General features: G+C 69.5%; 93 protein-coding genes, 1 tRNA gene and 3 pseudogenes (1 of these 97 only partly in view). 46 read left to right on the forward strand and 51 right to left on the reverse strand.

Translation table 11 applies throughout. The features are described from left to right. Both GGR66_RS13755 and GGR66_RS13760 read left to right on the forward strand, forming a co-directional pair. Positions 1–177, forward strand: partial view of a dihydroorotase gene (locus tag GGR66_RS13755; RefSeq protein ID WP_184448609.1) — the 3' end only. It extends 1158 nt beyond the left edge of the window; only the last 177 of its 1335 coding nucleotides appear in the window; its start codon lies off the left edge, out of view; the stop codon is at positions 175–177. Next, positions 177–1040: a M23 family metallopeptidase gene (locus GGR66_RS13760; protein WP_184448610.1), complete on the forward strand. Its 864-nt coding sequence runs from the start codon at positions 177–179 to the stop codon at positions 1038–1040. The genes GGR66_RS13755 and GGR66_RS13760 overlap by 1 nt, the downstream gene beginning before the upstream one ends. A 725-nt stretch (positions 1041–1765) precedes the next feature. Here the strand turns inward: GGR66_RS13760 and GGR66_RS13765 are convergent. After that, positions 1766–2722: a hypothetical protein gene (locus GGR66_RS13765; protein WP_255421693.1), complete on the reverse strand. Its 957-nt coding sequence runs from the start codon at positions 2720–2722 to the stop codon at positions 1766–1768. Then, positions 2719–4401 (reverse strand): diguanylate cyclase, encoded by a 1683-nt coding sequence (locus tag GGR66_RS13770; protein ID WP_184448611.1) that lies wholly within the window; start codon positions 4399–4401, stop codon positions 2719–2721. Before GGR66_RS13770 ends, GGR66_RS13765 begins: the two co-directional genes overlap by 4 nt. 412 nt (positions 4402–4813) lie before the next feature. Between GGR66_RS13770 and GGR66_RS13775 the strand changes: the two genes are divergently transcribed. Beyond that, the gene (locus GGR66_RS13775) at positions 4814–5995 is read left to right on the forward strand and encodes a putative acyl-CoA thioester hydrolase (protein WP_255421694.1); all 1182 of its coding nucleotides are present in this window, start codon (positions 4814–4816) and stop codon (positions 5993–5995) included. Between the two features lie 27 nt (positions 5996–6022). Here GGR66_RS13775 and GGR66_RS13780 read toward each other — a convergent pair whose 3' ends face one another. The 6 genes from GGR66_RS13780 to efp form a co-directional block, all read right to left on the reverse strand. Then, positions 6023–6727: a phytoene/squalene synthase family protein gene (locus tag GGR66_RS13780; RefSeq protein ID WP_160970309.1), complete on the reverse strand. Its 705-nt coding sequence runs from the start codon at positions 6725–6727 to the stop codon at positions 6023–6025. A gap of 193 nt (positions 6728–6920) precedes the next feature. Beyond that, positions 6921–7637 carry a phosphoglycolate phosphatase gene (locus GGR66_RS13785; protein ID WP_184448612.1) on the reverse strand — a complete coding sequence of 239 codons (717 nt, stop codon included), beginning with the start codon at positions 7635–7637 and terminating at the stop codon, positions 6921–6923. A 34-nt stretch (positions 7638–7671) separates the two neighbouring features. Then, complete coding sequence (gene ubiG / locus GGR66_RS13790) at positions 7672–8391, reverse strand: bifunctional 2-polyprenyl-6-hydroxyphenol methylase/3-demethylubiquinol 3-O-methyltransferase UbiG (protein ID WP_184448613.1); 720 nt, start codon at positions 8389–8391, stop codon at positions 7672–7674. A gap of 53 nt (positions 8392–8444) precedes the next feature. Then, complete coding sequence (locus GGR66_RS13795) at positions 8445–9779, reverse strand: TRZ/ATZ family hydrolase (RefSeq protein WP_184448614.1); 1335 nt, start codon at positions 9777–9779, stop codon at positions 8445–8447. 84 nt (positions 9780–9863) lie between these two features. Further along, the gene (locus GGR66_RS13800) at positions 9864–10469 is read right to left on the reverse strand and encodes a TMEM175 family protein (RefSeq protein ID WP_326521012.1); all 606 of its coding nucleotides are present in this window, start codon (positions 10467–10469) and stop codon (positions 9864–9866) included. Positions 10470–10596: 127 nt separating this feature from the next. After that, positions 10597–11163, reverse strand: a complete 567-nt coding sequence (efp, locus tag GGR66_RS13805) for an elongation factor P (protein WP_184448615.1) — start codon at positions 11161–11163, stop codon at positions 10597–10599. Between the two features lie 99 nt (positions 11164–11262). Here efp and epmB point away from each other — a divergent pair, with 99 nt between their 5' ends. Further along, positions 11263–12297, forward strand: coding sequence for an EF-P beta-lysylation protein EpmB (gene epmB, locus GGR66_RS13810; protein ID WP_184448616.1), 1035 nt, complete (start codon positions 11263–11265; stop codon positions 12295–12297). Between the two features lie 61 nt (positions 12298–12358). On the opposite strand, the gene GGR66_RS13815 is transcribed toward epmB, so the two are convergent. The 3 genes from GGR66_RS13815 to GGR66_RS13825 form a co-directional block, all read right to left on the reverse strand. Then, positions 12359–14503, reverse strand: coding sequence for an EAL domain-containing protein (locus GGR66_RS13815; RefSeq protein ID WP_184448617.1), 2145 nt, complete (start codon positions 14501–14503; stop codon positions 12359–12361). Further along, positions 14500–15390, reverse strand: coding sequence for a phosphate/phosphite/phosphonate ABC transporter substrate-binding protein (locus tag GGR66_RS13820; RefSeq protein WP_160971011.1), 891 nt, complete (start codon positions 15388–15390; stop codon positions 14500–14502). The genes GGR66_RS13815 and GGR66_RS13820 overlap by 4 nt, the downstream gene beginning before the upstream one ends. Positions 15391–15568: 178 nt before the next feature. Next, a complete protein-coding gene (locus GGR66_RS13825; protein ID WP_160971001.1) occupies positions 15569–16327 on the reverse strand; it encodes an RNA methyltransferase in 759 nt (252 codons plus the stop codon). A 118-nt stretch (positions 16328–16445) separates the two neighbouring features. Between GGR66_RS13825 and GGR66_RS13830 the strand changes: the two genes are divergently transcribed. Both GGR66_RS13830 and GGR66_RS13835 read left to right on the forward strand, forming a co-directional pair. Next, the gene (locus tag GGR66_RS13830; RefSeq protein WP_160971003.1) at positions 16446–17273 is read left to right on the forward strand and encodes an inositol monophosphatase family protein; all 828 of its coding nucleotides are present in this window, start codon (positions 16446–16448) and stop codon (positions 17271–17273) included. 483 nt (positions 17274–17756) lie between these two features. Further along, positions 17757–19904, forward strand: coding sequence for a methyl-accepting chemotaxis protein (locus tag GGR66_RS13835; RefSeq protein WP_184448618.1), 2148 nt, complete (start codon positions 17757–17759; stop codon positions 19902–19904). 303 nt (positions 19905–20207) lie between these two features. Here GGR66_RS13835 and secF read toward each other — a convergent pair whose 3' ends face one another. The 6 genes from secF to GGR66_RS13865 form a co-directional block, all read right to left on the reverse strand. After that, entirely contained in the window at positions 20208–21173 is a 966-nt protein-coding gene (gene secF, locus GGR66_RS13840; RefSeq protein WP_160971007.1) for a protein translocase subunit SecF, read from the reverse strand. A gap of 73 nt (positions 21174–21246) precedes the next feature. Beyond that, complete coding sequence (gene secD, locus GGR66_RS13845; protein WP_160971009.1) at positions 21247–23091, reverse strand: protein translocase subunit SecD; 1845 nt, start codon at positions 23089–23091, stop codon at positions 21247–21249. 56 nt (positions 23092–23147) lie between these two features. Next, on the reverse strand, positions 23148–23492 hold the full coding sequence (gene yajC / locus GGR66_RS13850; RefSeq protein ID WP_010343515.1) for a preprotein translocase subunit YajC: 345 nt from the start codon (positions 23490–23492) through the stop codon (positions 23148–23150). Positions 23493–23770: 278 nt separating this feature from the next. Continuing rightward, the gene (gene tgt / locus GGR66_RS13855) at positions 23771–24916 is read right to left on the reverse strand and encodes a tRNA guanosine(34) transglycosylase Tgt (protein WP_184448619.1); all 1146 of its coding nucleotides are present in this window, start codon (positions 24914–24916) and stop codon (positions 23771–23773) included. Between the two features lie 162 nt (positions 24917–25078). Beyond that, positions 25079–26908 (reverse strand): ABC transporter ATP-binding protein, encoded by a 1830-nt coding sequence (locus GGR66_RS13860; protein ID WP_184448620.1) that lies wholly within the window; start codon positions 26906–26908, stop codon positions 25079–25081. Between the two features lie 273 nt (positions 26909–27181). Continuing rightward, positions 27182–28807: a serine hydrolase gene (locus tag GGR66_RS13865; RefSeq protein WP_184448621.1), complete on the reverse strand. Its 1626-nt coding sequence runs from the start codon at positions 28805–28807 to the stop codon at positions 27182–27184. A 220-nt stretch (positions 28808–29027) separates the two neighbouring features. Here GGR66_RS13865 and GGR66_RS13870 point away from each other — a divergent pair, with 220 nt between their 5' ends. The 3 genes from GGR66_RS13870 to GGR66_RS13880 all read left to right on the forward strand — a co-directional run bounded on the left by GGR66_RS13870 (position 29028) and on the right by GGR66_RS13880 (position 32043). Then, the gene (locus GGR66_RS13870) at positions 29028–29867 is read left to right on the forward strand and encodes a DUF72 domain-containing protein (RefSeq protein WP_184448622.1); all 840 of its coding nucleotides are present in this window, start codon (positions 29028–29030) and stop codon (positions 29865–29867) included. Positions 29868–30068: 201 nt separating this feature from the next. Next, positions 30069–31043, forward strand: coding sequence for a 2-keto-3-deoxygluconate permease (locus tag GGR66_RS13875; RefSeq protein ID WP_184448623.1), 975 nt, complete (start codon positions 30069–30071; stop codon positions 31041–31043). A 52-nt stretch (positions 31044–31095) separates the two neighbouring features. Further along, positions 31096–32043 carry a DMT family transporter gene (locus GGR66_RS13880; protein WP_017916225.1) on the forward strand — a complete coding sequence of 316 codons (948 nt, stop codon included), beginning with the start codon at positions 31096–31098 and terminating at the stop codon, positions 32041–32043. 292 nt (positions 32044–32335) lie between these two features. Here the strand turns inward: GGR66_RS13880 and GGR66_RS13885 are convergent, their stop codons facing one another. The 3 genes from GGR66_RS13885 to GGR66_RS13895 all read right to left on the reverse strand — a co-directional run bounded on the left by GGR66_RS13885 (position 32336) and on the right by GGR66_RS13895 (position 36457). After that, a complete protein-coding gene (locus GGR66_RS13885) occupies positions 32336–33403 on the reverse strand; it encodes a sensor domain-containing diguanylate cyclase (RefSeq protein WP_184448624.1) in 1068 nt (355 codons plus the stop codon). 133 nt (positions 33404–33536) lie between these two features. Continuing rightward, on the reverse strand, positions 33537–34256 hold the full coding sequence (locus tag GGR66_RS13890; protein WP_184448625.1) for a pseudouridine synthase: 720 nt from the start codon (positions 34254–34256) through the stop codon (positions 33537–33539). 233 nt (positions 34257–34489) lie between these two features. After that, the gene (locus tag GGR66_RS13895; RefSeq protein ID WP_184448626.1) at positions 34490–36457 is read right to left on the reverse strand and encodes a DEAD/DEAH box helicase; all 1968 of its coding nucleotides are present in this window, start codon (positions 36455–36457) and stop codon (positions 34490–34492) included. Positions 36458–36718: 261 nt separating this feature from the next. Here GGR66_RS13895 and GGR66_RS13900 point away from each other — a divergent pair, with 261 nt between their 5' ends. Then, complete coding sequence (locus GGR66_RS13900; protein ID WP_160961478.1) at positions 36719–36940, forward strand: RNA-binding S4 domain-containing protein; 222 nt, start codon at positions 36719–36721, stop codon at positions 36938–36940. A 67-nt stretch (positions 36941–37007) separates the two neighbouring features. Then, the gene (locus GGR66_RS13905) at positions 37008–37331 is read left to right on the forward strand and encodes a hypothetical protein (RefSeq protein ID WP_160969679.1); all 324 of its coding nucleotides are present in this window, start codon (positions 37008–37010) and stop codon (positions 37329–37331) included. A gap of 237 nt (positions 37332–37568) precedes the next feature. Here GGR66_RS13905 and ubiM read toward each other — a convergent pair whose 3' ends face one another. The 5 genes from ubiM to GGR66_RS13930 form a co-directional block, all read right to left on the reverse strand. Beyond that, positions 37569–38756: a 5-demethoxyubiquinol-8 5-hydroxylase UbiM gene (gene ubiM / locus GGR66_RS13910; protein ID WP_184448627.1), complete on the reverse strand. Its 1188-nt coding sequence runs from the start codon at positions 38754–38756 to the stop codon at positions 37569–37571. Between the two features lie 99 nt (positions 38757–38855). Further along, positions 38856–39245 (reverse strand): MAPEG family protein, encoded by a 390-nt coding sequence (locus GGR66_RS13915; RefSeq protein ID WP_184448628.1) that lies wholly within the window; start codon positions 39243–39245, stop codon positions 38856–38858. 41 nt (positions 39246–39286) lie between these two features. Then, positions 39287–39868 (reverse strand): DUF4019 domain-containing protein, encoded by a 582-nt coding sequence (locus GGR66_RS13920; protein ID WP_184448629.1) that lies wholly within the window; start codon positions 39866–39868, stop codon positions 39287–39289. Positions 39869–39933: 65 nt separating this feature from the next. After that, positions 39934–40194, reverse strand: a complete 261-nt coding sequence (locus GGR66_RS13925; protein WP_184448630.1) for a hypothetical protein — start codon at positions 40192–40194, stop codon at positions 39934–39936. A gap of 86 nt (positions 40195–40280) precedes the next feature. Continuing rightward, a complete protein-coding gene (locus GGR66_RS13930; RefSeq protein WP_255421695.1) occupies positions 40281–41360 on the reverse strand; it encodes a hypothetical protein in 1080 nt (359 codons plus the stop codon). A 174-nt stretch (positions 41361–41534) separates the two neighbouring features. Between GGR66_RS13930 and GGR66_RS13935 the strand changes: the two genes are divergently transcribed. The 4 genes from GGR66_RS13935 (at position 41535) to GGR66_RS13950 (ending at position 46372) form a co-directional block, all read left to right on the forward strand. Next, positions 41535–43007, forward strand: a complete 1473-nt coding sequence (locus GGR66_RS13935) for a DNA-3-methyladenine glycosylase 2 (RefSeq protein ID WP_184448631.1) — start codon at positions 41535–41537, stop codon at positions 43005–43007. Further along, a complete protein-coding gene (locus tag GGR66_RS13940; RefSeq protein WP_184448632.1) occupies positions 43004–43531 on the forward strand; it encodes a methylated-DNA--[protein]-cysteine S-methyltransferase in 528 nt (175 codons plus the stop codon). The genes GGR66_RS13935 and GGR66_RS13940 overlap by 4 nt, the downstream gene beginning before the upstream one ends. Positions 43532–43638: 107 nt before the next feature. Further along, positions 43639–44913 carry an ectonucleotide pyrophosphatase/phosphodiesterase gene (locus GGR66_RS13945; RefSeq protein ID WP_184448633.1) on the forward strand — a complete coding sequence of 425 codons (1275 nt, stop codon included), beginning with the start codon at positions 43639–43641 and terminating at the stop codon, positions 44911–44913. Between the two features lie 37 nt (positions 44914–44950). Beyond that, complete coding sequence (locus GGR66_RS13950; RefSeq protein WP_184448634.1) at positions 44951–46372, forward strand: chloride channel protein; 1422 nt, start codon at positions 44951–44953, stop codon at positions 46370–46372. Between the two features lie 198 nt (positions 46373–46570). Here GGR66_RS13950 and GGR66_RS13955 read toward each other — a convergent pair whose 3' ends face one another. Together GGR66_RS13955 and GGR66_RS13960 are read right to left on the reverse strand one after the other, a co-directional pair. Beyond that, the gene (locus GGR66_RS13955; protein WP_010343492.1) at positions 46571–46756 is read right to left on the reverse strand and encodes a 30S ribosomal protein THX; all 186 of its coding nucleotides are present in this window, start codon (positions 46754–46756) and stop codon (positions 46571–46573) included. A gap of 111 nt (positions 46757–46867) precedes the next feature. Beyond that, positions 46868–47281, reverse strand: a complete 414-nt coding sequence (locus GGR66_RS13960; protein WP_160969663.1) for a MerC domain-containing protein — start codon at positions 47279–47281, stop codon at positions 46868–46870. A gap of 153 nt (positions 47282–47434) precedes the next feature. On the opposite strand from GGR66_RS13960, the gene GGR66_RS13965 reads away from it, so the two are divergent. Then, positions 47435–49507, forward strand: coding sequence for a TonB-dependent receptor (locus GGR66_RS13965; RefSeq protein ID WP_184448635.1), 2073 nt, complete (start codon positions 47435–47437; stop codon positions 49505–49507). A 55-nt stretch (positions 49508–49562) separates the two neighbouring features. On the opposite strand, the gene GGR66_RS13970 is transcribed toward GGR66_RS13965, so the two are convergent. Then, complete coding sequence (locus GGR66_RS13970) at positions 49563–49895, reverse strand: SMR family transporter (protein ID WP_010343489.1); 333 nt, start codon at positions 49893–49895, stop codon at positions 49563–49565. 448 nt (positions 49896–50343) lie between these two features. Here GGR66_RS13970 and GGR66_RS13975 point away from each other — a divergent pair, with 448 nt between their 5' ends. The 4 genes and pseudogenes from GGR66_RS13975 (at position 50344) to GGR66_RS13990 (ending at position 57125) form a co-directional block, all read left to right on the forward strand. Then, positions 50344–52734 carry a TonB-dependent receptor gene (locus GGR66_RS13975; protein WP_184448636.1) on the forward strand — a complete coding sequence of 797 codons (2391 nt, stop codon included), beginning with the start codon at positions 50344–50346 and terminating at the stop codon, positions 52732–52734. 353 nt (positions 52735–53087) lie between these two features. Then, a pseudogene (locus GGR66_RS13980) lies at positions 53088–53834 on the forward strand (2Fe-2S iron-sulfur cluster-binding protein); the annotation flags it as partial. A 71-nt stretch (positions 53835–53905) separates the two neighbouring features. Then, on the forward strand, positions 53906–54907 hold the full coding sequence (locus GGR66_RS13985) for a xanthine dehydrogenase family protein subunit M (protein WP_184448637.1): 1002 nt from the start codon (positions 53906–53908) through the stop codon (positions 54905–54907). Positions 54908–54929: 22 nt separating this feature from the next. Further along, complete coding sequence (locus GGR66_RS13990; RefSeq protein WP_184448638.1) at positions 54930–57125, forward strand: xanthine dehydrogenase family protein molybdopterin-binding subunit; 2196 nt, start codon at positions 54930–54932, stop codon at positions 57123–57125. 294 nt (positions 57126–57419) lie between these two features. On the opposite strand, the gene GGR66_RS13995 is transcribed toward GGR66_RS13990, so the two are convergent. The 3 genes from GGR66_RS13995 to GGR66_RS14005 form a co-directional block, all read right to left on the reverse strand. Further along, positions 57420–58025, reverse strand: a complete 606-nt coding sequence (locus tag GGR66_RS13995; RefSeq protein ID WP_184448639.1) for a nucleotidyltransferase family protein — start codon at positions 58023–58025, stop codon at positions 57420–57422. Beyond that, entirely contained in the window at positions 58025–59077 is a 1053-nt protein-coding gene (locus GGR66_RS14000; protein ID WP_184448640.1) for an XdhC/CoxI family protein, read from the reverse strand. The genes GGR66_RS13995 and GGR66_RS14000 overlap by 1 nt, the downstream gene beginning before the upstream one ends. A gap of 227 nt (positions 59078–59304) precedes the next feature. Next, a complete protein-coding gene (locus GGR66_RS14005; protein ID WP_184448641.1) occupies positions 59305–60453 on the reverse strand; it encodes a crosslink repair DNA glycosylase YcaQ family protein in 1149 nt (382 codons plus the stop codon). Between the two features lie 331 nt (positions 60454–60784). On the opposite strand from GGR66_RS14005, the gene GGR66_RS14010 reads away from it, so the two are divergent. The 5 genes from GGR66_RS14010 (at position 60785) to GGR66_RS14030 (ending at position 66199) form a co-directional block, all read left to right on the forward strand. Next, positions 60785–61540 carry a DUF2306 domain-containing protein gene (locus GGR66_RS14010; protein ID WP_255421696.1) on the forward strand — a complete coding sequence of 252 codons (756 nt, stop codon included), beginning with the start codon at positions 60785–60787 and terminating at the stop codon, positions 61538–61540. Between the two features lie 46 nt (positions 61541–61586). After that, a complete protein-coding gene (locus tag GGR66_RS14015) occupies positions 61587–62666 on the forward strand; it encodes a histidine kinase (protein WP_184448643.1) in 1080 nt (359 codons plus the stop codon). After that, positions 62663–63442, forward strand: a complete 780-nt coding sequence (locus GGR66_RS14020) for a LytTR family DNA-binding domain-containing protein (protein ID WP_184448644.1) — start codon at positions 62663–62665, stop codon at positions 63440–63442. The genes GGR66_RS14015 and GGR66_RS14020 overlap by 4 nt, the downstream gene beginning before the upstream one ends. Positions 63443–63855: 413 nt before the next feature. Next, positions 63856–65598 carry a S8 family serine peptidase gene (locus tag GGR66_RS14025; protein ID WP_184448645.1) on the forward strand — a complete coding sequence of 581 codons (1743 nt, stop codon included), beginning with the start codon at positions 63856–63858 and terminating at the stop codon, positions 65596–65598. A 1-nt stretch (position 65599) separates the two neighbouring features. Further along, positions 65600–66199 carry a hypothetical protein gene (locus GGR66_RS14030; protein WP_184448646.1) on the forward strand — a complete coding sequence of 200 codons (600 nt, stop codon included), beginning with the start codon at positions 65600–65602 and terminating at the stop codon, positions 66197–66199. Between the two features lie 173 nt (positions 66200–66372). Here GGR66_RS14030 and GGR66_RS14035 read toward each other — a convergent pair whose 3' ends face one another. The 5 genes from GGR66_RS14035 to GGR66_RS14055 form a co-directional block, all read right to left on the reverse strand. Next, positions 66373–67494, reverse strand: a complete 1122-nt coding sequence (locus GGR66_RS14035) for a hypothetical protein (RefSeq protein WP_184448647.1) — start codon at positions 67492–67494, stop codon at positions 66373–66375. Between the two features lie 241 nt (positions 67495–67735). Next, on the reverse strand, positions 67736–68755 hold the full coding sequence (gene rtcA, locus GGR66_RS14040) for an RNA 3'-terminal phosphate cyclase (protein WP_184448648.1): 1020 nt from the start codon (positions 68753–68755) through the stop codon (positions 67736–67738). Positions 68756–68851: 96 nt separating this feature from the next. After that, positions 68852–70072 (reverse strand): RtcB family protein, encoded by a 1221-nt coding sequence (locus tag GGR66_RS14045; RefSeq protein WP_184448649.1) that lies wholly within the window; start codon positions 70070–70072, stop codon positions 68852–68854. Between the two features lie 85 nt (positions 70073–70157). Then, positions 70158–70296, reverse strand: a tRNA-OTHER gene (locus GGR66_RS14050). 561 nt (positions 70297–70857) lie between these two features. Further along, a complete protein-coding gene (locus tag GGR66_RS14055) occupies positions 70858–72405 on the reverse strand; it encodes a VWA domain-containing protein (RefSeq protein WP_184448650.1) in 1548 nt (515 codons plus the stop codon). 184 nt (positions 72406–72589) lie between these two features. Here GGR66_RS14055 and rtcR point away from each other — a divergent pair, with 184 nt between their 5' ends. Beyond that, the gene (gene rtcR, locus GGR66_RS14060; RefSeq protein ID WP_184448651.1) at positions 72590–74200 is read left to right on the forward strand and encodes an RNA repair transcriptional activator RtcR; all 1611 of its coding nucleotides are present in this window, start codon (positions 72590–72592) and stop codon (positions 74198–74200) included. A gap of 466 nt (positions 74201–74666) precedes the next feature. Next, entirely contained in the window at positions 74667–75971 is a 1305-nt protein-coding gene (locus tag GGR66_RS14065; RefSeq protein WP_184448652.1) for a sugar MFS transporter, read from the forward strand. Between the two features lie 194 nt (positions 75972–76165). Here GGR66_RS14065 and GGR66_RS14070 read toward each other — a convergent pair whose 3' ends face one another. From GGR66_RS14070 to GGR66_RS14110, 9 genes are all read right to left on the reverse strand, one after another. Further along, entirely contained in the window at positions 76166–76687 is a 522-nt protein-coding gene (locus tag GGR66_RS14070; protein WP_160969642.1) for a transcriptional repressor, read from the reverse strand. A gap of 16 nt (positions 76688–76703) precedes the next feature. Next, a complete protein-coding gene (gene gltX, locus GGR66_RS14075) occupies positions 76704–78110 on the reverse strand; it encodes a glutamate--tRNA ligase (RefSeq protein ID WP_184448653.1) in 1407 nt (468 codons plus the stop codon). Positions 78111–78285: 175 nt separating this feature from the next. Continuing rightward, a complete protein-coding gene (locus tag GGR66_RS14080; RefSeq protein ID WP_184448654.1) occupies positions 78286–79170 on the reverse strand; it encodes a carbon-nitrogen hydrolase family protein in 885 nt (294 codons plus the stop codon). Then, positions 79167–79772 (reverse strand): GNAT family N-acetyltransferase, encoded by a 606-nt coding sequence (locus GGR66_RS14085; RefSeq protein WP_184448655.1) that lies wholly within the window; start codon positions 79770–79772, stop codon positions 79167–79169. The genes GGR66_RS14080 and GGR66_RS14085 overlap by 4 nt, the downstream gene beginning before the upstream one ends. Positions 79773–80062: 290 nt before the next feature. After that, positions 80063–80494, reverse strand: coding sequence for a hypothetical protein (locus GGR66_RS14090; protein ID WP_184448656.1), 432 nt, complete (start codon positions 80492–80494; stop codon positions 80063–80065). Between the two features lie 21 nt (positions 80495–80515). After that, positions 80516–81835 carry a cell envelope integrity protein CreD gene (gene creD, locus GGR66_RS14095; protein ID WP_184448657.1) on the reverse strand — a complete coding sequence of 440 codons (1320 nt, stop codon included), beginning with the start codon at positions 81833–81835 and terminating at the stop codon, positions 80516–80518. 224 nt (positions 81836–82059) lie between these two features. Continuing rightward, positions 82060–83502 (reverse strand): two-component system sensor histidine kinase CreC, encoded by a 1443-nt coding sequence (creC, locus tag GGR66_RS14100; RefSeq protein WP_184448658.1) that lies wholly within the window; start codon positions 83500–83502, stop codon positions 82060–82062. A gap of 1 nt (position 83503) precedes the next feature. Beyond that, a complete protein-coding gene (gene creB, locus GGR66_RS14105; protein WP_184448659.1) occupies positions 83504–84226 on the reverse strand; it encodes a two-component system response regulator CreB in 723 nt (240 codons plus the stop codon). Positions 84227–84278: 52 nt separating this feature from the next. Beyond that, positions 84279–84638 (reverse strand): NirD/YgiW/YdeI family stress tolerance protein, encoded by a 360-nt coding sequence (locus tag GGR66_RS14110; RefSeq protein WP_160970091.1) that lies wholly within the window; start codon positions 84636–84638, stop codon positions 84279–84281. A 194-nt stretch (positions 84639–84832) separates the two neighbouring features. Here GGR66_RS14110 and rlmJ point away from each other — a divergent pair, with 194 nt between their 5' ends. Beyond that, positions 84833–85690, forward strand: coding sequence for a 23S rRNA (adenine(2030)-N(6))-methyltransferase RlmJ (gene rlmJ, locus GGR66_RS14115; protein ID WP_184448660.1), 858 nt, complete (start codon positions 84833–84835; stop codon positions 85688–85690). 57 nt (positions 85691–85747) lie between these two features. Here rlmJ and GGR66_RS14120 read toward each other — a convergent pair whose 3' ends face one another. After that, the gene (locus GGR66_RS14120; RefSeq protein WP_184448661.1) at positions 85748–86722 is read right to left on the reverse strand and encodes a YwqG family protein; all 975 of its coding nucleotides are present in this window, start codon (positions 86720–86722) and stop codon (positions 85748–85750) included. A 132-nt stretch (positions 86723–86854) separates the two neighbouring features. Between GGR66_RS14120 and GGR66_RS14125 the strand changes: the two genes are divergently transcribed. From GGR66_RS14125 to GGR66_RS14175, 12 genes and pseudogenes are all read left to right on the forward strand, one after another. Further along, entirely contained in the window at positions 86855–87397 is a 543-nt protein-coding gene (locus GGR66_RS14125) for a GNAT family N-acetyltransferase (RefSeq protein WP_160970097.1), read from the forward strand. Positions 87398–87505: 108 nt separating this feature from the next. Continuing rightward, positions 87506–88807, forward strand: a pseudogene (locus GGR66_RS21380) (transcription-repair coupling factor); the annotation flags it as partial. A 177-nt stretch (positions 88808–88984) separates the two neighbouring features. After that, positions 88985–91162, forward strand: a pseudogene (gene mfd, locus GGR66_RS21385) (transcription-repair coupling factor); the annotation flags it as partial. A 448-nt stretch (positions 91163–91610) separates the two neighbouring features. After that, positions 91611–91931 carry an STAS domain-containing protein gene (locus tag GGR66_RS14135; protein WP_184448663.1) on the forward strand — a complete coding sequence of 107 codons (321 nt, stop codon included), beginning with the start codon at positions 91611–91613 and terminating at the stop codon, positions 91929–91931. Between the two features lie 13 nt (positions 91932–91944). Continuing rightward, positions 91945–94041 (forward strand): chemotaxis protein CheA, encoded by a 2097-nt coding sequence (locus tag GGR66_RS14140; RefSeq protein ID WP_184448664.1) that lies wholly within the window; start codon positions 91945–91947, stop codon positions 94039–94041. A 57-nt stretch (positions 94042–94098) separates the two neighbouring features. Continuing rightward, the gene (locus GGR66_RS14145) at positions 94099–96237 is read left to right on the forward strand and encodes a methyl-accepting chemotaxis protein (RefSeq protein ID WP_184448665.1); all 2139 of its coding nucleotides are present in this window, start codon (positions 94099–94101) and stop codon (positions 96235–96237) included. A gap of 58 nt (positions 96238–96295) precedes the next feature. Further along, on the forward strand, positions 96296–98287 hold the full coding sequence (locus GGR66_RS14150) for a methyl-accepting chemotaxis protein (protein ID WP_184448666.1): 1992 nt from the start codon (positions 96296–96298) through the stop codon (positions 98285–98287). A 49-nt stretch (positions 98288–98336) separates the two neighbouring features. After that, complete coding sequence (locus GGR66_RS14155; RefSeq protein WP_255421697.1) at positions 98337–100253, forward strand: methyl-accepting chemotaxis protein; 1917 nt, start codon at positions 98337–98339, stop codon at positions 100251–100253. A 9-nt stretch (positions 100254–100262) separates the two neighbouring features. Beyond that, on the forward strand, positions 100263–100796 hold the full coding sequence (locus GGR66_RS14160) for a chemotaxis protein CheW (protein ID WP_184448668.1): 534 nt from the start codon (positions 100263–100265) through the stop codon (positions 100794–100796). A gap of 49 nt (positions 100797–100845) precedes the next feature. Further along, positions 100846–102120 (forward strand): EAL domain-containing response regulator, encoded by a 1275-nt coding sequence (locus tag GGR66_RS14165; RefSeq protein ID WP_184448669.1) that lies wholly within the window; start codon positions 100846–100848, stop codon positions 102118–102120. 11 nt (positions 102121–102131) lie between these two features. After that, positions 102132–102938: a protein-glutamate O-methyltransferase CheR gene (locus GGR66_RS14170; protein ID WP_160970115.1), complete on the forward strand. Its 807-nt coding sequence runs from the start codon at positions 102132–102134 to the stop codon at positions 102936–102938. Positions 102939–102966: 28 nt separating this feature from the next. Further along, positions 102967–104046, forward strand: a complete 1080-nt coding sequence (locus tag GGR66_RS14175) for a chemotaxis response regulator protein-glutamate methylesterase (protein WP_160970117.1) — start codon at positions 102967–102969, stop codon at positions 104044–104046. Positions 104047–104314: 268 nt separating this feature from the next. On the opposite strand, the gene GGR66_RS14180 is transcribed toward GGR66_RS14175, so the two are convergent. Next, positions 104315–105133, reverse strand: coding sequence for an AraC family transcriptional regulator (locus GGR66_RS14180; protein WP_160970119.1), 819 nt, complete (start codon positions 105131–105133; stop codon positions 104315–104317). 188 nt (positions 105134–105321) lie between these two features. On the opposite strand from GGR66_RS14180, the gene GGR66_RS14185 reads away from it, so the two are divergent. The 3 genes from GGR66_RS14185 to GGR66_RS14195 all read left to right on the forward strand — a co-directional run bounded on the left by GGR66_RS14185 (position 105322) and on the right by GGR66_RS14195 (position 109678). Then, the gene (locus tag GGR66_RS14185; RefSeq protein ID WP_184448670.1) at positions 105322–106725 is read left to right on the forward strand and encodes an MFS transporter; all 1404 of its coding nucleotides are present in this window, start codon (positions 105322–105324) and stop codon (positions 106723–106725) included. Positions 106726–106754: 29 nt separating this feature from the next. Beyond that, positions 106755–108740: a beta-L-arabinofuranosidase domain-containing protein gene (locus GGR66_RS14190; RefSeq protein ID WP_184448671.1), complete on the forward strand. Its 1986-nt coding sequence runs from the start codon at positions 106755–106757 to the stop codon at positions 108738–108740. A 215-nt stretch (positions 108741–108955) separates the two neighbouring features. Beyond that, positions 108956–109678 carry a 4'-phosphopantetheinyl transferase superfamily protein gene (locus GGR66_RS14195; RefSeq protein WP_184448672.1) on the forward strand — a complete coding sequence of 241 codons (723 nt, stop codon included), beginning with the start codon at positions 108956–108958 and terminating at the stop codon, positions 109676–109678. Positions 109679–109816: 138 nt separating this feature from the next. Here GGR66_RS14195 and GGR66_RS14200 read toward each other — a convergent pair whose 3' ends face one another. Then, positions 109817–110068 (reverse strand): SHOCT domain-containing protein, encoded by a 252-nt coding sequence (locus GGR66_RS14200; RefSeq protein ID WP_160970127.1) that lies wholly within the window; start codon positions 110066–110068, stop codon positions 109817–109819. Between the two features lie 36 nt (positions 110069–110104). Further along, the gene (gene gpmA, locus GGR66_RS14205) at positions 110105–110854 is read right to left on the reverse strand and encodes a 2,3-diphosphoglycerate-dependent phosphoglycerate mutase (protein ID WP_150410911.1); all 750 of its coding nucleotides are present in this window, start codon (positions 110852–110854) and stop codon (positions 110105–110107) included. Positions 110855–111092: 238 nt separating this feature from the next. On the opposite strand from gpmA, the gene nfi reads away from it, so the two are divergent. Next, positions 111093–111812, forward strand: coding sequence for a deoxyribonuclease V (gene nfi, locus GGR66_RS14210; RefSeq protein WP_184448673.1), 720 nt, complete (start codon positions 111093–111095; stop codon positions 111810–111812). A gap of 30 nt (positions 111813–111842) precedes the next feature. On the opposite strand, the gene GGR66_RS14215 is transcribed toward nfi, so the two are convergent. Then, on the reverse strand, positions 111843–112235 hold the full coding sequence (locus GGR66_RS14215; protein WP_184448674.1) for a hypothetical protein: 393 nt from the start codon (positions 112233–112235) through the stop codon (positions 111843–111845). Positions 112236–112540: 305 nt separating this feature from the next. Here GGR66_RS14215 and GGR66_RS14220 point away from each other — a divergent pair, with 305 nt between their 5' ends. Then, the gene (locus GGR66_RS14220; protein WP_184448675.1) at positions 112541–113410 is read left to right on the forward strand and encodes a pirin family protein; all 870 of its coding nucleotides are present in this window, start codon (positions 112541–112543) and stop codon (positions 113408–113410) included. 349 nt (positions 113411–113759) lie between these two features. Then, positions 113760–114227, forward strand: coding sequence for a hypothetical protein (locus GGR66_RS14225; protein ID WP_184448676.1), 468 nt, complete (start codon positions 113760–113762; stop codon positions 114225–114227). A gap of 133 nt (positions 114228–114360) precedes the next feature. On the opposite strand, the gene GGR66_RS14230 is transcribed toward GGR66_RS14225, so the two are convergent. Continuing rightward, a complete protein-coding gene (locus tag GGR66_RS14230; RefSeq protein ID WP_184448677.1) occupies positions 114361–115221 on the reverse strand; it encodes a pirin family protein in 861 nt (286 codons plus the stop codon). Between the last annotated feature and the right edge of the window lie 122 nt (positions 115222–115343).

Genomic DNA, 115343 nt, shown 5'->3' on the forward strand with positions numbered 1-115343 from the left:
GACACCGCGTTCACCGTGCGCCGCGAGGACGTGCTGTCCAAGTGCGGCTGGTCGCCGTTCGAAGGCCGCAGCTTCCGCTCCAAGATCGCCGCGACCTGGGTCAACGGCGTGCTGGCCTGGGACGGGACCCGCCTGGTCGGCAGCCCCAACGGGCAGCGCCTGGCGTTCGACCGCTGATGCGCGTCGCCCTGGTGTCCGGCGCCGCACTGGCGCTGGTCCTGCTGACCGCACCGCTCGCCCCGGCGCTGCACGCGCAGACGCCGGCCGCGGCCGGCGCCGAGGCGCGCAGCGTGTTCCCGCGCAGCGCCTCGCAGGGCGCACTGGTGATCGGCAAGGTGGCGCCCGGCAGCCGCGTGCAGTACGCCGGACGCACCCTGCGGGTCAGCGACTACGGCAGCGTGGTGTTCGGCATCGGCCGCGACGAGCGCGGTCCGCTGCGCATCGCCGTGCAGCGCCCGGACGGCGGCAGCGAAACCGTCGAGATTGCGGTGACGCCGCGCGACTGGCCGCTGGAACAGGTCAATGGGGTGCCGCCGAAGACGGTGAATCCGCCGCCGGCGATCGCCGAGCGGATCAAGCGCGAACAGGCCCAGGTCACCGCCGCGCGCGACCGCGACGACCCGCGCACCGATTTCGCCGCGCCCTTCATCTGGCCGGTACAGGGCCGCATCAGCGGCCGTTTCGGCAATGCCCGGGTCTACAACGGCCAGCCTGGCGCCGGGCATTCCGGCATGGACATCGCCGTGCCCACCGGCACTCCGGTCAAGGCCCCGGCGGCCGGCATCGTCACCTTCGCTGCTCCCGACCTGTACCTGACCGGCGGCACCGTGCTGCTGGATCACGGCTACGGCGTCAGCTCCAACTTCCTGCACCTGTCGCAGATCGACGTGAAAGTCGGCGACCGCATCGCCCAGGGCCAGGTCATCGGCGCCGTCGGCGCCACGGGTCGTGCGACCGGGCCGCATCTGCATTGGGGGATGAATTGGTTCGACGTACGGATCGACCCATTGCTGGTGTTGGAGCGGACGAAGCAACCCTAAAGCGCAGGCGCGTCAGTTGCGCTGGCGCGCGGCGGCGCGTTCCTCATCTGCGCATCCGACGCCTTCGCTTGGCGCGGTTCGATTTGCGCATCGACCCGTTGCTGGTGCTGGAGCGCACGAAACAGCCCTGAAGCGCGGGCGCGTCAGTTGCGCTGGCGCGCGGCGGCGCGTTCCTCCTTTGCGCATCCGACGCCTTCGCTTGGCGCGGTTCGATGTGCGCATCGACCCGTTGCTGGTGCTGGAGCGCACGAAGCAGCCTTGAAGCGCTGATGTATCAGGTTCACTGGCGCGCGGCGGCGCGTTCATCAGGTGCAGTGACGTACAGCGGCATGTTCATTCGCGACGATAGATCGTGCCGAGCCGCGACGCGTTGCTAGGGACGTCGTCCTGAAGTCGCTCCCACATCGGAACGCTGCGCGGCATCCGCGTCGCGCAGCGGCTGGGCGGCGCGTCTCGGCGCAGGAACGCAAGCGGCAGCGGAGAGGCGCGCCGGCGTTTGTTCGAATGGCCGCGGGAGCGGGACGGGCGGTGTCGCGCGAGGCCGTACCCTCACCCCAACCCCTCTCCCGGTGGGAGAGGGGCTTGCTGCCGTTCCTTCTCCCGCTGGGACCACGGCCCTCTTTCTCCCGTCCGGACCACGGCCGCCTTTTGTGGGAAAGGTCCCCCGCAGGGGCGGATGGGCGCGCGCGCAGCCTCGCGCAATGCGCTGGCTTGGAGCCTTGCCGCTACGCCGGTGTGGTCGCCTGCAGCAGGCGCCCCAGCACGACATGCGATGGGCTGTTGGCCAGGTCCAGCGGCATCACCAGCTTGGGATTGGGATGCGGCAACGGCGTTCCCGGCGCCTCTTCGCCGGCTTCCCGCAGCAGACTGCCGTTGTCTTCCACCTGGTCGGTGACCGGCGGCAGCGGCGGCAGGCCCAGCCCGGCGCGGACCGCGTTGGCACCGTTCAGCAGATCCTCGTCCGTGACCGTGGTCAGCGCCGAGGCGGCCAGGCTGGCCGGTGCGCCCTCCACCGCCGCCAGGCGCTGCGCCACGTCGCCCAGGACCTGCTGCCGGTGCGGATGCAGCAGTTGCCACACTTCCTCCCATAGCGCCTTCCAGTCCAGGTCCGGGAACGGCATGTGGGTGGGCCCGCTGAGCACGATCTGCGGTGCCAGCCGGCCCGGCGGTGTCGCGTCGCATTCGGCCAGCGCGCGGTACACCACCTCGCTGCACACCATGTGCGAGGGGTTGTCGCGGACCAGGTGGTCCAGCGCCTCGCGCACCACGATCCGCGCCAGCCAGTGCTGCGGCCACTTGCCGCGGATGGCGACCAGCACGCCCAGCGTGGCCAGGCTGTCCAGCGGATACGGAACGCCCAGCAGCGATTGCGCCTTGGCCAGCACGCTGGCGCGGTCGGCGTCGTCCAGCGCCAGGCAGGCGTAGCTGAGCGGCCGGTAGGCGTCGATGATGAGGTAGTTGGTGGTGTCGGTCAGCCGCTGCGACAGCGGATAGCGGCGCACGCCGCTGGCCGCCGCCTCGATCAGATCGCCCTGGTCGGCGACGATCGCGGCATGGCTGTAGATGCTGTCGCCGCACCAGGCGATCAGTTCGGACACCGGGCCGCAGCCCAGTTGCAACAGGATGTCGCCGACCTGCAACTGATCGGGAGCGAACGCGGGCAAAGCGGGCTGTGCAGTCATGGCTGGGGCTCCTGGTGGGTGACGCGGTGGGTGGAGGACACGCTGACGCGGTTGCGGCCGGCGGCCTTGCTGGCGTACAGCGCGGCATCGGCGCGCTGCAGCAGCGCCGCGACGCTCTCGCCGTGCTGCCATTGCGCCACGCCGACGCTCAGCGTGCATGACAGCGCCTGGCCTTCGCGCGGCAGCGGCTGCGCGGCGACGTGCTGGCGGATGTCCTCGGCCACGCGCCGCGCGGCCTCCAGCGTGGCGCCGGGCATCAACAGCAGCATCTCGTCGCCGCCCTGGCGGCCGAGCGTGTCGGTGCTGCGCAGGCGCGCACGCGCGCACGCAGCGACCCAGCGCAGGCAGGCGTCGCCGCCGGCGTGGCCGTGGATGTCGTTGATGCGCTTGAAGTGGTCGATGTCGATGTAGGCCAGCGCCAACGGCCGCTCGCTGCGCGCGGCGTCCTGCAGCGCCTCGGCCAGGCGCTGCTGCAGCGCGGCGCGGGTGAGCATGCCGGTGAGTTCGTCCACCGTCGCCATGCGGCTGACGCGGTCGCGATCGCGACGCAGCTCCAGCATCTGCTCGGCCAGGCCGAAGGTGACCAGCAGGCAGGAGATCGCCAGCGCCAGGCTGATGCCGTGCGCCAGCAGCGGCGCAGCCAGATCCAGGTGCAGCCAACCGGTCAGTTCCAGGCAGCGCAGCACGCACAGCATCCACAGCGGCGTCCACGAGGCCAGCAGCGGCCAGGCGTAGCGTTGCCCGCGCAGGGCCAGCAGCAGGCAGCACGGCAGCAGCAGGGCCGCGCCGACGATCAGCCCGACATTGCCCAGCAGACTCAGCACCACCGACTCCGACACCAGGCAGGCCATGGCGATGCCGAGCAGGAACAGCGCACACAGCCGCAGCACCCGGTTCAGCCGTGGCAGTTGCCGGTGCATCTCCAATTGCCTGCGCTGGAAGGTGATGATGAAGAAGCCGCCGAGCGCGGCGACGATGCGCATCGGCGTCGGCGAGGACGCGAACACGCTGGCAAGGCCGGGCACGGCGCGCGCCTCGCCGCCGAGGCCGAGCAGGTACAGCAGCACGCACATCACGTTGGCGGTGAAGTACCCGTAGATCGGTTCGCGCAGGCGCGCCCACAACGCGATCGCCAGGATCGCCAGCACCGCGGTCGAGCCGAGGATGAAGGCGCGCCAGCCGACGTAGTGCAGGTCCTCGCGCTGCACCTGCGCCAGCGGCACGATGCCCACCGGCATCGGCATCGCCGCCGGCGCATGCACCCGCAGCCAGATCGAGGCGCCACGCGGCAGCCCCTGCGGCAAGGCGATCACCAGGGCGCGGGTCGAGTAGCGCAGGTCGGCGTCGGCACCGTAGATCGCGTGCCGGGTCGGCGCGGTGCGTCCCGGCACCCAGGCCTCGACCCGGGTCAGGTACGGCGACTGCAGCACCAGCTGCGGTTGGCCCGCGCTGCCGATCGCGCGATCGGCGCGGATGCGCCACCAGGTGGGCTGCTTGCTGCGCTCGTACAGGGTCGCGCCATGGCCGGCATCGGCGAACGCGGCATCGTGGCGCCCCGCCACCACCTCCGGCGCCGGAGGGTCGGCGGCCAGCCGTTGCAACAACAGTTCCTGCCCCAGCGCCGACCCGACCATCCCCAGGCACAGCAACAGGCAGCACCAACGGCACAGGCGCTTCAATCGACGGGTTCCAAGTGGGATCGGCGTCGAGCGTAACGCAAGCCGCGACGCCGTTCGTATCCAAATTCACGACCCCGTCACACCACAACGTGGGGTCGGCACACGGCGCGCAGATCCATGCCGCAGTGCGGCGGCCGTCTCCCACCGAGGGGTCTGGAACGCCGGTAGCCGTCGCGTTTTGCCCTGGGAATCGCCCTCCACGCCCACACCAACCGGCGCTCCGCACGTGCTGCGGATCAGTGATCGTGATGGAGACGACACAACCGGCCTCTGGCTGCGACATCGGCCGGCATCGACGCGCGAACGCCCCTACCATCGCCGGTCCGCTGACGACGCCTGATCAGGCGACCGGATGACACCGGTATCATTTTAAGCGTCGCCGCGGCCCCTTATCCTTGAGCGGAGGCTTCCCATGACCGTATCGCGCTGGTTGCTGCTTTCCTCCACCCTGGCCCTGGCGGCCGGGGTCGTCACCGATGCGCCGGCCCTGACCGGGACCACGTCGCGCCCGCAACTGACCAGCAGCGAGGCGGCCAGCCAGACCGTCGCCCGCCACCTGGCCCAGGCCGGCCCGATCGGCGCCCTGGTCACCGACAACTGGGATCCGAGCGCCGGGGTCGCGCTGCTGAAGGCCGACTACGCCGTGGCGGCCGACGGCAGCACCCGCTACCGCACCGTGCAGGCCGCGGTGGACGCTGCGGTCGCCGCCGGCGGCAGCATGCGCCGCTACATCAGCGTGGCACCGGGCACGTACACCGAAGTGGTCTGCGTCCCCGCCGCGGCGCCGCCGCTCACCCTGTTCGGGCTGGGCGGCAGCCCGGCCAGCACCACGATCCGTTTCGGCAACGCCAACCCGACGCCGAAGCCCACCGGCAGCGCCACTCATGCCTGCGCCAGCAACGCCGCCAGCAGCACCATCGGCACCTCCGACAGCGGCACCGTCACCGTGCGCGCCGCGCAGTTCCAGGCGCGCAACCTGGCGATCGTCAACAGCTACGTCGAGGGTACCTACAGCGGCAGCAACCAGTCGGCGGTGGCGCTGGCGTTGCGCGGCGACAAGGCGGTGCTGGAGAACGTGGTGCTGACCGGCAATCAGGACACCCTGCTGGTCAGCGCCGGCAGCGCCAACACGGTGATCCGCGCGTACCTCAAGGGCGGCACCATCGAGGGCGATACCGACTTCATCTTCGGCTCGGGCGTGGCGGTGTTCGCCGGCAGCACGATCCGCTACACCGCGGCCCGCCGCGGCGCCACCGACGGCGGCGTGATCTTCGCGCCCAGCACCCGCCCGGGCAGCAGCTACGGCTTCCTGGCCATCGGCAGCACCTTCGATGCGGTCGGCACTCCCGGCAGCGGCACGGTGTGGCTGGGCCGGGCCTGGGACGAGAGCGTGGGCAGCCTGGCCAACTACGTCGACGGCACCTCGCCCAACGGCAAGGTGGTGATCCGCGATTCGGTGCTGGGTGGGCACATCCGCAAGAGCGCGCCGTGGAACGCCTCGACCATCGGCCGGCCGTACTGCAGCAGTGGCTGCAGCACCTCGGCCAACCGCTTCTACGAATACGCCAACAGCGGCGCCGGCAGCGCCCCCTGAGGCAAGGCGACGTGGTGTGGGCCGGGCTCAGCCCAGCCCGGCCCACCAGGCGCGCCACAGCGTCGCCATCTGTCCCGGCGGCTTGGGCGTGGCGGTTGCCTGCTGCGCCGTCCGCGCACGCGCCAGCGCCGACAGGATGCGTCGCGCGCGCGGCCCGCGCACGCGGCGCGGCCATGGCTTCAGCAACGCCTGCGCCCAGCGCTGGCGCTGCTGCGCCTCATCGCCGCCGCGTAGCGCCAGCGGCGCGGTGGCGGCGCCGGCCTCGACCAGGCGCTGCGCCAGCACCTGCAGCGCGACCGGCACCGCGGCGCCCTCGACCGGGGCCTCGAACAGCGCGCGCTCGACCGCGACCACCGCCTGCGCGAACGGCTCCAGCCGCTCCAGTGCGTGCGCGGTGTCGGCCGCGGCCGCGCGCGACTGCGGCAGGCTCGGCAAGGCCTCGGCCAGTTGCGTCCACGGCGCGGCCACCGGCTCCAGCACCCGTCCCAGCGGATGCCGCGAACGCTGCCCGGCCCAACTGCGCAGTTCCTCGCCCCACCAGGCCAGCTTGGCGTCGGCCGGCAGCGGATCGCCGGCGATGTTGAGGATGTCGTCGAACTCCTGCAGCAGGGCGAACCAGGCCACGGTGCGGGCGCGCTGCGACGCCGGCACGAAGGCCTCGGCCACGGCCCATTCCGGCCAGCGGCGGCGCCATTTGTCGAGGAAGGCATCCAGGGCGGACGAACTGCTCATGCGATCGGTGAATCCGGAGTCAGGCGCGCGCAGCGAAGGCGTCGCGCAACGGGGGAGTGAGCGCGGTTGTCGCGCAGAACGCGCAGTTTACGTGCGCGACCGGTGGATGCCGAGCGGTGCCGGCGTGCAGGCGGCGCCACGACGGTCGCGGCCGCTGCGCGGCGGCGTCGCCAACGCAGCGACGGCACCGGCGTCAGGGAGCGGTTGCGCTGACCGGCCAGGCCGCGGCGGCGTACAGCTCGGCGGGCGTGGCGACCATCGCATCGGCGCGCCAGGCCAGCGGATCGTCCTCGTCCAGCCGGTAGCCCCACAGCACCGCGACCGAGGCCATGCCGGCGGCGCGTGCGGCAAGGATGTCGCGTTCGTCGTCGCCGACGTAGACCACCTCGTGCGGCGCCACGCCAAGGCGCTGCGCGGCGACCTGCAGCGGCAGCGGATGCGGCTTGCGCTCGGGCAGCGTGTCGCCGCCGATCAGCACCGCGCAGCGCTGCTCCCACTGCAGTTGCGGCAGGATCAACCGTGCCAGCGCCTCGGGCTTGTTGGTGACGATGCCCCACACGCTGCCCGCAGCCTCCAGCCGCTGCAGCAACCCGGCGATGCCGTCGAACGGCTGCGAATGGCGGCCGATCAGCGCCTCGTAATGGCGCAGGAATGCCGGGATCAGCGCATCGCGCTGCGCGGCGGGCAGATCCGGGAAGGCGACCCCGAGCATCGCCCGCGAGCCCTTGGACACCACCGGCCGCAACTGCGCCAGGGTCAACGCTGCACGGCCGTGCTCGGCCAGTACCGTATTGGCCGCGGCCAGCAGATCCGGCGCGCTGTCCAGCAGCGTGCCATCCAGATCGAACAGCACCACCTGCGGAAAGCGCGCCCGGGTATCGCCCGCCGCGGACTTCACGCCCACACGCATCCGCCGTTACCAATCCCCAATCCCGGCTCCCGAATCACGGCTTCCCCGCACACGCCAGGTAATTGACCTCGGTGCGCGAGGACAGCCGCGCGCGGTTGCGCCACGGCTCGTAGGCCAGGCCGCTGACGTCGCGCAGCTGCAGCTCGGCCTGGCGCAACCAGGCGGCCAGTTCCGCCGGCTTGATGAAATCCTGGTAGCGGTGGGTGCCGGTGGGCAGCAGCCGCGCCACGTACTCGGCACCGACGATGGCCAGGGCGAACGCCGCCGGGGTGCGGTTGAGGGTGGACAGGAACAGCTGTCCGCCGGGCTTGAGCAGGGTCGCGCAGGCGCGCACGATCGCCGCCGGATCGGGCACGTGCTCGAGCATCTCCATGCAGGTGATCGCATCGAAGCTGGCCGGCTGCGCCGCCGCCAGGTCCTCGACCGACTGCACGCGGTAGTCGACCTCCACCCCGGATTCGAACTGATGCAGCCGCGCCACCTTGATCAGCTCCGGCGCCAGGTCGATCGCGGTGACCTGCGCGCCCTCCTTGGCCAGCGCCTCGCTGAGCAGGCCGCCGCCGCAGCCCACGTCCAGCACCGCTGCGCCGCGCAGCGGCAGGCGCTCGGCGACGTAGCGCAGGCGCACCGGATTGAGTGCATGCAGCGGCTTCTGCGGGCCGTCGGCATCCCACCAGCGGGTGGCCAGGGCGCCGAACTTGTCCAGTTCGGCCTGATCGAAATTGGCGGAGGCGTTGGCGGCGGAAGCGGTCATGGCGAACTCTCGTTGGGGCCGCGCGCGCGGTGCGGCACGGCGAACATAGCGGATCAGGCGTGGACGCTGCGGATGCGTTCGCGCCACTGCCGCGCATTGGCGACCAGCGCGTCGACGTCCATGTCCACCAGCACGCGCTGGCTCAGCTTGGGCTGGCCGGCGATCCACACGTCGCTGACCTGCTGCCGGCCGGTGGCGTACACCAGTTGCGACAGCACGTTGTGCAGCGGCTGGGTCTCCAGCGCCGACAGGTCCACGCAGATCAGGTCGGCCTGCTTGCCCGGCTCGATCGAGCCGATCTTCTCGCCGAAGCCCAGCGCGCGCGCGCCGCCCAGGGTGGCCGCGCGCAGCGTGCTGGCCGCGTCCAGCGCGGTGGCGTCGTTGGCCACGGCCTTGGCCAGGATCGCCGCGGTGCGGTTCTCGCTGAACATGTCCAGGTCGTTGTTGCTGGCGCAGCCGTCGGTGCCGATCGCCAGGTTCACGCCCGCCCGCTGCAGCGCGCAGGCCGGGCAGAACCCGGAGGCGAGCTTGAGGTTGGATTCGGGGCAATGCACCACGCTGACCCCGCGCTCGGCGCACAGGTGGATCTCGGCGTCGGTGAGCTGGGTCATGTGCACCGCGATCAGGCGGTCGTTGACCAGGCCCAGCCGGTCCAGCCGCGCCAGCGGGCGCTGCCCGTACTGCTTGAGCGAGTCGGCGATTTCCTGCGCGGTCTCGTGGGTGTGCAGGTGCACCGGCACCTCGAGCTGGTCGGACAGCATCCGCACCCGCTCGAAGTTGGCGTCGTTGACCGTGTACGGCGCATGCGGAGCGAAGGCGATGCCGACCAGCGGATCGTCGCGCCACTGGTCGTGCACCTCGCAGGCGCGGGCGAAGTATTCGTCGGAGGTCTTGGCCCAGGCGGTCGGAAAATCGATGATCACCGTGCCGACGCGGGCGCGGAAACCGTGTTGCTTGTACACCGCGGCCTGCACGTCGGCGAAGAAGTAGTTCTCGTTGGCGCAGGTGGTGCCGCCGCGCAGCATCTCGGCGATCGCCAGCGCAGTGCCGTCGGCGACGAACTCCGGCCCGATCACCGCGGTCTCCACCGGCCAGATGTGCTGCTGCAGCCACACCATCAGCGGCAGGTCGTCGGCGATGCCGCGCAGCAGGGTCATCGGGTTGTGGGTGTGCGCGTTGACCAGGCCCGGCAGCAGGGCCGCGTCGGGGCGCGAGACGGTGCGCGTGGCGGCGAAGCGCGTGCGTGCCTCGGCGGTCGGCAGCACCGCCACGATCTCGCTGCCGCGCACCGCCACCGCGTGGTCTTCCAGCACCACCGCATGCGGCTCGATCGGGACCACGTAGCCGGCTTCGATCAGCAGGTCGCAGGATTCGGGAATGGAGGTCATCGCAGATGCTCTGGAAAGGGAAGGATCACGGTACGGGTGCCGGCGCCGCCTGCGCCTGGAGGATGCGCCGCTGGTACAGGCGCATCACCGCCCACTGCAGCAGGAAGATTGCCAGGAAGCCGAAGCGGCCCAGCCAGGGTGCCACCATGCCCACGGGATGCACAACGCGAACACCACCGGCGAGACCGCCGCCCGCAGTTTCATCGCCTGCGTCTGCAGCGGACCCAGCCGCTGCGCCAGGCCTTCCTTGCGCACCGCATAGGCATGCAGCCAGTAGCCGGCCAGGCCGATCGCGGCCAGATGCGCGCAGTACACCGCGAACGCCTCGTGGTTGCCGAAATAGTCCGAATACAGCGCGGTGGAGAACGGCAGCAGGCCGATCAGCAGCAGCTGCAGCACGTTGAGCCAGATCAGCCGGTCGTCGAACTGGCGGATGTGCCGGCACAGCTGCAGGTGCGACTTCCAGAACAGCGCGGTGACCAGGAAGCTCACCGCGAAGCCGATGAACAGCGGCAGCATCCGGCGCAGCGCGGCGAGGATGCCGCCGGCGGCCGCGACCTCGGCATGCCCGGGCACCTTGATTTCCACCGCCAGCAAGGTGATGGCGATGGCGAAGACCGCATCGCTGAAGAACACGACACGGTCGTGCGGATACTTGCTGTCGGCGCTATCGGCGTGGCTGGTCGTCACGGGGTGTCCTGGGAGCGAGGTGGTCCATCACCGCCGCGCGGCGATCCGGCGCATGGCGCTGCCTGGCCGCCGCAGCCAGCGCGTGCGCACGCCCACGACCGGCTGCGGCCGCGGGCGTGTCGACGTATTACTTGACGCGCGAGACGTATTCGCCCGAACGCGTATCGACGCGGATCACTTCTTCCTGGCCGACGAACAGCGGCACGCGCACCACCGCGCCGGTCTCCAGGGTGGCCGGCTTGCCGCCGCCGCCGGAGGTGTCGCCACGCACGCCCGGGTCGGTCTCCACGATCTTCAGTTCGACGAAGTTCGGCGGGGTGACCTGGATCGGCGTGCCGTTCCACAGCGTCACCACGCAATCTTCCTCGCCCTTGATCCACTTGGCGGCGTCGCCGACGCCGGCCTTGTCGGCCTGCACCTGCTCGAAGGTTTCCTGCTGCATGAAGTGCCAGTACTCGCCGTCGCTGTACAGATACTGCATGTCGGTATCGACCACGTCGGCCGCTTCCACGCTGTCGGTCGCCTTCATGGTCATTTCGACCACGCGCCCGGACTTGATGAAGCGGTACTTGATGCGGGTGAACGCCTGGCCCTTGCCGGGCTTGACGTATTCGGTATCGGTGATGATCGCAGGCTCGCTGTTGACCAGGATCTTCATCCCGTTCTTGACGTCGTTCATGCCGTAGCTGGCCATCTGAAACTCCTTGGGTAAGGCAAACCCGCCGCGTTCGGCGGCCGGCCGGATAGAATGGAAGCCCCGCCGCAACGGCGGGCGCTCGTGTGATGACCGCCTATGATAACCGCAGCCCCCCGCCCGATGCAGCCGTCCCCGCCCCTGCCCGCCGCGCCGCCGCGCTGGCAGCAGGCCTGGCGCGACGCCGTGCGCGATCCGCACGAACTGCTGGCATTGCTCGGGCTGGACCCGCAGGCAATGGGCGTCTCCGAACAGGCTGCGACGCAGTTCGCGCTGCGCGTGCCGCGCAGCTTCGTCGCGCGCATGCGCCCGGGCGATCCGCACGACCCGCTGCTGCGCCAGGTGCTGCCGATCGACGACGAGCAGCGCGTGGTTGCCGGCTTCGCCCTGGATGCGGTCGGCGACGCCGCGGCCAAAAAAGCCGACGGGGTGATCCACAAATACCGCGGCCGCGCCCTGCTGGTGGGCACCGGCAGTTGCGCGGTGCACTGCCGCTACTGCTTCCGCCGGCATTTCCCCTATGCCGACGAGACCGCGGCGCGCGACGGCTGGCGCACGGCGGTGGCGGCGATCGCCGCCGACCCCAGCATCGAGGAAGTGATCCTGTCCGGCGGCGATCCGTTGTCGCTGGCCACACCCAAACTGGTCGAACTCACCGAGGCGCTGGCGACGCTGCCGCAGCTCAAGCGCCTGCGCATCCACAGCCGCCTGCCGGTGGTGCTGCCCGAGCGCGTCGATGCGCCGTTGCTGGCCTGGCTGCGCGCGCTGCCGTGGCCGCTGGCGTTCGTGATCCACGCCAACCACGCCAACGAGTTCGATGCCGGCGTCGATGCCGCGCTGGCGCGCCTGCGCGATGCCGGCGCGCGCCTGCTCAACCAGGCGGTGCTGCTGCGCGGTGTCAACGACAGCGTCGAGGCGCTGGCCGCGCTGAGCGAGCGCAGCTTCGCCGCTGGCGTGCTGCCCTACTACCTGCACCAGTTGGACCGGGTGCAGGGCGTGGCCCATTTCGAAGTGGACGATGCCCGCGCCCTGGCCCTGCACCAGGCCCTGGCCGCGCGCCTGTCCGGTTATCTCGTGCCGAAGCTGGTACGCGAGATCCCCGGCGACAGCGGCAAGCGCGCGCTGACGCCCTGACCCGTCTGGCGGCGATCGCCGCAGGCAGAGCGCCGGGCTAGCCGCGATACTGCGCCCGCGCTCAGGCACCGGCGGGCGGCGCGTCCTCGTTGGCCAGCAACTGGCGGAATTCCTCCGCGCTGAGCGGACGGCTGAGCCAGAAACCCTGCCCCAGTTCGCAGCCGCGCTCGCGCAGCAGTTCGAACTGGGTCTCCTGCTCGATGCCTTCGGCGACCACGGTGATGTCCAGCGAATGCGCCATCGCGATGATCGCCGTGGTCAGCGCCAGATCGTCCGGGTCGCGCTGCAGGTCGGCGACGAAACTCTTGTCGATCTTGACCCCGTCCACCGGCACCTGGCGCAGGTGGCTCAGGCCGGAGAAGCCGGTGCCGAAGTCGTCCAGCCACACCTTGACCCCGGTGCGGTGCAACCGCGCCAGCATGCTCGCCGCCTGCAGTTCGTCGCCGATCACCGCGGTCTCGGTCAGCTCCAGGTGCAGTTGCGCCGCCGGCAACCCTGACTCGCGCAGGCAATCGGCCACCACTTCCGGCAGGTCGCCGCTGCGCAACTGCCGCGGCGAGACGTTGACCGAGACGAACAGGTCGCGGCTGCCGTCGGCGCGCCGCCACTGGGTGGCCTCGCTGCAGGCCGCACGCAGCACCTTGGGGCCGATGCTCTCGATCAGCCCGCTCTGCTCGGCCACGTCGATGAACACCGTCGGCGAGATCGTGCCCATCGCCGGATGCTGCCAGCGCAACAGCACTTCCACGCCGACCATGCGCCGGTCCTGGGTGCGGAAGATCGGCTGGTAGGCCAGCTTCAGTTCGTCGCGTTCCCAGGCGCCGCGCAGTTCGTGCTCCATGTGCACGCGCCGCTCCACCGCATAGTCCATGGCGCGGCTGTAGAAGCGGTGGCAGTTCTTGCCGGCCAGCTTGGCCTGGTACATGGCGATGTCGCCGTTCTTCAGCAGCGCCGACGCGTCCTCGGCATCGCCGGGGTAGACGGTGATGCCGATCGAGGTGCCCATGAACACCTCGCGGCCCTGGATCCGCAGCGGCTCGCGCAGTTCCTGCACCAGCCGCTGCGCCAGCGCCGTGGCGACCTTGGCCGCCTGCGGGTCCTCCACCAGGATCACGAACTCGTCGCCGCCGAAGCGCGCCAGCAGCGCGTCGTCGCCGCCCAACTGCTCCACCGCCAGCTGGATGCGCCGCGCGAACTGCAGCAGCGCTTCGTCGCCGGCCTCGTGGCCCAGGGTGTCGTTGATCCGCTTGAAATCGTCGATGTCGGCGAACAGCAGCGCCAGCCGGCGCTGCGAGGCCCGTGCCGACAGCATGCGATGGTCCAGCGCCTCGCGGAACGCGAGCCGGTTGGTCAGCCCGGTCAACGCATCGGTGTAGGCCATGTGGCGCACGTCGCGGTCGTGCCGGGCGATCGCCTCGCTCATGCGCCCGAACGCGCGCAGCAATTCGCTGACCTCGTCGTGACGGCCGCTGTCGCGGCGTTCCACCGCGTAGTTGCCGGCCTCGATCTGGCGCGCGGCCGCGGCCATCCAGCGCAGCGGCGCCACCAGGGTGCGCTGCACGTAGACCGTCACCATCGCCGCGGTCAGGCCCAGCGCGGCCAGCAACAGCAGCAGCCAGCCGAGATGGCGCTTGCCCAGTGCGCCCAGGCGCTGGTCGAGGTTCTGCCCGGCCTTGCGCTCGTACTCCTGCGCGCGCGCCCAGGACATGCCCACCCGCACCCCGCCCACCCGCTGGTCGCCGACCATGATCGGCATCGACACGTCGAGGAACTCCGGCGACTCCTGCGCCAGCAGGCCGCGGGAGCGGATCGCGGCGTCGGCCATCGTCCCGCGCATGCGCTGGCCATAGCCGAGCAGGTCCTCGCTGCCGTCGTGGATCAGCCGCCCATCGGCGTCGTAGACCAGCACATAGGCCACTGCCACATAGCCCAGCGCCCCGCGCACCTGCGTGCCGATCGCATCCAGGTCGGAGTAGTACACCGGGTTGGCCAGCGAGTCGGCCAGTTGCCGCGCCAGCGACTCGCCGCGGGTGCGCATGCTGCTGTCGAACAGGCTGTGGATGGCATTGCCGCTGAGCGTGCGCACCTCGCGCTGCATCGCCGCCTGGCGCTCCAGCAGCAGGGCCAGGATCGCCATCACCAACAGCGCAGCCACGCCCATGGCCAGCAGGAACCTGGCCTGCAACCCGAAACGCATGGTCTTCATTCCACTTCCGCCCTCACCCGCGCCACGCCGGCGCGCAGGGTGTCCAGGCGCTTCTGCGAGGCCGGATCGATCGGGTAGAAGCCGGAGGTACCGAAGAACTGGCGCAGCGCCGCGCGCCCCTGCGGATCGTCGGCGGCATGCAGCAGGACCTCGCGCAAGCGCGTCTCCACCTCGGTCGGCAGGTCGCTGCGGACCATTTCGATCGCGCGCGGATACGGCTCGCTGCGGTAGATCACCCGGAAGTCGCGGCGGAATGCCGGCGGGATGCGGCGCTCGTCGTCCCAGTCGAGATTGCTGAACGCCCCGGCATCCACCAGGTGCTTGTGCACGAAGGCGGCGATGTTGAGTTCCGAGCGCGCGAACACGTAGCCGACCGTCTCCGCCGAGGGCTGGTCCTTGCTGGACAGCAGGATCTCCGGATGCAGGCCGTGCTCGAACAGCGTCATCATCGGCACCATGTAGGCGCTGGTGGACAGCGGGCTTTGCAGCGCCAGGGTCCGCCCCTGCAGATCCGCCAGGTCGTGCACCGGCCCGTCGCGGCGCACGAAGAACACCGTGTGGTACTGGCGCACGCCGTTGCGCTCGGTCAGCAGCAGCGGCTTGGCGCCGCCGCGCTGTTCCAGCGCCATCGCGGTGGCGGCGGTCTCGGTGACCCAGTCGATCCGACCACGGCGCAGGTAACTGCTCATCTGCTGGCTGTCGCGGGCCATCAGGATCTGCCCGGAGGTGATGCCGACTTCGCGCATGCGCGGCACCACGTAGTCCAGCAGCGGCTTGAGTTGCTCGTAATGGGCCTTGGGATTGTCGCTGATGCGCCCAAGCACCAGGACCGAGGGCCGCGCGTGCACGGACGCGGGCCAGCAGATCGCCAGCGCCAGCCACACCACGACCACCCGCCAACGCGAACTGGACAAACCACGATCCCCAAGTAGACCTTGCAAAGCCTAGCCGAAAGCGCATGCCGGTGACAGCGTCACAGAATGGCGCCAGCCGCGCATGCTGTTCGCCCCCGACACGCGCGTCACCGCGCGCGCCGCGAAGGATGCCTTCGCGCCTTGTCCGGCCTCAGTTTCCCGCCTGTCCGGCGAGCCGCGCCATGCGCTGCGCATCGGACAGCACGCCGCGCAACAGGCGCACTTCCTGCTCGGTCAGCTCGGTGCGCAGGAACAGCCGGCGCAGCTTGCGCATCGCCGAATCCGGGGCGCGTCCCTTGTGGAAGTCGATGTCGTCCAGGGTCTCGGCCAACTGCCCGAACAGCCCTTCCACCTGCGCGTGGCTGGCCGGCGCCTCGCGAAAGCCCGGCGCCGGCGCGGGCGCAGGGGCGGCACTGCGCAGCTGCGCCAGGCGCACCTCGTAGGCCAGCACCTGCACCGCCGCGGCCAGATTGAGCGAACTGAACGCCGGATCGGAGGGAATGTGCACCGCCGCGTGGCACAGCTGCAGTTCCTCGTTGGTCAGGCCGGTACGCTCGCGGCCGAACACCAGCGCCACTTCCGCAGGCTCGGCGCTGGTGGCGGTCAGGCGCTGCGCGGCATCGGCCGGCAGCAGTTCCTCCAGCGACACGCGGCGGCTGCGCGCGGTGCAGCCCAGCACCAGCCGGCAATCGGCCACCGCGTCGGCCAGCGCGGGCAGCACCGGCGCCTGCTGCAGCAGGTCCTCGGCACCGGCAGAACGCCGGTACGCCTCGGTATCCAGCTCGCATTCCGGCGCCACCAGTACCAGCCGCGACAGCCCCATGGTCTTCATCGCGCGCGCCGCCGCACCGATGTTGCCGGGATGCTGGGTTCCGACCAGGACGAAGCGGATACGGAGAGAATCGGTCATGGCGGCACGGCAGGCGAAGCGAACGGGGGCGTAGATGGTAAACTGTGCGGCCGGCCTTGGCGCCGGACTGCTCTTTTCCTCCTCCAGACCCACCTCCGCCTTCTCGGGAGCCGTTGCCATGCAAAAACCCGCCGTCACCGTCATGGTCAAGGCTGCCCGCCTCGCCGGCAACGTCCTGTTGCGCCACATCAACCGCCTGGAAGCACTGAACGTGGTGCAGAAGGACCGCATGGACTACGCCAGCGAAGTCGATGCCGATGCGGAGAAAGTGATCGTCAAGGAGCTGCGCCGCGCCTACCCCGACTACGGCGTGATGGGCGAGGAAGGCGGCGTGCAGGGCGGCGGGCGCTACATGTGGGTGATCGATCCGCTCGACGGCACCAGCAACTACCTGCGCGGCTTCCCGCACTACTGCGTGTCGATCGCCCTGGTCGAGAACGGCGAGCCGATCGACGCGGTGATCTTCGATCCGTTGCGCAACGAACTGTTCACCGCCAGCCGCGGCAACGGCGCCGTGCTCAACGACCGCCGCATCCGTGTCAGCGAGCGCAAGGAACTCAACGGCGCCATGGTCCACACGGGCTTCGCACCGCGCGAGCGCAAGCACGCCAGCGCCCAGCTCAAGTGCGTGGACGCGTTGCTGGTGCAGGCCGAGGACATCCGCCGCACCGGCTCGGCGGCGCTGGACCTGGCCTATGTCGCCTGCGGCCGCAGCGACGCCTACTTCGAAGCGGGGGTGAAGGCCTGGGACATCGCGGCCGGCGTGCTGCTGGTACGCGAGGCCGGCGGCCGCGTCACCGACTTCAAGGGCGGCACCCTGGGCCGCATCGACGACCGCGGCCCACAGCAGTTCCAGGTGGTCGCCGGCAACCTCAAGGTCGGCGATGCACTGCAGAAGCTGATCGTCAACACCGGCTACGCCGGCGAGTTCGACGCGAAGTTCTGAGCGGGCGCGTCCGGCGACTGGCCGGCGCCGACACTCCAGCACAAAGAAAGCCGCGCTCTTGCGCGGCTTTTTTTGTGCCCGGCATTCGCGCACCGCGCGCTCACGCCTCTCAGCGAGGGCCTTGCACGCACCGCTTTCGCATCGCGAGAGGACATGGGACTTCCAGGATTTCCGCTTGCGCTCGTTACGCGGCACAGCGCCTGCGCCTCACGCCACGCTCACGCATTGCACGCCGCGCGCTTCACCTGTGCTTGATCGCGGTTTGCGTAGAAAACGGCGACGCGAGGCGCTGCGTGCAGCTGCCATGGCCTGTGCGATGCGCCCGATGCGACCGGCGAACACAGCCCTAAAGATCCCAAGAACGCGGCCGATAAAGATGCGGGCTTTTGCCCGAACTTCCCCCGCTGATCCGCGACTGCGTTGCCGCCCCTGCGGCAATGGAGCCGGTGGCGCCCGCTCTCTCGCATCTTTCGGAGATCTCGCGTGTCCTTCCATCATCTCACCGTCACCAAACGCCTGGCAATCGGCTTCTGCGGCGTGATCGCCATGTTATTGCTGGTCGGCATCACCAGCCTGATCGGTTTCCGCAAGTTCACCAGCGCCGCGGCGCTGGACGCGCACACGTACAAGGTCATCACCCTCGGCGACCGCATGCTGGTGAGCCTGCTCAACATCGAGAGCGGCGCGCGCGGCTTCGCCCTGACCCGCGACAAGTCCTATCTGGAGCCGTTCGAACTCGGCGAGCGCGAGTTCCGCGCGCAGTGGCAGGAATCCAAGCAGCTGACCGCGGACAATGCGGCACAGCAAGCGCGCCTGCAAACCCTGATGCAGGACTACGCGCAGTTCATGGCGACCAAGCGCAAGGCACTGGACCACATGCGCGCCACCGCCGCCGACAGCGACGACGCCCAGTTGGACACATTCCGAACCGTCGGCAAGCAGCAGATGGACGGATTGCGCGACACGATCGGCCAGTACGAGGACGCCGAACGCGCGCTGCTGCAGGTGCGCAAGGCCGAGAGCGAGGCACGCGCGCAGTCCGGCGAGTGGACCAGCATCGGCGGCATGCTGATCGGCATCGTCGCCGCGATCCTGCTCGGCCTGCTGGTCCGCAACAGCCTGATGCGCCAGCTCGGCGGCGAGCCGGCCTACGCGGCCGACGTGGTGCGCCGTATCGCCAGCGGCGACCTGTCGCAGGACGTGCGCCTGCGCACACAGGCGCCGTCGCTGCTCAACGACATGCGGCAGATGCAGGAGGAACTGCGCACGGTGATCCAGGCGCAGACCGAGATGGCCCGGCAGCATGCCGCCGGCCAGATCAGCTTCCGCATGGACGAGGCGCGCTTCCCCGGCGACTACGGGCGCATGGTGCGCGACACCAACGCGTTGGTGCACAGCCATATTTCGGTCAAGCAGCGGCTGATCACGTTGATGGGCGAGTATGCCGAAGGCGACCTCAGCCGCGATCTGGAACAGTTCCCGGGCGAGATGGCGATCCTGACCGACACCATGGCCAAGGTGAAGCGCAACCTCGGCGCGATCAACCACGAGATCGACCTGCTGGTGCGCGCCGCCGCGCAGGGCGACTTCTCCCGCCGCGGCGAGGAGCAGCGCTTCCAGCATGCCTTCCGCGGCATGGTCGCCAATCTCAACACGATGATGACCGGCACCGAGACCAACCTCGCGGCGCTGTCGCAGCTGTTGCGCGCGATCGCCGCCGGCGACCTGACCCAGACCATGCAGGGCGATTTCCACGGCGTGTTCGCGCGGATGCGCGACGACGCCAACGCCACCGTCGCGCAGTTGACCGACATGGTCGGCCGCATCCAGCAGGCCGCGGCCAGCATCGACACCGCCGCGGGCGAGATCGCCAGCGGCAACGACGACCTGTCGCGCCGGACCGAGCAGCAGGCCGCGAGCCTGGAGGAAACCGCCGCCTCGATGGAGGAACTGACCGCCACGGTGAAGCAGAACGCCGAGCATGCGCGCCAGGCCAACCAACTGGCGGCCGGCGCCGCCTCGGTGGCCTCGCAGGGCGGCACGGTGGTCGGCCAGGTCGTCACCACCATGGACGGCATCGAAGCGGCCTCCAAGAAGATCGCCGACATCATCGGCGTCATCGACGGCATCGCCTTCCAGACCAACATCCTGGCCTTGAACGCCGCGGTCGAAGCCGCGCGCGCCGGCGAACAGGGCCGCGGGTTTGCCGTGGTCGCCAGCGAGGTCCGCACCCTCGCCCAGCGTTCGGCCAGCGCGGCCAAGGAGATCAAGACGCTGATCGACGACTCGGTCGAGCGCGTGAGCGCGGGTTCGGCACTGGTCGCCCAGGCCGGCACGACGATGCAGGACATCGTGGCCTCGGTGCAGCGCGTCACCGACATCATGGGCGAGATCGCCGCGGCCTCGCAGGAACAGTCGGCCGGCATCGAACAGGTCAACCACACCGTCACCCAGATGGACGAGACCACCCAGCAGAACGCCGCCCTTGTCGAGGAAGCCACCGCCGCGGCGCGCGCGATGGAACAGCAGGCCGGCGACCTGGTGGAGATCGTCGGCCAGTTCCAGGTGCGCAGCGAGACCTACCCGATGGTGGCGCACCTGGTCGCCCGCGCCACCGCCAACGCAGCCTAGTCCGGACCCGCCGCGCGGCAGGGACGCCGCGAAGGGATGGCGCCGTCGTCGACGGCCCATCCCGCGACACCGGGAGGCGCTGCAACCCGACCGACCCATCTGTAGGAGCGGCTTCAGCCGCGACGCCTTACCGGCTGAAGCCGCTCCTACAACAAAGCGGGTGTCGTGCTGGCCCACTCGACTATCCAAGCGTCCACACAAAGAAAAAGCCGCGCATCCGCGCGGCTTTTTCCATCCAGAGCTTCGGCAGCATCAGGAACCCGCTCCACGAATCCCCACTCCCGAATCCCCAATCCCGGCCCCTCAGGGCCTACGCGCCAGCGCCTCGACGTCCTTCGACTTCGGCAGCAGGTCCTGCTTGGTGACCTGGAACGGCCCGATCGACAGCAGCGGCACCGCCACGATCACCGAGGACACCACCACCACCACCGCGCCGATCATGTGGGTCAGCGCCAGGCCTTCCATCGACTCGCCGCCGTACAGGTACAGCGCCAGCGCCGACAGGAAGAACATCACCGCGGTGATCACCGTACGCGACAGGGTCTGGTTGATCGAACGGTTCAGCACTTCGATCGGCTCCACGCGCAGGCTACGGAAGTTCTCGCGCACACGGTCGAACACCACGATGATGTCGTTGATCGCAAAGCCCATCACCGACAACAGGCCGGCCAGCACGGTGAGATCGAACTCGCGGCCGGTGACCGACACGTAGGCCACCGTCACCAGCAGGTCGAACAGCGCGGTCACGCTGGCCACCACCGCGAACTTCCACTCGAAGCGGAAGGCGATGTAGATCAGGAAGCCGACCAGCATGAACACGGTGGCGTAGACGCCGTTCAGCGCCAGGTCCTTGCCGACCTGCGGGCCGACGAACTCGCCCGGCTTGACCGTGGCCGGGTTCTGCGGCGTGCTCACCGCCTTGCGCACCTGCTCGGCGAGGTTCTTGGTGATGTCCTCGTTGTTGTGCTCGCCCTGCGGCTGCAGGCGGATCACCACCTCGTTGCCGCTGCCGACGTTCTGCACCTGCGCGTTCTCGAAGCCGGCCTTGGCCAACTGCTCGCGCACCTGGTCCACGTCGATCGGCTTCTGGAAGCTGGTCTGCACCAGCGCGCCGCCGGTGAACTCCAGCGCGTAGTTGAAGCCCTTGGCGAAGATCACCGCGAACGAGGCCAGCGCCAGCACCAGCATCAGCACCAGGGTCGGGTGCCGCCAGCGCATGAAGTCGATCTTGGTGTCGTTGGGGATCAGGTGAAGCGGGAAGATTTTCATTGGAGACCGCTCTGCGTTTTTTTGGACCCCGCGCCTGCTGGCGCGGGGACGTGCGGAAGGTGGCGTGCGTGGCTCAGATGGCCACGGACTTGATCTTCTTGCGACGGCCGTAGATCAGCACCGCCAGCGCGCGCGACACGGTGATCGCGGTGAACATCGAGGCGAAGATGCCGATGATCATGGTCAGCGCGAAGCCCTTCAGCGGGCCGGTACCGAACGCGTACAGCGCCACGCCGACGATCAGGCCGGTGAGGTTGGCGTCGAGGATGGTGCCGCCGGCCTTCTCGTAGCCGGCCGCGATCGCCGACTTGGGCGGCACGCCCAGGCGCAGCTCTTCGCGGATACGCTCGTTGATCAGCACGTTGGCGTCCACCGACAGGCCCACCGACAGCGCCAGGCCGGCGAAGCCGGGCAAGGTCATGGTGGCGCCGAACAGCGACATCACCGAGACCACGATCAGCAGGTTCATCAGCAGCGCGACCGAGGTGATCAGGCCGAACATGCGGTAGTACACGCTGAAGAACACCAGGGTGAACAGGAACGCGTAGACCACCGCGGTGACGCCGCGCTCCACGTTCTCCGCGCCCAGGCTCGGGCCGATCACGTATTCCTCGACGAAGTCCATCGGCGCGGCCAACGAACCGGCGCGCAGCAGCTTGGCCAGGTTCTCCGCCTCGGTCTTCTCCAGGCCGGTGGTCTGGAAGTTCTTGCCGAACACGCCGGCGATACGGGTCGGCGCCAGCGCCTCCTCGTTGACGCGCACGCTGCGCACTTCCTTGCCATCGACCATGGTCACGGTGGGGATGCGCTCGATGTACACCACCGACATCAGCTTGCCGGTATTGGCGCTGGTGTAGTCGAACATGCGCTGGCCGGCGGCGTTGTTGAGCGTCACCGCCACGGCCGGCATGCCGTTCTGGTCGGTGCTGACGGTGGCGTTGACCATCTGGTCGCCGGACACCAGCACGCGCTTGCTCAGCAGCACCGGGGCGCCGCTGTCGCGCAGGCGGAAGACCTTTGCGTCGGGCGGGATGTTGCCGCTGCGCACCGCGTCCTCGGCATTGCCGTCGACCACGCCGCGGAACTCCAGCGTGGCGGTGGCGCCGATCATGCGCTTGGCCTCGGCGGTGTCCTGCACGCCCGGCAGCTCGACCACGATGCGGTCGTCGCCCTGGCGCTGGATGATCGGCTCGGCCACGCCCAACTGGTTGACGCGGTTACGCAGGGTGGTCAGGTTCTGCTCGATGGCGCCGGCGGCGATCTGCTTCAGCTCCGCCTCCGGCACGGTGACCGTGATGGTCTGCCCGGACACCGCGTAGCTCAGGGTCGGCTGCGCCTTGGCGATGGCGGCGCGCGCGGCGCTGGCGTCCACGCCCTCGCCCAGGCTGACCTGGATGCTGTTGTCCGGACGGCGTTCGACCGAACGGTAGGCCAGACGGCCGTCGCGCAAGGTGGTACGGATGTCCTCGGCGAAGGCATCGAGGCGCTTTTCCAGCGCCGCCTTCTGGTCCACCTGCAGGGCGAAGTGCACGCCGCCGACCAGGTCCAGGCCCAGCACCATCGGCTTGCCGCCCAGCCGCGACAGCCAGTCCGGCACGGTCGAGGCCAGGTTCAGCGCCACCGTGTAGTTCTCGCCCACCTGCTGGCGCAGGACGTCGTTGGCACGGGTCTGCGCCTGCAGGTTCGGCAGGCGCACCATCAGGCTATCGCCTTCCTTGTCGACCAGCTTCGGGGTGATCCCGGCCGTCTTCAGGTCGGCGAGCACCCGCTCGCGCAGGGCGTCGTCGATCTTGCCGCCGCGGCTGGCGGTGATCTGGACCGACGGATCCTTCTGGTACACGTTGGGCAGCGCGTACAAAGCGCTCAACGCCAGCACGATCAGGATGAGGACATACTTCCAGCGCGGAAACTCGAGCATTGCGGGACCCCGCACGACGCCACGCCGGCGTCGCGCCTAGCAGTAGGAGAAATGGATCAGGCGGACTTCAGCGTGCCCTTCGGCAGGACATTGCCGACGGCGCCCTTCTGCACGCGGATGCGCACGTTGTCGGCCACTTCGATGGTGATGAAGTTGTCGCCGATGTCGGTGACCACGCCGGCCACGCCGCCGGAGGTGATGACCTCGTCGCCACGGCCGAGCTTGTCCAGCATCGACTTGTGTTCCTTCTGGCGCTTCATCTGCGGCCGGATCATCACGAAATACATCACCGCGATCAGGATGATGGGCAGCAGGAACATCTGCAGGCCGCCACCGGCCGGGGCGGTGCCGCCGGCGGTCTGCGCCTGGGCGACGGGAATAAGAAAATCGAGCGGATTCATCGGGTACGTCCTATGGTTTGGGCAGCCCGCCGCCCTGAGGCACGGACCGCTGGTTTGCCTTGCGGCAGCAAGCAGCCGCCGATTATGCCACGATCTTCCTTCACCCTCCGGAACCGCCGCGGCGCCCTTCCCTTCTCCCTGCGGGACCATGGCCCCCTTCTCGGGGGAAGGTGCCGCGTAGCGGCGGATGAGGGTGCGGGCGAAGCCACGTGTCAGTTCGACTGCACGAGGCTTCGCCCGTACCCTCACCCCAACCCCTCTCCCGGGGGGAGAGGGGCTTATCCCTGCTCCGTTGGGAGTGGGGTTGCTTCCACGCCGCGCGCCGCATAGAAGGACCGCCGGAACTGGGCAAAGGTTCCCGCTGCGATCGCGGCGCGCATGTCGGCCATCAGCTTCTGGTAGTACCAGAGGTTGTGCAGGGTGCCCAGCATCGGCGCCAGCATCTCGTTGCAGCGGTCCAGGTGGCGCAGGTAGGAGCGGGTGTAGCCGCTGCTGCAGGCATGGCAACCGCAGCCCGGCTCGATCGGATCGAGGTCGCGCTCGTAGCGGGCGTTGCGGATGCGCACCGTGCCGAAGGAGGTGAAATAGTGGCCGTTGCGCGCATTGCGGGTCGGCATCACGCAGTCGAACATGTCCACGCCGCGGGCCACGCCCTCGACCAGGTCCTCCGGGCGTCCCACGCCCATCAGGTAGCGCGGGCGGTCGCCCGGCAGCCGCGGATGCAGGTGCTCGAGCATGGCGTTGCGCTCGTGCTCCGGTTCGCCCACCGCCAGGCCGCCGATCGCGTAGCCGTCGAAGCCGATCGCCTGCAATCCCTCGATCGAACGCGTGCGCAGGTCCGCATGCACGCCGCCCTGGACGATGCCGAACAGCGCCGCGTCGTTGCCCAGTGCGTCGTGCGCGTCGCGCGAGCGCTGCGCCCAGCGCAGGCTCAACTCCATCGAACGCCGTGCCACATCCTCGGTGGCCGGATACGGGGTGCACTCGTCGAAGATCATCACGATGTCCGAATCGAGCACCCGCTGGATCTGCATGCTCTCCTCCGGCCCCAGGAACACCTTGGCGCCGTCGGTCGGCGAGGCGAAGGTGACGCCCTGCTCGCTGATCTTGCGCCGGTGTGCCAGCGAAAACACCTGGAAGCCGCCGGAATCGGTCAGGATCGGCCCGTCCCAGCGGGCGAAGCCGTGCAGGCCGCCGTGATCGCCGATCACGTCCAGGCCCGGGCGCAGGTACAGGTGGAAGGTGTTGCCGAGGATGATCTGCGCGCCCAGCGCCTTGATCTGCTCGGGCAGCACGCCCTTGACCGAGCCGTAGGTGCCCACCGGCATGAACGCGGGAGTCTCGACCGTTCCGCGCGGGAAGGTCAGGCGGCCGCGGCGCGCGGCGCCGTCGGTGGTATGGAGCTCGAACTGCAATCGGGACATGGTCTGGCGACTATCGGTAAGCCGCGCATTGTCGCATTGCCGGGCGGCCGGCGCCGCCTCCGAGCGGAGCACGGCGTCCCGGCCACCGTCGTCAGTGCCGCTGCCCTGCCCCGCTGCGTCGTTGCGCCGCGACCGCCGGGCGCGGCGAGGTCCGGCGAAATCCTATTCCGCCGCGACGAAGCCGCCGGTCTGGCGCGCCCACAGGCGCGCGTACAGGCCGCCACGGGCGACCAGTTCGGCATGGGTGCCGGTCTCGACGATGACGCCGCGGTCCATCACCACCAGACGGTCCATCCGCGCGATGGTGGAGAGCCGGTGGGCGATCGCGATCACCGTCTTGCCGGCCATCAGCTCGTCCAGGCTGTCCTGGATCGCCGCTTCCACTTCCGAATCCAGCGCCGAGGTGGCCTCGTCCAAGATCAGGATCGGCGCGTCCTTGAGCAGCACGCGCGCGATGGCGATGCGCTGGCGTTGGCCGCCTGACAGCTTGACCCCGCGCTCGCCGACCTGCGCGTCGTAGCCGCGCAGGCCTTCGCCGTCCACCAACTGCTCGATGAACTCGGCCGCGCGCGCCTTCGCCACCGCCGCGTGCAACTGCGCCTCGCTGGCGTCGGGGCGGCCGTACAGCAGGTTGTCGCGGATCGAGCGATGCAGCAGCGAGGTGTCCTGGGTGACCAGGCCGATCTGCTGGCGCAGGCTCTCCTGGGTGACGCCGGCGATGTCCTGTCCGTCGATCAGGATGCGGCCCTGCTCCAGGTCGTACAGCCGCAGCAGCACGTTGACCAAGGTCGACTTGCCGGCGCCGGACGGGCCGACCAGGCCGATCTTCTCACCCGCGCGCACCTGTAGGTCGAGCCCGGCGATGACCCCGCCGCGCTTGCCGTAGTGGAAGTGAATGTGCTCGAAGTGCACCGCGCCGCGCTGCACGCGCAGCGGCACCGCGTCGGCGCGATCCTGCACCTGCGCCGGCTGCGCGATGGTTTCCATGCCGTCCTGCACCGCGCCGATGTCTTCGAACAGGCCGTTGACCGTCCACATGATCCAGCCGGACATGTTGTGGATGCGGATCACCAGGCCGGTGGCCACAGTGATCGCGCCCACGCTGATCTGGCCGCGGTTCCACAGCCACAGCGCCAGGCCGCAGGTGCCGACGATCAGGAAGCCGTTGGCGATGGCGATGGCGGTATCCATCGCCGTGGTCATGCGGGTCTGCCGGCGATGCTTGACCGCCAGTTCGTCGATCGCCTCGCGCACATAGCCCTGCTCGCGCCCGGCATGCGAGAACAACTTGAGCGTGGCGATGTTGGTGTAGCCGTCGACGATGCGCCCCATCGCCTTGGAGCGCGCGTCCGAGGCGATCCAGGCGCGCTGTTTCATCCGCGGCACGAAGTAGACCATCAACCCCACGTAGACCAGCAGCCACGCGATCAGCGGCACCATCAGCCACGGGTCGGCCTGGGCGAACAGCCACAGCGCGCTGGTCGTGTAGACCAGGATGTACCAGAGCGCATCGACCATCTGCACCGCCGACTCGCGCAGCGAGGTCCCGGTCTGCATCACCCGGTTGGCGATGCGCCCGGCGAAGTCGTTCTGGAAGAAGCCCAGGCTCTGCCGCACCACGTAGTTGTGCATCAACCAGCGCGCGCGGTTACTCAGGCCGGGCACGATCGCCTGGTTCACCAGCAGGTTGTGCAGGCCGACGAAGAACGGCCGCGCCACCAGCACGATCAGCGCCATCCACAGCAGTTCGCCGGCGTGGCGCTGGAAGAAATCCGGCCCCGGCTGCTCGGCGACCATGTCGACGATGCGGCCGAGGAAATCGAACATCGCCACTTCCACCAGCGCCAGCAGCAACCCCGCCACCACCGTGGCCAGCAGCAGCGGCCACAACGGGCGCAGGTAGTGCAGATAGAAGCGCACCACCCCGCGCGGCGGCATCTGGGTCTCGACCTTCGGGAAGACCTCGATCAGGGACTCGAACCAGCGGAACATCGCGACGCCACGCTAAAAAGGGGCGTCAGGGTAGCGTATCTGGCGTCACGTCCTGTGACGCTGGGAATGGGGATTTGGGATTTGGGATTCGAGGTGAAGCCGAAATTGGGGAGTCGGGATTGGGGATTCGCAAGAGCGGCCTCCCGCCCGCATGGCGCCTATCGCTTTCTGTTGTAGGAGCGGCTTCAGCCACGACCAGGCGTTATCGGTAACGCCTGGTCGCGGCTGAAGCCGCTCCTACGAATCCCGAATCCCCACTCCCGAATCCCGGCTTCACTCTGGCGTCAGCACCAGATCCTGGAAATCGAAGCTGAAATCGGTCAGCGGCGAGATCGCCTGCATGCGCGCCTCGCGCACCTTGCCGTCGGGCGTCAGCGCGAAATTGACGAAGGCGTCGGCGTTGAGCGAGCGGTCGCGCCAGCGCACGATGAAGGTGTCGTGCTGCCAGTGCTCCAGGATGCCGACCAGTTGCGCGGTCTTGCTGAACTGCAGTTCCAGGCGCTTGCCCTGCTGGCGCACCACCACGTCGCCATACCAGGGGTCGCGGTAGGTGCCGGCGTAGCCGGACAGCGGCAGCGACGGCGTGGACTTGGCGTCGCGCGCAGCCACGTGCTTGGCCCAGTCCTCGTCGGCGCTGGCGTCGGCCTTGGCCACGGCCTTGGCGTAGGCGGCGGTCCAGTCGGTCGCCGGCGCGCCCAGGTAAGCGTCCAGCACCCGCAGGGTGATGGCGTTGAAGGCGGCGCCGACCTCCTGATTGGTCAGCACGATCACGCCCAGCTTGCGCTCCGGCACCAGGGTCAGCCGCGAGACCATGCCCGGCCAGCCGCCGGTGTGCCAGACCAGCTTGGCGCCGCGATAATCGCTCAGGCTCCAGCCCTCGCCGTAGCCGGCGAAGTTCGGCTTGGCCGGCAGCAGTTCCGGCACGCTCGGCTCGGACACCGCGATCGGCGTGATCATCTGCCACATCTCCTGCTGGCGCTGGGCGCTGAACAGCTGCCGCGTCTGACCATCGGCCGACGGCAGGCGCCCGCCGTCGAGCTGCACCTGCATCCACTTGGCCATGTCGTGCACGTTGGCGTAGATGCCGCCGGCGCCGGAATTGTTGGACCAGGTCAGCGGCGCCACCGTGCGCAACTCGCGGAAATCGAACTTGGCGTGGCCGACCGCGGCTGCATCGCCGGGCTGCAGGTGATCGCTGTTGATGCGCGCGCCGGTCATGCCCACCGGCACGAAGATGCGCTGGCGCACGAACTCGGCGTAGCTCTGCCCGGACACCTGTTCGATCAGCTTCTGGGCTACGGCATACAGGATGTTGTCGTAGGCGTAGCGGTCGCGGAAACCGCCCTTCAGCGGCACGTGCGCCAGGCGCCGCACCACTTCTTCGTTGCTGTAGCTGGTGGCCGGCCAGAACAACAGGTCGCCGGCACCGAGGCTCAGGCCGCTGCGATGGCTGAGCAGGTCGCGCACGCGCATCTCGCGGGTGACATACGCATCGGACATCTGGAACCACGGCAGGTGATCCACCACCCGGTCCTCGAGCTTGAGCTTGCCTTCGTCGGCCAGGATCGACAGCGCCGCGGAGGTGAAGGCCTTGGTATTGGAGGCGATCGCGAACAGGGTCTGCGCATCCACCGGCTCCGGCTTGCCGAGTTCGCGCACGCCGTAGCCGCGCTCAAGCACCACCTTCCCGTCCTTGACGATGGCGATGGCGATGCCCGGCACGTCGAACTGCTTGCGCACGCGCTCCACCTGCGCATCGAGATCCTGCAAGGCCGGCGGCAACGCGGCCGGGGCCGGCGCCGGCGCCGGCGCGGGAGTCGACGTGGGGGCCGGCGCCTGCGCCTGCACGGTGGCGCTCACCGCCAACAACAGGCCGCAGCCCATCGAGATGTTCTTCAACTGCGTCGCTCCTGAAAGAACCAAGGGAAAGGGACCGGCCGGCGCGGGCTGCGGCGCAGGCCCAGCCACGCGGGCGTCGCCGCCGAGTGTAGGCCAGCGCGTGCGCAGGCGGCAGTGCCGCGCTGCAGGGCCGCGCGACGCGGCGTGGCCGCGCCGCAGACGGTGCGACGACGCCGCGCTGCGGCACAATCGGGTCTTACCCCTCCGCACGCGCACCCGCATGAACGATCTTTTCGACTCCGCCCCGGCCGCGCCGGACGGCATCCGCGTCGGCATCGGCGGCTGGACCTACGCGCCGTGGCGCGGCGGCATGTTCTATCCGCAGGGCCTGGTGCAGCGCCGCGAGCTGGAATACGCCAGCCGCCACGTCACCAGCATCGAGATCAACGGCACCTACTACGGCGCGCAGAAGCCGGACACCTATGCGCGCTGGCGCGACGAGACGCCGCCGGGTTTCCTGTTCTCGGCCAAGGCGCCCAAGCGCATCACCACGCTGCGGCGGCTGGCCGGCGCCGGCACGCAGATCGAAGATTTCGTCGGCGGCATCGCCAGTCTCGGCGACCGCCTCGGCCCGCTGCTGTGGCAGTTCGAGCAGGGCCATCGCCTGGACCTGGAGGACCTGGCCGCGTTCCTGGACCTGCTGCCGCGCAAGGCCGGCGGACGCCGGCTGCGCCACGTGCTGGAAGTGCGCGACCCGGCCTGCGTCGGCCCGGAACTGCTGCAGCTGACCCGCCGGCACGGCGTCGCCACGGTATTTACCGATTCGCCCGAGTTCCCCTCCTTCGCCGATCTCAGCACCGACTTCGTCTATGCGCGACTGATGCGCAGCAGCGCCGACGTCGCCCATGGCTACCCGCCCAAGGAACTGCAGGCCTGGGCCGCGCACGCGCAGGCCTGGCGCCGCGGCGAGGATCCGCAGGCGCTGCCGCACGCCGACACGACCGTGGCCAAGACAACGCCGCGCGAGGTCTTCGTCTACTTCATCAGCGCCGCCAAGGAACGCAATCCCGCAGCGGCGATGGCCCTGCTGAAGATCCTCGGGTCCGCCGCACAGGCGTGACGCGCTCGGCCGCACGCACGCGACGTGCGGCACAGCGCAAGCGCGACCGCCGACGCCGCGGTCGCACGACGGCTGAACCGGGCATCGACCGCGCGCGCCCGGCGACACCTGGCAGTCGCCGCACTGCGGTACAACAGCGCCGGTCCGGTGCCATCGCCGGGCCGCGGCCACCGGCCGCGCCTCCACACGCGGAGCCCATCGATGCGGATCAAGCGCACGCTCGAACGTCTTCCCGGCGGCATGATGCTGGCGCCGCTGCTGCTGGGCGCCCTCTGCCACACCCTGTGGCCGCAGGCCGGCGCCTGGTTCGGCTCGTTCACCCAGGGCCTGATCGGCGGGCTGGTGCCGATCCTGGCGGTGTGGTGCTTCTGCCTGGGCGCCTCGATCCGGCTGCGCAGCGGCGGCCGCGTGCTGCGCGCCTCCGGCGTGCTGGTGCTGACCAAGATCGCGGTGGCGTGGCTGACTGCGGTGATCGCCGCGCGCCTGCTGCCGCCGGGCGGCATCGTCGCCGGCGTGTGGAGCGGCATGTCGGTGCTGGCGCTGGTCGCGGCGATGGACATGACCAATGCCGGCCTGTTCGCCGCGCTCATGCAGCAGTACGGCGGCCGCGGCGAGGCCGGCGCGATGGCGCTGATGTCGCTGGAATCCGGGCCACTGGTGACCATGCTGATCCTCGGCACTGCCGGCGTCGCCAGCTTCGAACCGCGGTTGCTGCTCGGCGCGGTGCTGCCGCTGCTGGTCGGCTTCGTACTGGGCAACCTGGACCCGGCGCTGCGCGCCCTGTTCGCGCGGGCGGTGCCGGCGCTGATCCCGTTCTTCGCCTTCGCCCTGGGCAATACCCTGGACCTGCGCATGGTCGCCCACGCCGGCGTGGCCGGGGTCGCGCTCGGTCTGTTGGTGATCGTGGCGACCGGGATCCCGCTGCTGCTGGCCGATCGCTGGCTGGCCGGCGGTAACGGCAGCGCCGGCCTCGCCGCCTCCAGCACCGCCGGCGCCGCGGTGGCCACGCCGGCACTGGCGGCGGCAGTAGCGCCGCAGTTCCAGGCCACCGCGTCGGCCGCGACCGCGCTGGTGGCGACCTCGGTGGTGGTGACGGCACTGCTGGTGCCGCCGCTCACCGCCGCCTATGCGCGCAGGATGGCGCGGACCGCGTCGCCGTCCGCAGCGGACGCCTGATCCGCCCCCCGATCTGCGACCGTCGCGCCGCGCTTTGCGCGACAATATGCGGATGCCGATGCACCCCACCACCAAAGCCCAGCTGCAAATCCATTTCTGCGTCCTGCTGTGGGGAATCACCGCGATTCTCGGCAAGCTGATCACCCTGCCCGCGTTGCCGCTGGTGTGGTGGCGGATGCTGATGGTGGTGGCCGCGCTGGCCCTGCTGCCGCGGGTGTGGCGCGGCCTGGCCGCACTGACCCCGAAACTGGCCCTGGGCTACGCCGTGGTCGGCGCCCTGGTCGGCCTGCACTGGCTGACCTTCTACGGCGCGATCAAGCTGGCCAACGCCTCGGTGGCGGCGACCTGCATCGCGCTGGCGCCCGTGTTCACCGCGGTGATCGAACCGTGGGTGGCGAAGCGGCCGTTCCGCCCCAGCGAACTGGCCTTCGGCCTGGCGGTGCTGCCGGGCGTGGCCCTGGTGGTCGGCGGCGTGCCGCACGGGATGCGCGCCGGCGTGGCGGTCGGTGCGGTGTCGGCGCTGCTGGTGGCGGCCTTCGGCTCGCTCAACAAGCGCCTGGTCGACCACGCCGATCCGCTGACCGTGACCGCGCTGGAACTGGGCGCCGGCACCCTTACCCTCACCGCGCTGGCGCCGCTGCTGCCGTTCGTGCTGCCGGCCCTGAGCGGGCCCTTGCTGGTGCTGCCCAGCCTGCACGACACCGCCCTGCTGCTCGCGCTGGCGCTGCTGTGTACGCTGCTACCGTTCGCCCTGGCCCTGGTCGCATTGCGCCGGCTCAGCGCCTACGCGGTGCAACTGGTCACCAACCTGGAACCGGTCTACGCGATCGTGTTCGCGATCGTGCTGCTGGACGAGCAGCGCCAGCTCACCGGGCTGTTCTACCTCGGCGTGGCGGTGATCCTGGGCGCGGTGTTCCTGCATCCACTGCTGACCCGCACGCGCCCGGTGCAGCACCCGGAACTGTTGGCGACCTGCGAGGCGAAGAACGTGGTCGAGTGAGCGCTGGCGCGCTCACTCCGGGATTGGGGATTGGAGATTCGGGATTGGCCCCGTCCTGCATATTTGCGGCATGGCAGCAGGCCCGACTCGAAGGGCACGGCATGCTCGGGATGAGTGGCACGTCTAGCCCCTCTCCCCTCGGGAGAGGGGTTGGGGTGAGGGTACGGCGCGAAAGCGTCTGGCGGAATGTAAGTGCGCGAGGCGACGCGCCTACCCTCATCCGCTCCTGCGGGGCATCTTCTTCCAGCAGGAAGGATCCTAAGTATCGTCCCGCCGCGACGAGCTAGCGCGCCTACGCCGCCAGCGACACGCAATCGCGGCCGGCGCGCTTGGCCTCGTACAGGGCCTGGTCGGCACGCTTGAGCAGGTCCTCGGCGCTCTCGCGGCCCTGCAACGTCGCCACGCCGATGCTGGCGGTGAGCGGCACGCCGAGCTGCAGCAGGCTGGTGTCCTGGCGCAGGCGCTCGCAGGTGCGCACCGCCTGCGCCGCGTCCAGGCCCGGCAGCAGCAGCGCGAACTCCTCGCCGCCGTAGCGCGCGACCACGCTGTCCGGCGGCATCCGCGTGCGCAGCATGTCGGCCAGCGCCAGCAACACCTCGTCGCCCTTGTCGTGGCCGTGCAGGTCGTTGACGCTCTTGAAGTAATCCAGGTCCAGGATCGCCACGCTGAGCGGCGCGGCGCCCCGTTGCGCCGCTTCGGCATGGGTCATCAGGGCGGTGGCGAAGGCACGACGGTTGAGCAGACCGGTCAGCGGATCGGTGCGCGCCTGCTCCAGCAGTTCGGCGTTGAGCGATTCCAGCGAGTGCTGGTACTGCAGCAACTGCTGCTCGTACCAGGCGCGTTCGCGCAGCTGCAGCGCCAGCGCATGGCTGCTGCGGCGCAGCTCGATCAGCTGCATCACCTGCCGCGACAACGCCTGCAGCGCCGCCAGTTGTTCCGGCTGCAGGGTCCGCGGACGGTTGTCGAGCACGCACACGGTGCCGACCGGCAGGCCGTCACGGGTCAGCAGCGGCGCGCCCGCATAGAACCGCACGCCGCCCTCGGTGACCAGCGGATTGTGCTGGAAGCGCGCATCGGCGGTGGCGTCGGCGACCACCATCACCTGCTCCGGGGTCAGGATGGTATGGCCGCAGAAGGACTCGTCGCGCGCGGTGCTCAACAGGCGCACGTTGCGCTGCGCCTTCAGCCATTGACGCTCGTCGTCCACCAGCGAGATCAGCGCCGAGGGCGTGTCGCACAGCTTGGCGGCGATGTCGACCAGATCGTCGTAGGACGCTTCCGGTTCGGTATCGAGGATCTGCAACGCATGCAGCGCCTGCAGGCGCGCGGCTTCGTTGTCGGGCTTGCGGGGCTTGATCACGAGGTACCTGGCAGCGGCAATGGTGCGCGTTGCGCAGTATGGCCATATCCGCGGCGGACGCCAGTCCTGGCAGGCGCGCCACCTGTACAGTTTGGCCGCGCGGCGGCGGCCGACGGCCGACACTGAGACGCCGTTACCACTCCTGGCGCTGCGGCAGCAGGCCGCGCAGTTCCTGCTCGGTGAGATTGCGCCACTGGCCCGGCTTCAGCGCGCCGATCTTGATGTTGTCGATACGCACGCGGCGCAACTGGGTGACGCGGTAGTCGAAGGCCGCGGCCATCAACCGGATCTGCCGGTTGAGTCCTTGCTCCAGCACGATGCGGAACCCGAACTTGGCGATCCGCGCGGTGCGGCACGGCAGCGTCATCTGGTCGTGCACGCGCACGCCACGCGCCATGCCGCGCAGGAATTCGTCGGTGACCGGCTTGTTCACCGCCACCAGATATTCCTTCTGATGGCGGTTCTCCGCGCGCAGGATCTCGTTGACGATATCGCCGTTGCTGGTCATCAGGATCAGCCCCTCGGACTCCTTGTCCAGGCGCCCGATCGGGAAGATACGCTGCTCGTGCCCAACGAAGTCGACGATGTTGCCCTTGACCGCGCTCTCGGTGGTGCAGGTCACCCCGACCGGCTTGTTCAGCGCGATGTAGACGTGGCGGCGCCCGCTCTTGGCCTTGGCGCGCGCGCGCAGCGGCTGCCCGTCGACCTTGACCTCATCGCCCTCGCCCACCACCGAACCGACGCCACCCGGCATGCCGTTGACGGTGACCCGGCGCGCGGCGATCAGCCGATCGGCCTCGCGGCGCGAGCAAAAACCGGTCTCGGCGATGTGCTTGTTGAGGCGGACTGGCATGGGGCGGGGATTCGGGATTGGGAATTAGGGATTCGCTAAAGCGGGCGATCGTGTACGGCGACGCTACGGGGAGCCAGGCAGTGCAAGGCGGCAGGCGGTGGGCGGACGCGACCGGGCTGCGGCGCGCATGCCCGCGTCACGGCAAGGACGCGACCTGCCCGACGGCACGGGCGACATCAGGATCAGGGAACGCTACAACGAATCCCCAATCCCGACTCCCCAATCCCCGCGCCTCAGCGCTTCGGCGGCCCCTTGCGCGGCGGGCGGTCGGCGGCGAAGCGGCCGGCCGGGCGCGGGCCGGCGGCATTGGGCTTGCCGCCGGGCTTGCCGGTACGGGCGAACTTCGGCTTGAACGGCGCGCTGCCGGCATCGTCGCCCTCGAGCTTGCGCATCTGCAGTTGCTGGCCGGACACCCAGACCTTCCTCAGGTGCGTCAGCAACTCGCGCGGCATGTCCGCCGGCAGGTCCAGGACCGAATGATCGTCATGGATGTCGATGCGGCCGATGTACTTGCTCTCCAGCCCGGCTTCGTTGGCGATCGCGCCGACGATGTTGGCCGGCTTGACCCCGTGCTGGTGGCCGACCTCGATGCGGTAGGTCTCCATGCCCACTTCCGGCGCGCCGCGCGGCGCTTTCGGCGCCTTGTCGCGGCGCGGCGCCTCGAAGCTGCCGACGTCGCGGTGGTAGTCGAAATCCTCGCCGCGCGCGGCCGGGGCCGGACGCGCCGGACGCTCGCCGTCGTCGCGGCGCGGCGCACGCGGCTCGCGCTCGAACTTCGGCTCGAAACGGGGACGTTCCGGGCGCTCGGTGCGCTCGGTGCGCTCGGGGCGTTCGCGGCGCTCGAAGCGTTCGCCTTGCGGGGCACGCGGACGGTCCGGGGCCAGCAGCAGCGGCGTATCGCCCTGCAGCAGGCGCGCCAGCGCCGCCGCCACTTCCACCATCGGTACGTTCTTCTCGGCCTCGAACTTCTGCAGCAGATCGCGGTACATGTCGATGCCACCGCTGGCGATGGTCTCGCTGATCTTCTCCATGAAGCGGGTCACGCGCTGGTCGTTGACCGCGTCGACGCTGGGCAGCTGCATTTCCTCGATCGGCTGCCGGGTGGCACGCTCGATCGCGCGCAGCATGCCGCGCTCGCGCGGGCTGACGAACAGGATCGCCTCGCCGCTGCGCCCGGCACGGCCGGTGCGGCCGATGCGGTGCACGTAGCTTTCGGTGTCGTAGGGGATGTCGTAGTTCAGCACGTGGCTGATCCGCTCCACGTCCAGGCCGCGCGCGGCCACGTCAGTGGCGACCAGGACGTCGAGCTTGCCGTCCTTGAGCTGCTGGATCACCCGCTCGCGCTGCGCCTGCTGGATATCGCCGTTGATCGCCGCCGCGGCCAGCCCGCGCGCCTGCAGCTTCTGCGCCAGTTCGTCGGTGCCGGCCTTGGTGCGCGCGAAGATGATCATCGCGTCGAACGGCTCGACTTCCAGGATCCGGGTCAGCGCGTCGAGCTTGTGCAGCCCGCTCACCGCCCAGTAGCGCTGGCGGATATTGGCCGAGGTGGTGGTCTTGGAGGCGATGATCACCTCGGCCGGGTCGTTCAGATAGGTCTGCGCAATGCGCTTGATCGCCGGCGGCATGGTCGCCGAGAACAGCGCCACCTGGCGCGAGTCGGGCAGCTTCTTCAGCACCGCCTCGACATCGTCGATGAAGCCCATGCGCAGCATCTCGTCGGCTTCGTCCAGCACCAGCGTCCTCAGTTCGGACAGGTCCAGGGTGCCGCGGTCGAGATGGTCGATGACCCGCCCGGGGGTGCCCACCACCACGTGCACGCCGCGCTTGAGCGCCGACAGCTGCTGCACGTAGGGCTGGCCGCCGTACACCGGCAGCACCTGGAAGCCGGGGATCGCCGCGGCGTAGCGGTGGAACGCCTCGGCCACCTGGATCGCCAGTTCGCGCGTGGGCGCCAGCACCAGCGCCTGCGGCTTGCGCTGGGCGAAATCCAGCCGCGACAGGATGGGCAGCGCGAACGCGGCAGTCTTGCCGGTGCCGGTCTGGGCCTGGCCGAGCAGGTCGCGGCCGGTCAGCAGCGCCGGGATGGTGGCGGCCTGGATCGGCGAGGGCGACTCGTAGCCGACGTCGGCGACCGCCTTCATCACAGCAGGGGAGAGGCCGAGATCTGCGAACAGCAGCGGCGCGGGGGTATCTTGGGACATGGGAGACTCCGGAGGCGCCGCAGAGAACCGGCAGGCGCAAAGAAGCCCTATTGTGCCCCGTGACGGGCCGCATGTCGAAAGCGGGTGAAGGTCGCCGTTCAGCGTGGCCGCACGCGCACTATCCCACGTACCGCTTTCGCGCGCGATTCCAGGACGCGCGGGCCACCCGCATACGACCGCCGTGACACCCAGCCGACCGAAACACTGGGCGTTTTGCCCGCGAATGACCGACAATGGGCGCCGATTTCCGAGCAACCCCCAATGCAGACCATCGATCTCCAGCTAGAAAGCGACTACGTGGAACTCAAGCACCTGTTGAAACTGACCGGCCTGTGCGACAGCGGCGGCGCGGCCAAGGCCGTGATCAGCGAAGGCCAGGTGCGCGTGGATGGCGAGGTCGAACTGCGCAAGGCCTGCAAGGTGCGCGCGGGCCAGGTGGTACAACTGGGCGACGTGCAGGTGCAGGTGCTCGGCAAGGTATGACCGCCATCGGCGAACCCGGCCTGCCATGCGCCGGCCGGCGGCGCCGGACAGCGCGGATCGCCAAACGATGCTGATCACGCTCGGCATCCGCAACATCGCGCCGTCCGCGGAAGATCCGCACCACGACGTGTACATCGTGCAGCTCGACCCCGACGCAGCGCAGCCGTTCCGCCTGGGGCAGTCCATCCGCGGCGGCCACGCTGAGCGCGGCGGTTCCATCTCCCTGGCGCTGGACGAACTGGAGGCATGGACTGGCGACTGGCGCCAGCACCTGCGCCACGCCGGCTGCGCCTGGGCCATCGCGCCGATCGAAGCGGCGCAGCGCAGCGGCGACCTGCAGAGCGCCCTCGCCCAACTCGCCGCCGGTGCGGCGCAACGACGTTCAACCTGAGGTCGCTGACCCAGGATGCTTGTCTTCCGCCCACTGCAGCAGGCTTTTTGTAATCCCCCGTAGGAGCGGCTTCAGCCGCGACCGGGCTTTCCTGATAAAGCCTGTCGCGGCTGAAGCCGCTCCTACGAGAAAGCGCACAACAGGCTCAGCCGTGACCCGAGGCCCGGCGACAACGCCACGCCGCACGCCACACCGCCTGCGCCGACGCGTCCCTCCTCTCTCGCCGCATGCCTGAACTCAGCGCGCCATGGCCGCCACGCGCTGGGTCAGGTGCGCGGCGATCGCGCGCTTGAACGGCGCGACCCGGTCGGCCACGCGCAGCGCGGCGCTGCGCAGGGCACGCGCCGGCAGGCGGTCGTCGGTGTACAGCGCGGCGATCGCGTTGGTCGCCTCGTACAGCGGCCGCGTGGCCAGGCGGTGCCCGCGCTGGTAGCCGGCCAGCAGCGCGGGCGCGGCGATGTCGTCGCCACGCGCCACCGCCGCGTGCAGCGCGCGCGCCAGCCGCGCCTGGCTCTGCAGGCCGAAGTTGAACCCATGCGCGGTCACCGGATGCATGCCCACCGCGGCGTCGCCGATCAAGGCATAGCGCTCGGCCACGAAGCGCTGCGCGTACACCGCCACCAGCGGATAGGCCTGCGGCCGCACCAGCGGCGTCATCGCGCCCAGGCGGTGCTCGAAGCAGGCGCCGATTTCCGCGCCCAGCTTCGCCTCGTCCATCTGCAGCAGCGCCTGCGCGCGCTCCGGCGGCAGCGTCAGCACCGCCGAGGCCTCGTTGCCGTGCAGCGGCAACAGCGCCATGGTGCGGCCGTAGCCGAACCACTCCCAGGCGGTCTGATGGTGCGGGCGCTCGTGGTGCACGCGACACACCAGCATGGTGCGGCCGAAATCGCGCAGCTGCGCGCCGATCCCGCTCATGCGCCGGGTGCTGGAGAAGCGGCTGTCGGCCGCCACCACCAGGCGCGCGGCCACGCTGCGCCCGTCGGAAAGCTGCAATTGCGCCTGGCGCGCGTCGCGGCGCAGCGCCTGCACCGAGACCCCATCGAGCAGGGTCAGGCCGGGCTGGTCCTGCACCGCGGCGAACGCGGCGCGGCGGATCAGGTGATTGGGCACCAGCCAGCCGAGATCGCCATGGCCGCCCTCGCCCGCGGCGAAGGTCAGCGCGAACGGCGAGGAGCCGCTCATCACCCGCGCATCGCGCAGCGGCGCAATCGCCTGCGGTTCGATCCGCACCCACAGGCCCAACTGTTCCAGCAATGCCCGCGAAGCATGGGTCAGGGCGATTTCGCGACCATCGAAGGCGGCCTCGGCCAGCGCCGCGCGCGGCTGCGGCTCGATCAGCGCCAGCGACAGGCCGCTGCCGGCCAGCGAGCGGGCGAAGCACAGGCCGGCAGGGCCGGCCCCGACGATGGCGATATCCACTTGCATGCGACGACTCCGTGATCGGACCCGGCCAGGATACGACCGTCGCGCAGCGCGTCCTTGATCTGGATCAGCGCTGCGACGATCGGTCGCAGCCCGCGCCGCTCAGAGCAACGCCCACACCAGTTGCAGGATCGCCCACAGCGACACCACCCACACCAGGCTGCGCACGTACGGCACGCCGGCCGCGTACAGCGGCACGTAGGCCACCCGCGCCCACAGGTAAATCTGCGCCGACAGCGCGGTGTGCGCATCGCCCTTGCCCAGCGCCGCTACCGCCACCGCCGCTGCGGCGAAGAACGGGAAGGTCTCCAGGAAGTTGCGCAGCGCGCGGTCCAGGCGCCCGGCCACGCCGGCCGGCGGCGGTTGCGGCGCATCGCGCGCGCCGGCGTTCCACTTCAGCCCGCGCTGCGCGGTGACGAAGGCGGAGGCGAGCAGCAGTTGCGCGATCCCGAGCAGGATCGCCCAGGCCAGCATGCGGATTTCGATGGGCATCGGAGCCTCGGAGGAAAGGAAGACGGCGCGCAGCATGCCGCTCAATCGGGCATGGCCACGTGATAGCCGACCAGACGCCAGGTCTTGTCCTCGTCCAGCCGCAACGACACCAGCTCGCGCACCGGCTGCGGCGCGTTGGCGAAGCGGCTGGGGAAGCTGACGTTGACGTAGGTGCCCGGCGGCACCTGCGAGCCGGCGGCGTACTGCACGCGCGCCACGCTGGCGACGCCGCGGCCGATCAGCGCGCCCAGCCGCGCACGCGCAGCGTCGATCTCGCGCACGAACACAGCACGCGTCACCGCCTTCTTCGCTACCGCCGAGGCGCCGTCCCACAGCTCGCCAGCGCGCCCGGCATCGACCAGCTGCGCGGCGCGCAGCCCGGCCTGCGCCATCTGCGCATCCTGCTTGGCCAGCGGCCCGGGGGCAGGCACAGCGGCGCCGGCGTGGCGCGGCGCCGGTTTCGGTGCAGCCGCGGGCGCGGCAGCGGGCGTTGCTGGCGGAGCGGCGGGCGGCACGGGCGCAGCCGACGGCACTGGCGCCGCGGTTTGCGCAAAGGCGGCGCCGGCCATCAGGGCCAGCAGGACGACAGGCAGGCGAAACGGAACGGGGGTGGGCAAGGACATCGCTCGGCAGCGGCGGTGGCGAGGGCCGCAGTCTACGCCGCCACGGCGGCCCCGCGCAGCGGCACCTACGGCGTCTCCTCGCCAGGCGCCACCGCCGCCGGAACGGCGTAGCGCTGACGGTGCCAGGCGCGCCAACTGGCCCACAGCGCCCAAGTGGTCGCCGCAAGCAGGCCGAACAGGCTCAGCAACGAACCGGTGCGCGCCAGCCAGGGCGCATGCAGGCCATTGGCGACGTGCAGCAGCACTTCGGCGATCACGAAACCGCCCAGCGCCAGCAAGGCCGGGGGCAGATACAGCCGCAGCATCAAGCGGGTTCCGGCGGCCATGCGCGTGCTCCGGGTTGGGATGCGGCGACGCTAGCCCCGCATCCATGCCCGCCACGTGAATGACCGGCACGCACCGCAATCTCCGTTCAGGCGCCGGGCGAGGCCAGCGGCAGCGTCGCCACGTCGATCTCCGACAGCGGGCTTTCGGCCGGACAGGCCTGGTCCGGGAACCCGAAGCGCTGCTTCAGCGCCTGGCCACAGGCGGTCAGGCTTTCCAGATCCACATCCTTCCTGGTCTTGCACTCCTGGTCGAAGGCGACCAGGAACGCATCCTTGCGCCGCACGAAATCGTCGCCGCACTTGCGCAGTTGCTTGATCCGCTCCAGGTCGTCCTGCACCGCGTTGGTGCCATCGAGCCCGTACTGCTTGAGTTCGTCGCTGGTGAGCAGACGCAGACTGCGGTTGGGCACGGTCATCATCAGATCGGCCACCGCCACCGCCACGCCGTTGCGCTCCAGGTAGTCCTTGACGTTGCCATAGACCTCCTGCAACTCGCGGTTGAGCTCGGCGCGCGAGGTCGCGGTGGAACTGATCCGCATCATCCGGTGGATGCCGACGTTGCCCGAGATCAGCCGGTTGTCGCCGGCGGCCAGCACGAACACGCAGGCGCTGTGGCAGACCGAGCCTTCGCGCACCCACACGGTCCAGCCGGATTCGCCGATCGCATCGCCGGCACGAATCGCCGCCTCGACCTGGCCGCCACTGGAATCCAGGTCGAGCACGCGCTTGCCGATGCCGGTCTGTTTGGCCACTTCGGCCAGGCGCCGCACCATTTCGGCGAAGCCGGCATTGATCTTGCCGACATAGCGCACCCGCATCAGCCCGCGCTCGCGGCACGGCGCCAGCGCCGCTTCGACAGCGGGCCGATCCAGCCCGGCCAGCGGCTGGCCGTCGCCGGCCTCGGCGGCATAGTCGGTGTCGCAACTGATGAAGGCCTCGCCGTTCTCCAGGGTGGCCTCGTCCCAGGCCAACGGGTCGCGCTTGGGCGCGACCGCATGCGGCGGCGGTGCCGGCGGCGTGCCGATCGAGACCATGTGCTCGCCGTCGGCGGACGGGCTGTCGGCAACCGTCCGCGGCGTCGACGCCGGCTGCTGCCCGCACGCCAACAGGCCCAGGCAACACAGCGACAACCAGCAGAGTCTGAACGGAACGGCCAAGCGGAGCATCCATGGGGAACACGAAAAACACAGGCGCCAGGCACCCGTGGACCTAGTCTAGTGCCGCCGCACGACACCTCCCCAACTGCGCCTAAACCGCGGGCGCGACGGCCACGCGGCAGCCGCGGCATTGCTGTCCGAAAACGGCCAGTGCACCGCGCCCGAGCCGACTAGACTGGCGCCATGCCTGCCCTCGCCGCCACCGACCACACCCTCTACGACCGCGCCCGCCAGTCGCGCGACGCGCGCTTCGACGGGGTGTTCTTCACCGCCGTGCGCAGCACCGGCATCTACTGCCGGCCGGTGTGCCCGGCGCCGCCGCCCAAGCGCAGCAACGTGCGCTACTACCCCAGCGCCGCGGCCGCGGCGGCGGCCGGCTACCGGCCGTGCCTGCGCTGCCGCCCCGAACTGTCGCCGGAGGCGCAGCAGCACCTGGGCGAAGAGGTCGTGCGACGTGCGCTGGCGCTGATCGCCGAGGGTGCGCTGCAGGACGCCAGCGTCGCCGCGTTGGCGGCCGAACTGGGCATCAGCGCGCGCCAGCTGCAGCGCCTGTTCGTGGCCCAGCTCGGCGCCACCCCGGCGGCGGTGCACGCCACCCGGCGCCTGTTGCTGGCCAAGCAACTGCTCACCGAGACCGCCTTGCCGATCACCCAGGTGGCGCTGGCGGCCGGTTTCAACAGCCTGCGCCGCTTCAATGCCGCCTTCCTGGACGGCTGCGGCATGCCACCCTCGGCGATCCGCAAGCAGCGCGCCGAGAGCCCTGGGGGCGATCTGGTGCTGCGCCTGGGCTATCGGCCGCCGCTGGACTTCCCGGCGATGCTGGCGTTCCTGCGCAAACGTGCGATCCCCGGCATCGAGCGCATCGGCGAGGCCAGCTACGAGCGCGTGCTGGGCCCGTGCGAGGCTTCCACCCGCATCCGCGTCGAGGCCGATCCGCAGCGCCACGAACTGCGCCTGCACATCGCTGCGGCCGATCCGCGCGCCATTCCCGATATCGTGCGCCGGGTACGCCGCGTGTTCGACCTGGATGCCGACCTGCGCGCGGTACATGCCACGCTCGGCGACGATCCGCTGCTGGCGCGCGCCATCGCCCGGCGTCCCGGGCTGCGCGTGCCGGGCGGCTGGGACGGGTTCGAAGTGGCGGTGCGCGCGGTGCTCGGCCAGCAGGTCAGCGTGGCCGGCGCGGCGACCCTGGCCGCGCGCCTGGTCGATCGGCATGGCGCCGCGCGGCCCGGCCAGCCGCCGGGGCTGGATCGCGCCTTCCCGACGCCGCAGGCGCTGCGCGACGCGCCGCTGGAAGCGATCGGCCTGCCACGCTCGCGTGCGGCGACGATCCGCGCGCTGGCGCAGGCGGTGCTGGACGGCCGCCTGTCCTTCCGCGCCGGCCAGCGCCTGGACGATTTCGTCGCCCACGCCGTCACCTTGCCGGGCATCGGCGCCTGGACCGCGCAGTACATCGCGCTGCGCGCGCTCGGCCAGCCCGATGCCTTCCCCGCCGGCGACCTGGTCCTGCAACGCATGCTCGGCGCGGACGGCGCACGCCTGAGCGAACGCGCCACCGAGGCGCGCGCGCAGGCCTGGCGGCCCTGGCGCGCCTACGCCGTGCTGCACCTGTGGCACCTGGCCAACGATCCTCCCGAGGAGACCCGCGCATGACCGCATCCCCGCTGTACTACGACCGCTTCGACACGCCGATCGGCCTCCTCACCGTCGCCGTCGGCAGCGATGGCGTGCGCCACATCCTGTTCCCGGAAAACCGCTACGACGCCCGCGGCCGTGCCGACTGGATCCACGATCCGGCGCCGGTGCGCGAGGCACGCGAGCAATTGCTGGCCTATTTCGCCGGCGAGCGCGAACGCTTCGACCTGCCGCTGGCCCCACACGGCACGGACTTCCAGCGCCGGGTGTGGCTGGCGCTGGCCGAGATCCCGTTCGGCGCGACCTGGAGCTACGCGCAACTGGCGCAGCACCTCGGCCAGCCGCGTGCGGTGCGCGCGGTCGGCGCCGCCAACGGCCGCAACCCGCTGCCGATCGTGCTGCCCTGCCATCGGGTGATCGGCGCCAACGGCGCGCTCACCGGCTTCGGCGGCGGGCTGCCGACCAAGGCCGCGCTGCTGGCGCTGGAACGGCGCGACGGCAGCGGCACGACATCCGGCACGATGGCGTCGCTGTTCGGCTGAGCGCAGCGAACGCTGCGGCGTCGCGCGTCGCGTGTGGCGCCGATGCCGATGCGCGCGCAGCGCGTCCTGTCTTCGCCACGTCACCGTGCGCGCTTTATGATGCCGCGATGATGTCCTCCGTCCTGCGTTCCACGCTCGTCTGCGCCACCCTGTTGCTCGGTGCCTGCGCCTCCACCCCTTCCACGCCGTCGCACGCGACCGCCGCGGCCGCCGCACCCAGCGCCGCAGCACCGGCGACGCTGCCCACGCCGGTGCTGTTGATCTCGATCGACGGCCTGCGCGCGGACATGCTCGATCGCGGCATCACCCCGAACCTGAGCCGCATGGTCCACGACGGCGTGCGCGCGCAATGGATGACGCCCTCCTATCCATCGCTGACCTTCCCCAACCACTACACCATCGCCACCGGCCTGCGTCCGGACCACCACGGCATCGTCCACAACAGCATGCAGGACCCACTGCTGGGCACGTTCCAGATCAGCGATCGCGCCGCGGTCGGCGACGGCCGCTGGTGGGGAGGCGAGCCGATCTGGGTCGGCGTCGAGAAAGCCGGCCTGCACGCCGCGACCTGGGCCTGGCCGGGCAGCGAGGCGGCCATCCAGGGCGTGCGCCCCAGCCGTCGCCAGGCCTTCGACGCCGACATGCCGCCGAACGCACGGGTCGATCAGGTGCTGGGCTGGCTCGACGATACCGGCGCACCGCGTCCGCAGTTGCTGACGCTGTACTTCGAACAGGTGGACGAAGCCGGCCACGACCATGGCCCGGAGTCGCGGGAATACGCGCAGGCCATCGCCAGCATCGATGCGGCGATCGGGCATCTGCTCGACGGCCTGGCGCAGCGCGGCGAACTGGACCGCATCAACCTGGTGCTGGTGTCCGACCATGGCATGGCCGCGGTGCCGCCCAAGCAGGTGCTGGCGGTCGAGGAGATGGTCCCGCCGCAACAGGTCACGGTGATCAGCTACGGGCAGTCGGTAGGCATCGCCCCGCGCCCGGGCCAGCAGGCGGCAGTGGAAGCGCGGCTGCTCGGCGCGCACCCGCAGTACGACTGCTGGCGCAAGGGCGAACTGCCGGCGCGCTGGCACTACGGCAGCAACCCGCGCATCCCGCCGATCGTGTGCCAGATGCACGAGGGCTGGGATGCGCTGCCGCGTGCGCGCATCGCCGAGAAGCCGCGCAGCCTGCGCGGCTCGCACGGCTACGATCCGGCGCTGCCGTCGATGCGTGCGGTGTTCGTCGCCCGCGGCCCGGCCTTCCGCCAGGGCGTCACCCTGGCGCCGATCGACAACGTCGACGTCTATCCCTTGCTGACCCGCCTGCTCGGCATCCCCGCCGCGCCCAACGACGGCGATCCGCAGGCGCTGCTGCCGGCGCTGCGCTAGGGCGCCCGCACGGGGCGACGCGTGCGACAATGGCCGCATGCACTCGCCCGACTCCGCGCAACCGCCGCGTCTGCGCCAACTGATCTCGCAAGAGAGCTGGAAACAGCGCGCCGTGCTGTGGGGCGGCGCGGTAGCGGTGGCGCTGGTCTCCATCGTCTTCGCCAAGGCCAGCGACGCCGCCTTCCACGTGTTCCAGCGCATCATCGGGCATTCGCCGTGGTGGGCGTTGCTGCTGACCCCGAGCGTCTTCGCCCTGCTCGCCTGGCTCACCAACGGCGCGCTGCGCCCTACCCGCGGCAGCGGCATTCCGCAGGTGATCGCGGCGCTGGAACGCCCCGACGACGGCTTCCGCCAGGCCAACCTGTCGCTGCGCGTGTCCGTGGGCAAGCTGATGCTGACCACCATGGCCTTGTTCGGCGGCGCCTCGATCGGCCGCGAAGGCCCGACCGTGCACGTCGGCGCCAGCCTGATGTACGTGTTCGGGCGCTGGTTCGGCTTCCGCGATGCGCGCCAGGCCAGCCATTTCCTGCTGGCCGGCGGCGCCGCCGGCATCGCCGCCGCGTTCAACACGCCGCTGGCGGGCGTGGTGTTCGCCATCGAGGAACTGAGCGGGCGCTTCGAGCACCACTTTTCCGGCACCCTGCTGACCGCGGTGATCGTCGGCGGCGTGATCTCGCTGGGCCTGCTCGGCGACTACACCTACTTCGGCCGGGTCGCCACCGCCGGTCTGCCGCTGGGCAAGGCGTGGCTGGCGATCCTGCTGTGCGGCGTGGTCGCCGGCCTGCTCGGCGGCGCTTTCGCGCGCATGGTGCTGCTGACCGTCGCCGGCAAGCCGCGCTGGCTGGGCGAGCTGCGCCGGCGCCAGCCGGTCCTGCTGGCCGCACTGTGCGGCCTGGCGCTGGTGCTGCTGGGCCTGATCTTCGGCACCGGCGCGTTCGGTACCGGCTACGAGCAGGCGCGCAGCCTGGTGCAGGGGCACGCCAGCGTCGGCCACGAGTTCGGCCTGATGAAGCTGCTGGCGAACCTGGTGTCCTACGTCGCCGGCATTCCCGGCGGCCTGTTCTCGCCGGCCCTGGCGGTCGGCGCCGGGCTCGGCCACAACCTGGCCGTGCTGATGCCGGGCGTGGACCCGCGCATCTTCGTGCTGCTGGGCATGTGCGCCTATCTCACCGGGGTGACCCAGGCGCCGCTGACCTCGGCGGTGATCTCGCTGGAACTGACGGACAGCAGCGACATGCTGCTGCCGATCCTGGCCACGGTACTGATCGCCCGCGGCGCCTCCGCGCTGGTCTGCCGCACGCCGATCTATCGCGGCCTGGCCGAGCTGTTGCTGGGGGCGCCGCCGCCGGCGCCCGCGCCGCCTGCCGAAGAGGAAGCGCCGATCTCGCTGGCCGCCGATCTGGCCGGCAGCGACCACGATGACCGCGACGACGGCCCCACCGCGCCACGTCCACACTGAGCGGCGGTTGGTCCTGCGCGCGGCGGCTCGCCCTGAGCGGCCGCGTGTCCTGAGCGGCAGCGCGATCGGGATGACGTTTCGCTCCGCCCTGCTCCACTGCAAGGCGTCCACCCCCGCCTCACGGCACTGCCAGGCATGCACGCCAGGCATAAAAAAACGCGGCGCAAGCGCCGCGTTCTTGGTCAACCGGTGGCTGGCTCAGCCGGCCTTGGCGACCGTCTTCTTGGCCACGGCCTTCTTCACCGCCGGCGCCTTGACCACCGACTTCTTCGCGGCCGGCGCGGCAGCGCCCACGGCCACCTTGCTCACGCTGTGCGAGCGCGAATTGCCGTAGCTGGCGTTGTAGCGCTTGCCCTTGGCGGTCTTGCGGTCACCCTTACCCATGCTCATCGACTCCTGAATGTGTTTGCGAAAACCCCCGCGAGCTGCACGGGGTTTGGCGAGGCCAACGCGGTCAGCGCCCTCGCGCAAGGGCGGCAAGACTACCACGTGCGCTCAGTGGGCGCAGCTTGCGTCGTGCACGTGGCCGTGGTTCAGCCGCAGGTTGAGCAGGTGGGCCAGCCCGACCAGGGTGCCGCCGAAGGTCATGATCGCCGCATGCGGCGCCACCGCGTGGTGCAACGCCGGCACCAGCAACCCGGCCCACAGCGACAGCAGGCCCAGCAGCAGCAATCCCAGCGCCTGCCACACGCGATGGCGGCGATAGCCGAGCACCAGGCTGAACAGGCCGAGGCACGTCACGAACAGCACCAGGGTGCGCTCCACGCCGTCGCCCAACCACATCGACAGGCCCAGCGACGGCAGCACCGCCAGCGCCAGCGGCAACACCGCGCAATGCACCGCGCACAGCAGCGAACCGGTGGCGCCGAGGCGGTCGAGCGCGGCGCGCAGATCGAACGGTGAGGACATGACGGTCGGCACGGTTGAAAGTGTTACGGAATAATATAACATTCGGCCGCCGGCGACCAGCGCGTCCCGCGCCCCTTCCTGGACTGTCCGCTGCGATTGCGCGGCGCCGGTCGCGCGCACGTCGCCACGAACATCCCTCCGAATGGAATGCCCATGCCCTCTTCCCGCCCCGCCCTGCTCCGCCGTTCCGCCCTGTCCCTGGCCCTGCTTGGCCTGTTGAGCCCGTCGCTGGCCCTGGCCGCCGACCCGACCACCACGACGATCGCCGCCGATGCCACGCCGCCGGCCAGCGACAGCCGCCACGGCGCAGGCCACACGCAGGACCGGCACGTGAAGGACATGGACCAGGTGGTGGTCACCGCCAGCCCGCTGCGCGATGCCGCCGGCGCACTGAGCCAGCCGGTGGACGTGCTGGCCGGCGAGCGCCTGGACGAGAACCGCGGCGCCAGCATCGGCGAGACCGTGGCCAGCCTGCCCGGCGTGCAGAGTTCCAACTTCGGCCCCGGCGTGGGCCGGCCGATCATCCGCGGCCTGGACGGCCCGCGCGTGGCGGTACTCAACGACGGCCTGTCCTCGCAGGACGTGTCCACGGTCAGCCAGGACCATTCGCCGGCGGTGGAACCGTTCCTGGCCGACCAGATCGAGGTGCTGAAGGGACCGTCCACCCTGCTGTACGGCTCCGGCGCCATCGGCGGCGTGGTCAACGTGGTCGACGGGCGCATCGCCGAGACCCCGGTCGACGGCGTGCACGGCCGTGCCGAGGCGCGCTGGGAAGGCGGCGACAAGAGCGGCAACACCGACATGTTCCGGGTCGACGCCGGCAACGGCAGCGGCCTGTCGATCCATGCCGACGGCGTGTATCGGAATCTGAAGGACTACGACACGCCGCAGGGCCCGCAGCTCAATTCGTTCGTCAAGTCCAAGGTCGGCTCGATCGGCAGTTCGCTGGCCGGCGACTGGGGCTTCGTCGGCGTGTCGGTCTCGCGCTTCCGCGACGACTACGGCAACCCGGGCGAACCCGGCGATCCGGCCGCCGGCGAGCGCGGTGTGTCGCTGCAGCTGCACCAGGACCGCTTCGAGCTCAAGGGCGCGCTGAACGACCCGTGGGGCGACGGCAGCGCGCTGCGCTACAGCTTCGGCCACACCGCCTACACCCACACCGAGTTCGAAGGCGCGGAAGTGGGCACCAAGTTCGACAAGCGCGCCAACGAAGGCCGCGTGGAGGCCTCCTTCGGCCTGGGCGGCGGCTGGCAGACCGCGGTCGGCGTGCAGGGCAGCGATTCGACCTTCCAGGCGGTCGGCGAAGAGGCCTTCGTGCCGAAGACCGACACCCGCGCCATCGGCGTGTTCGCACTCGCGCGCAACAGCTGGGACCGCGTGCAGGCCGAGCTCGGCGCGCGCGTGGACAAGACCAAGTACGAGACCGACACCGGCGTGGACCGCGACTTCACTCCGAAGAGCCTGTCGCTGAGCGGCGGTTTCCGCTTCAACGAACAGTGGCGCCTGACCGCCAACCTCGACCACGCCGAGCGCGCCCCGGCCGAGGAAGAGCTGTTCGCCAACGGCCCGCACATCGCCACCCTCGCCTACGAGATCGGCAACCCCGATCTGAAGACCGAAAAGGCCAACCAGGCCGAGCTGGGCCTGATCTTCAAGAACGACTGGGTCGACGCCAAGGTGGCCGGTTACTACAACCGCTACGACGACTTCATCTACATCGTCGACACCGGCGGCCAGTGGTACCACGAGGAGGACAACGACTTCCTGCCGATCCGCCAGTGGACCCAGGCCGATGCGATCTTCCACGGCTTCGAGGGCGAGGCCACCTTCCACCTGGCCAACAACGACAGCGGCGCCTGGGACCTGCGCGTGTTCGGCGACACCGTGCGTGCGCGGCTGAAGGACGGCGGCAACCTGCCGCGCATCGCGCCGGCGCGCTATGGCGCCCAGCTGCGCTGGGACGCCAGCCACTGGCGCGCCGCGCTGGGCGCCACCCGCTACCAGAAGCAGGACAAGGTGGCGGTCAACGAGACCCCGACCGCCGGCTACACCCTGGTCGATGCACACCTGGCGTATCACGTCGATACCGGCAGCACCGCCTGGGAAGTGTTCCTGGACGGCAACAACCTGACCAACCAGGACGCGCGCGTGCACACCTCGTTCCTCAAGGACGACGTCATGCTGCCCGGCCGCAGCGCCTCGTTCGGCGTACGCCTGTTTTTCTGATCGGCACGTTCGCCGCAACGTGACGAGGCCGCCTTCGGGCGGCCTCTTTTTTGGGCTAATGCGGCGCGCTGCGCGAGAACACGTTGATCACCACCACGCCGGCGACGATCAGCGCCATGCCGACGATCGCCGGCGGATCCAGCGCCTGGCCGAACCGCCACCACGCCAGCAGCGAGATCAGCACGATGCCGATGCCCGACCAGAGTGCGTAGGCCACGCCTACCGGCACGCTGCGCAGGGTCAGCGACAGCAGATAGAAAGCGATGCCATAGCCGCACAGCGCCAGCAGCGTCGGCCACAGCCGGGTGAAGCCCTCGCTGGCCTTCAAGGCCGAGGTCGCGACCACCTCGGCGAGGATCGCCACCAGCAGGAACAGCCAGTTCTTCATTGCAGGACACTCTTGGAAACCATGCGCGCCACGATAGCAACTGGGGGCGTGGCGGCGATGGAAATAGCGATGGGCGCTATCGCAGATGTACCCGCGCAACAGCACGCTTTGTGCCGTTTTTGGGCCGTCGGCCGCGACAGGCATCCAGGAACCGCCTCTGTCGCGGCTGCGTTCCTCATGCGCAGCCACGCCTGACCAAACGAAGCAACGCTGCACTGCGCACCGCACGCCATACGCTGCAGTGCAATGGCGGCCTGGCTGGGCAACCTGTCACGCAAACGAGGCATGTACCGCGCTGCACAACGGTCAGACCGCCCGACGGCGTTACAAAGAGCGCCGCGCGTTACCCCTGTCTCGCGCCGTACCGGCCGATGCGTCGCGGCCGCGCACTGTACGTGCGCGCCGCCTGCCGGCCGACTGTTCCGGATGAAGAAAGGAGAGATTCTTCATGCAACTTGCACCGCTTCGCCATCTGCTGCCCCTGTCCGTCGCCGCCGCCCTGCTCGCACCACCCGCGCAGGCACAGGCCGCCGACGCGCCCGCTGCGCCTGCAGCGCAACCTGACGCCACCACCCTGGATACCGTCGTGGTCAGCGGCACCGCGCGCTTCAAGGGCCTGCGCAAGCGCGACACCAGCTTCTCGATCACCACCGCCACGCCCGAACAGATCCAGCAAGCGGTGCCACAGAGCAGCGCCGACCTGTTGAAGATCGTGCCCGGTGTGTGGGCCGAGCCCAGCGGCGGCGGCACCGGTGCCAACATCTTCGTGCGCGGCATGCCCTCCGAAGGCGATGCGCCGTTCGTCACCTTCCAGCTCGATGGCGCACCGCTGTTCCCGCCGCCGACCCTGTCGTTCCTGGAGAACTCCACGCTGTTCCGTACCGACGACACCATCGAACGCATGGAGGTGCTGCGCGGCGGTCCCAGCCCGATCTTCTCCAATGGTCAAGCCGGCATCACGGTGAATTTCATCCAGAAGAAGGGCCAGGACGAGCCGGAAGGCAGCGTGCGCGTCACCGGCGGCAGCGACGCCCTGCGCCGCATCGATCTGTTCGACAGCGGACCGATGGGCAACGGCTGGTACTACAGCGTCGGCGGCTTCTTCCGCGAGACCGACGGCGTACGCGACCCGCAGTTCCCCGCCGACAAGGGCGGCCAGTTCAGCGCCACCCTGAGCAAGCGCTGGGACAGCGGCGAACTGTCGTTCTATGCGCGCCACACCGACGACAACAACGCGTTCTACACCGCGATCCCGTTGCTGTCGCGCAACAACGGCAACGACCTGTCCAGCTTTCCCGGCCTCGACGCGCAGCGCGGCACGCTGCTGAGCAATGACTTCCGCAACGTCACCCTGCCGGTCGGCCCGAACGGTGAGACCATCCAGCGCGATCTGGGCGACGGCCGCGGCGTCAACATCGACGTGTTCGGTGGCGAGCTGAACTGGCAGCTGGGCGACTGGACCGTCGCCGACCGCTTCAACGTGATGGGCGGCACCGCGCCGACCTATGCGTTGTTCACCGGCGACGCGCCGCAGCGGCTGGGCGACTTCATCGCCGGCTACGGCAGCCCCGGCAGCGCGCGCTATACCAATGGCGGCGGCACGGTCGACCAGAACCAGCAGGTGCTGGAAGCCGGCTGGTGGTCGGTGGACAAGCGCCTGAATTCCTTCACCAACGACCTGCGCCTGAGCCGCACGCTGTTCGCCGGCAACACGCTCACCGTGGGCAGCTACTACGCCAGGTACACCTCCAACGACACCTGGTACCTCGGCAACACCATGCTGCTGACCGCGCAGAACCACGCGCGGCGCATCGACGTGACCCTGGACGACGGCCGCCTGCCCACCCGCGACGGCTTCACCAGCACCGCCTTCCTGGCCCTGCGCGCGCACTACCAGGGCGAGAACGCCGCGGTGTTCGTCGCCGACGAATGGGAGCTGGACGAGCGCCTGCGCCTGGACCTGGGCGTGCGCTACGAGCGCCAGCGCGTCACCGGCACCGTGCACGACACCGCCACCGTGGACCTGGACGGCAACCCGGCCACGCTCTACGACAATGCCACCTCGATCTCGCTGCCCAGCGCACGGCGCATCGACCAGGACGACAACGCGCTGTCGTGGACCGCCGGCCTGAACGTCAAGCTCGACGCGCACAACAGCGTGTTCGCGCGGGTCAATTCCGGGGTCAAGTTTCCCGGCTTCGACAACCTGCGCGACGGGCAGACCAAGGTGCAGGACATCAGGCAGTACGAACTGGGATTGAAGTCCGGCGCGACCAACTACGATCTGTACCTGACCGCGTTCTACAACACCTTCAAGAATTCGCCGTTCCAGGCCTTCCTGGCCAACGGCACCAACTTCACCACGGTCGGCGATTCGCGCGCCTATGGCCTGGAGGTGGAAGGCGCGATCCGCCCGTTCGGCGGTTTCGAACTGGCCGGCACCGGGGTGTGGCTGGATGCGAAGTACCGCAACTACCGCGAGTACACCGGCAACCAGGTCATGCGCCAGCCCAAGCGGCAGTTCCGGCTGACCCCGAGCTACTACTGGATGCTGCCGTTCGGCGACCTGCGCGTGTTCGCGACCTATTCCTACATCGGCGAACGCTACGCCGACCTGGCCAACAGCCAGCGTCTACCGTCCTACGACATGCTCGACGTCGGCGCCAGCTTGCACAGCGGCGAGCACTGGGAGTTCACCGCCAGCGGCAGCAACGTGACCGACACGCTGGGCCTGACCGAGGGCAATGTGCGCGTACCTGGTGCGGCCACCGGGGGCGTGTTCATGGGCCGCCCGATCGCCGGTCGCCAGTATCAGCTGTCGGTGGCGTACCGCTGGTAGCGCCTGCGCGACTGCAGACGCACGCGCTGCAATCGCCAGGGTTTCGTCGCGCGCATCGGCCGCGACAGGGGCGATCCGTCGTCTGTCGCGGCGGCCGCCGCTGCTGCAGATGCGCCCTCGACGCGCACTCGTGCAGTTGCGGCCACGAGGATCCGCCCGAACGCATCACTGCCTCGACACCCTCCCTTCGCGTTCTCTTCGCAATCCCTTCGCGGGATCGCCGCGATGCTGGCGACCGGGTTCGGATGCGTGCCCGTTCGTCGGCGCCACCATGGCGGTGCCGCTACCCAGGTCGACTCGCTCCATGCTGCGCCTGCGCGCGCACGGCGGCGGTCCCCAGGCAGGAGAGACCGATGCAGCATGACCCCCACCGTTCCGACGCCGCGTCCGGCGCCGCCGGCAGCGCGCCCGATACCCCGCTGAGCGAGGACGAGGCCGCGCTCGCGCGCCGGCTCGGCATCAACGGCCTCTCGCGCCGCGAATTCATCGCCCTGCTCTCGGCCGCCGGCCTGAGCAGTGCCGGCGGCCAGATCCTCTTCAGCGACGCCGCGTTCGCCGCACCGGTTGCCAAGACCGCACCGCCGCAGAACGCCTTGCCCGTGGTCCTGGAGGTCAACGGTCAGCGCCACGCGCTGCAGTTGGACCCACGGACGACGTTGCTGGACGCGCTGCGCGAACATCTGGCGCTGACCGGCACCAAGAAGGGCTGCGACCACGGCCAGTGCGGTGCCTGCACAGTGATCGTCGACGGCGAACGCCGCCTCTCCTGCCTGACCCTGGCCGCACAAGCCGAAGACACGCAGATCACCACCATCGAGGGCCTGGCCGACGGCGAGCAGTTGCATCCGATGCAGGCCGCGTTCGTGCAGCACGACGGGTTCCAGTGCGGCTACTGCACGCCGGGGCAGATCTGCTCGGCCGTGGCGCTGTTGAACGAGATCAAGCGCGGCGACGCCAGCCATGTTAGCGCCGACGTCAGTCGGCCGGTCACCGAGCTCAGCGACGCCGAGGTGCGCGAGCGCATGAGCGGCAACATCTGCCGCTGCGGCGCCTACCCGAAGATCGTCGCCGCCATCCAGGACGTGCACAGCGGCGGCGCGCCGCGGCCGCTGACATGGCGCTATGTCGACCAGTCCGCTGACTGCCCTGAAGATGGCGAAGGAGGTGGCCGATGACGCCGTTTAAGTACCAGCGCGCGACCACGCCGGAGGACGCGGTGCGCCGTGTCGCCGCCAACCCGAACGCCCGCTTCCTCGGCGGCGGCACCAATCTGCTCGACCTGATGAAGGAAGGGGTGACCGGCGCCGACGAGATCGTCGACCTGACCCGGCTCAAGGGCCTGGCCGAGATCGCCGAAACCGCCGACGGCGGCCTGCGCCTGGGCGCGCTCGCCAACAATACGCAGACCGCCAACCATCCCCTGGTGCGCCAACGCTATCCGTTGCTGAGCCAGGCGATCCTGGCCGGGGCCACGATGCAACTGCGCAACATGGCCAGCAACGGCGGCAACCTGCTGCAGCGCACCCGCTGCGGCTACTTCTACGACACCGCCCTGCCCTGCAACAAGCGCGAGCCGGGCAGCGGCTGCGGCGCTCGCGAGGGACTCAACCGCACCCACGCGATCTTCGGCCACAGCCCCCACTGCGTGGCGGTGCATCCGTCGGACATGTGCGTGGCGCTGGCCGCGCTGGACGCGACGGTGCACGTACGCACGCCCGCCGGCGCACATCGCGAGATCCCCTTCGCCGAGTTCCACCTGCTGCCCGACGCACGCGCCGACCTGGACAACCAGTTGGCGCACGGCGAACTGATCGAGTCGATCACGCTGCCGGCGCAGAGCTTCGCCGCGCACAGCCACTACCTGAAGGTGCGCGACCGGGCCAGCTACGCGTTCGCGCTGGTGTCGGTGGCCGCGGCGCTGGCGCTGGATCCAGACGGACGCATCCGCGAAGCGCGCATCGCCATGGGCGGGGTGGCGCACAAACCCTGGCGCGCGCGCGCCGCCGAACGTTCGCTGGTCGGGCAGCATGTCGGTGAAGCTGCCTTCGCCGCCGCTGCGCAGGCCGAGATGGCCGCGGCGCGGCCGCTGGCGCACAACGCCTACAAGATCCCAATGGGCACGCACGCGATGATCCGCGCCCTGCACCGCGCCAGCGGCAGTGACGCCGCGTGAGCGGCCAACCGGAGAACCGGCAATGAACTACATCGGCAAGGAAATGCGCCGCGTCGACGGCTACGCCAAGGTCACCGGCAAGGCGCGTTACGCCGCGGAGTTCCAGATCCCGCATCTGGTGCACGGCTACATCCTCACCAGCACCATCGCCAAGGGCCGCATCGTGCGCATCGACACCCGCGCCGCCGAAGCAGCGCCCGGCGTGATCAAGGTGCTGACCCACCTCAATGCGATCAAGCCGGTGTCCGATGCGGTCAAGAAGAAGGGCGAAGACCTGTCGTTCCGCGCCCTGGTCGACGACCGCATCCATTTCAATGCGCAGCCGATCGCGGTGGTGGTGGCCACGACCTTCGAACAGGCGCGGCACGCATCGCGACTGATCCAGGTGGACTACGCCGTCGAGACCGCGCACACCGATTTCGACGCGTTGCTCGACCAGGCGCACGATCCGACCCCCGAGGAATCGCCGAAGCCGCGCGGCAACCCGGCCGCAGCGTTCGCCGCCGCGCCGGTGAAGCTGGAGGCCGCGTACACGATGCCGGTCGAGCACCACAACCCGATGGAGCCGCACGGCGGCATCGGCTACTGGATCGGCGACACCCTGACCGTGGTCAACAAGAGCCAGAACGTCTACCAGGACCGCGAACAGCTGGCCGGCTACTTCGGCATTCCGGTGGACAAGGTCAACGTCGTGTCGCTGTTCGTCGGCGGCGCGTTCGGCTCGTGCCTGCGCCCGAACTACTACACCTTCCTGCTCGGCGCGGTGTCCAAGGCGGTGGGGCTGCCGGTGAAAATCGTCTACACCCGGCGGCAGATGTTCAGCGGCCACGGCTACCGCCCCTACTACCGCGTGGAACTGGGCCTGGGCGCCGACGCCGCCGGCACGCTGCAGGCAATCCGCTACCGGCACGTGCTCAACACCTCGCGCATCGAGGCGTTCAACGAGGCGATCTTCCGCAATGCGCGCTCGCTGTATGCCTGTCCCAACGTGGAAGACCGCTTCGAGGTGGTGGAGACCGACCTGCCGACGCCGCAGGCGATGCGCGCGCCCGGCACCATCAGCCAGATGTTCGGCATCGAGTGCGCCATGGACGAACTGGCCTATGCGCTGAAGATGGACCCCTTGCAACTGCGCTTGGCCAACTATGCCGAGACCGACCCGGAAACCGGCAAACCGTTCTCGAGCAAGGCGCTGCGCGAATGCTACGCGCTCGCTGCCGAGACCTTCGGCTGGAGCAAGCGCACGCCCGAACCGCGCTCGATGCGCGATGGCCGCCTGCTGGTCGGCTGGGGCATGGCCACCGGCACCTGGGCGGCGATGCAGATGCCGGCGCTGGCGCGAGTCGTGCTGAAAGCCGACGGCAGTGCCCGGGTCGGCAGTGCCACGGCCGATATCGGCCCCGGCACCTACACGGTGATGACCTTGATCGCCGCCGAGTATCTGGGCATCGATGCCAAACGCGTGCAGTTCGAACTCGGCGACACGCGTCTACCCAAGGCGCCCGCGCAGGGCGGCTCGTGGACCACCGCCAGCGTCGGCAGCGCGATCCACGGCGCGGCGCGCGAGATCCGCGGCAAGCTGCTGGAACTGGCGCGGCAGGATGGGCAGGCGGCGTTCAGCGGGCTGGACGTGGATGCAGTGGAACTGGTCGATGGCCGGCTGCGGCCGACTGGCAAGCCCGAGGCCGGCCTGGAGGTCGCCAAGCTGATGCGCCAGCACGGCCTGCAGGAACTGGAGGTGGTGCACGAATCCAAGCCCTCGGCCGAGCGCAAAAAATACGCGACCGCCGCGCATGGTGCGCAGTTCATCGAGGTCAAGGTCGATCCGGATACCGGCATGGTGCAGGTGACGCGGGTCATCGAAGCCACCGCCTGCGGCAAGATCATGAATCCGCTGACCTCGCACAGCCAGGAAATCGGCGGCGTGGTAATGGGCATCGGCATGGCGCTGAGCGAAGGCACCGAGATCGACCATCGCTACGGGCGCATGCTCAACGCCTCGCTGGCCGACTATCACGTGCCGGTCAACGCCGACGTGCACGAGATCCAGACCATGTTCGTCGAAGAGGACGACACGATCGTCAACCCGCTCGGGGTCAAGGGCATGGGCGAGCTGGGCATGGTCGGCATTCCCGCGGCCATCGCCAACGCCGTGTTCCACGCCACCGGCAAGCGTATCCGCGATTTGCCGATCACCCCGGACAAGTTGATCGGCTGAGCGTAGTCACCCTTGCTGCGCCGCGCTGCATTAATGCACTTTGCCGCGCGTCCCTCCCCTTGTAGGAGCGGCTTCAGCCGCGACAGGCGTCACCGGTAACACCTGTCGCGGCTGAAGCCGCTCCTACAGCAGGCTTCCGTCGTCATTAGGAAAGCCCTTTCCGTCCTGACGAGCGAGGCAGAACACCATTCCAACGTCGACCGCCGTCTGACGGGAACTTCTGCTCGCTTCAATCCGGCCATTGCGTAGCAAGCTCTGCAGGATTTGCCGCAACGCCCCGCCCCACGGCAACCGCTACGGATCCAGCCATCCCCGCGCCACCGCCGCCTGCACGTCCTCCGGCGTGTCCAGATCCAACGCCAGTGCAGGTGCGACGATGCAGCCGAGGCTGTCCGGGGCCAGCGTCGCGAACAGCGCGCGCAAGCCCTGATCGCCGCCCAACGGCAGCGTGCGCCAGCGCTGCTGGGCCACCACCGCCGGCATGCCGCGCACGCCGGCGTAGGCGCTGAACGCGCAACCGGACGCCGCCCGCGCGGCCGCCGCCAGCAGGTCCTGCAGATGCGCCGCCGATAGCGCCGGCTGGTCGCAGCCGAGCACCAGGCTATGGGTGATCGATGCATCGTCGCGTACCGCCGCACGCAGGCAGTCGAGGCTGCCGCCCATGCCGGTGGACCAGTCCGGATTGTGCACACATTCCACCGGCAATCCCTCCAGCAGCGGACGCAGCGCCTCGGCCTGCGCGCCCAGCACCACCACGCAGCGCGCCGGCGCCGTGGACAAGGCCAGTCGCACGACCTTGCGCAGCAGCGGCTCGCCGTCGCTGGTCAGCATCTGCTTGGGGCGGCCGAGGCGGCGGCTGGCGCCCGCGGCCAGGATCAGCGCCGCATGTGCCTGTGTCATCACCCGCCGCCCTCGGCCAGCCGTCGCGGTGCCGCCGCCAGCGCATCGCGATGCGATCGCCGCGGCCTGTCGCTCGCCTGCGCGACCGTGCTCAGCCGCGGCGGCGCCGCCCGGCTGGCCTGCAATTGCGCGGCGATACTGAGCGCGATCGCCTCCGCGCCGCTGCCTCCCAGGCGCAGCCCGATCGGCGAATGCAGGCGCGGCGACAGCTGCGCGCGTTGCGTGGGGCTCAGCAAACGGAACAGGTCCTCGCGCCGCCGCACCGGTCCCAGCAGGCCGAGGAACGGGATCGCACTGCCGGCCAGCGCATCCAGCGCTTCGCGATCCAGTTCGAAATTGTGGTGCATCACCAGCGCCGCATCGCTACCGGCACAGTCGGCCAGGGCGCGTGTCGGCGTGCACGCTAGCGTGCAGTCGGCCAGCGCTCCCAACGCAGACCAGCGCGGCCGCTGCTCGACCAGGGTGGTCATCCAGCCCAACTGACGCAGTAAGGGCAGCAACAACGTGGTTTCCGGGCCGGCGCCGAAGACGCTGACTCTCGGCGGTGGCGGCACATGCACCTCGCCGACGCGCGGCGGCGCCGCGGACACCGCGCGCCAGGGCAAGCGCCATTGCAACGCCTGCTCGGCCACGCGGGCGGCGATGCCACCGTCGGCATCCAGCGCCAGGGTCAATCCACCGCGCCCCTGCAGCCAGGCCTGGGCCAGCCCATCGAAACCGGGCAAGGCGAGCAGCGGCAACAAGGCCAGGTGCAGGCGGCCCCGGCAACCGGCGGACGAACCCGACAGCAGGTCTTCGTCCTCGCGCGTATCGATCTCCATCCATGCCGGCGCGCAGGAGGCGGCGGCCTCCGCGGCACACCGCGCGATCTCCGGCTCCAGGCAACCGCCGCTGAGCCAACCCTGCTGCGCGCCATCCGGACCGAACAAGGCCATCGCCCCGGCATGCGCGTAGGTGGAGCCTTCGCGGGCCATCGCCACGGCCAGCACGGCAGGCGTGCGGCGGCGGCAGGCGTCGAGGGCTTGATGGAGACAGTGTCGGGCAGCGGACATGCGGCGGCACAGGCGAAAGGGGGAAGCCCGAGCCTAAGCGGCGGCCTGTGGTCGCGAGGTGACCCTGGCTGTCGTTCGGTGGGTGTCGGGTTTGCGGCGACGGCAGCGCAAGGTCGGCGTCAACCGCCGCACCCATGCGATCGGCGATGCGCGGCGCGATGCCACAGCCGGCGCTGCGCTGCGGATACCGGTAACTTGCGCCACACACCCGCGGCGACGACAGCCCGCTACGGCAGATGGAAGCGTTCGAAGCGCTGCAAGGCCGCGTCGATCGTCGCCTGCAGCGCTGGCCGCCGCGGTTCCAGCCAGGTCCATTGCTTGATCAGCAGGCGACCGGCGCGCCGGTCCATCTTCAGGTCGAGCGCAGCGACGATGCGGTCACCGACCAGCACCGGCAGCGCGAAGTAGCCCAGCACCCGCTGCGGCGCCGGCACGTAGGCCTCGAAACGATGGGTGTAGCCGAAGAACTGCTGCAGCCGCTTGCGCTGGATCACCAGCGGATCGAACGGCGACAGCAAGTGCGCCCGCATCGGATCGGGCGGCGGCGGCGTGCTGTCCAGCACCTCCGGCTCGGCCCACAAGGCGACGCCCTCCTGGCCCTGCAGATGCACCGGGCGCAGGCGCTTGCGCGTCACTTCCGCGGCGATCAACGCACGCACCGCCGGTTTGGCGGCGGTCTCGCCATAGCAAACCGAATCCACGCCGACGATGGCCTGCGCGCGCAGCGCACGCTGCAGCAGGTAACGTGCGTACTGCGCGTCGCTGACCGGACGCGGCCGCTGCCGCCAGCCGAAATGCCGCGCGGCCAGTTCGTAGGTCTTGAGCATGCCGCTGCGCTGGCTGACCACCAGGTCGCCGCTGAAGAAACCGTACTGCAACGCGGCCCGCGACGGCTTGCGGCTGCCCCACGGATGGGTCTTCTCGACCAGCACCTCATCGTCGATGTCGCGGATCGACAACGGCCCCTCGCTGCGGATGCGCCGCAGCAAGCGCGCGTAGTCCTGCGCATCCACCGTGCCCCTGGCGTCGGCCTGTGCGCGTCGACGCGCCATCTGCGCCACGTACATGCGGTAGTCGGCGACCGGCACATAGGCCAGGGCATGCGTCCAGTACTCGAACAGCGACTTGTCCTGCGACTGCGCCTGCTCCAGGTCCTGTTCGCGGTACTCGGGAATGCGCGTATACAGCACATGGTGGTGGCTACGCGCAATCACGTGGATGGTGTCGATCTGCACATAGCCCAGGTGCGCAGTGGCCTGCCGCACCGCCTCCGCACCACGCCCGAACGGCGCCGGGGTGGTCAAGCGCTGCGCGTGCAGCCACAGGGCACGCGCCCTGGGGGGCGCGAGCGGGACAGAAGCGATGGGAGTGCGCATCGAACGGCCTTCCTCGTAACGCGACAGCGCCCATGAGGATAGCAACCCGGATTGCGCAACGCGGCGTACAGGGCATCCGTCGCGGCGCGTTTGGTCGGCGTGCGCCGCACTTCATCCGCCATGACCGCCACCGGTCCGATCGCCCAGGCAAGGCAGCGATGGTCTGTCGACACTGCGTGCCACCGCCACCGCCGCGCACGCCGCCATGACCTCGATCGCCTCCATACCGCCCCGCCCCGCTTCCACTGCACCCCGCCTGGCGACATCGCCGCGGCCGCACGCCGGGCAAGCCTGGGCGCCGCGACTCCTGCGTGGGGCGGCGGCGCTGTGGATGAGCATCGCCATCGGCGGTCAGCTCGCCTTCGCCGCCTACGTCGCCGGCTTCTACGGACGCACCGCATTGGCCGGCACTCCCGAGCGCTGGAACCAGGTCATGGCACGCGGCCATGTCGCCGGCGACAGCGTGTTCAATGCGGTGCTGGCGCTGCATCTGGGCCTGGCAGTGGCGATCGTGCTCGGGGGCGCTGCGCAACTGCTGCCGGCGTTACGGCGCCGGTGCCCGGCCGTGCACCGCTGGAACGGGCGCGTCTACCTGGTCAGTGCCGTCGTCCTCAGTCTCGGTGGGCTGGCGATGATCTGGATTCGCGGCGGCGTCGCCGGCGATCTGGGACAGCATCTGGGCACCAGCGCCAATGCGGTGCTGATCCTGCTGTGCGTGGCCATGGCCTGGCGCCATGCCCGACGCGGCCAGTGGCCGGCGCATCGACGCTGGGCGCTACGCCTGTTTCTGGCGGTCAGCGGCGTGTGGTTCTTCCGGATCGGGTTGATGGGCTGGCTGGCCGTCAACCAGGCGCCGGTCGGTTTCGATCCGGACCGTTTCGTCGGGCCGACGCTGACCGCGCTGGCGTTCGCGCAGGCATTGCTGCCGCTGGCCGTCCTGGAACTGTATCTGCGTGCGCTCGACAGCCGCCGCAGCGGCCCGCAGTGGCTGGCGGCGGCGGTGCTCGCTGCGATGAGCGCGGCCACCCTGGTCGGCACCCTCGCCGCGGTCGCGGGGATGTGGTGGCCGGTGCTGCGGCAAGCCTGAGCGCGGCCACCGCGCCGAACGCCCGCGCTCCGGTATGCTCGCGGCCATGTCGCCTCCGTCCCCGCTCCCCGCACCACCGCGCGCACCCGCGCTGCTGGCCTGGGCGCGCATCGTGCCGGTGTTCCTGGTCTCCGGCGCGCTCGGTCTGCTGATGAGCCTGAGTTGGGACAGTCCCCTGCCCGTCCTGGTCCGCAGCCTCATGCTGGGCGCGGCCGCACTGGGTGCTTACACGTTGTTCGAGCGCTGGCCGCCACGGCTGCCGCGCTGGCTGGCGCGCTGGGCGCTGCAGGTGTTCGGCGTCGCACTGGCGATCCCGACGACGACCCTGCTGATCTACCTGGGCTCCACTCAAGCCGGTGCGCCGCCGTTCTGGCAGGACTCGGATCGGCTGGCCGGCTTCGCCACATTGACCATCGTCGGCGTGCTGATCGCGCCATGGATGGCCCTGGCCGCCCTGGTCCGGCAAAAGGATGCCCTGGCCCGACATCAGGCGCTGGCGTTCGCGCTGGAGCGCAGCGAACTGGAGCGCGAGGCGCTGGACGCGCGCCTGCAGCTGTTGCAGCGCCAGGTCGCCCCGCATTTTCTGTTCAACACCCTGGCCAACGTGCAGGCGCTGATCGATGTCGGTTCGCCGCGGGCCGCGGAGCTGATGCGCAGCCTGATCGCCTACCTGCACGCCGCGGTGCCGCGCCTGCACGACGCCACCAGCACGCTGGGCGACGAACTGGCGCTGGCCCGCGCCTACCTGGAGCTGATGCACATGCGCATGCCCGACCGGCTGCGCTATGCGATCGAAGCCGAGGACGCGGTGCAGGAGGTGCGCTGCCCGACCCTCGCCGTGCTGACCCTGGTCGAGAACGCGGTCAAGCATGGCATCGATCCATCCGAGGAAGGCGGCAGCATCGCCATTCGCGCCTGGCGCAGCGGCGAGCGCTGTCATCTGCGGGTGGAGGACAGCGGGGCCGGAGAGGACGACGGCCGCGGCGGGCTGGGTACCGGCCTGCGCACCTTGCGTGACCGCCTCGCGCTTGGCTTCGGCGATACGGCACAGCTGCAGTTGCGTCCACGCCTGCCGCACGGCACCTGCGCCGATCTCAGCCTGCCGATGACGGTACCGCCCCGATGATCCCGCCCTCCGCGCTGATCGCCGACGATGAACCGCTGCTGCGCGAGGCCTTGCGGCGTCAGCTTGCCCGCCTGTGGCCCGAGTTGCGGATCGTCGCCGAGGCACGCAACGGCCGCGAGGCGGTGCGCCTGTTCGAGGAACACGCGCCGCAGATCTGCCTGCTCGACATCCAGATGCCAGGTCTGTCCGGCGTGCAGGCCGCGCAGCAGATCGGCCGGCGCGCGCACCTGGTGTTCGTCACCGCCTACACCGACTACGCGGTGCAGGCCTTTGCCGAAGGCGCGCTCGACTATCTGGTCAAGCCGGTGCAGGACGCACGCCTGGCCGATACCGTCGCTCGGCTGCAACAGCGCCTGCAGGCCGCGCAACCGGCGGCCGACCTCACCGAGCACCTGCTGCGCCTGGCGGAACGGCTGCGCCCGCCCGAGCGCCCCGCCCCGCTGCGCTGGTTGCAGGCGCAGAGCGGCGGCACCGTGCGCCTGATCGCGGTGGAGGCCATCGACTACCTGCGCTCGGACAGCAAGTACACCAGCGTGGCCTGGCGCGACCCGGACGGACAGGCATGCACCTCGATCGTGGCCACGCCGCTCAAGGACCTGGCGGCACAACTGGATCCGGACGACTTCCAGCAGGTGCACCGCGCGGTGGTGGTCAACCGCCGCGCAATCCTGCATGTAGTGCGTGGCGACAACGAGACCGCGCAGATCCACCTGCGCGGCCGCAAGGAGACGTTGCCGGTCAGCCGCAGCTATCTGCCGTTGTTCCGGGCGATGTAGCGGTGTCTTCCACCAGCCCAGCTCCACGCCGCAGTTGATGGCGAGCGTGCCTGCATGCCGTTCGCGCAACCGTGGCGGCCCATCCGTTGCCCGGGCCGCGCGGCCGTCGATGCGCTGGAGCAATTCGTAAACGCCTTGCCCACGCCGGCAGCGCGTTTCGGCTGAAATCCCGCGCCAACGCGCGGCGATCCGCACAGTACCGGAACACATGCGAACCACGTCATTTTCGCGGCGTGCGTTGCGCTTGCGACGGAAATCCGGATGCGGGTAGCTTGCGCCGCGCTTGGCGACCGACCGCAACCGACCCGATGGCGAACGCCCCGCAGGCAACGCATGGATCGGCACTGCGCAGGCGATGCCTGGCATGCGTGGCAAGCGCCATCGACTGTCCCCACCTCCCCTGGATCCGCCACATGACATCTCCCTGCACACGACCGGTCACTGTCCTGCTGTCGGCCCTCGCGCTCGGCATGGCCGCAGGCAATAGCGCGGCCGCCGCAAGCGTCGCCAACGATCCGCTGTTCCGCTATCAGTGGTACCTGCACAACCAGGGCCAGGCGGTCATCGGCGACACGCTTCCCACCGCGGGCGTCGACCTGGATGTGGATGTCCTGCATGAACTCCACATCCGCGGTGCAGGCGCCAAGATCGGCGTGATCGATGGCGGGTTGGACATCCGCCACGAAGACCTTGCCGCCAATATCCTGCCCAACGGCTCGCACAATTTCCTCGACGGTTCGCACGACCCCAAGCCGAGCGACGTCGACGACGCGCACGGCACGGCGGTGGCCGGCATCGCCGCCGCGGTGGGCTGGAACGGCAAAGGCGGACGCGGCGTCGCCCCGCAAGCATCGCTGGCCGGCTTCAACTATCTGCAGTCGGACCAGAGCGACGACAAGCTCCGCTATGCATGGGGCAATGGCGCTGACGCCAGGAACCTGGACATCTTCAACAACAGCTGGGGCATCGTCTCCAATTTCTATCCCAACGTCTCGGTCGAAGATCAATACGCCTGGGAGAAACTCATGCGCGCCGGGCGCAACGGCAAGGGCGCCATCTACGTCAAGGCGGCCGGCAACGACTTCGACAGCTTCATCTACGCGGACGCACAGGGCGCTCTGGCCGATCATTGCCCGGATCTGCCCAAGCGCTACAACGTCGCCTGCAGCCTGGCCAACGTCGACCCGAAGAACGATCTGATCACCACCATCGTGGTCAGCGCAGTGAATGCGCGAGGCGTGCGCAGCTCGTACTCATCGCCAGGCTCGGCGGTCTGGGTCAGCGGCTTCGGCGGCGAATACGGGCAGCAGAAGCGCTACCAGCAGTCCCGGTCGGCGGCGACCGCCAGCGACCCCCTCTACGACCCGGCGATCGTGACCACCGACCTCAGCGGCTGCGCCGCCGGGTACAACCGCGACGGGGTGCCGGTGGAGAACGCGTTGGACGGCAGCAAGTCCCCGATCGACGCTTCGTGCAACTACACCGGGCTCATGAACGGCACGTCCTCGGCCACGCCGACGGTGTCAGGGGTGACGGCGCTGATGCTCGGCGTGAATCCGCAACTGACCTGGCGCGACGTGAAATACATACTGGCCACGACCGCGCGGCAGATCGACAGCGGGCAGCCGAAAGCGCTCTACAACGGCAGCGTGATCGATCCCGGCTGGATCACCAACGCCGCCGGCCATCGCTTCAGCAATTGGTACGGCTTCGGGTTGGTGGATGCAGCCGCGGCCGTGGAAGCGGCCACGCACTTCACAACGCTGCCGCCGCTGCAGGACACCGACTACCAGGTCTACAGCGGTGCGGCCAGCACCATCGGCGGTGTCGCATCGCCAGCCAGGCTGACCGTCCACATCACACAACAGATGAAAGTCGAGGCGGTGCAACTGTACTTCGACGGCACCCACAAGGATCCCAGCCGTCTGCGCGTGGTGCTGATCTCCCCGCATGGCACCCGCAGCTACGTGATGACCCCGTTCTCGGCCTTGAACAAGGACGTCTACACCCAGGGCATGTCGATCCCGCTGACCGCCAGCAACGCCTTCCTGGACGAGGATGCGGCCGGGCCCTGGACGCTGGAGGTCGCCGACATGCTCGACGCGCACGGCAAGGAACAACTGCAGCACTTCGAACTCCGCGTGGTGGGCCACTGACATGAAGACCAATACGCTCTTTCTTTTCGCCGTGCTTGCACTGACCGCGGCCGCGCCCGTCTCGGCCCAATACACCGATGCCCAGGCACTGCACCAGGCAGCCAACGGCGCGCGCTTCCAGATCGGCCGCAGCACCTATCGCCTGCTGCCCGATGCCACGGTGCAGACAGCACCGCAGATGGCAGGCACCGGCACGCAACGCGCCCAGGTCGCTGCCGCCGATGGCGGCGGCACCGTCGCCGCCCGCATCGGACCGTACGCCATCGTGCTCGGCAGCAACGCCCGCGCCGGCACCGCAGCGGCTGCCCAGTCCGGCGCTGCGGACGCGACCGCGCTGCGCGCCGCGATCGACGAACGCAGCGGTCAGCCGGTGGTGGTCACCGGCAAGCTCAAGCTGTTCGGCACCACGCCGGACGTGGCCCGGGCACTGGCGCGCCGCAGCGGCGGCAGCCTGGTGTATGCCTCGGACGTAGATGGCAGCGCCGTGATCGACTACGGCTCGGCCGACGCCGCGATGGCGGCGTCCAGGCAACTTCAGGGAGCGCCAGGCATGCGCGAGGTCTCCATGGACATCGTGCAGGGCTTCAACCGCGCATTGTGAGGTACATGCGCGCCGCCCAGCCATGCTGGGCGGTCGCATGCAGAAGACGGTCGCGCCCTGCACCGCCAGGCCTTCGTTGACCGGCCGGGCGGGAAACACCGCCCACCTTGGCCGGAGAGCGCTGCGGCGTGCGCCTCCCCTGCGGCATGACCGCACACCGCAACGACACGTCACTACGGACAGGACGTACCCGCATTGCGGTGATAGCAGGCATTGCCGACCGCAATCCATCCCGCTCCGAGCTGGGTCGCATCCTGCGCGCTCATGTTGCAGGTGTACTGGGTCAGCGTGCCCGCCGCACTGCAGAAGGTGCCACCCGGCCAGGTCCTGACGCTGGGGTCGTACCAGATCGTGGTGCTGATGGTCTTGCCCTGGGTGACATGGCCCATGTACACCGAGGTCAGCGTCCAGTGGCTCGGATCGCGGTCCAGGTCGATGGCATTGCCCTGCTTGTCGCGCACCGGTTTGGTGTGCCCCTTGCCGATGACCTGTAGCAGCCTGGGCAGGAAATCGACGTCGTTGGAGGTCGCCGTACCGGCGAGGTTCCACTGCCCGCCCATGTTGCGGATGTCGTCGTCCAGGCAGAAGTCTAGACTCTGCGTGTCTTCGTACCCGTACGGGCACCACGGCGTGGACGGATCCTGCGACGGGGTTGCACCGGTATGGCCCAGGTCGATCTGATAGAACAGGGTCTGCCCCTGCGTATTGCCGAGGATGAAACTGAAGGCATAGCCGGTGCCGCTGGGCGCTGTGCCGCCACAGCGGGCATCGTCCTCGTAGGTCCTGCTCAACCCGACGCGTACACGGATGGCGCCGAGGCTGGACAGCGGCGCGCTGGGCGTGAAGCCCAGCATGGCGTTACTGCCCCAGAACCTCGGATCGGCAGTCACCAGGAACAAGTCCTTCTCGCCATCGTACGGATTCGGATTGCCCGGATCCGAGCCGGCGCACTTGTTGTCGGCCTGCGCCAGTTCGTAGGCGTTGGCGTGACCGGCGTACACCGGGTAGTACTTCACCCGCGCACGCACACTCTCGGCTTGCCAGCCCTGCGCCGAACCGCCGACGACCGGCTGCAAGGTATCCGAACTGTTGGGATTGGCGCCCCATTGCGCCAGGGCATACGCGGTGGGCTGTTGCGGCCCGGACGTCCCGAGGATCTTGCCGTTGTCGTCGTTGAAGATCAGCGACGCGGGCAGCGGTTGCATGAGTTCGGTGGGGGGATCGGCCAGCGCCGGCGCGATCGGCACCAGCGTCGATGAGAACAACCAGCACAGCACGCGCACGTTCTTGTCCATGTGCATCCTCCATTGCGCCTGATCCTGCGCCAGGAACCCGGCACACCGCCGGACCGCGCGGGACTGCGCCCGCGCCGCGCCATTATGGTCCTGCATCCAACAACCGGCGGCGCCACGCGTAGACACGCGGCGCGGCGTTCCGCGCCGCTGTCGATCCTACAAGTCCACGCGAGCACGACCGCGCCCGCTGTGCCTTCCCTGGCATCCACACCGTTGCTCCCTGCCGGCAGCACCGCCGCCCTCAGCTGGACACGACCACCCGCCACTGCTGCGGGGCCACCTGCTCCCAGCCGATCTCCACCGGCAGGAACTTCTCGATCAGGCGGGCATTGCTGGACAGGTGCGCGCTGACCGTGTCGGTGGTGAAGGCACCGCCGCCGGCCAACGCCATCGGCAGCAGCAACTGGTCGGCGAGGTGCTCGCCGACGCAGGCGCCACTGTCCAGGTAGCGGCGCACCTGCGCTGCCAGGCGTTCGCCAACCTGCTCGGCGGAGACGCCGCGCTCGCCGTGACCGGCGAAGACCTCCACGTGCGCCGCATGTCGCACCCGCACCAGCGCGGTATTGCCCGGCCCCATCGCCGGACGCACGCTATGCACGTGACGCGGGTTCGCATCCACGCCGAGATGCTCGGCCAGCACCGCCAGTTCGCGCCGGCCGATCTTGCCGGACAGCCCCGAGACCAGCACCTGCGCCTCGAGCGCCTGCAACGCACCGCGCGCAGCGAAGTCCACGTGGCGCAATTGCGCACAAGGCGCGACGCTGGCATGCAGCGCACCGCCGCCGGCCGGATAGAAGCCATGCCGCTCCAGCGTCAGCGCCGCGGTCACGCCCAGGCGCTGCAGTGCCGGCAGCCAGGTCTCGGCGAGGAAGTCGGCACAGGGTGCCAGCGGATTGTGGGTGCCGCCCTCCAGGGTCAGGCGCGACGGCGCACCGGCACGCCACAGCGCCGGCAGCACCGTCTGCAGCACCAGCGTGGTCGAGCCGGCACTGCCGGTGGCGAACTGATAGTCGCCGGGCACGACCGTTCCCGGCTCGAACCGCAGGGCGGTCGCGCCGATCTGCGCCCCGTGCGTGCGTGCCTGGCCGATCGTGGCCGCCGCGACGACCGCCGTCAGGTGCTGGCGCATCAGACCCGGGCGCGGGCGCGCACCACGGATGTTGCTGAAGGTGAAGCCGATCCCGGTGCACAGGCTCAGCGTCAGTGCGGTGCGCAGCAGTTGCCCGCCGCCCGCGGCACCGTCAAGTTCGATCATGTCCATTGCGAAACAATCCGTCGTTGAAAACGCCCATGCGGACAAGCCCGCAAGGACCATCGGCGCCGGCCGGCGGCACTGCAAGCCGGCCGGCACCTGTGACTACCCCTTGACGCACACCACCTGCCGCAGCGTATGCACGATCTCCACCAGGTCGCGCTGTGCGGCCATCACCGCCTCGATCGGCTTGTAGGCCGCCGGCGACTCGTCCACCACGTCCTGGTCCTTGCGGCACTCCACGTGCGCGGTCGCCTTGGCGTGCTCATCGACGCTGATGCGGCGACGCGCCTCGGTGCGGCTCATCACCCGCCCGGCGCCGTGGCTGCAGCTATGAAAGCTGTCCGCGTTGCCGAGCCCGCGCACGATGAAGCTCTTGGCGCCCATGCTGCCGGGAATGATGCCCAGTTCGCCCTTGCGCGCGCTCACCGCCCCCTTGCGGGTCACGAACACGTCCTTGCCGAAGTGGTGCTCGCGGCTGACGTAGTTATGGTGGCAGTTCACCGCTTCGGCCTGCGCCTCGAACGGCTTGGCGATGACCGTGCGGACCGCCTCGACCACGCTGCGCATCATGATCTCGCGGTTGATGCGCGCATAGCGCTGCGCCCAGTCCACCGCGAACACGTAGTCGCCATAGTACTGACTGCCTTCCGGCAGGTAGGCCAGGTCCTGGTCCGGCAGGTTGATCATCCAGCGCCGCATTTCCTCCTTGGCCAGCTGGATGAAGTGGTTGCCGATCGCATTGCCCACGCCGCGCGAGCCGGAGTGCAGCATGAACCAGACCCGCTGCGCCTCGTCCAGGCACATCTCCACGAAGTGGTTGCCGGTACCGAGGGTCCCGAGATGCTGCAGGTTGTTGGTCTTGCGCAGGCGCGGATGGCGCTCGCAGATCAGGGCGAAATCGCTGGCAAGCTGCGCCCAGCCATCCACCGCCGCGCCTGGCGGCGTCTGCCACGCGCCCTTGTCGCGCGCGCCGGGCGTGCGCCCATGCGGCACCGCGCGCTCGATCGCGCTGCGGATCGGCGCCAGGTTGTCCGGTAGGTCGCTGGCGACCAGCGAGGTACGCGCCGCGATCATCCCGCAGCCGATGTCCACGCCCACCGCAGCAGGCACGATCGCGCCGATGGTCGGCACCACCGAGCCGACGGTGGCCCCCTTGCCGAGGTGCACGTCCGGCATCACCGCGATCCAGCGATGGATGAAGGGCAGCTTGGCGATGTTCTGCAGCTGCTGGCGCGCCTCGTCCTCCAGCGGCACGCCGCGGGTCCACAGCTTGATCGGCGCCGCTCCCGGCTGCGCGATGACGTCGTACTGCTCGGTGTTCATGATGTTGCTCCTTGTGCAACGGATCTTCGAGAAAAAAAGCGCGGTGACGAGGGATGGTGGAACCTTCCGCCTGGCGGCAGTGCCGCCGGGCGGCCGGGGCTCGAACCCGACCCTTGAAGGGCTACCAGATGGAGTTCCACCTGCATTCACCGCAAAACTAACGCATCGCCTCACGCGGCAAGTCCATGTGCGGAACGATCGCTCTACCCCTGAGCTACCGCCTGACGGCGGGCAGGATTCGAACCCGCGACCGATGGAGTTCCGCCTGCATCCGCCAGGCAACGCGTACAACAGGGCCGACGACGGCCACGACAAGGGGGATGGAACATTCCCGCTCTATCCGACTGAGCTACCACCCATCGAAGGGTGGGCGGGACTCGAACCCGCGACCTGGAGCTTCAAAGGCTGTAGTTCCATCGGCATTCGTGGACGCCAGCGGCGAAACATGGAGGCGGCGAGCACCACCTCCGTCAACTGAACATTTTGCGTCTCTTTCAGCCCGGCGGGCCCCATTGCCCGCCGGGTCCAGCGCTTCCCTGCAACGCACACAACAGGACCGACGACGGCCACGACAAGAGTGATGGAACATTCCTGCTCTAACCAACTGAGCTACCACCCCATCGAAGGGTGGGCGGGACTCGAACCCGCGACCTGGAGCTTCAAAGGCTGTAGTTCCATCGGCATTCGTGGACGCCGGCGGCGAACCGTTTAACTGAAAATATGGCTGCTCCTGCAGCCCAGCGGGCCCCATTGCCCGCCGGGTAACACCCTCCCTGCAACCGGCCTCACACCGCGATCGAGGCGATTCGCTCGACCCAGCGCTTGGCGCCAGCCCCTTCTGCCGCGAACGTGGCCAGCAGGTCGAACACCGCGTCACTGAAGCCGCCGACATGCAGGATGTCGTCGCGCTCGACCGTCTGGCTGGTGGCCACCGGCTGCAGGTCGATGCAGACCATGCGCGCCTGCGGACACCGCGCCTTCAACTCCGCCCAGGCCTGCATGGTCGCCGTCGCCCCGTTGCGCGTATCGCGCCAACTCTCGTTGTCCGACACCAGCACCAGCAGATCCACCGGCGCACGTTGCACATTCAACTGCAGCAGCGGCGCGCTGACGCTGGTCCCGCCACCGCACAAGGCGGCCAGTTGCTGCGCCTGGGCGATCACATCCTGGCGCTGCCGCAACCGCAGCGACCGCACCTGGGTGTCGAACGGCAACACTGTGGCGCGCGGATTGACCCGCTGCACACAGGCGGCGATCAGCGCGGCGACATCCACGCAGCGCACGCTGCTGCTGGCGCCGCGGCGGAAGCCGGTCACCGGCGCGGCCATCGATCCGGACACGTCCACCGCGACCACCACCTTGCCGTCCAAGCGCGGGACCTGCCGCGTCGCGATCTCCATCGCGTCGCGCAGCGCCTCGCCGATCTGCAGCGGCAACTGGCTGGCCGCGGTGCTGGCCACCAGCAACTGGTATGGAAACACCCGGGCGCGCTGGATCTGCGCCGGATCGCGCAAGCGTGCCGCGACTTTCGCCACCATCGCCGGATCCTCGAACACGCCATGCCGCGCGAAGGTGTTGAGGTTCATGCGCAAGGTCTGCCAGGAGGCGTTCCGGGCCAGCGCCGCCCAATGCGCCGCGGTCAGCGGCAAGGCGGTGTAGTACTGGAACGGCAGCTCCGGCAACGCCCCCGACGGGGCGCGCTTGAACGCCTCGTACGCCTGCAGCATCGCCGGCAGCGCTTCCTCGCGGTACGGCTTGCCGACGACCCACGCGTACAGGGCCTCGCGCTCGGCGTCGGCCGGCTTCGGGTGGACCATGCGGATCACGTCGGCCAGCGAGGGCTGCTGGCCGATCGCTGCCTGCACGATGGTCTGCGCCGGGGCCTGCTGCAGCCACTGCCGCACCAGGCGCTTGGGCCGCGACCCCAGCGACTTGCGCCCGAGTTGTCCGCTGCGCACGATCTGCACGAAGTTGCGCAGCAAGCGGCCGTTGTCGATCACCCGCGGGAAGGCCCGCGCGAACAGATCCGGATCGCGGGTGGTCAGCGTGGCCAACAACAATGCCGGCATGTCCTTCATGTGCGCGACCTGGCGTGCGTAGATCGCGGTCTGCGCGACGAAGGCCGGATCGACCTGCGCGCACAGCCCGAGCACCTGCTGCAGCTGCAGCTCGGCGCCGGCATAGAAGGTGCCGTTCAAGCAGCCGGTGGCCGCGTACAGCGCCAGCGCCGCCTGCGGCGAACGCGCATAGGCGGCACCACCCGCGTCGTTGCGCACGGTCGCTGGCGGCAGCAGCGCGCCACGCGAGGACGAGAACAAACTGATGTTGACCATGTCAGGCTCCTGGCGGGAAAGGCCCGCGTTGGTGATGACCAGGTATCGCAATGGCCGTGCCAACTTTCCAGGAAACCAATTAAGCCATTGATTTAAAAGTAGAAATATTGGAATTAGACCTCATGGACGCTTGTCCGATACCGGATATTTCTATAACTTAGGCGACGTTCTTATAAGGATGGATATGGACAGGCCACAGGTGGTATTCGGCATGCTCGGCACCCAGCTGGATGCGGGCAGCGGCCCCGGACGCTGGGAGAAGTGGCGCCCGACGGTAGCGCTGGGGATGCACGAGGACTTCCTGCTCAGCCGCCTGGAGCTGCTGACCGACCTGCGCCGATACCAGAAGCTCGCGCAGCTGGTGAGCGAGGACCTGGGCCAGGTCTCGCCGGACACGCAGGTGCGGCTGCACGACACCTACCTGGCCGATCCCTGGGACTTCGAAGGGGTCTACGCCACCCTGCACGACTTCTTCGCCGGTTATGCCTTCCGCCCGGACGAAGAGGACTACTACCTGCACATCACCACCGGCAGCCACGTCAGCCAGATCTGCGGCTTCCTGCTGACCGAGAGCCGGCACTTCCCCGGGCGCCTGCTGCAGACCTCGCCGCCGCGCAAGCAGGGCAGCGGCGAGGCCGGCGCCTACACCGTGATCGACCTGGACCTGTCGCGCTACGACCGCATCGCGCAACGCTTCCAGCAGCAGCAATTGCAGGACCGCGCGCTGCTGAAAAGCGGCATCGCCACGCGCAATGCGGCGTTCAACCGCATGATCGAACAGATCGAGACCGTGGCCACGCGCTCCAGGGCGCCGATGCTGCTGATGGGCCCGACCGGCGCCGGCAAGAGCCAGCTGGCCAAGCGCGTATTCGAGCTGAAGAAGCTCAAGCACCAACTGCCCGGACGCTTCGTCGAGGTCAATTGCGCCACCCTGCGCGGCGACGGCGCGATGAGCGCGCTGTTCGGCCATACCAAGGGCGCCTACACCGGCGCGGTCAGCGACCGTCCGGGGCTGCTGCGCTCGGCCCACCAGGGCCTGCTGTTCCTCGACGAGATCGGCGAGCTCGGCCTGGACGAGCAGGCCATGCTGCTGCGGGCGCTGGAGGAGAAGCGCTTCCTGCCGGTCGGCAGCGACCGCGAGGTGGAGAGCGACTTCCAGCTGATCGCCGGCACCAACCGCGATCTGCACCAGCACGTGGCGCAAGGCCGGTTCCGCGAGGACCTGCTGGCGCGCCTGAACCTGTGGACCTACCACCTGCCCGGCCTGGCCGAACGTCGCGAGGACATCGAGCCGAACCTGGAGTTCGAACTGGAGCGCTGGTCGCGCGAACAGCACCAGCGGGTGACCTTCAATCGCGAGGCGCGCAGCCGCTACCTCGCTTTCGCCACCGGCGCGGAGGCGCGCTGGCACGGCAATTTCCGCGACCTCAGCGCCTCGGTGATGCGCCTGGCGACGCTGGCCAATGCCGGGCGCATCCAGCTCGAGCTGGTGGAGGAGGAAATCGAGCGCCTGCGCCGGCAATGGCGCGACGGCACCCCGCCCTCGCCGCTGGATGCGCTGCTCGGCGACGCGGCGGCGCAGCTGGACCGCTTCGACCGCGTACAACTGGAAGACGTGGTGCGGGTCTGCGCCACCGCCAAGTCGTTGTCGCAGGCCGGGCGCGAACTGTTCGCGGTCTCGCGCGCGCAACGCGCCAGCACCAACGACGCCGACCGCCTGCGCAAGTACCTGGCGCGGTTCGGCCTGGACTGGGAACAGGTGCGCGAGGGCGGGCGCGCCGCGCCACGGGACTGAGCGAGACAGCGTACCTGGCCCGGCGATCAGGCCACCACGCTGCGACTGCAGGACCGGAACGGCGCCGCTGCCGCGGAACGCTGCAGTCCGACACCGCACTGCCCGCGGCGCAGCAGCGACAATGCCGGCCGCAAGCGCGGGCGGCGGCTAGCCCCGGGTCGGACGCCGCACACAACCGGTGCACAGCGCACGGGACGCCGGCCTGACGCAGCCCCCGCACTGGACGCACCCCAATAAAACACTTCCAGACTCTGCACCCACGCGCTGCAAACCCAGCCCCAGGCCGCTTGCCGATCACGCAATCCCTGCAGTGCAGCATTGCAATGCGCGTATGGTCGCCGCGATTTAATTCATTGGTCTGCCGCCGCGATGGCCGCCTATCCTCGCCGCAGCGCTGGCACCGCCGATCACGTGACGGGAACGCCTGCCGCCGACGACACCGCAATCGCGCAGAGGTACCCACAACATGGCAGGACCGATCGGGCCGACGGCCCCGCTCTCATCTTCGGCGCCGCGCGCCGGGCACGCGCCGTCCCATCGCGCCGCACTGTCGCTGCTCGCCTCGCTGTTCTTCATGTGGGGCTTCATCACCGTCATCAACAACACCTTGCTGCCGCATCTGCGCAGCGTGTTCGCGCTGAGCTATACCCAGGCCACGCTGATCGAGTCGGTCTGGTTCATCGCCTACTTCTTCGCCTCGCTGCCGGCGGCGAAGCTGATCGAGCGAATCGGCTACCAACGCGCGCTAGTGACCGGATTGAGCATCATGGCGCTCGGCGCGCTGGGCATGATCGCGGCCGCGCGCCTGGTCTCTTATGGCATCACCCTCGGCTCGCTGTTCGTGATCGCCAGCGGCATCACCCTGCTGCAGGTCGCGGCCAATCCGTACGTCGCGGTGATCGGCAGCCCGGACACCGCCTCGGCGCGGCTCAACCTGGTGCAGGCGTTCAACTCGGTCGGCACCACGCTGGCGCCGCTGTTCGGCGGCTACCTGATTCTGGGCCGCTCCACCTCCGGCACCGCCAAGGGCGATGCGCTGCTGCTGACCCAGGCCGAACGCCTGGCCGACGCGCAGTCGGTGCAACTGCCCTATCTCATCGTCGCCGCCGCACTCGTGGCGCTGGCCGTGGTCATCGCCCGCTTCAAGCTGCCGGCGCTCGGCCAGGACACCCGGCGCGCCACACGCCAGCAGCGTGCCAGCCATTCGCTTTGGCGGCACCGCAATCTGATGCTCGGCATCCCCGCCATCTTCATCTATCTGATCGCCGAGATCGGCGTCTCCAACCTGTTCATCAATTTCGTGTCGCAACCGCAGATCGGCAACCTCAGCCACGAACAGGCCTCGCACTACCTCTTTCTGCTGTGGGGCGGGATGATGGTCGGGCGCTTCGCCGGCAGCGCGCTGATGCGCCGCGTCGCACCGGAAACCGTGCTGGCGTTGTTCTCGATCGGCGCATTCGCGGTGATGCTGCTGACCGTGTTCAGCACCGGCCATGTCGCGATGTGGTCGCTGATCGCGGTGGGCCTGTTCCATTCGATCATGTTCCCGACCATCTTCACCCTCGGCATCAAGGGCCTGGGGCCGCTCACCGAGGAGGGTTCCGGCCTGCTGATCATGGCCATCGCCGGCGGCGCGCTGGTGGTGGTGCAGGGCTGGCTCGCCGACCACGTCGGCCTGCAGCATGCCTTCCTGCTCACCGCGGCCTGCGAGCTGTACGTGCTGTTCTATGCGCTGTGGGGCGCGAAGGCGCCGGCGCCGCGCGCGCCATGAGGTGGCGTCGCTAGCCCGTACCCTCACCCCAACCCCTCTCCCGGGGGGAGAGGGGCTGTTCGCTGGGCCTCAACGCGCAGTGCATTCCTTCTCCCTTCGGGAGAAGGTGCCCCCGAAGGGGGCGGATGAGGGTACGGGCGAAGCCCGACACCACCTCGATCGCAGCACAGAGCGATCAAGCGAGGCGCAAAACCTCAGGTCGCGCGCGCCGCGCGAGGGGCGTCGCCCGCAACCGCGCACTTCGCGCAGAGGCCGTGCACTTCCAGGGTCTGCGCCTGCGGCTGGAAGCCCAGCGCCTTGGCGCGCTGCTCCAGTTGGCTGACCACGTCACGATCTTCCAACTCCACCGCGCTATGGCAGCGGTCGCAGATCAGGAACGGCACCGAGTGCTGGGCGCTGCTCGGGTGGTGGCAGGCGACGAAGGCGTTGACCGACTCGAGCTTGTGCACGAAGCCATTGGCCATCAGGAAGTCCAGCGCGCGATACACGGTGGGCGGGGCGTCGGCGCCCACACCCTTGCCTTCGCGCACCCATTCCAGCAGGTCGTAGGCCTTGACCGGGCGCCCGGCCTCGGCGATCAGCCGCAGCACGTTGGCGCGGATCGGGGTCAGGCGCAGACCGCGCTCGCGGCTCACCCGCTCCACCACCTTGACGAAGTCGGCGGCGTCGTGGACGTGGTGGTGCGGCTCGGTGCAGGCGGTCTTCTTGCTGGACATGACAGTCTCCCGGGAATCAGCTTCCCGCTGGGATCTTGATGAGCGCGGCGTCGATGCGTTTCAAGGCCTCGTCGCGACCGGCCAGGTAGACGGTCTGCGAGATGTCCGGGCTGACCTGGGTGCCGGTGATGGCCACGCGCAGCGGCTGCGCCACCTTGCCCATGCCGATCTCCAGGGCGGCGGCGGTGTCGTGCAGCGCGGCGGCGACGCCGTGCAGGCTCCACTGCGGCAGCGCGGCCAGCAGTTCCCGGGCCTTGCCCAACGCCAGTTCGGCGCCCGGCTTGAAATGCTTGGCCACCGCCGCCTCGTCGTAGCGGGTCAGCGGGCGATACCAGACCTCGGCCTTCTCGGCCATTTCCTTCAGGGTCTGCACGCGCTCGCGCAGCGCCACCACCACCTCGGCCGCGGCCGGGCCGGCGGCCGGGTCGATGCCGAGCTTGCGCAACTGGAATTCCAGCTGCGGCGCGATCGTCGCCGGGTCGTCGCTCTTGAGATAGTGCTGGTTGACCCAGCCGAGCTTGGCCATGTCCAGGCGCGCGGCCTTGGAGTTGACGTCCTTGACGTCGAACAGGTCGATCAGCTCCTGGCGCCCGAACAGTTCCTGGTCGCCGTGCGACCAGCCCAGCCGCGCCAGGTAGTTGATCAGCGCATGCGGCAGGTAGCCGGCGTCCTTGTACTGCATCACGTCGGCCGCGCCGGTGCGCTTGGACAGCTTGGCGCCCTGCTCGTCGAGGATCATCGGCATGTGCGCGAACTTCGGCACCGGCGCGCCCAGCGCCTGGTAGATGTTGATCTGCCGCGGGGTGTTGTTGACGTGGTCGTCGCCGCGGATCACCTCGGTGATGCCCATGTCCCAGTCGTCCACCACCACCGCGAAGTTGTAGGTGGGATAGCCGTCGGGACGGAAGATCACCATGTCGTCCAGTTCGCTGTTGGCGATCTCGATGCGGCCCTTGATCAGGTCGTCGAACGCCACCACGCCCTCGGTCGGGTTCTTGAAGCGGATCACCCGGTTGGGATCGTCGCGGTACGGCAGGTTCAGTTCGCGCGCGGCGCCGTTGTAGCGCGGCTTTTCCTGCCGCGCCATCGCCGCTTCGCGCATGACTTCCAATTCCTCGCGGGTCTCGTAGGCGTAGTAGGCCTGACCCTGCGCCAGCAACTGCTCGGCCACCTCGCGATAGCGGTCCAGGCGCCGGGTCTGGTAGATCGGGCCTTCGTCGTAGTCCAGGCCCAGCCACTCCATCGCCTCCAGGATCGCGTCGATCGCCGCCTGGGTGCTGCGCTCGCGGTCGGTGTCCTCGATCCGCAGCACGAATTCGCCACCGCGGTGGCGCGCCTCCAGCCAGCAGTACAGCGCAGTGCGCGCGCCGCCGATGTGCAGGTAACCGGTGGGACTGGGGGCGAAACGGGTACGGCAGGCCATGGAACGCTCGAAACGACGGGAATCGGGCGATTTTACCTTGCTGGGGCGGCGCCTGCCTGGCGCCGCGGGATTGGGGATTGGGGATTGGGGATTCGGGATTGGTGCAAGCAGCATTACTGCCCAGGGACAGGGCCTGGCGTGCCTGAGTGGACTGCCGACGACAAAAGATCTTTCCCTACGCGAAGCGGCTCAATTCCGCTCGCACCACCGCCGGAGACAGCTGGCCGCGCCAGTCGCGGTCGTTGGCCACCTGGGCGTGGGCGCGGCTGGCTTCGAAGGCGGCGAAATCCAGCTCGGCGATCGCCCAGACCTGCTCGCCGCGGGTCTGCGCGACGATGCCGTCGGCGGGGAAGCCGGCGTCCATCGGCGCATACAGCGTCGCCTCGCCGGTGTTCACGTCCAGCGCCGGGCTCCACTCGGCGACGCCGGCGGTCACCGACTGGGCAACGAAGATGCGGTTCTCCAGCGCCCGCGCCAGGCAGCCCACGCGCACGCGGGTGGCGCCGGCTTCGGTGTCGGTGCAACTGGGCACCACCAGCAGGCGGGCGCCGGCCTCGTACTGGGCGCGGACCGGCAGCGGGAACTCGCTGTCGTAGCAGACCGCCACGCCGGCGCGCACGCCGTCGGCCTCGAACACCTTCAGCGCATCGCCGCCGTCGATCAACCCCGTAGCCTTTTCGAAGCCGGTCAGCTGCAGCTTGTCCTGCCAGCCATGGCCACCATCGGGGGTGAACCAGTACGCGCGATTGCGATAGCGCCCCTGACCGACATCGAGCAGGAAGCTGCCGGCGACCACGTGCAGGCGATGGCGCCGCGCCAGGTCGGCGAACAACGCCAGGTACGGCGCATGCAGCGCCTGGATCGCGGCGAGCGAGGCCGGCAGCCGCGCGGACACGGCCGGGTCGAAGGTCGCGGCCAGTTCCAGCGACAGGTACTCGGGCAGCACCGCTAGTTGCGCGCCGGCCTGTGCGGCCTCGCCGAGCAACGCCGCCTGCTTGTCGGCGAAGGCGGCGAAATCGGCGGGCGCGCCGATCGGATACTTGGCGACGGCGACTTTCATGCGGCGGGCTCCAGCGCGCGGGTCCAGAAACCCAGGGTATGCGGCGTTTGGCCGCGGCCGACCTCGTTCCACGGCAGGTGCATGCGCAGCGCCGGCTGCGGCTGGTAGCCGCGCTTGCGCCAGAACGCGTCGTTGCCACGATAGTCCGGCGGCCGCCGCGGGTCGTCGGGCGCCCGCTCCACCGAACAGAACGCGGTCAGGCGGAAGCGACCGAGCGCGCGCGCATGCGCCTCGCGCTCGTCGAAGAAGGCATGGCCGATCCCGCGGCCGCGGTACTGCGGCAACAACACCGACTCCCCGAAATAGAACACCTCGGCCGGGGCGATGCCGCTGCCGGCGAAGGCCGCGGCGAACGCCTCGGTGTCATCGACCAGCGGCAGCCCGGTGGACGCGCCGACTACCTGCTCGCCGTCGCGCGCCAGTACGAACACGCTGTCCGGCGAGGCGGCATAGGCGGCCAGGTAGTCGCGTTCGTAGTCCAGGTCGCCGTCGTAGAGGTACGGCCAATCGCGGAACACCGCGATGCGCAGCTGCGCGACCGCATCCAGGAACGGCACGATCCCGGCGCCGCGCAGGCGCTGAATGGAGAGCGGAGAGTGCATCCGTGCACTCTACCGCAAGCGTTTCCCTGGCGCTGCCTGCCTGGCGATGCCCTTGCACATGCGTCCTTGCCGCTTCCCTGCGTGGGCGTCCTGCCCGTCCCGTGATGCACCCGCTTCCTTGCGCTGCCTGTCTGGGCGATGCCCTTGCGTGCGTCCTTGCCGCTTCCCTGCGTGGGCGTCCTGCCCGTCCTGTGAACGGTGGCGACGTCCTGCCACCACCTGTGCTCCTGTCGTCGATGACCGATGGCCATCCGGCCCCGCCGTCGCGGCCATCGACGCGGTGGCCTACCTCAGCGCCACCACCGGCACAGCAGTGCGGCCTGCGCCGGCAGCAGCAGCAAGCGCGCGCGGCCCTGCGCTTCCCAGGTGACGAAGGCCGACGCGGACGCAGGGGGGACCTCTTCCGCGTTCGCGGCACAGGCCGGATCGCGGCGTACCGCACGCCAGGGGCAGTAGCGCCACGGCGCAGCGTCGCCCGGCAAGGCCGCACGCGCCTGCAATGCGCTGGCCAGGAACGTCGCCGCGTCGCCGGCCAGGGCGGCGCGGCTGCGTTCGCTCAGGCGCAGCCACAGGGCGCCGCCACGATCGGCAGCGGTGACCAGTGCGGCCTGCGCGCTGCGCGCCAGGCTCGCCGGCAGGTTGCCGTGATGCAGGCCATGGGTCTCCAGCGCTGCAGGCAACAGCGCCTGCAGGCGACGATGCAGATGACGGTGCGCGACCATGTCGGTTCTCCTTCCGACGGCTCAGCGCAGCGACGCGCCGAGTTCGTACCAGTCGATCCGGCGGGTGATCCACATGATCGCGCCGAGGATGCCGAACAGCAGCAGCGAGCCCATCAGCAAGGCGTTGTCCTCCGAGGCCAGCAGGCCGTACAGCGCGCCGTACAACACGGTAAGCATGGTGGCGAAGCCGGCCGCGCGCAGGCGGCTGCGCAACACCCCGGACAGGTAGAAGAACTGCAGCCCGATACAGGCCACCGCCGACACCAGATACGCCTGCCAGAACGGAATGTGCTCGGACAAGCTGAGCAGCAGCAGGAAGAAGATCGCCAGCGCCAGGCCGACCAGCAGGTACTGCAGCGGATGGATCGGCAGGCGCTTGATCAGTTCGAACAGGCCGAAGGCGACGAAGGTCAGCACCACGAACAGCAGGCCGTACTTGCTGGCACGCTCGGCCTGGGTGTACACGTCCACCGGGTCGACCAGGTCCACGCGCAACGCATCGAGGTCCTGTCCGCCGGAGGCCAGCTGCGCTTGCGCGCCGGTGGCCAGCGACGACAGCGCCCAGTTCGCCTGGAAGCCCTGCGCGCCGATGCGGCGTTCGTTGGGCAGGAAGCGGCCGCCGAACAATGGATGCGGCCACGGCGAGTTCAGCGCGATCTGGTTGTCGTCGCCGACCGGCACGATGGACAGCGCCTGGGTTCCGTCGAGCACGAACTCCATCTGCACGTCGTGCAGATTGGTGAGCCGCCCCTGCTGCGGATCGGCCAGCGCGGGAAGCACCGCGTGCACGCCCTTGGAGATATTGGCCAGCCCCTCCGAGCCCGGCTGCAGCGACAATGCGCGGCCGTCGGCGCGCAGGTTCGGCGTGCCGACCAGGCCGCGCACGTCCTGCAGGCCGATCGCCAGATACGGCGTGCCATAGCGGCGACGGTCGGCGGCGGCGTAATCGAGATCGTCGAACTCGGCCTTGAGCCGCGCATGCCAGCTGTAGACCTGCACCTTGAACAGGCCGATGTGGCGCTGCGAGGGCTTCAGTTCGCCTTCGACCTGCAGCCGCCGTGGCGCCTGCAGCACGTAGCCGGTCTCGGTCTGGCGCTGGCTCACGCGTTTGCCGTCGGCATCGAGGACCATCACGTCGCGTTCCTGGGTCCACGGGATCACCCGCAGCGGGCCGAGCAGGCGCTGTTCGCCGGCCTTGCTCTGCGACACCCGCTCCACCGCTTCGTCGCGGTAGTGCTGGCGATCTTGCACGGTGCCGCGAATCATCAGCAGCGGGATCAGCAACAACAGGATCAATCCGCCGATGGTGGCGAATCGCAGGAGCAGTTTCACGGATTTCATGGCGGCCTCTCGATTGGGAGGGCGCCAGGATGCTGCCGCTGCGTGGGCAGGGTTTGAGGCGAATTTGAAGTGAGTGTGAAGTGCGGGGATTGGGGATTGGGGATTGGGGATTGGGGAATCGGGAATCGGGAATCGGCAACCGGCATGTTGTCGACGCGGCTTGCCCTACTACCGGGAACGCCCCCGTCGCGGCTGAAGCCGCTCCTACACGAGCGCTCTCCGGCTCAGGCCAGCGGCAGCGCCAGGCAGGCCACCGCGCCGCCGCCGTCGTGGTTGCGCAGGCTGGCGTCACCGCCGTGCAGGCGCGCCACCTCACGCACGAACGGCAGGCCGAGGCCGGAGCTGCGCTGGCCGGTGGCCGGACGCGCCAGCGAATAGAAGCGCTCGAACACACGCTCCAGCGCATAGTCGGGAACACCGGGGCCGTGATCCTCCACCGTCAGCAGCACGCGCGCATCGGCGCCGCGCTCGGCACGCAACACGATGGCCGCGCCCTCCGGCGAGAAGGCGATGGCGTTGTCGAGCAGGTTGTGCAGCGCCTGGCGCAGCAGGTAGGGATCGCCCGACACCACCAGGGCCGGGTCCAGCGCCTGCACCTCCAGCCGCAGCCCGCGCGCCTGCAGTTGCGGCGCCAATGCTTCGGCCAGTTCGGCGCACAGCGGCGCCAGCGCCACCGGCTCGCGCCGCTGCAGCCAGCCGTGCTGCTCCACCTCGGCCAGCGCCAGCAGCTTGTCGATGGTCTCGGTGAGGCGCTGCTGCTGCTCGGCGATGTTGCGCACGAAACGCTGCCGTTCCGGTTCCGGCAGCGGCTCCTGCAGCAGTTCCGCGGCGCCGCGGATCGCCGCCAGCGGGCTCTTCATCTCGTGGGTCAGCGACTGCACGTACTGCTCGACGTACTGCTTGCCCTCCAGCTTGCGACGCATGGTCTCCAGCGCCCGGCCGAGATCGCCGATCTCGTCGCGGCGCGGCGGCGGCGGCGGCACCGGGGCACCGGCGCTGACCGCCTGCGCGTAGCGGTTGAGCCGGCCGATCCCGCGCAGCAGGCCCCAGGTCATCAGGATCCCGATCAGCGCGGAGATACCGATCAGCCAGGCGCCGCGCAACAGGATGCTGCGCTGGCTGGCGACGATGAACGGCTCGATGCTGCGATTGGGCTGGGACAGGGTCAGCACGCCGATCAGCCGCCGCAGATCGGCCGGATCGTAGACCGGCGCGGCCACGTGCATCACCGTGTGGTTGGGGTCGCCGTCGGCCTCGGGACTGGAGCGGGCGCCGTACTCGCCGCGTAGGGTGCGGTACACGTCGTTCCAGCGCGAGTTGTCGCGGCCGATGTCCTGCCCGCGCGAATCGAACACCACGATGCCCGCCGCATCGGTGAGGGTGACGCGGTAGTCGACGCTGTGCTTGGGGAAGCGCCAGACCATCGCCCGCGGATCGCGCCGTTGCGCAGCGGCCAGATCGCGGGCGAAACGGCCGCTGGCGATCCGCCCGTCCTTCAGATCCTGCGCGGCCATCTGCGCCAGCACGTTGGCCGCGTCCACCAGGGTCGATTCCATCGCCTGGCGCACGCCTGGCTTGACCTCGTTGACGAACACCCGCATCACGAAGAACGCGGCCACGCCGACGATCAGGAAGAAGCCCAGGAACAGCTTCAGCCCCAGCCGCATCTCAGGCCTCCAGCGCGTAGCCGAGGCCGCGGTGGGTGCGGATCGGGTCGTGGCTGGCGCCGGCTGCACGCAGCTTGGCGCGCAGGGTCTTGATGTGGGTGTCGACGGTGCGGTCGGCGCTGTCGGCGCTGCTGTCCCAGCCGCGGTCCATCAGTTGCGCGCGGCTGAGGATGGCGCCGGGCCGCTGCAGCAGCGCCGCCAGCAGCGCGTACTCGTAGCGGGTCAGGTCCAGCACCGCGGCGCGCCAGCGGATGCGGCGGCCGTCGCGGTCGATGGCGAAATCGCCGTGCTGCTGCCAGCCCGCTTCGGTATCGCCGACCACCACCGCCGGACGCCGCAGCCGCGCCCGCACCCGCGCGACCAGTTCGCGCGGCGAGAACGGCTTGGCCATGTAGTCGTCGGCCCCCAGCTCCAGGCCGAGCACGCGGTCGATCTCCTCGTTGCGCGCGGTCAGGAAAAGCACCGGCACCTGGCTGAAGCCGCGCAGCGTGCGGCACACCTCGAACCCGCTCAGGTCCGGCAGGCCGACGTCCAGCACCACCACGTCGATCCCGCCCTCGCGGAGCTGCACCAGCGCCTCGCGCCCGAGTTGGCAGTGGCGTACCTGGTAGCCCTCGCTGCGCAACGCGTACAGCACGGTATCGGCGATGGCGGATTCGTCCTCGACCACGAGGACACAGGCGGCGGGCGTGGCAGCGGCAGGCGTGGACATGCCGCGCAGCATAGCCGCAGCCGGGCGCGCCGCGCAGCGGGCACGGCACGCCGGCCGCGCCGGATCAGCGCAGGAAGCGCACTTCGTCGACGTCGACCTCGATGGAACGCAGGTCCTTGTCGACCTCACCCAGCAGTTCGACCTCGGCCTTGTCGTCGAACGGGCGCCCGGCCGGCAGCCGATGCGCGTCGATCTCCACCTTCATGCTGCCGCTGGCGTCGCGGAAGGTGTAGCGGTCGCCGCCGTCATGGGAAACGATGCGCCCGCGCAGCACCACATGCTGGTCGTCCTTGCCGTGGTCGAGCAGTTGCTTCACCGTGGTCGCCTGCACGCTGCTGGGACCAGTGTACTGGGCCGCGGCCTGGCCACTGGCCAGCGTTGCGAGGGCGAGGACGGCGAGCGTGGGAAGAAGGGGCTTGCGCATGGGGGATGCTCCGTGTGATGCGCGATACGCAGTGGGACCGTCGCCACGCCTTGCACTGGCAATGCTCGTCCAACGCCCCCGGCTGGCCCGCCCCGCGCGCACCGCCGATCGCCCTGCCTCGGTCCCAGCGGGTCGCGCCGCCGCGGCAATGGCAGGACGTGGCCGGCTGGCGTGGCGCCCCGTACACTGCGCGGATGAATTACCGCCACGCCTTCCATGCCGGCAACCATGCCGATGTCCTCAAGCACGTCGTGCTGCTGGCGCTGCTCGATGCGTTCAAGCGCAAGGACAGCCCGTTCTTCGTGCTCGATACCCACGCCGGGCGCGGCCGCTATCTGTTCGCCGCCAACGAGGCGCGCAAGACCGGCGAGGCGGTGGCCGGCGTGCTGCGGCTGATGGGCCAGCCGACCCTGCCCGAGGTGGTGGAGCGCTATCTGCGCGCGGTGCAGGCCGACAATCCGGTCGGCGCCCTGGTCGCCTACCCCGGCTCGCCGCTGCTGGTGGCGCAGGCGCTGCGTGCGCAGGACCGCCTGGCCGCCTGCGAACTGCAGCCCGAGGAAGCCGCCGAACTCAAGGCGCTGTTCGCCCACGATCGCCGCGTGCAGGTGCATGCCGGCGACGGCTATGCGGCGATCAAGGCGTTCCTGCCGCCGAAGTCCGGGGCCGCCAGGATCGGCCGCGGACTGGTGCTGATCGACCCGCCCTACGAGGCGCAGGACGCCGAGTACCCGCTGATCGTGGCCGCGCTGCGCGAGACCCTGAGCCGCTGGCCGCAGGCGGTGTGCGCGGTGTGGTACCCGATCAAGCAGCGCCGCAGCCTGCAGCCGTTCTTCCGCAAGGCCGCGGCCTTGCCGGTGGCGTCGGCACTGGTCGCCGAACTGCAGGTGAGGCCGGACGATTCGCCGCTGCGGCTCAACGGCAGCGGCATGTTGCTGCTCAATCCGCCCTGGCAGTTCGAGCAGGCGCTGGCGCAGGCGCTGCCGCCGCTGAAGGCGCATCTGGGCGAAGCCGGCGCCAGCACGCGCCTGGAGTGGCTCAAGCGCGAGATGTGAAGTGCCGGGACACGGCGACGGCGCGCAGTACCTCTCGCGCATGGCGCACGTGCGCGCTCAAAAGCAATCCCAGTGATAAGCCACACGGCTGAAATCGCCGCGCCGCAGGTCGTCCGGATCGATGAAGAAATTGGCGACGCCGGTGTCGCCCCACATCATCTCCTCGTCGCTGTCCAACTGCAGCAGCAGGACCTGCCGGTCCTGCCGCGTGCGCGGGTCTTCCTGGGTGAACTCCGGGTAGCCACCGAGCTTGTGTCCGCCCCGGCTCAGCGCATCGAACAGCGCATCGTCCACCGCATCCTGCGCCACCGCGTGGCGGCTGGCGTACGCAGCGGCAATCTCCTCCAGCGGCGTTCCCAGCACCTGCTCGAACCGCACATCGCTGCTGCCGATGGTGTCCTCACCCGCGTCGAACTGCATCGCCCGCGGCCGCGCCGGATCGAACGGCAGCGTGTCGGCGGCCGGCAACGGCACCTGCACCTGCCGCGCCGAGGCTTCCAACCGCGGCCAGTACACCACGCGGAAATTGCGTTGCACGCTCAGCGCGTCCAGGTCGCTGCGCGCGTCGCCGAAGTTGGCGCCATAGAAATCGTCGCCGCCGATGAAGAACTGCAGCATGCCCTGGCGTGGGTAGCCGGGCAGCGGCGGCACGCGCGCCAGATCGATCTGCGCCAGCAGCGCCAGCGGCTGGCCATCGGCCGCGTGCGGATAGGGCTTGTCGCCGGTCCAGTAGGGGCGCCCGCCGACCTTGCTGGCCAGGCGATCGTCCTGCGCCATCTGCTGCAAATGCAGCTGCAGCATCGGCCGACGCGTGGCCTGCAGGCGCGCCTGGTACGGGGCCAACGCCTGTGCCGCCAGCTGCTCCGCATCGGCGGGGGCGGCAGAGGCAGAGGCGGCGGTGGCGGTCGTCGGCGTGTGGCTGCGCTGCGCGCGCAGCGCCCACCAGCCGCCACCCAGCAGCAGCAACACCAGCAGCACAGCCAGTCCCAGCCCGATCGCCGCCGACACGGCGACGGCATGCGAAGTCTTCATCGTCGTGCATTCCCTTGGACGAAGCGCCACTGTAGCAAGGCCACCGCAACCGCACACGCGCAGGACGCTGCGTTCACGGGCGCGGGTGTCGGCTAATGCGAGAATCCAGGCTTCGTCGAGGATCATACGGCCATGGCTACCCGCAACCGCATGCCTCCGTGGCATGAAACCTTCACCCTGCCCAGTGGGCGCGAATTGTTGATCCGGCCGATCCGGCCGGAAGACAGCGCGCCGCTGCAGGGCGCCTTCGGCCTGCTCGGGCCAACCGAGATCCGCGAACGCTTCCTGCATTCGATGCAGGAGTTGACCGAGGAAATGGCGCAACGGCTCACCCACCCCAATCCGAAATCGGAACTGATCCTGGTCGCGGCCGAGCCGTTGCCGCCGGGCGAGGCCGTGGTCGGCGCGGTGGCGCGCGCGGCGATCAACCCCGGCACCCGCGAAGCGCAGTACGCCATCCTGGTCAGCAGCTTCGTCTCCGGCCAGGGCCTGGGCCGGCAGTTGATGCGCAAGCTGGTCAAGTGGGCGCGCCGCAAGTACCTGGACCGGCTCTACGGCGACGTGCTCGAACGCAACGTGCCGATGCTGCAACTGGCCGAGTCGCTGGGCTTCCAGCGCATGCCGCACCCGGACAATCCGGATCTGGTGCGGGTGGTGCTGGAACTGGGCAACTGAAAGCTCGGGACCCGGGACCCGGGACCCGGAAAAGCCAGAGCTCCGCAGGCAGCTTTAGTTCCTGCTCTTCCGGGTCCCGGGTCCCGACCTTGCTAAACTAGTTCGTCCATGCCGCCCCTCTCCTTCCCCGTTCCGCCGCTGCCCAGATCCGGCCAGCTCCGCGCGCACTGGCGCGCTCCCGCGTCCTCCACCGCATTGGCCTGGCACATCGCCTGCGCCGCGGCCGCGCATCGCGGTCCGTTGCTGGTGGTCGCCCGCGACAACCAGAGCGCGCATCAGCTCGAAGCCGACCTGCACAGCCTGATCGGCGACGATCCCGGCCTGCCGGTGGTGCCGTTCCCGGATTGGGAAACCCTGCCCTACGACCAGTTCAGTCCGCACCCGGACATCGTCAGCCAGCGCCTGGCGGCGCTGCACCGGCTGCCGACATTGACCCAGGGCATCGTGGTGGTGCCGGTGCAGACGCTGATGCAGCGGGTGGCGCCACTGCGCTACATCGTCGGCGGCAGTTTCGACCTGCGCGTGGGCCAGCGCCTGGACCTGGATGCGGAGAAGCGGCGACTGGAAAGTGCCGGCTACCGCAACGTGCCGCAGGTGATGGACCCGGGCGATTTCGCCGTGCGCGGCGGCCTGCTCGACGTGTACCCGATGGGCACCGAGGCGCCGCTGCGGATCGAGCTGCTGGACGAGGACATCGACTCGATCCGCGCCTTCGATCCCGAATCGCAGCGCTCGCTGGACCATGTGCAGGCGGTGCACATGCTGCCCGGACGCGAGGTGCCGATGGACGACGTCAGCGTGGAGCGGGTGTTGACCGCGCTGCGCGAGCGCTTCGACGTCGACACCCGGCGCAGTGCGCTGTACCAGGACCTGAAGGCCGGCCTGGCGCCGTCGGGCATCGAGTACTACCTGCCGCTGTTCTTCCAGGACAGCCGCGGCAGCAGCGCGCGCGAGACCACCGCTACCTTGTTCGATTATCTGGGCGAGCACGTGTTGCCGCTGATCGCGCCGGGCGTGGGCGCCGCCGCCGATGCGTTCTGGGCGCAGACCCAGGCCCGCTACGAGCAGCGCCGCCACGACGTGGAGCGCCCGCTGCTGGCCCCGGAAGAGCTGTACCAGGCACCCGACGTGTTGCGCGAACGCCTCAACGGGTTGCCGCGTATCGACGTGTGGGCCGCCGACCATCCGCGCATCGACGAGGCGCAGGCGCTGGGCGACCAGCCGCTGCCGCCGCTGCCGGTGGCGGCCAAGGACGCTGCGCCGGGCGCGGCGCTGAAGAGTTTTCTCGACCACTATCCGGGCCGGGTGCTGATCGCCGCCGATTCGCCCGGCCGCCGCGAGGCGCTGCTGGAAGTGTTGGCCGCCGCGGAGTTGAAGCCCGAGGTGCTGCCGAACTTCTCGGCATTCCTCCCTTCTCCCACCGGGAGAAGGTGGCGCGAAGCGCCGGATGAGGGTACGGCGCGCGCGCGGTCGGGAACGAAGAAGGCGGGTTCTTCGGCAACGTCCACGGCTGCGCAGACGAACTCCACTAGCGGTCGTACCCTCACCCCAACCCCTCTCCCGGAGGGAGAGGGGCTTTCTGCTGCACGTTTCGCCATTGCCGTTGCGCCGCTGGACGACGGCTTCGCGCTGGAGGAACCGCGCATCGCGGTGCTGACCGAGCGCCAGTTGTTTCCCGAACGCGCCAGCCAGCCGCGGCGCAGCCGGCGCGTGGGGCGCGAGCCGGAAGCGATCATCCGTGACCTGGGCGAGCTGTCCGAGGGCGCGCCGATCGTGCACGAGGATCATGGCGTCGGCCGCTACCGTGGACTGATCGTGCTCGATGCCGGCGGCATGCCCGGCGAGTTCCTGGAAATCGAATACGCCAAGGGCGACCGGCTGTACGTGCCGGTCGCGCAGTTGCACCTGATCAGCCGCTACTCCGGCGCCTCGGCCGAGACCGCGCCGCTGCATTCGCTGGGCGGCGAGCAGTGGACCAAGGCCAAGCGCAAGGCCGCCGAGAAGGTGCGCGACGTCGCAGCCGAACTTCTGGAGATCCAGGCGCGCCGCCAGGCCCGTGCCGGGCTGGCGCTGCAGGTGGACCGCGCGATGTACGAGCCGTTCGCCGCCGGCTTCCCGTTCGAGGAAACCCCCGACCAGTTGGCCGCGATCGACGCCACCCTGCGCGACCTGGCCAGCAGCCAGCCGATGGACCGCGTGGTCTGCGGCGACGTCGGCTTCGGCAAGACCGAGGTCGCGGTGCGCGCGGCCTTCGCCGCGGCCAGCGCCGGCAAGCAGGTGGCGGTGCTGGTGCCGACCACGCTGCTGGCCGAACAGCACTACCGCAACTTCCGCGACCGCTTCGCCGACTATCCGCTCAGGGTCGAGGTGCTGTCGCGCTTCAAGAGCAGCAAGGAGATCAAGGCCGAACTGGAGAAGGTCGCCGCCGGCAGCATCGACGTGATCGTCGGCACCCATCGCCTGCTGCAGCCGGACGTGAAGTTCAAGGACCTGGGTCTGGTCATCGTCGACGAGGAGCAGCGCTTCGGCGTGCGCCAGAAGGAAGCGCTGAAGGCGCTGCGCGCCAATGTGCACCTGCTGACCCTCACCGCCACGCCGATCCCGCGCACCTTGAACATGGCCATGGCCGGCCTGCGCGACCTGTCGATCATCGCCACCCCGCCGCCGAACCGGCTGGCGGTGCAGACCTTCGTCACCCAGTGGGACAACGCGCTGCTGCGCGAAGCCTTCCAGCGCGAACTGGCGCGCGGCGGCCAGCTGTACTTCCTGCACAACGACGTGGAGAGCATCGGCCGCATGCAGCGCGAACTGAGCGAGCTGGTGCCGGAGGCGCGCATCGGCATCGCCCACGGGCAGATGCCCGAGCGCGAGCTGGAAAAGGTGATGCTGGATTTCCAGAAGCAGCGCTTCAACGTGCTGCTGTCGACCACGATCATCGAATCGGGCATCGACATCCCCAACGCCAACACCATCGTCATCAACCGCGCCGACCGCTTCGGGCTGGCGCAGTTGCACCAGTTGCGCGGCCGCGTCGGCCGTTCGCATCACCGCGCCTATGCCTATCTGCTGGTGCCGGACCGGCGCAGCATCACCCCCGATGCGCAGAAGCGCCTGGACGCGATCGCCTCGATGGACGAACTGGGTGCCGGCTTCACCCTGGCCACGCACGACCTGGAGATCCGCGGTGCCGGCGAACTGCTCGGTGAGGACCAGAGCGGGCAGATGGCCGAGGTCGGCTTCAGCCTGTACACCGAACTGCTGGAACGCGCGGTGCGCAGCATCCGCCAGGGCAAGCTGCCGGACCTGGACGCCGGCGAGGAAGCGCGCGGTGCCGAGGTGGAACTGCATGTGCCTGCGCTGATCCCCGACGATTACCTGCCCGACGTGCACACGCGCCTGACCCTGTACAAGCGCATTTCCAGCGCCCGCGACAGCGACGGCCTGCGCGAACTGCAGGTGGAGATGATCGACCGCTTCGGCCTGCTGCCGGATCCGGTGAAGCACCTGTTCGCGATCGCCGAGCTGAAGCTGCAGGCCAACGCGCTGGGCATCCGCAAGCTGGAACTGGGCGAACACGGCGGGCGCCTGGTGTTCGAGGCCAAGCCCAACGTGGATCCGATGACCATCATCCAGATGATCCAGAAGCAGCCCAAGCTGTACGCGATGGATGGCCCGGACAAGCTGAAGCTCAAGCTGCCGCTGCCGGAAGCGGTCGATCGCTTCAACGCCGCGCGCGGCCTGCTGACCGCGCTGTCGCCACGCTGAGCGACGCGGGCGATCCTGCCCGCGTCTGCGCGCACGCGACCGTGGGCTTAGCCACACGGTCGCCCACTCATCCCGTCCTGACAAGCCGCCGCCACACACGTTGGCGTAAGGCGCGCGCCTACTCTCCCTGACCACCCCACGCAACCGGTCTTCATGTGAAGACGGCCGTTGCGCCTGCGTGTCGCGCAGCTTTTTGACGCCTTCACACGCTGCCGCGATTGGCACGGCACGTGCAACGACTTGGGAACCTGCCCCAATCGGCACGGTTATGGGATGCGCGTCCTGGCACGGATCTGAACCACTCAGGCCCGTGTCCGGCATGCGAGACAAATGCGTCACTCAACCTAAATATTTCCTGACCGCGCCGATATCGCTGGTACCGAAGCCTACACATGCCCTTCACGGCGTGCCGCCGGCTTTCCATTCGCCCTACTGCCGGAGACCCGCCATGCGTTCGACGCCCCCCGATGAACAGGATTCGCCGCTGCAGTTGAGCGTGGACGGCGACATGACCATCCGCCGCGCGGCCGAACTGAAGCCGCTGCTGCTGCCCGCGCTGGAGCATCCCGGCGGCCTGCGCCTGCAATTGCAGGCGGTGGCCGACATCGACGCCACCGGCGTGCAGTTGCTGCTGGCCACCCAGGCCGCGCTGCGCGCGCTGGGGCGACCCTTGCAGTTGGAGGGCTGCAGCAAGGCGGTCGGCGATGCGCTGGACCTGCTCGGCCTGGGCGACGCGTTCGAGCGCGTCGGCGACGACACTCTTCACTAATCGGCAGCACGACATGAACATGGATCAATTGCTGCAGACCTTCATCGCCGAGAGCCGCGACCTGCTCGAGGACATGGAACGCAATCTGCTGGAAGCCGAGCGCGGCGAAGCCGGTCCCGACGCGGTCAACGCGATCTTCCGGGGCGCCCACACCATCAAGGGCTCCGGCGGCCTGTTCGACCTGGCGCAGCTGGTCGGCTTCACCCACGTGGTGGAGAGCGTGCTGGACCTGGTGCGTGAGCACGCCGTCGCGCTGGATTCGGACTTGATCCAATTGATGCTGGCCTGCTGCGACCACATCCGCGCGCTGGTGGAAGCCGCCGCCGGCGCCGAGGCCGACGAAGCCACGCTGGCCGCCGAGGGCGCGCCGCTGCTGGAACGGCTGCAGACCTACCTGCAACCTGCCGCTGCGCCGGCCGCCACGACGGGCGCCGCCACGGCAACGCCGGCAGTGCCGGCCGCGCCCGCGCATACCGGCTACTGGCGGATCTCGCTGCAGCTGTTCGCCGATGCGCTGCGCTTCGGCAATTCGCCGCTGCACCTGATCCGCTGCCTGCGCAGCCTGGGCACGCTGGAAGCGGTGCGCACCCACCACGAGCGCGTGCCGGCGCTGCCGGAGCTGGATCCGGAGGCCTGCTACCTGGGCTTCGACATCCTGTTGCGCAGCGACGCGCAGCAGGCCGCGATCGAGGACATCTTCGAATTCGTGCGCGACGACTGCGACCTGCAGGTGCTGGCGGTGGAGCCGAACGGCGATGCCGCCAACCTGGATCTGCCGCTGCTGGTGGCCGAAGCCGGCAGCCAGGCCAGCGCCGACGATTTCGCCGGATTCGAGAGCGCCAGCGCCTCGGTGGAGGCGCCAATTGCGGCCGCAGCGGCCGTGGCCGGCGCACCGGCCGCGGCAGCGCCCACCGCTGCCAGCGCCGGCACGGCCAAGGCCGCGGGCGCACGTGGCGAAGGCGGCTCGATCCGCGTCGACGCCGACAAGCTCGACCGCATGATCGACCTGGTCGGCGAATTGATCATCGCCGTCGCCAGCACCGGCGCCAACGCGCAGCGCACCGGCGATGCGCAGTTGCTGGAATCCACCTCGATCCTCGCCGGGCTGGTCGAGGAAGTGCGCGAAAGCGCGCTGCAGCTGCGCATGGTCAAGATCGGCGGCACCTTCAGCCGCTTCCACCGCGTGGTCCACGACGTCGCCCGCGAACTGGGCAAGGACATCGTACTGGTGGTCAACGGCGAGGACACCGAGCTGGACAAGTCGGTGGTGGAGAAGATCGCCGATCCGCTGACCCACCTGGTGCGCAACGCCATGGACCACGGCATCGAACCGGCCGAGGTGCGCCAGGCGCGCGGCAAGCCGGTGCGCGGCACGGTGCGGCTCAACGCCTTCCACGACTCCGGCAGCATCGTCATCCAGATCAGCGATGACGGCGGCGGCCTCAACCGCGACCGCATCCTGGCCAAGGCGCTGGAACGCGGCCTGATCGAACCCGGCCGTCTGCTCTCCGACCGCGAAGTGTTCGCGCTGATCTTCGAGCCGGGCTTCTCCACCGCCGAAAAGGTCACCAACCTGTCCGGCCGCGGCGTCGGCATGGACGTGGTCAAGCGCAACATCGCCGCGCTGCGCGGCAGCGTGGACATCAGCAGCCAGCAGGACGTCGGCACTACCATCTCGGTGCGGCTGCCGCTGACCCTGGCAATCATCAACGGCTTCCAGGTCGGGGTCGGCAAGTCGGTGTTCGTGGTGCCGCTGGACGTGGTCGAGGAATGCGTGGAGTTCGCGCCGAACTACCAGAGCGAGTACATCGACCTGCGCGGCAACGTACTGCCCTACGTGCGCCTGCGTTCGCTGTTCGCCATCGCCGGCGCGCCGCCGGCGCGCGAGAGCATCGTGGTGATCCGCCAGGGCGCGCAGCGTTTCGGCCTGGTGGTCGACACCCTGCTCGGCGAGTGGCAGACCGTGATCAAGCCGCTCTCCAAGGTCTTCGCCCAGGTCAAGGGCATCAGCGGCTCCAGCATCCTCGGCAGCGGCGGAGTCGCGCTGATCCTGGACGTGCCGTCGCTGCTCGGTCAGTTGCAACCCGGCGCCGAATCGCTGGCGGCCTGAGCCGCCGCCATGCCCGCCATCATCCCTCTGCCGTACCCTCTTTCAGGAATCGCAGTCATGTCCCAGAACCGGACGCGCCTTATCACACTACCGACGGCCGCCATCGCCGCCGTCGTCCTGCCCGCCGCCGCGGCCGTCGCAGCGGTGGCGCTGCCGCTGAGCGGCGCCCTTGCATGGACCCTGATCGCCGTGGCCACGCTGGTCGCCGCCGCGCTGCTTGGCCGCGGCGTACGCGCGGCACAGCACGCAGCCGCCGCCGCGCAGCGCGAACTGGAGCTGGCCCGCACCGGCCTGCAGGCGCTGGCGCAGGGCGAACTGGACCGCGTGGACGCGGTGGCCGGCGGCAGCGAGATCGGCCAGGCCCTGCTCGCCGCGCGACAGCCGCTGCGGCAACTGCAGGCCGACATCGCCCACATGACCAGCGCGCACGCCGCCGGCGACTGCGACGTGATGCTGGATGCGGCGCAGGCCAGCGGCGCCTACCGGACCGTGGCCGGCGACCTCAACCAACTGGTCGGCGCCCACATCGGCGTGTGCAAGCAGGCGATCGACTGCGTGGGCGAATTCGGCCGCGGCAACTTCGCCGCGCCGCTGGCCGCGTTCCCGGGCAAGAAGGCCTACATCAACGACACCATCGAGCAGGTGCGGCGCAACATGCTCGGCCTGATCGCCGAGATGCGCCGCGTCTCCGAGCAGCACGAAGCCGGCGAGATCGACGCCAGCATCGACAGCGCGCACTTCCAGGGCGACTTCCGCAGCATGGCCGACGGCATCAACGGCATGGTCGGCAGCCACATCGCGGTGAAGAAACAGGCGTTGGGCGTGGTCGCCGAGTTCGGCCGCGGCAATTTCGACGCGGGCATGCCGCAGCTGCCCGGCAAGAAGGCCTTCATCAACGAGACCCTCGAGCAGGTGCGCGGCAACTTCAAGCGCCTGATCGGCGAGATCGCGCGCATGTCCGAGGAGCACGACCGGGGCGAGATCGACGTGCAGATCGACTGCGCGCACCTGGACGGACAGTTCTGCGCCATCGGCAAGGCCATCAACCGCATGGTCGCCGCGCACATCGCGGTCAAGAAGCAGGCGCTGGGCGTGGTCGCCGAGTTCGGCCGCGGCAACTTCGACGCGCCGATGCCGCAACTGCCCGGCAAGAAGGCGTTCATCAACGAGATCATCGAGCAGACCCGCGGCAATCTGCGCAGCGTCGGCGACGTGATCAAGGTGATGGGCGCGATGGCCGAGGGCGATCTCAGCCGCCAGGTGCAGGGGCACTACGAGGGCGCCTTCGCCGACATGCAGCGCTATGTCAACGCCACCATCGACAAGCTCACCGGCATCGTCAACGAGGTCAACGGCAACGCCGTCACCCTGGCCAGCGCCGCCGAGGAACTGTCGGCGACCGCGCAGTCGCTGAGTCAGGCGGCCAGCGAACAGGCCGCCGGCGTGGAGGAGACCAGCGCCTCGCTGGAGCAGATGACCGGCTCGATCGCGCAGAACGCGGAAAACGCCAAGATCACCGACGGCATGGCCAGCAAGGCCTCGCGCGAGGCCGCCGAGAGCGGCGAGGCGGTGCGTGCCACCGTCTCCGCGATGAAGGAGATCGCACGCAAGATCAGCATCATCGACGACATCGCCTACCAGACCAACCTGCTGGCGCTGAACGCGGCGATCGAAGCGGCGCGTGCCGGCGAACACGGCAAGGGTTTCGCCGTGGTCGCCGCGGAAGTGCGCAAGCTGGCCGAACGCAGCCAAGTGGCGGCGCAGGAGATCGGCCAGGTCGCCGGCACCAGCGTGAACCTGGCCGAGACCACCGGGCGCCTGCTCGGCGAGATGGAGCCGTCGATCCGTCGCACCTCCGACCTGGTGCAGGAAATCACCGCCGCCTCCGAGGAACAGAGCACCGGCGTGGGCCAGATCAACGCCGCGGTGGTTCAGCTCAGCCAGACAACACAGCAATCTGCTGCCAACGCTGAAGAATTGGCCGCCACGGCCGAAGAAATGAGTAGCCAGGCCGAACAGTTGCAAACGCTCATGAGTTTCTTCACCACCGGCACCACCACCACTGCGGCGCAGGCCTCGCAACCGCGACGTCTGCCGACGCCGATGCAGCGCGCGCCCCGCTCGCGCAGCTTCGGCGGCCCCGCTGCCACGGCCCAGGCCGCACGTTTGGAAGAAGCCGCGTTCGTCTCGTTCTGACCCTCTCCGCACCGGCCGGCAGGCCGATGCATCTCTACTCCGCACAAGGTACTTCGGCATGTCCAACTCCCTTTCGCTGTCCTCCAAGCTGTGGACCGGTTCGGCCATCGCCGTCGCGCTGCCCTTGGCCGCCGCCGCGTGCGGGTTCGCCCTCGGCCTGCCCGCCGGCCAGACCCTGGCGCTGAGCATCGGCGCCACGGTGCTCGCCGCTGCGGTGCTGGCCTATATCGTCCATGCCATTACCCGCTCGCTGCGCATCGCCACCACTACCCTGGCGCGTTTTGCCAACGGCAATTTCGAGGTGGTGATGCCGACCGTACGCAACGATCAGGCCTGCGAGATCTTGCTGGCGCTGCGCCAGGTGCAGACCGGCGTGCGCCAGATCAACGACGAGATCGTGCGCATGTCGCGCGAGCACGACGCCGGCGACATCGACGTGGTGATCGAGAGCCACCGCTTCGACGGCGAGTTCAGGATCATCGCCGAGGGCATCAACCGCATGGTCGGCGACCACATCGCTACCAAGAAGAAGGCGCTGGGCTGCGTGGCCGAGTTCGGCCGCGGCAACTTCGATGCGCCGCTGGAGACGTTCCCGGGCAAGAAGATCTTCATCAACGAGATCGTCGAGCAGGTGCGTCGCAACATGCAGGGGCTGATCGCGCAGATGAAGCACATGTCCGCGCAGCACGATGCCGGCGACATCGACGTGGTGATCGAGAGCCACCGCTTCGAAGGCGACTTCCGCAGCATGGCCGACGGCATCAACCGCATGGTCGGCGACCACATCGCCACCAAGAAGAAGGCGATGACCTGCATCGCCGAATTCGGTCGCGGCAATTTCGACGCGCCGCTGGAAACCTTCCCGGGCAAGAAGGTGTTCATCAGCGACACCGTCGAACAGGTGCGTGCCAACCTGCGCGCGCTGATCCGCGACACCAGCCTGCTCGTCGACGCGGCCGCGGCCGGACGCCTGGACGTGCGTGCCGATGGCAGCCTGCACCAAGGCGACTTCCGTCGCATCGTCGACGGCGTCAACCTGACCCTGGACACCGTGATCGGTCCGCTGAACGAGGCCGGCGCCGTGCTCAAGGCGATCGAAGCCGGCGACCTGACCCGCGTGGCGGACGTGCAGGGCCAGGGCCAGTTGAAGGAACTGTGCGACAGCGTCAATGCCACCGTCGCGCGCCTGGCGCAGGTGGTCAGCGAGGTCAACATCAACGCCGACGCCCTGGCCAGCGCCTCCGAGCAGGTGAGCGCCACCGCGCAGTCGCTGAGCCAGGCGGCCAGCGAGCAGGCCGCCGGCGTGGAAGAGACCAGCGCCTCGCTGGAGCAGATGACCGCCTCCATCGCGCAGAACACCGAGAACGCCAAGGTCACCGACAGCATGGCCGCCAAGGCCGCCCGCGAAGCCAACGAAGGCGGCGACGCGGTGCGCTCGACGGTGACCGCGATGAAGCAGATCGCGCAGAAGATCGGCATCATCGACGACATCGCCTACCAGACCAACCTGCTGGCGCTGAACGCGGCGATCGAGGCCGCGCGTGCCGGCGAACACGGCAAGGGTTTCGCCGTGGTCGCCGCGGAAGTGCGCAAGCTGGCCGAACGCAGCCAGGTGGCGGCGCAGGAGATCGGCCAGGTCGCCGAGTCCAGCGTGGAGCTGGCCGAGAACGCCGGCAAGCTGCTGGACCAGATGGTGCCCTCGATCCGCCGCACCTCCGACCTGGTGCAGGAGATCACCGCCGCCTCCGAGGAACAGACCTCCGGCGTCGGCCAGATCAACGCCGCGGTCGGCCAGCTCAACCAGACCACCCAGCAGGCCGCGGCCAACTCCGAGGAACTGGCCGCCACCGCCGAGGAAATGAGCGGCCAGGCCGAGCAGTTGCAGCAGTTGATGAGTTTCTTCCGCACCAAGGAGGTCGTGGCGCCGCGGCGCCCGGCCGCCGTTTCCGGCAATCCGTCGCGCCGGGCGCCGGCGCGCAAGCGTGGGTTCGGTGACGTCGGCCTGGCGCTGGTGCCGGCGCCGGACGAAGCCCACTTCGACACGTTCTGATCTCCAACTTCCACAACATCACATCCAGGGGAACACGATGTTCACGCACATGAAAATCGGCACGCGCATCGGCATCGGCTTCGGCCTGGTGTTGCTGCTGTTGCTGGGGACCGGCATTTTCGCCACGCTGCAGATGGCCCGGATCAATAGCTCTTCCACCGAGCTGGCCACCAACTGGATGCCCAGCGTGCGCAACGTCGAGGAGATGAGCGCGAACTTCAACAAGCTGCGCCTGCTCGAGCTGCAGCGGGTCGTCGCCACCAGCCCGGCCGAGATGCAGGACTACGACACGCGCATGATCAAGACCCTCGAGGCGTTCGAGAACAACAGGAAGACCTACATCCCGCTGATCTCCTCGCCCGAAGAGCAGGCGCTGTACACGGATTTCGCCAAGAACTTCGACCGCTACAGCGAACTGCACAAGCAGGTGCTGGCGCTCGCCGCGCAGGGCAAGTCCCAGGAGGCGATGACGGTGCTGAACGGTGAGCAGCGGCAGATCTTCCGCAGCACCGCCGAGGCGATCGACAAGCTGGTGGACCTGAACGTCAAGGGCGGTCAGGATGCCAGCGACCGCGGCGACGAACTGTACGCGTCGGCCCGCTCGCTGATCATCGCCACCATCGTGGTGGCGTTGCTGCTGGGCGCGGTGGTCGCGGTGGTCATCGTGCGCCTCCTCACCCGCCTGCTGGGCGGCGAGCCGGCCTACGTGGCCGAGATCGCCAACAAGGTGGCGCAGGGCGACCTCAACCTGGAGGTGGCAGTGCGCGCCAACGACACCGGCAGCGCGCTGTATGCGATGCGCACCATGGTCGACCGCCTGAAGCTGGTGATCGACGGCCAGCGCCGCGTGGTCGCGGCGGCCAACCGCGGCGACTTCTCCGAGCGCATCGCGCTGGACGGCCTGGCCGGGTTCCAGCGTGAGATGGGCCAGGGCCTGAACGAGCTGGCGGCCACCACCGGCGGCAGCATCCAGGACGTGGTGCGGGTGATGGGCGGCCTGGCCGACGGCGACCTGACCCAGAGCATCGACAAGCACTACGACGGTGCCTACGCCGAAATGAAGAACTACATCAACGACACCATCGCGCGCCTGTCGCAGGTGGTCAGCGAGGTCAACGGCAATGCCGAATCGCTGGCCAGCGCGTCGGAAGAGGTCAGCGCCACTGCGCAGTCGCTGAGCCAGGCGGCCAGCGAACAGGCCGCCGGCGTGGAAGAGACCAGCGCCTCGCTGGAGCAGATGACCGCGTCGATCTCGCAGAACACCGAAAACGCCAAGATCACCGACGGCATGGCCAGCAAGGCCTCCAGCCAGGCGCTGGACGGCGGCGAATCGGTGCGCGCGACCGTGCAGGCGATGAAGCAGATCGCACAGAAGATCGGCATCATCGACGACATCGCCTACCAGACCAACCTGCTGGCGCTGAACGCGGCGATCGAAGCCGCCCGCGCCGGCGAGCATGGCAAGGGCTTCGCCGTGGTGGCCGCGGAAGTGCGCAAGCTGGCCGAACGCAGCCAGATCGCGGCGCAGGAGATCGGCGACGTCGCCAGCTCCAGCGTGGAACTGGCCGAGAACGCCGGCAAGCTGCTGGACGAGATGGTGCCGTCGATCAAGCGTACCTCCGATTTGGTGCAGGAGATCACCGCCGCCTCCGAGGAACAGACCTCCGGCGTCGGCCAGATCAATGCCGCGGTCGGCCAGCTCAACCAGACCACGCAGCAGGCCGCGTCCAACTCCGAGGAATTGGCCGCCACGGCCGAGGAGATGAGCGCGCAGGCCGAGCAACTGCAGCAGCTGATGAGCTTCTTCAAGGTGCACGGCACTCCGCCGGTCAGGACCGCGGCGCGCCGTCCTGGCGCCGGCCGCGGCCGCAGCGCGCACACCGGTGCCAAGCCGATCGCCCGCGTCGCCAACGGCCAGCTGGTCCTGGCCGACTCGCTCGACGAAGCCCACTTCGAAACCTTCTGAGACATGGCCATGAACGCTTCCGCTTCGCTCTCCTCCTCCGACGCCAGCGACCTGGCGACGGACCAGTTCCTGACCTTCCTGCTCGGCAAGGAAATGTTCGGCGTCGGCATCCTCGGCATCAAGGAAATCATCGAGTACCGCACGCCGACCGACGTGCCGATGATGCCGCCCGCACTGCGCGGGGTGATCAACCTGCGCGGCGCGGTGGTGCCGGTGGTGGACCTGCAGCAACGCTTCGGCCGCGCGCCCAGCGAGATCAGCAAGCGCACCTGCATCGTCATCATCGAGGTGGCCGCCGGCGAAGAGCGCCAGGTGCTCGGCCTGCTGGTGGACGCGGTCAGCGAGGTGCTGGAGATCGCCACCGCCGACATCGCGCCGCCGCCGGCGTTCGGCACCGGCATCCGCCGCGATTTCATCCACGGCATGGGCAAGGTCGGCGAGCGCTTCGTGATCCTGCTCGCCGCCGATGCAGTGCTGGCACCCCAGGAGTTCGCCAGCATGGCCACCCTCGACGCCCACCTGGAAGAAGGCATCGCCGCCTGATCGGCCTTCGCCGTACAGCGCCCTGCCCTTCCCCCTCCCCGGACTCCGCATGCCTACGGCCGCCGACATCGCCGCCCTGCACCACTTCGGCACGGTCCTGGTGGTCGACGACAGCCAGGTCCAGCGCGAACACGCGCTGGCGCTGTGCATGCGGATGGGGGCGGCCACGGTGGAAGGCGCGGCAGACGGCCATGCCGCGCTGGCGCGGATCACCCAGGGAGCGCCGCTGGGCCTGTTGATCGTGGACCTGGAAATGCCCGGCATGGACGGCGTGCAATTGCTCGAGGCGCTGTCCCGCTGCGGCATGCGCGTGCCGATCGTGGTCGCCTCGCAGCGCGGCGCGGCGTTGATCGATTCGGTGCTGCAGGTCGGCCGCAGCAACGGGCTGCAGGTGCTGGCGGGGCTGGAAAAGCCGTTGCGCGCCGAGCAGTTGGCCGCGGCGGTGCGCGCGCACGCGCCACTGGCACCGGCAGCACCGCGGCACGAGGCCGAGGCGCCCGGCGAGGCGACCATGGCGGAGATGCTGCGCGAGGCGCTGCAGCGCGGCGAGATCGAGGTGGCCTACCAGCCCAAAGTGGACATGCGCAGCGGCCGCGTCGGCGGAGTGGAAGCGCTGGCGCGCTGGCGCCATCCCAGTATCGGGCCGATCCCGCCGGACCGCTTCATCGCCGTGGCCGAACGCGAGGGCCTGATCCATGACCTCACCGCCTGCGTCGCCGATCAGGCGATGGCGCGGCTGGCCGCCTGGAAACAGGACGGATTTCAACTGACCCTGGCGCTGAACCTGTCGCCGAGCATGCTGCAGGACCCGAACCTGCTCGACGAACTGCTCGGGCTGTTGCGCAAGCACAGCCTGGCCCCCTCCGACCTGGTACTGGAAATCACCGAAAGCTCGCTGGTCTGCGGCAGCGCGCTGGGCATGCTGGCGCGGCTGCGGCTGCAAGGCTTCGGCCTGTCGCTGGACGACTACGGCACCGGCTTCTCCTCGCTGCAGCAACTCACCCGCATTCCCTTCACCGAATTGAAGATCGACCGCATCTTCGTCCACGACGCGCACCGCAGCCGCAACCTGCGCACGGTCCTCGAATCGGCGCTGGGCATGGCCCAACGGCTGGGGCTGCATACCGTCGCCGAGGGCATCGAAACGGTGGAGGACTGGAACCTGCTGCAGGAGCTGGGCTGCGACTTCGGCCAGGGCTATCTGCTGGCGCGCCCGCTGGGGGGCGGCGCGCTGCATGCCTGGCTGCTAGAGCACCAGCGCCTGCTGCAGGAGCCCGGCCCCATCGGCAACACCAACGCCCCCGCTTCCGCCTCCACCCACTGACCGGCAAGACCATGACCAGCCACGACACCATCACCGAGCAGGAATTCGGCCGGTTCCAGCGTTTCATCTTCGACGCCGCCGGCATCACCATCTCGCCGGCCAAGAAGGCCATGCTGTGCGGACGCCTGGGCAAGCGCCTGAAGGCGCATTCGCTGCAGACCTACACCCAGTACCTCAAGCTGCTGGAAAGCCGCGAGGGCAGCGGCGAGGTGCAGACCGCGATCGACCTGCTGACCACCAACGAAACCTATTTCTTCCGCGAGCCCAAGCACTTCGATCTGCTGCGCAGCGTCGCCGCCGCGCACACCGGCAGCATGCCGTTCCGTTGCTGGAGCGCGGCCAGCTCCACCGGCGAGGAGGCCTACAGCATGGCCATGGTGCTGGACGACACCCTGCAGGGCCGCCCCTACGAGGTGGTCGGCACCGACATCAGCACCCGCGTGCTGGACAAGGCGCGCACCGGCCACTACCCGCTGTTGCGCATCGAGCACATGCCGCCGGCCATGCTCAAGCGCTACTGCCTGAAGGGCCGCGGCGAGTACGAAGGCAGCCTGCTGATCGACCGCAAGATCCGCGACCGCGTGCGCTTCCTGCACGCCAACCTCAATGCCTCACTCCCCAACCTGGGCCAGTTCGACGTGGTATTCCTGCGCAACGTGATGATCTACTTCAACGGCCAGACCAAGCGCGAGGTGGTGACGCGGGTGCTCGGTGCGCTCAAGCGCGGCGGCATCTTCTGCATCGGCCACTCCGAGAGCCTCAACGACGTCAACAGCGACGTGGTGCAGATCGCGCCGTCGGTGTACCGCAAACCATGAACCACGACGTCCCAGGAGGGAACCGCGCATGACCACCACGATCAAGGCCATGGTGATCGACGATTCGGCGGTGGTCCGCCAGGTGCTGGTCGCCGTGCTCAACGACGCGCCCGGCATCGAGGTCATCGCCTCCGCGGCCGACCCGCTGCTGGCGATGGACAAGATGCGCCATCAGTGGCCGGACGTGATCGTGCTGGACGTGGAGATGCCGAAGATGGACGGCATCACCTTCCTGCGCAAGATCATGAGCGAGCGGCCCACCCCGGTGGTGATCTGCTCCACGCTCACCGAGAAGGGCGCGCGGGTGACCATGGACGCGCTGGGGGCCGGCGCGGTGGCGGTGGTGACCAAGCCCAAGCTCGGCCTCAAGCAGTTCCTCACCGATTCGGCCGAGGAGATGATCGCCACGGTGAAGAGCGCCGCGCGCGCCAACGTCAAGCGCCTTGCAGTGCGTCAGGCACAGCCGCCGGCGGAGCCGGAGATCAAGCACACCGCCGATGTCATCCTGCCGGCGCAGGGCGGCCGCGCGCTGTCGCAGACCACCGAACGGGTGGTGGCGATCGGCACCTCCACCGGCGGCACCCAGGCGCTGGAGGAAGTGCTGACCGCGCTGCCGCGGGTCAGCCCCGGCATCGTCATCGTCCAGCACATGCCGGAGAAGTTCACCGCCGCCTTCGCCGCGCGCCTGGACACGCTGTGCCAGATCTCGGTGAAGGAAGCGGCCAACAACGACCGCGTGGTGCCGGGACGCGCGCTGATCGCGCCGGGCGGCAAGCACATGCTGCTGCGTCGCAGCGGTGCGCAGTACTTCGTCGAAGTGCTGGACGGGCCGCCCGTGAACCGGCACCGGCCGTCGGTGGACGTGCTGTTCCGCTCCGCCGCGCGCGCCGCCGGCGGCAACGCACTGGGCATCATCATGACCGGCATGGGCGACGACGGCGCGGTCGGCCTGCTGGAGATGCGCCAGGCCGGCGCACGCACCGTGGCCCAGGACGAACAGAGCAGCGTGGTGTTCGGCATGCCCAAGGAAGCGATCAAGCGCGGCGGCGCGGAGAAGATCCTGCCGCTGAACGCGATGGCGCGCGAGATCGGCCAGCAACTGAGCTAGCGCGGCCAGCCGCCGCACCGCCCTACCGTAGGAGCGGCTTCAGCCGCGACGGCGCGTTCCCATGAGAGCCCTGAGCTAGCAACCAAAAGCCTCGTCTACTGTAGGAGCGGCTTCAGCCGCGACGGAGCCTTCCCATGGAAAGCCCGTCGCGGCTGAAGCCGCTCCTACGACGCAGGCAGGCTGCGCATTGACACGGCAGCCAACCGACGCGCGCGCACCTGCAAAGCGGTGCGCGACATGCGGCACGCACACCGCACCCGCAAGAACCTCAGCCCGAATTGATGTGCTCCTTGCAATACAGCCGCCGATACGCACTGGGCGTCATGCCCAGGCGCTGGCGGAACACGCGGCGGAAGTAACCGCTGTCGCTGAAGCCGGCGCGCTGCGCCACGTCGTCCACCGCGCAGGTGTTGACCAGCAGCAGCTTCTCGGCGAAGGCGATGCGTTGGCGGTGGATCGCCTCGGTCAACGTGGTGCCGAAGCTGCGCCGGTAGATGCGGCCCAGGTAATCCGGATTGCAGTGCAGTTGCGCCGCCAGCGACGAGGCGGTGAGCGCGGTGTGGAACTGCGTGCCGATCAGCTGCCTGGCGCGGTACGCCAGCGCCACTCCGGCGCGCTCGGACGCGTGCGGATCCGGCCAGGCGCCGGCCACGCATTGCAGCATCGACAGCACGATCGGCTCCAGCATCGGCAGCGTGCGCCGCTCCTCCTGCTCGGCCAGGAACCAGCGAAACAGCCCGACGAAGCGCTCCGGATCGCGGATCGCGGTGCGCTGCGGCATCGACAGCGCCACCGCGTTGTCCGCCTGCGGCAGGCTCGGCTCCAGTTCGAAATGCACCCAGTAAAAGCGCAGGTCGTCCGGGAACTGGCCCAGGCCGGTATGCGCGCGGCCCGGCCACAGCAGCAGCGTCTCGCCGGGGCCGACATGGAAGTCGTTGTCCTGTTCGCGCAGGGAAAGGATGCCGCGCTCGACGAAGATCAACTCATAGGACTGGATCACCCGCGCCGGATGCGCGCCCACGCCACGAGAAATGAACAGGCCTCCGTTCTGGACCCGGATCGGATAGGCGACGGCGAACTCGAGCATGTCGGAAACGTCTCCCCTCGCCTGCGCGACGCTGCACTGCAGCAATTAAATGGCTGGCACCGCTCATTGGCGGCCCGGCGGCCATGGTCGGAATCGTGCCGATTTTATACCGCATAGACTCTTGTCGCGGTTGCGCCGCCATGCCACTTTGCGCTGGCGCCGGACCGGGCGCGCCAGGAGCCGCCCCGTTGACCGCGACCGCCATCGGCCCCACTGCCGCAGACGCCGCACCGGCCACGACCGCACCGCGCCTGTCGCGCCTGGAGAAGTTCGGCTACGGCCTCGGCGATGCCGGCGGCACCGTCGTCACCTGCCTGATCGCCAACTTCCTCACCTTCTTCTACACCGACGTGTTCGGCCTGACCCCGGCGCTGGTCGGCACCCTGTTCACCGTGCTGCGCGTGGCCGATGCCGTGTCCGATCCGGTGATGGGCCTGATCGCCGACCGCACCCGCAGCCGCTGGGGCCGCTTCCGCGCCTGGCAACTGTGGATCGCGGTACCGATCGGCGTGGCCTGCGTGCTGACCTTCAGCGCGCCGCAACTGAGCGCCGGCGCCAAGATCGCCTACGCCTTCGCCAGCTACTTCCTGCTGTCGCTGTGCTACACCGCGATCAACGTGCCCTACTGCGCGCTGATCAACAGCATGACCGGCGACCACCGCGACGTGGTCTCGGCGCAATCGTGGCGCTTCGTGCTGTGCGGCATCGCCGGCTTCCTGGTGTCGGTGGGATTGCCGTGGCTGGTGCGGGAACTGGGCAACGGCGACGCCGCGCGCGGCTACCAGCTCGGCGTGGGCCTGCTGGCGGCGCTGGCGGTGGCGATGTTCCTGGGCTGCTTCTTCGCCGTGCGCGAGCGCGTGCCGGTCAGCCTGCTCGGCGGTGCCGGCATCGGCGCGCACCTGCGCGGCCTGCTGCGCAACGACCAGCTGCGGCTGGTGCTGCTGATGTCGTTCCTGCTGATCAACGTGTATAACATCCGCGGCGGCGCCTATCTGTACTTCATCACCTACGTGCTCGGCGGCAGCAGCGGCTATGCCTCGCTGTTCTTCGCGATGGTGGCGCTGGCCACGGTGCTCGGCGCGATCGTGGTCAACGCGCTGTGCCGCCGCTTCGACCCGTTGGCGCTGTACCTGCACACCAACCTGGCGCTGGCTGCGTTCGGCGTCGCGCAATGGTGGCTGCCCACCGGGCCGGCGCAGCAGACGCTGTGGCTGGCGGTGATCTTCGTGCACTGTCTGGTGCTGGGCTTCGCGCTGCCGCTGCATTTCTCGCTGATGGCCTTCGCCGACGACTACGGCGCCTGGAAGAACCGGGTGCGCTCGTCCGGCATCAACTTCGCCTTCAACCTGTTCTGCATCAAGCTGGCCTGGGCCTCGAGCGCGGTGGTGATCAGCGCGCTGTTCGTCTACGCCGGCTACCGCGCCGGCGCCGCGCAGCAGAGCCCGGCCTCGCTGCAGGCCATCACCCTCTTGGAAACCCTGATCCCCGCCGGCCTGCACCTGTTGCTGGCCGCGGTGATCCTGCGCTGCCGGCTGCGCCGGCCGCTGCTGGCAAACATCGCCGCCGATCTGGCCGCGCGCCCGGTGCACTGACCTTCCCCACTCTTCAGGATCTCCGCTCCATGCCGCATTCGCCCGTGCCGTCCCCGGAACTGCCGCTCGCCCACCTGCGCATCGCCGACCCGTTCTGGCAGCGCTATCAGCGCCTGGTGCAGGAGGTGGTGCTGCCCTACCAATGGGACGCGCTCAACGACAATGTCGCCGATGCCGAACCCAGCCATGCCATCGAGAACTTCCGCATCGCCGCCGGCCGCAGCGACGGCGCGTTCTACGGCATGGTGTTCCAGGACAGCGACGTGGCCAAATGGCTGGAAGCGGTGGCCTACCTGCTGGCGCAGCATCCCGACCCGGCGCTGGAGCGCGATGCCGACGCCACCATCGAACTGATCGGTGCCGCGCAGCAGGCCGACGGCTACCTCAATACCTACTTCACGGTGAAGGCGCCGCAGGAACGCTGGAGCAACCTGGCCGAGTGCCACGAGCTGTACTGCGCCGGGCACATGATCGAGGCCGGTGTGGCCTATTACCAGGCCACCGGCAAGCGCGCCCTGCTCGACATCGTGTGCCGCCTCGCCGATCACATCGACGCCACGTTCGGACCCGGCCCGACGCAGCTGCACGGCTACCCCGGGCATCCGGAGATCGAACTGGCGCTGATGCGCCTGTACGAAGCGACAAGCGAAGCCCGCTACCTGGCGCTGGCGCGCTATTTCGTCGAACAGCGCGGCACCACGCCGCACTACTACGATGAAGAATACGCCAAGCGCGGCCAGACCTTCTTCTGGGGCGGGCACGGCCCGGCCTGGATGATCCAGGACAAGGCCTACAGCCAGGCGCACCTGCCGGTGGCGCTGCAGGACACCGCGGTCGGCCATGCGGTGCGCTTCGTGTACCTGTACGCGGGCGTGGCGCACCTGGCCCGGCACAGCGGCGACGCCACCCTGCGCGCGGCCTGCGAGCGGCTGTGGGACAACGCCACGCAGCGGCAGATGTACCTGACCGGCGCGATCGGCGCGCAGAGCTACGGCGAAGCCTTCAGCGTCGACTACGACCTGCCCAACGACACCGCCTACAACGAGAGCTGCGCCTCGATCGGGCTGATGATGTTCGCCAACCGCATGCTGCAGCTGGCGCCGGACGGCCGCTACGCCGACGTGATGGAGCGGGCGCTGTACAACACGGTGCTGGGTGGCATGGCGCTGGACGGCCGCCACTTCTTCTACGTCAATCCGCTGGAAGTGCACCCGCCCACGGTGCACGGCAACCACACCTTCGACCACGTCAAGCCGGTGCGCCAGCGCTGGTTCGGCTGCGCCTGCTGCCCGCCCAACATCGCCCGCGTGCTGACCTCGCTCGGCCACTACCTGTACACCCGCCGCGACGACACGCTGTACGTGAACCTCTACGTCGGCAGCGATGCGCTGTTCGAGGTCGGTGGGCAGACCCTGACCCTGCGTCAGCGCGGCGAGTATCCGTGGCAGGACACGATCGCCTTCGACGTGGACTGCAGCGCACCGGTGGACGCGGCGCTGGCCCTGCGCCTGCCCGACTGGTGCCAGGCGCCGCACCTGCAGCTCAACGGCGAACCGGTGGCGATCGACGTGCATCGCCAGCATGGCTACTGCGTGCTGCGCCGGCGCTGGCAATCCGGCGACACCTTGCAACTGCGCCTGCCGATGCCGCCGATGCGGGTCAGCGGGCACCCGCGCGTGCGGCACCTGGCCGGCAAGGTCGCGGTGCAACGCGGGCCGCTGGTGTACTGCCTGGAGCAGGCCGACAACGGCGCCGACCTGCATCAGCTGCGCCTGCCGCCCAGCGCCACGCTGCAGACGGTGCCCGGTACCGGCGCACTGGCCGGCCAGGTGCTGCTGCAAGCCAGTGGCGAACGCCTGCACGGCGACGTCGACGCCGCAGCCGCGCCGCTGTACCGCTACGATGCGCCGCCACCGACGCGGCGGCCGCAGACCCTGACCTTCGTGCCCTACTTCGCCTGGGCCAATCGCGGCGAGGGCGAAATGCGGGTGTGGGTGGACGCCGGCGACGGTTGAAGGCAACGCTGCGGGACCTATCCTGTAGGAGCGGCTTCAGCCGCGACGGGGCGTTTCCCGGTAACGCCCGCCGCGGCTGAAGCCGCTCCTACCGGGCAAGCCGCATCTAGTTCAATCGTGGCGGAAGCAGGTCACCGACGCGACGCCTGCCTGCCGCGCCCCGTGGGCCGCTTCGCACGCGCCGCAACGGCCAGCGCACGCTCTAAGCTAGGGCCATGGATGCCCTGGCCCCCGTCGCACCGCCGTTCGCCCGCCTTGCCCTCGGCGCGCATCGCATCGCCGTGCCGGATGCCTGGCTGCTGGCGTTCGAGGTCGATGCCTTCGACAGCGCGGAGTTCCAGTGCCACGGCCTGCAGCAGCCGGCGTCGATCGCACGCAGCGTGCGCAAGCGCCAGGCCGAGTACCTGGCCGGACGGCGCGCGGCGCTCGCCGCGCTGCGGGCCGCCGGCAGCACGGCAACCGATCTGCCGATCGGTGCCGACCGCGCACCGGTCTGGCCCACCGGCTTTCTCGGCAGCCTCTCGCATACCGACGGCCTGGCGGTCGCCATCGCCATGCCGGTATCCGCCGGGGCACAGGGCATCGGCCTGGACGTCGAACGCGTGGTGGCCGCGGACCAGCTCGAAGCGATCCGCAGCCTGGCCCTGGATGCCAGCGACTGCGCCGCGCTGGCCGGTCTCGCCCGTGTCCGCGGCTGGCCGTATGCGCTGACCCTGGGCTTCTCGGCGAAGGAAAGTTTCTACAAGGCCGCCGCGGCGACCGTCGGCCGCTTGTTCGACTTCGACGCCTTGCGCATCGAAGGCTGCGATCCGGCCAGTGGCAGCCTGGACACGCGCATCGCCACGCCGCTGGCGCCGGCCTTGCCGGTCGGACAACGGCATCGCCTGCACTGGGTGGAGGTACAGCCCGACCTGCTGCTCACCAGTTGCGTCTGGTAGCACGTCCCGGCGTCACCACGTGGTCACGCGGATGCAGCAACGCACGCCGCATGCGACACGCCGCGCGTTGCGAGCACGCGCACTGCGCCGTGCCTGGTCAGACCGCGAAGACGCGCCGCTTGCCGCGGCGCCATGCACTCACAACGCGAACAGGATCTGCTCGCGCCGGCGTGCGTACTCCGCCGCGTCGATCAGGCCCTGCGCTTTCAGTTGCTCCAGCGCACGCAAGCGCTGTTCGACCGAAGCGGCGGGCGGCAACGGCGGTGGCGCCGCGGCCGCCGGCCGGCGCCGCTGGGCACGGATCGCCAGCCACACCACCACGCCGATCAGCAGTGGGACACCGAGCATGACCAACAGCACGAGCCAGTGCCAGATGCTGAATCCACCCATCGCTTGCTCCTTCCGGCCGCGTGCCGATCGTGGCGCTTACTTCGCCTTGCCCTGGTTGGCCACCGCTTCGGCCGCCTTCTTCGCCGCTTCCGGATCGCCCAGGTAGCGGTAGGACTGCACCTGCAGGCTGTCGTCCAGTTCGAACAGCAGCGGGATGCCGGTGGGGATGTTGAGCTCGAGGATCTCCTCGCGCGACACGTCGTTCAAGTACTTGTACAGCGCGCGCAGCGAGTTGCCATGGGCGGTGACCAGCACGGTCTGCCCGGCCTTGAGCTGCGGCGCGATGGCGTCGTGCCAGTACGGCAGCACGCGCTCGAGCGTGGTCGCCAGCGACTCGGTGGCCGGCAGCGCATTGCGGTCCAGGGTGGCGTAGCGACGGTCGTGCAGCGGATGGCCCGGATCCTCGGCGTCCATCGGCGGCGGCGGGATGTCGTAGGAGCGGCGCCAGATCTTGACCTGGTCCTCGCCGTGCTTGGCCGCGGTCTCGGCCTTGTCCAGGCCCTGCAGGCCGCCGTAGTGGCGCTCGTTGAGGCGCCAGCTCTTGTGCACCGGCAGCCAGTCCTGGTCCAGTTCCTTCAGCGCGCCCTGCAAGGTGTGAATGGCGCGCTTGAGCACCGAGGTGTGGGCGACGTCGAACTGCAGCCCCTCTTCGCGCATCAGCCGGCCGGCGGCGGCCGCTTCCTGGCGGCCCTGCTCGGTCAGGTCCACATCGACCCAGCCGGTGAAGCGGTTATCCAGGTTCCACTGGCTCTGGCCATGGCGCAACAGTACGAGTTTGCGGGTCACTGCGACGGTCTCCGTTGGGGGATGCGTGGGTCGTGCGGCCCTGGATTGTAGCCGGTGGCGGGGATTGGGGATTCGGGATTGGGGAATCGCCAGAGCCGGTTCCCGTCGGTCGCTGGCGACCAGGCCACGCCGGGCCGCACGACGTGCCGGAGCTCATGCTGTTACGAATCCCCAATCCCGAATCCCCAATCCCCGCCTCTCCACACCCCAGCCACGAACGCGGCGCGATCATCGGCGCATGGAAACCTCTTTGCACTCCGTGTTCGGCGATTGGGACGGCAGCATCGTGCAGGCGCGCGCGCTGCAGGCGACGCTGGCGCGCCAGGTCAGCCTGCAGGACGACGTGCCCGATCCGCCGCGGTGGCTGGCCGGCTTCGACGTCGGCTTCGAGGACGACGGCCAAGTCACCCGTGCGGCCGCTGTGCTGCTCGATGCGCAGACCCTGCAGCCGCACCAGGCCGAAATCGCCCGCGTGCCCACGTCGATGGCCTACGTGCCAGGCCTGCTCAGCTTCCGCGAGCTGCCGGCGCTGCTGGCTGCGTTGGCGTTGCTGCGGCAGCGGCCGGACCTGGTATTCGTCGATGGCCAGGGCATCGCCCATCCGCGCCGGCTCGGCATCGCCGCGCACTTCGGCGTGGTCACCGGGCTGCCCAGCATCGGCGTGGCCAAGACCTTGCTGGCCGGCCGCTTCGAGGAACCCGGCGCGCAGGCCGGCGACCACAGCCCCATCGTGCATCGCGGCGAAGTGGTCGGTTGGGCGCTGCGCAGCAAGCTGCGCTGCAATCCGCTGATCGTCTCGCCCGGCCACCGCGTGGCGGTGGACAGCGCGCTGCAATGGACCCAGCGCTATCTGCGCGGCTACCGCCTGCCGGAACCGACCCGACTGGCCGACCGGCTGGCCTCGCGCCGCGGCGAGGTGGTGGTGGTGCCGGCCGCCGACACGCCGTCGCTGTTCTGAATCGGGCGCCGTGGCCGGCGGCCACATCGATCATCGATTGCTGATGACGATGCCGTTGTCGACGATCTGGATGTACATGCCTGCCGGGCGCGGGCGCGCGAGGAACTGCAGATTGACGCTGGCGATGCCGCTACCGACGGCGCAATCGGCGGTCGCCATGCCGATCGCCGTGTAGCGGATATTGGTCCGCAGGGTCGGGCCAGCGACGCGATGGCCGTTGGCGACCGGATAGCAGCCGGCACCTTGCCCACCGGTGACCAGCAAGGCCTTCGCGCCCCACAGATCGTTGATGATCTCGGTGGGCACGTTCATGTTCGGCACGCCTTGCGCCTGCGCCGCGAACGCCGCGCCTGCGAGCAGGACCAGGCCAAGGCGCGACCAGGCGGCGCGGCGACAGCGGATGTGCGATGCGACATGCTTCATGTGGGTGCTCCTTCGGGGGAAGAGGGATCGATGCAGCGCCAGGTGCCGTGCGCTCGCTCGTACGAACGGCCACGACGCGCGCCGATTATTCACAGGCCCACCGTTGCGTCGCAGACAAGAAGTGCGCGCAATTCGCACTATGCGATTCCGGGACGCCGGCATAACCGCGCGACATAGCGCGCGCACGTCGGGGATCGGCGCCGCGCATGAGCGCATCCGGGACAGTCCGTCTTGCCGTGGCGCCGCAACGCGAGCGTCCGCGCATGCGAAGCTTCGCTTCCGTTTTTGCGACCGCGAGCATCCGCATGCCCACCCTCATCGCCCCCCGCGTCCACGATATCGGCGGCTTCGAAGTGCGTCGTGCCGTCCCCAGCGTGCAGGCGCGTAGCGTCGGCCCCTTCGTGTTCATCGACCACATGGGGCCGGCGGTGTTCGAGCCGGGCCATGGCGTGGACGTGCGCCCGCACCCGCACATCGGCCTGGCCACGGTCACCTTCCTGTGGTCCGGCGAGATCGGCCACCGCGATTCGCTCGGCTCCGATCAGGTGATCCGCGCCGGCGACGTCAACTGGATGACCGCCGGCCGCGGCATCTCCCATTCCGAACGCACGCCGACCACGCTACGCGAGCACGCGCATCCGTTGCACGGCATGCAGACCTGGGTGGCGCTGCCGAAATCGGCGGAAGAGACCGCACCGGCGTTCTACCACCACCCGGCCGCCAGCCTGCCGCAGCAGCGCCGCGACGGCGCGTGGCTGCGGGTGATCGCCGGCCGCGCCTACGGCGAGGAGTCGCCGGTGACGGTGTTTGCCGACACCCTCAACGTGGCCCTGGATCTGGACGCAGACGCGGAAATCGACCTGGATAACCGGCATGCCGAGCGCTCGCTGTACATCCTGGAGGGCGAGGCGCAACTGGACGGCGTGGACATCCCGGCGCGCCACCTGGTCCTGCCCGAGCCCGGCGCGCGCGGGCGGCTGCGCGCCAAGACCCCGCTCAAGGCGATGCTGATGGGCGGCGAACCGCTGGATGGCCCGCGCCACCTGTGGTGGAACTTCGTGTCCAGTTCGGTGGAACGCATCGAGCAGGCCAAGCAGGACTGGCGCGAGGGCCGCTTCGGCACGATCCCCGGCGACGACCAGGAATTCATTCCGCTGCCCGAACCCGGCCGCTGAGCCGCAGCAGGCGCGCATCCGGGCTTTGGCGCCGCACGCGAGTGCGCCAACCGCCCTCGTCAGCCCCTGCCATTCGCGCCGGAACCGCCCGGTCGGCGCAGCCGGGCAGGTGCCGCCACGCCGTACCGCGCGTGCGGATATTCCGGAATTCCCATCCCAATTGTCAGCGGCGCGGCGCTGGGCTATGGTGCAACCGCGGCCGCGTGCGCGTGGCCGCACACGGGACACGCACTGCGTCGGGGGATGCACTGCCGGGATCCCGCACAGGATGGGGCGCTCCCGCAGACGACGCCACAGGCGTGCGTATGGATCGAACGCGTCGCATCGCGGCGTATGGGGAACATCGCGAATGAAGACACTCTTGCGCAAGGCACTGCTGACCGCAGCGGCGGCGCTGCCCACCGCTGCCGCCACCGCGCAGCAGGCACAGAACTGCCCACCGCTGCCGCCGCAGAGCAAGCTGCAGTGGAGCGAGCGCAGCGACAAGGGATTCATCGTCTGCCGCGCCAGCGACGCCGAGGGACGTCAGGTGCTGGGCATGATGCTCACCGCACGCGACCCGAACATTCCGCTGCAGCGCACGCTGCGCGAGGAAAAGGGCGCCATCGCCGGCGAGCAGGTGTACTGGTACCGGCCGGACCTCGGCGGAGCGGAGCTGCCGGGCCTGGCCTCGCGCCGGATCGCGATCGCGGAGCTGAAGAAGGGCCAGTTCGCCCAGGTCTGGATCGACGCCGCCGACACCCAGGAACTGCAGACCCTGCAGTCGCTGGTGCAGGGCCTGGACATGCGTCAGTCGAGCCTGGCGCTGGAGCGCTGAAGCCGGCGCGCTGCGCGATGGGCTGCGACATGGCGTAGGAGCGGCTTCAGCCGCGACAGGGCCTTGCCGGTAGTGCCCTGTCGCGGCTGAAGCCGCTCCAAACCTCGCACCAGAAACGGCGCGAACCGCGCCCTCAGAAGCGCCCTTCCTGGAAATCCACGAAGGCCTGCATCAGCTCCTGGCGCGTGTTCATCACGAACGGCCCATGCCGCGCGACCGGCTCGCGCAACGGCCGGCCGGCGACGAGGATCAGCCGCGCGCCCTGCGCGCCGGCCTGCAGCTGCAGCAGGTCGCCGCCGCCGAGCACGGCCAGCGTCTGCGCCGGCAGCACGCGCGCCGCTTCGCCGTCGCCCAGCGCCGCCTCGCCCTCGAACATGTAGGCGAAGGCGTTGTGCCCGGACGGCAGTTCGAACGCCCAGGACGCGCCTGCGTCCAGCGCGATGTCCAGATACAGCGGATCGGTGGCCGGCTGCGCGATCGGGCCGTGCACCTCGCCGACCTGGCCGGCGATCACCTTGACCGTCACCCCCGGCGCCGGCTGCGCCACCGGAATGCGTTCGGGCGCGAACTCCTGATAGCGCGGCGCGCTCATCTTGTCGCGCGCCGGCAGGTTCACCCATAGCTGGAAGCCGCGCATGCGCCCTTCCTCCTGCTCCGGCATCTCCGAATGCACCAGGCCGCGGCCGGCAGTCATCCACTGCACGCTGCCGGGGGTCAGCAGACCCTCGTTGCCGTGGTTGTCCTTGTGCCGCATGCGCCCGTCGAGCATGTAGGTGACGGTCTCGAAGCCGCGGTGCGGATGGCTGGGGAAGCCGCCGACGTAGTCCTCGGCCCGGTCGGTGCCGAACTCGTCGAGCAGCAGGAACGGATCCAGCTCGGGCAACGCACTGCCGCCGATGACGCGGGTCAGCTTGACCCCATCGCCGTCGGCGGTGGCGTGGCCGCGGATGGCGCGCAGGATGCGCGCGGGGGCGACGGTGGTGGACGCGGTCATGGTGAGCGATCTCCTGATGAGATCCCCACCATGGGTGCCGCCGCCACCGCGCCCAACCGCGACCGGCGCAACCCATCGTTCCATCGGGTGTGGTGGGGCCGCTCCCTTGCCCTGTCGAGACC

Source organism: Xanthomonas sp. 3498, assembly GCF_014199795.1.
GTDB classification, from domain to species: domain Bacteria; phylum Pseudomonadota; class Gammaproteobacteria; order Xanthomonadales; family Xanthomonadaceae; genus Xanthomonas_A; species Xanthomonas_A rydalmerensis.

Excerpts from the sequence above, each read along its gene's own strand:
- GGR66_RS13760 (WP_184448610.1), top strand. The coding sequence starts at position 177 with ATGCGCGTCGCCCTGGTGTCCGGCGCCGCACTGGCGCTGGTCCTGCTG.
- GGR66_RS13765 (WP_255421693.1), bottom strand. The coding sequence starts at position 2,722 with ATGACTGCACAGCCCGCTTTGCCCGCGTTCGCTCCCGATCAGTTGCAG.
- GGR66_RS13775 (WP_255421694.1), top strand. The coding sequence starts at position 4,814 with ATGACCGTATCGCGCTGGTTGCTGCTTTCCTCCACCCTGGCCCTGGCG.
- GGR66_RS13780 (WP_160970309.1), bottom strand. The coding sequence starts at position 6,727 with ATGAGCAGTTCGTCCGCCCTGGATGCCTTCCTCGACAAATGGCGCCGC.
- GGR66_RS13785 (WP_184448612.1), bottom strand. The coding sequence starts at position 7,637 with ATGCGTGTGGGCGTGAAGTCCGCGGCGGGCGATACCCGGGCGCGCTTT.
- ubiG (WP_184448613.1), bottom strand. The coding sequence starts at position 8,391 with ATGACCGCTTCCGCCGCCAACGCCTCCGCCAATTTCGATCAGGCCGAA.
- GGR66_RS13795 (WP_184448614.1), bottom strand. The coding sequence starts at position 9,779 with ATGACCTCCATTCCCGAATCCTGCGACCTGCTGATCGAAGCCGGCTAC.
- efp (WP_184448615.1), bottom strand. The coding sequence starts at position 11,163 with ATGGCCAGCTACGGCATGAACGACGTCAAGAACGGGATGAAGATCCTG.
- epmB (WP_184448616.1), top strand. The coding sequence starts at position 11,263 with ATGATAACCGCAGCCCCCCGCCCGATGCAGCCGTCCCCGCCCCTGCCC.
- GGR66_RS13815 (WP_184448617.1), bottom strand. The coding sequence starts at position 14,503 with ATGAAGACCATGCGTTTCGGGTTGCAGGCCAGGTTCCTGCTGGCCATG.
- GGR66_RS13825 (WP_160971001.1), bottom strand. The coding sequence starts at position 16,327 with ATGACCGATTCTCTCCGTATCCGCTTCGTCCTGGTCGGAACCCAGCAT.
- GGR66_RS13830 (WP_160971003.1), top strand. The coding sequence starts at position 16,446 with ATGCAAAAACCCGCCGTCACCGTCATGGTCAAGGCTGCCCGCCTCGCC.
- secF (WP_160971007.1), bottom strand. The coding sequence starts at position 21,173 with ATGAAAATCTTCCCGCTTCACCTGATCCCCAACGACACCAAGATCGAC.
- secD (WP_160971009.1), bottom strand. The coding sequence starts at position 23,091 with ATGCTCGAGTTTCCGCGCTGGAAGTATGTCCTCATCCTGATCGTGCTG.
- yajC (WP_010343515.1), bottom strand. The coding sequence starts at position 23,492 with ATGAATCCGCTCGATTTTCTTATTCCCGTCGCCCAGGCGCAGACCGCC.
- tgt (WP_184448619.1), bottom strand. The coding sequence starts at position 24,916 with ATGTCCCGATTGCAGTTCGAGCTCCATACCACCGACGGCGCCGCGCGC.
- GGR66_RS13860 (WP_184448620.1), bottom strand. The coding sequence starts at position 26,908 with ATGTTCCGCTGGTTCGAGTCCCTGATCGAGGTCTTCCCGAAGGTCGAG.
- GGR66_RS13870 (WP_184448622.1), top strand. The coding sequence starts at position 29,028 with ATGAACGATCTTTTCGACTCCGCCCCGGCCGCGCCGGACGGCATCCGC.
- GGR66_RS13875 (WP_184448623.1), top strand. The coding sequence starts at position 30,069 with ATGCGGATCAAGCGCACGCTCGAACGTCTTCCCGGCGGCATGATGCTG.
- GGR66_RS13880 (WP_017916225.1), top strand. The coding sequence starts at position 31,096 with ATGCCGATGCACCCCACCACCAAAGCCCAGCTGCAAATCCATTTCTGC.
- GGR66_RS13890 (WP_184448625.1), bottom strand. The coding sequence starts at position 34,256 with ATGCCAGTCCGCCTCAACAAGCACATCGCCGAGACCGGTTTTTGCTCG.
- GGR66_RS13895 (WP_184448626.1), bottom strand. The coding sequence starts at position 36,457 with ATGTCCCAAGATACCCCCGCGCCGCTGCTGTTCGCAGATCTCGGCCTC.
- GGR66_RS13900 (WP_160961478.1), top strand. The coding sequence starts at position 36,719 with ATGCAGACCATCGATCTCCAGCTAGAAAGCGACTACGTGGAACTCAAG.
- GGR66_RS13905 (WP_160969679.1), top strand. The coding sequence starts at position 37,008 with ATGCTGATCACGCTCGGCATCCGCAACATCGCGCCGTCCGCGGAAGAT.
- ubiM (WP_184448627.1), bottom strand. The coding sequence starts at position 38,756 with ATGCAAGTGGATATCGCCATCGTCGGGGCCGGCCCTGCCGGCCTGTGC.
- GGR66_RS13915 (WP_184448628.1), bottom strand. The coding sequence starts at position 39,245 with ATGCCCATCGAAATCCGCATGCTGGCCTGGGCGATCCTGCTCGGGATC.
- GGR66_RS13920 (WP_184448629.1), bottom strand. The coding sequence starts at position 39,868 with ATGTCCTTGCCCACCCCCGTTCCGTTTCGCCTGCCTGTCGTCCTGCTG.
- GGR66_RS13925 (WP_184448630.1), bottom strand. The coding sequence starts at position 40,194 with ATGGCCGCCGGAACCCGCTTGATGCTGCGGCTGTATCTGCCCCCGGCC.
- GGR66_RS13930 (WP_255421695.1), bottom strand. The coding sequence starts at position 41,360 with ATGCTCCGCTTGGCCGTTCCGTTCAGACTCTGCTGGTTGTCGCTGTGT.
- GGR66_RS13935 (WP_184448631.1), top strand. The coding sequence starts at position 41,535 with ATGCCTGCCCTCGCCGCCACCGACCACACCCTCTACGACCGCGCCCGC.
- GGR66_RS13940 (WP_184448632.1), top strand. The coding sequence starts at position 43,004 with ATGACCGCATCCCCGCTGTACTACGACCGCTTCGACACGCCGATCGGC.
- GGR66_RS13945 (WP_184448633.1), top strand. The coding sequence starts at position 43,639 with ATGATGTCCTCCGTCCTGCGTTCCACGCTCGTCTGCGCCACCCTGTTG.
- GGR66_RS13950 (WP_184448634.1), top strand. The coding sequence starts at position 44,951 with ATGCACTCGCCCGACTCCGCGCAACCGCCGCGTCTGCGCCAACTGATC.
- GGR66_RS13955 (WP_010343492.1), bottom strand. The coding sequence starts at position 46,756 with ATGGGTAAGGGTGACCGCAAGACCGCCAAGGGCAAGCGCTACAACGCC.
- GGR66_RS13960 (WP_160969663.1), bottom strand. The coding sequence starts at position 47,281 with ATGTCCTCACCGTTCGATCTGCGCGCCGCGCTCGACCGCCTCGGCGCC.
- GGR66_RS13965 (WP_184448635.1), top strand. The coding sequence starts at position 47,435 with ATGCCCTCTTCCCGCCCCGCCCTGCTCCGCCGTTCCGCCCTGTCCCTG.
- GGR66_RS13970 (WP_010343489.1), bottom strand. The coding sequence starts at position 49,895 with ATGAAGAACTGGCTGTTCCTGCTGGTGGCGATCCTCGCCGAGGTGGTC.
- GGR66_RS13975 (WP_184448636.1), top strand. The coding sequence starts at position 50,344 with ATGCAACTTGCACCGCTTCGCCATCTGCTGCCCCTGTCCGTCGCCGCC.
- GGR66_RS13985 (WP_184448637.1), top strand. The coding sequence starts at position 53,906 with ATGACGCCGTTTAAGTACCAGCGCGCGACCACGCCGGAGGACGCGGTG.
- GGR66_RS13990 (WP_184448638.1), top strand. The coding sequence starts at position 54,930 with ATGAACTACATCGGCAAGGAAATGCGCCGCGTCGACGGCTACGCCAAG.
- GGR66_RS13995 (WP_184448639.1), bottom strand. The coding sequence starts at position 58,025 with ATGACACAGGCACATGCGGCGCTGATCCTGGCCGCGGGCGCCAGCCGC.
- GGR66_RS14000 (WP_184448640.1), bottom strand. The coding sequence starts at position 59,077 with ATGTCCGCTGCCCGACACTGTCTCCATCAAGCCCTCGACGCCTGCCGC.
- GGR66_RS14005 (WP_184448641.1), bottom strand. The coding sequence starts at position 60,453 with ATGCGCACTCCCATCGCTTCTGTCCCGCTCGCGCCCCCCAGGGCGCGT.
- GGR66_RS14010 (WP_255421696.1), top strand. The coding sequence starts at position 60,785 with ATGAGCATCGCCATCGGCGGTCAGCTCGCCTTCGCCGCCTACGTCGCC.
- GGR66_RS14015 (WP_184448643.1), top strand. The coding sequence starts at position 61,587 with ATGTCGCCTCCGTCCCCGCTCCCCGCACCACCGCGCGCACCCGCGCTG.
- GGR66_RS14020 (WP_184448644.1), top strand. The coding sequence starts at position 62,663 with ATGATCCCGCCCTCCGCGCTGATCGCCGACGATGAACCGCTGCTGCGC.
- GGR66_RS14025 (WP_184448645.1), top strand. The coding sequence starts at position 63,856 with ATGACATCTCCCTGCACACGACCGGTCACTGTCCTGCTGTCGGCCCTC.
- GGR66_RS14030 (WP_184448646.1), top strand. The coding sequence starts at position 65,600 with ATGAAGACCAATACGCTCTTTCTTTTCGCCGTGCTTGCACTGACCGCG.
- GGR66_RS14035 (WP_184448647.1), bottom strand. The coding sequence starts at position 67,494 with ATGGACAAGAACGTGCGCGTGCTGTGCTGGTTGTTCTCATCGACGCTG.
- rtcA (WP_184448648.1), bottom strand. The coding sequence starts at position 68,755 with ATGGACATGATCGAACTTGACGGTGCCGCGGGCGGCGGGCAACTGCTG.
- GGR66_RS14045 (WP_184448649.1), bottom strand. The coding sequence starts at position 70,072 with ATGAACACCGAGCAGTACGACGTCATCGCGCAGCCGGGAGCGGCGCCG.
- GGR66_RS14055 (WP_184448650.1), bottom strand. The coding sequence starts at position 72,405 with ATGGTCAACATCAGTTTGTTCTCGTCCTCGCGTGGCGCGCTGCTGCCG.
- rtcR (WP_184448651.1), top strand. The coding sequence starts at position 72,590 with ATGGACAGGCCACAGGTGGTATTCGGCATGCTCGGCACCCAGCTGGAT.
- GGR66_RS14065 (WP_184448652.1), top strand. The coding sequence starts at position 74,667 with ATGGCAGGACCGATCGGGCCGACGGCCCCGCTCTCATCTTCGGCGCCG.
- GGR66_RS14070 (WP_160969642.1), bottom strand. The coding sequence starts at position 76,687 with ATGTCCAGCAAGAAGACCGCCTGCACCGAGCCGCACCACCACGTCCAC.
- gltX (WP_184448653.1), bottom strand. The coding sequence starts at position 78,110 with ATGGCCTGCCGTACCCGTTTCGCCCCCAGTCCCACCGGTTACCTGCAC.
- GGR66_RS14080 (WP_184448654.1), bottom strand. The coding sequence starts at position 79,170 with ATGAAAGTCGCCGTCGCCAAGTATCCGATCGGCGCGCCCGCCGATTTC.
- GGR66_RS14085 (WP_184448655.1), bottom strand. The coding sequence starts at position 79,772 with ATGCACTCTCCGCTCTCCATTCAGCGCCTGCGCGGCGCCGGGATCGTG.
- GGR66_RS14090 (WP_184448656.1), bottom strand. The coding sequence starts at position 80,494 with ATGGTCGCGCACCGTCATCTGCATCGTCGCCTGCAGGCGCTGTTGCCT.
- creD (WP_184448657.1), bottom strand. The coding sequence starts at position 81,835 with ATGAAATCCGTGAAACTGCTCCTGCGATTCGCCACCATCGGCGGATTG.
- creC (WP_184448658.1), bottom strand. The coding sequence starts at position 83,502 with ATGCGGCTGGGGCTGAAGCTGTTCCTGGGCTTCTTCCTGATCGTCGGC.
- creB (WP_184448659.1), bottom strand. The coding sequence starts at position 84,226 with ATGCTGCGCGGCATGTCCACGCCTGCCGCTGCCACGCCCGCCGCCTGT.
- GGR66_RS14110 (WP_160970091.1), bottom strand. The coding sequence starts at position 84,638 with ATGCGCAAGCCCCTTCTTCCCACGCTCGCCGTCCTCGCCCTCGCAACG.
- rlmJ (WP_184448660.1), top strand. The coding sequence starts at position 84,833 with ATGAATTACCGCCACGCCTTCCATGCCGGCAACCATGCCGATGTCCTC.
- GGR66_RS14120 (WP_184448661.1), bottom strand. The coding sequence starts at position 86,722 with ATGAAGACTTCGCATGCCGTCGCCGTGTCGGCGGCGATCGGGCTGGGA.
- GGR66_RS14125 (WP_160970097.1), top strand. The coding sequence starts at position 86,855 with ATGGCTACCCGCAACCGCATGCCTCCGTGGCATGAAACCTTCACCCTG.
- GGR66_RS14135 (WP_184448663.1), top strand. The coding sequence starts at position 91,611 with ATGCGTTCGACGCCCCCCGATGAACAGGATTCGCCGCTGCAGTTGAGC.
- GGR66_RS14140 (WP_184448664.1), top strand. The coding sequence starts at position 91,945 with ATGAACATGGATCAATTGCTGCAGACCTTCATCGCCGAGAGCCGCGAC.
- GGR66_RS14145 (WP_184448665.1), top strand. The coding sequence starts at position 94,099 with ATGTCCCAGAACCGGACGCGCCTTATCACACTACCGACGGCCGCCATC.
- GGR66_RS14150 (WP_184448666.1), top strand. The coding sequence starts at position 96,296 with ATGTCCAACTCCCTTTCGCTGTCCTCCAAGCTGTGGACCGGTTCGGCC.
- GGR66_RS14155 (WP_255421697.1), top strand. The coding sequence starts at position 98,337 with ATGAAAATCGGCACGCGCATCGGCATCGGCTTCGGCCTGGTGTTGCTG.
- GGR66_RS14160 (WP_184448668.1), top strand. The coding sequence starts at position 100,263 with ATGAACGCTTCCGCTTCGCTCTCCTCCTCCGACGCCAGCGACCTGGCG.
- GGR66_RS14165 (WP_184448669.1), top strand. The coding sequence starts at position 100,846 with ATGCCTACGGCCGCCGACATCGCCGCCCTGCACCACTTCGGCACGGTC.
- GGR66_RS14170 (WP_160970115.1), top strand. The coding sequence starts at position 102,132 with ATGACCAGCCACGACACCATCACCGAGCAGGAATTCGGCCGGTTCCAG.
- GGR66_RS14175 (WP_160970117.1), top strand. The coding sequence starts at position 102,967 with ATGACCACCACGATCAAGGCCATGGTGATCGACGATTCGGCGGTGGTC.
- GGR66_RS14180 (WP_160970119.1), bottom strand. The coding sequence starts at position 105,133 with ATGCTCGAGTTCGCCGTCGCCTATCCGATCCGGGTCCAGAACGGAGGC.
- GGR66_RS14190 (WP_184448671.1), top strand. The coding sequence starts at position 106,755 with ATGCCGCATTCGCCCGTGCCGTCCCCGGAACTGCCGCTCGCCCACCTG.
- GGR66_RS14195 (WP_184448672.1), top strand. The coding sequence starts at position 108,956 with ATGGATGCCCTGGCCCCCGTCGCACCGCCGTTCGCCCGCCTTGCCCTC.
- GGR66_RS14200 (WP_160970127.1), bottom strand. The coding sequence starts at position 110,068 with ATGGGTGGATTCAGCATCTGGCACTGGCTCGTGCTGTTGGTCATGCTC.
- nfi (WP_184448673.1), top strand. The coding sequence starts at position 111,093 with ATGGAAACCTCTTTGCACTCCGTGTTCGGCGATTGGGACGGCAGCATC.
- GGR66_RS14215 (WP_184448674.1), bottom strand. The coding sequence starts at position 112,235 with ATGAAGCATGTCGCATCGCACATCCGCTGTCGCCGCGCCGCCTGGTCG.
- GGR66_RS14220 (WP_184448675.1), top strand. The coding sequence starts at position 112,541 with ATGCCCACCCTCATCGCCCCCCGCGTCCACGATATCGGCGGCTTCGAA.
- GGR66_RS14225 (WP_184448676.1), top strand. The coding sequence starts at position 113,760 with ATGAAGACACTCTTGCGCAAGGCACTGCTGACCGCAGCGGCGGCGCTG.
- GGR66_RS14230 (WP_184448677.1), bottom strand. The coding sequence starts at position 115,221 with ATGACCGCGTCCACCACCGTCGCCCCCGCGCGCATCCTGCGCGCCATC.